Genomic DNA, 106,908 nt, shown 5'->3' with positions numbered 1-106,908 from the left:
CGTACGAATCAAGGAGACACGACGTCAGCGGGCGACCAACACGATTTTCAGCCCGGAACGGGCCACCTCGCCAGAGGCGACAGGGACTAGCCCCGCAAAACAACCGAACCCCGGCAACCCTCGCCCGAGGGCAGCCGGCTCGCGCGCATACGCCGTCGGCCGTGCCCTCGAACCGCAACGCCACGAGATCCAGGCAAGGGCAAGCGAGGTGAGGCCGTGTTGGCCGACGGGTGCGCGAAGTGGCCGCCCCCGAAGGCGAGCGCCGGGGCAAACTTGTGACGCTGAGGCTCCCTCCTCGCCCAAGTGCAACAAGATCCAGCCGGCGCAGCGAAACCGCTGAGCGAGTCGACGTGCCAGGCGGGCAGGGCGACGCGAGCGGCTAGGTCGACGCGGCAAAGCAACGCTGGGCCATGACTGCGGGACGCAAGGCGCAAAGCTGCCAGAGCCGTCGCGACGCACCCGCGACAGCGCAAGGCGGAACGAGTCGTTATGAGTCATGACAAGTCGGGCGGCGCGAGGCGCGGCGCGAGGCGCGGCGCGAGGCAGGGCGGCGCGGGGCGGCGCGAGGCAGGGCGGCGCGGGGCGGCGCGAGGCAGGGCGGCGCGAGGCGGCGCGAGGCGGGACGGGCGGAGAGCGGGGCGGTTTGTGCTGGTGGGCGAGCTGGGGACGGCGAATCCGTGGATGTTGTGGACTAATGGTCAGCTCCGCACCCCAGCGCTACAAGATCGCGCGAGGAACCCCAGCCGGGCAGGCGGGGAAGGGGAAAAGGGTGACCACAACGGGCTTGGGGGCGGGGATGACCCACGCAGGGACCAAGCCTGACCGCCCGGAGTGGGTCATCCCCGCCCCCAAGCCCACCATGCAACCAGCCGGCAGCGGATAGAACATGCAACCACCCTGCGTTCGGCGGGAGCGACGGTCAGCACCATGCAACCAGCTACGACCTCAAGCTTTTGATCTTCAGGTGAGCGCGTCCGCAGCCGCCGGGTCGCTGTCGCGGAGGAACTGGGCGCACCGAGCCGCCTCGTCCGATTCGCCGATCTCCGCCGCCGCCAGCGACAGGCTGTGCAGGCAGCGCAGGAAGCCCTGGTTCGGCACGTGCGACCAGGGCACCGGGCCGTGGCCCTTCCACCCGTTGCGGCGCAGCGCGTCCAGCCCGCGGTGGTAGCCCGTGCGGGCGTACGCATAGGCCGTGACCGGCTGCTTTTCGGCCAGGGCGCTTTCCGCCAGGGCCGCCCAGCCGCCGCTGTAGGCCGGGAAGCGGGCCGCGACCGTCTTGTAGGCGTCGTCCGTGCCGGTCTGGGCCGCGGCTGCCATGGCAGCGTCGGCCTCGGTGTCGGCGGGGAGGCGGGTGGCCGGTGGCTCGGGAAGGAGGTTTTGCATGCGCCTATTCAACCGCGTGATGGTTGGTGAATGTCAGCTGGCCGGGTCCCAGGCGGCGCCGAGCTTGTGGAGCCGGTCGGCGTACTCGATCCGGTCGCGCCACCCCGCCGGCCAGGCTGACATGCCGAGGGCCGCGCCCGCGAAGCCGCCGGCCAGGCACGCGATGGAGTCCGAGTCGCCGGAGGTCGCCGCCGCGCGGCCCAGCACGGTGAGCGGCTCGTCCGGCGAGAGCAGGTAGCAGTACAGGGCCGTGGCCAGGGCTTCCTCGGCGATCCAGCCGGCGCCGGTGAGCAGGCACGGGTCGCCGTCGACGGGGCCGCGGCGCAGGGCGGCGGTGACGCGGTCGAGGGCCGCCGCGGTTTCGTCCCAGCCGTGGGCGATGAAGTCTTCCGGCGTTGTTGCCATCGGGCGCTGCCACAGGTCGCCGAGCCAGTCCTCGTGGTAGGTGCGGCGCTGGTCGGCGCAGTGCTGGCGGAGCCGCGGCAGCAGGTCGGCCGGCGCGAGGCCGTCGCTCAGCCAGCGCACCGCGTACGCGGTCAGTTCGCTCGCCGCCAGCCCCGTCTCGTGCCCGTGGGTGAGGCCCGCCTGCAGTTGCGCCGCTCCGGACCGCTGCTCGTCGGTGAGGCCCGGGAGCAGGCCCACCGGGGTCACCCGCATGTTGGCGCCGCATCCCTTCGAGTGAATCTGCGACGCCCGTTGCCAGGGCCGGCCGTCCGTGAGGTCGGCGCACGCGCGCAGGCAGGTCATGCCCGGGGCGCGGTTGTTGTCGGGGCTGATCGCCCAGTCGAGGAACGCCTGCCGGAGCACCGGTTCGAGGCTCGCCGGGGTCAGTGGGCCCGCCGCCACCAGGGCTTCGCCGACCGCCAGCATCATCTGGGTGTCGTCGGTGACCAGCGCCGGGTCGCCGGTCAGCTCGCGCGGTCCGGCCGGGCCGTACGCGGCGACGATCGTCTCGTAGTCCTGGAATTCCGTGGGCTTGCCGAGCGCGTCCCCGTAGGCCAACCCGAACAGTGATCCCGACGCCTTTTCCACGCTGACTACCCTACGGTGATGCCCGGTGATCCATTGCAGTCCGTGTTCGGCGGCGACGTGCCGTTTGATGCCACCGCGTTCGAGATCGAGTCGCGCGCCGAGTTCGATACGCACCTGACCAAGCGGTCGCTGGCCGGGCTGATCGTGCTCGGGCTGCGGCTCGACGAGCAGCCGCCCGACTTCGCCGGCGTCGACGTGCGCGACACCCTCTTCGTCGGGTGCCGGCTGGCCGGTCCGGAAGTGGAGATCGACCTGATCAGGCGGGGCGCGCACCTGGTGCCGCCGTTCGCGGCCCGGCCCTACCCGACCCACCCGGCGCATCTCTACACGCCCGAGGATCTCGCCGCCGGCTTCGCCCAGGACAACTTCGCCGGCATGTACGACACCTGCGTCTACGACCACTTCCTGACCCACGGCGGCGCGGCGCCCGATCTGCGGGAGGCCATCGCGCAGCGGTTGCACGACGCCGGCATCGACAACGCCCTGGGCAAGGCGCTGGCCGCGTGGGTGCAGGTGCACGGCGCCCGGGGCGCAGTCGGGATCATGGGCGGGCACGCGGAGCCGCGCGGGTCGGCCGCGTACCGGATGGCCGCGACCCTGGCCTGGCGGCTGGCGGACGCGGGCCGGTTGATCGTGACCGGCGGCGGGCCCGGCGTGATGGAGGCGGCCAACCTGGGCGCCTACTTCGCCGACCGGACGGCGGACGAGCTCGCCGCGGCCATCGATCAGCTGGCGGTCGCGCCGGACTTCCGCGACCACGACCCGTTCACAGCCGCGGCCCTGGCGGTACGGGCGGCCTACCCGGCCCCGGAGTCCGCGGCGGGCGACGTGGTGGGCCGGCTCACCCACGGCGGCCTGGCCCTGCCCACCTGGTTGTACGGCCACGAGCCCGCGAACCTCTTCGCCGGCCAGATCGGCAAGTACTTCTCCAACGCGGTCCGCGAGGACTCGATCCTGCGCCTGTCCCGGGGCGGGATCGTCTTCGCGCCGGGCTGGGCGGGCACGGTCCAGGAGGTCTTCCAGGCGGCGACCAAGACCTTCTACCGGACGGACGGCCCGTCGGGCGCGTTCGTCTTCCTGGGGGTGGAGCACTGGTCGGCGCTGCCGGTGGAGGCGCTGTTGCGGCCGCTGCTGGCCCGCTCCCCGCACGGCGACCAGTCGGACCTGCTCGTGGTCACCGACTCACTCGACGAGGCGATGGCCGCCCTCGCCATCGTCTAGGACGAGCTCGTAGGTCTGGCCGACGAGGTCCACGCCGAAGCTGTGGTGTGGTTCCTCACCGGTCAGGACAAAACCGCGGCTGAGGTAGATCGCCCGCGCGGCGGTCAGCGGATCGTTGGTCCACAGCCGTACGGCCGGATAGCCGGCGTCCCGCGCGAACCGCACGCAGGTGTCCACCAGGCGGCCACCCAGCCCGTGCCCGCGCCCGGACGGGTGCACGAGCAGCAGCCGCAGCTGGGCCGTCCCCTCCGGCCCTGCGACGCAGAAGACGCAGCCCACCCGCTGCCCGTCGACCTCGGCCACCCACCCGGCCTCGCGCTCCGCGTCGTGCCCGGAGGCGAAGTCCGCGACGATCCGGGCGACGAGCGCCTCGAAGGTGCCGTCCCAGCCGTACTCCCGGGCGTACACCTCGCCGTGTGCCGCGATGACCCAGCCCAGGTCGCCCGGCTTCGTCAGCTGCCTGATCATCGCCACTCCCGACGGTTGACTGAAACGACTGTTTCAGTCACCATAACCGAGTGTCGGCCCGACGAGCTGAGCTGCTGGAGCGCGCCTACCGGCAGGTGCTGACCCACGGCCTGGCGGACATGTCGCTGCGCCCGCTGGCCACCGCCATCGGGTCCAGCCCCCGCGTGCTCCTGCTGCTGTTCGGCAGCAAGGACGGCCTGGTGCGCGCGCTGCTGGAGCGGGCGCGCACGGACGAGCTGACGATGCTCGCCCGGATCCGCGACACCGACGACCCGGCGGCGGAGGTCTGGCAATGGCTGGCCGCCCCCGAGCACCGCCCGCTCCTCGTGCTGTGGGCGGAGGCCTACGTCCGTTCGCTCGTCGACCCGGACGGGCCATGGGCCGGCTTCGCGCGCTCCACGGTGGACGACTGGCTGGAGATCCTGCCCACGCTCACCCTCGCGGTGCTGCGCGGGGCGTTGCTGGACCTGCTCGCCACCGGCGACGTCGAACGGACGACGGCGGCGGTGGCGAGCCACCTCAGCAGCGGCGACGCTTGAGCGTGCGGGCGCAGTCCTATGACTGCACTGAAGCGCTCCGCGGAGGTCAGGCCACGTGCACGCGGCGCCAGCTGTGCACCGGCAGGTCCATTTCCGGTACGTCGGTCAGCCCGTTCTCGTCCATCGCGTTGAAGACCGCCAGTCGCGCCCCCTCGAACAGGAACTCGACCGCGTGCAGCACCCGGGGCCGCCACTCCTTGACCGTGGTCCGCTCGATGATGTTGACCTCGCGCAGCCGCCGGCCGCGGGCGTTGCGGAGCGCCGCGTGCGGGTCGGCCCGCCAGTCGAGCTGGATACCGGTGGCGTACCACTCGATCGGCGCGCTCATGTCCACCTGGTTCCAGGTGATTGCACACTCATCGAACTTGCGGTGGGTAATTTCCACGTTGGTGCCGCCGAAGCCCAGGACCACCGGGCCGTCGGCGAACCAGCCGCGCTCGGACATGTCCCACATCAGCCAGCCGGCGAGCAGCGGACGGCCGATGAGCCGGGAGAACCGTGCTCTGTGGACGGCGGCCAGGGCCTCGGCGTCGTGATGCCAAACGGGATCATATCCCTCGATGCCGAGCATGATCACCGCCCTCAATTGGACAAGACGACGATCGTACCCACGCCTCTGCGTAGTCCCGCAACACGAGAACGGCCGGCCCCCACGTACGGGGACCGGCCGTCATCGCGAGCTCACTTGACGAGCGTGGTGCCCGTCGAACGCAGGTGCTCACACGCCTCGACGACGCGCTTGGCCAGGCCGTTCTCGGCCAGCTTGCCCCAGGCGCGGGGGTCGTACTGCTTCTTGTTGCCGACCTCGCCGTCGATCTTCAGCACGCCGTCGTAGTTGCGCAGCATGTGGTCCACGACCGGCCGGGTGAAGGCGTACTGGGTGTCGGTGTCGATGTTCATCTTGACCACGCCGAAGTCCAGGGCGCCGTGGATCTCCGACAGCAGCGAGCCGGAGCCGCCGTGGAAGACCAGGTCGAACGGCTTCTCCTTGCCGTACTTGGCGCCGACCGCCTCCTGGATCTCCTTGAGGATCTCCGGGCGCAGCTTGACGTTGCCGGGCTTGTAGACGCCGTGCACGTTGCCGAAGGTCAGGGCCGTCATGTAGCGGCCCTTCTCGCCCAGGCCCAGCGCGGCGGCGGTGGCCAGGCCGTCCTCGACCGTCGAGTACAGCTTGTCGTCGATCGCGGCGGAGACGCCGTCCTCCTCGCCACCGACCACGCCGACCTCGATCTCGAGGATGATGTGCGCGGCGGCGGCCGCGGCGAGCAGCTCCTCGGCGATCTGCAGGTTCTCCTCGACCGGTACGGCCGAGCCGTCCCACATGTGCGACTGGAACAGCGGCGCCCGCCCGTTGGCGACCCGCTCCTTGGAGAGGGCGATCAGCGGGCGCACGTACCCGTCGAGCTTGTTCTTGGGGCAGTGGTCGGTGTGCAGGGCGATGTTGACCGGGTAGTGCTTGGCCACCTCGGTCGCGTACTCGGCGAGGGCGACCGCGCCGGTGACCATGTTCTTGATCGTCGGGCCGGACGCGTACTCGGCGCCGCCGGTGGAGACCTGGATGATGCCGTCGCTGCCCGCCTCCGCGAAGCCCTGCAGGGCGGCGTTGAGCGTCTGCGAGGACGTCACGTTGATCGCGGGGTACGCGAACGCGCCAGCCTTGGCGCGGTCGAGCATCTCGGCGTAGACCTCAGGGGAAGCGATGGGCATCTGGTGCGCTCCTTGATCTCGGTACGGAAGCAGAGGGCAGGACCGCGCTGTCCTCCAGCAGGCAGTATTCCGCAGCAGGGGACGGCTACGGAAATCGCCCCGTTATCAGCGCCTGGTTTGCGCGGCTCACCGGAGGGGGACGCATACCCACAGACCGGAAGGGAGCCGACGATGACGTACCCCGAGCACGAGCTCGACCCCGAGACGCCGGAGGCGGACGCCGCTGAGCAGGCAACCCTCGCCGACCCCAGTTCGGACGAGTCCGAGCCGCCGCGGTCCGGCTCCATCGAGGCGCCGGAGTGGGACAGCTGGGAACAGCGTCGGGTCGTGCAACTCGAAGACGAGGACAGATGACCGCTTCTGGGCTACTTCGTCACGTATAGCGGGTTAGCCCGAGTCCACGTCTGCAGCGTGTCACCGCGGATCGCCGCGTACAACCCCGGGCCCACGCCCGGGTAGATGCGCTCGCGGCCCTCGGGGGTGGCGCGGAAGCTCGGCTCGCTGACGCCCACCACCTCCGCGGACTCCAGCGACGTGATCACGGCGAGCAGGGCGCCCCGGCCGCCGTCGAGTTCGATGCCGTCCCGGCCGGCCTTGAGCAGCGCCTGCATCCTGGCCGGGTCGGCGAGCGTGCCGTCCTCGGTCAGCTTGGCGGCCAGCGCGCCCAGGAAGCGCTGGGTGTTGCGGTCCCGGTCGTAGCTGCCGTTCTTGAGGCCGTAGCGGGACTGGAGCACCGACGCGATCTCGTCCGCGGTGAGGTGCTGGCAGCCCTTCGGGAACTTCCGGCCGGTGGGCGTCACCTTGATCGACTGCGGCAGGCACATCTCGACCCCGCCCACCGCCGCCGTCACCGCGCGCAGGGCCCGCAGGTCCAGCGTCACCCGGGCGTCGAAGTCGACGCCGGTCAGCACGGCGACGGTCCGTTCGGCGAGGGCCGGGCCGCCGTGCAGCAGCGTCTCGGCGAGCTTGGCCTTCGAGCCGTCCGGCAGCGTGACCTCGCCGTCGCGAGGCAGGCTGATCAGGTAGGTCCGGCTCCGGTCGGCCGGCACGTGGATCATCATGACCGTGTCGGCGTGCCGCTGCCGCGGGTCGTCCCAGCGCAGCCTGTTGTCGTTGCCGAGCAGCAGCACGTCGATCGGCCCCGGCGGCGGGAGCGGCTGGGCGGCCAGTGGCTCGACCGTCGGGACCGCCGGCGTGCGGTCGCGCCACTGGTCCACGGCCATCGGCGCGGCGGCGCCGGCCAGCAGCACGACGGCGACGGCACCGGTGAGGCGCCGGGCCAGGCGACGGCGCTTGGCGCGTACCCAGGCCAGGTCGATCCGGGCGCGCACCGGCGCGACCGGCGGGGCCAGCGCCTCGTGCCGGGCGAAGGTGGCCCGCAGCTCGTCCTCGATCCCGCTCATCGGGCCTCCACCAGCTCGGCGCGGAGCGTGCTCAGGGCTCGCGAGATGGACGAGCGGACCGTGCCGACGGCGCAGCCCAGCGCCTCGGCGATGTCGGCGTCCGGCAGATCCTCGTAGAACCGCAGGACCACCGCGGCGCGCTGGCGGCGGGGCAGCTTGGCGAGCATGCTCCAGATCCGGTCCCGTTCGGCTGTCTCGTCGGCGTGGTCGGTGGGCACCGCGCGTACCGGATCCGGCTCGGCCCGCAGCAGCACCCGCCGCAGCCAGGAACCGCGGCGCAGGTCGATGAACTGGTTGGTGAGCATCTTGCGGACGTAACCGTCCGGGGAGTCACTGGCGGCCACCCGCCGCCAGTTGAGCTGGACGCGGACCATCGTCTCCTGCACGAGATCCTGCGCCGTGTGCGGATCGCCGGTCAGCATGACGGCATACCGCAGCAGCGCGCCGAGCCGGCTGTCGGCGAACTCCTCGTAGGTCACGGGCACCTCCGCTCCTACGACGGGTGCGGACCCCCGAATCATTGCGTCACCCGGCAAATCGTTCGCTGACTGTTGTCCCGCGCTGCCATCATCAGCCGGTGCTGCTCACCGTGACGACCACCCACCGGCCGGCGACCGATCTCGGTTACCTGCTGGTCAAGCACCCTGACAAGGTGCACTCCTTCGACGTGCCCACCGGTACGGCCCACGTCCTGTTCCCGGACGCGGCCGATGACCGGTGCACCGTCGCGCTGCTGCTCGACGTCGACCCCCAGCGGCTCGGTGCCGCGCGCGGCGGTCGCCGGCAGCAGTCGGCGCCGGAGTCGTTCGCGCTGGGCCAGTACGTCAACGACCGCCCGTACGCCGCGTCCAGCCTGCTGGCCGGCGCCCTGGCCAAGGTCTTCCGCAGTGCCCTGCGCGGCGCGAGCAAGGACCGCCCGGAGCTGGCGGAACGGGCCATCCCGCTGGAGATCCACGTGCCGGTGCTGCGGTGCCGGGGCAGCGCGGCGGCGCTGTTCGAGCCGCTGGGCTGGACGGTCGTCGCGACGCCGATCCCGCTCGACGACGTCCCCGAGGGGCACCCGCTGGCCGGCGACAGCCCGTACGTCGAGCTGACCCTGACCGGCGCGCTGCGGCTGGCCGACGCGCTGAACCACCTGTACGTGCTGCTGCCGGTCCTGGACGACGCCAAGCACTACTGGGTCGCGCCCGACGAGATCGACAAGCTGCTCCGGGCCGGCGAGGGCTGGCTGGCCACGCACCCGGAGAAGGTGCTGATCACCAGCCGCTACCTGGCGCACCGCCGGTCGCTGGCGGCCAGCGCGCTGGAGCAGCTCGACCGGATCGACCCGGACTCGGTCGACGCCCCGGCCGACACGGCGGCCGACGAGGAGGCCGAGCTGCCGGTGGCCCGCAAGCAGTCGCTGGCCGAGCAGCGGCGCGACGCGGTCCTGGCCGCGCTGAGCGAGTCCGGCGCCACCCGCGTCCTGGACCTGGGCTGCGGCGGCGGCGCGCTGCTCGCCGCCCTGGTCAAGGACCGCACCTACACGACGATCGTGGGCACCGACGTCTCGTCGCGCGCGCTGGACCTCGCACACCGGCGGCTGCGGCTGGACCAGGTGCCCGAGCGCCAGCGCGACCGCGTCACGCTGTGGCAGTCGGCGCTGACCTACCGGGACGACCGGCTGCGCGGCTTCGACGCGGCGGTGCTCATGGAGGTCATCGAGCACGTCGACCCGCCGCGGCTGCCCGCCCTGGAGGCCTCGGTCTTCGGCCACGCCCGCCCGGCGACGGTCATCGTGACCACGCCGAACGCCGAGTACAACGTGCTCTACGAGGGCCTGACCGGGATGCGGCACTCCGACCACCGCTTCGAGTGGACCCGGGCCGAGTTCCAGGCCTGGGCTCTTGCTACTGCGTCCGCGCACGGCTACACGGTCGGCTTCCGCGGAGTGGGCGACCAGGACTCGGACCGCGGCACCCCGACCCAGATGGCGATCTTCACAAATGCACCGAGGGAGGAGAAGTCATGACCGAGATCGACATCCCGGAGCTCGCGCTCGTCGCACTGGTCGGCATCTCCGGCTCCGGCAAGTCGACCTTCGCCCGTGAGCACTTCAAGCCCACCCAGGTGCTCTCCTCCGACTACTTCCGCGGCCTGGTCGCGGACGACGAGAACGACCAGTCAGCCTCCGGCGACGCCTTCGACGTGCTGCACTACGTGGCCGGCAAGCGGCTGGCCGCCGGCCGGCTGACCGTGGTCGACGCCACCAACCTGCAGCCGCACGCCCGGGCCGGGCTGATCAAGGTCGCCCGCGAGCACGACGTGCTGCCGGTGGCGGTGGTGCTGGACGTGCCCGAGGCGCTGGCCTGGGAGCGCACCCAGGGCCGGGCGGACCGCACGTTCGGCCGCCAGGTGCTCAACCGGATGCACCGGGACCTGCGCCGCTCGCTCGGCCAGCTGGCCCGGGAGGGCTTCCGCAAGATCCACGTGCTGCGCGGGGTGGACGAGATCACCGCCGCTTCGGTGCGCTACGAGAAGCTGTTCAACGACAAGCGGGAGGTCACCGGCCCGTTCGACATCATCGGCGACGTGCACGGGTGCCGCGAGGAGCTGGAGACGCTGCTCGCCACGCTGGGCTACACGCTGGTCCGCGACGAGGCCGGGCGTCCCGTCGACGCGGTGCACCCGCAGGGCCGTACCGCGGTGTTCGTGGGTGACCTGGTCGACCGCGGGCCGGACTCCCCCGGGGTGCTGCGCCTGGTCATGGGCATGGTCGCGGCCGGCACGGCGATCTGCGTGCCGGGTAACCACGAGCAGAAGCTGGCCCGCAAGCTCAACGGCCGCAACGTGCAGCTCACCCACGGGCTGCCGGAGACGCTGGAGCAGCTGGCCCGCGAGGACGAGGCGTTCACCGCCGAGGTGCGCACCTTCATCGACGGCCTGGTCAGCCACTACGTGCTGGACGGCGGCAAGCTTGTGGTCGCGCACGCCGGGCTCAAGGAGGCGTACCAGGGCCGGGCGTCCGGCCGGGTGCGCTCCTTCGCGCTCTACGGCGAGACCACCGGCGAGACCGACGAGTACGGCCTGCCGGTCCGCTACCCGTGGGCGCGCGACTACCGCGGCTCGGCGGCGGTCGTCTACGGCCACACCCCGACCCCGGCACCGGAGTGGATCAACAACACGATCTGCCTGGACACCGGCTGCGTCTTCGGCGGCAAGCTGACCGCGCTGCGCTGGCCGACCCGCGAGCTGGTGGCGGTGCCCGCGGCCCGGGAGTACTACGCCCCGGCCCGGCCGCTGGTCCCGGTCGACACCAAGCCCGACGAGGGCCTGGATCTGGCCGACGTGACCGGCCGCCGGCACCTCGACTACGGATACGGCCGCACCACGGTCGCCGCCGAGAACGCCGCCGCGGCGCTGGAGGTCATGAGCCGCTTCGCGCTGGACCCGGCGACGCTGGTCTGGCTGCCGCCGACGATGGCGCCGTGCTCGACCTCGACGCTGGATGGCTACCTGGAGCACCCGGCGACGGCGTTCGCGGACCTGCGGTCGGCGGGGGTCGGCACGGTCGTGTGCGAGGAGAAGCACATGGGCTCGCGGGCCGTGGTCCGCGTCTCACGCTCGGGCGTGGGCGACGCCGTCTGGACCCGCACCGGCCGGCCGTTCTTCGACGCCGAGCGCAACACGGCGCTGCTGGCCGGCGTCCGCGCGGCGGCGGAGCAGATCTTCACCGAGCTCCGCACCGAGTGGCTGCTGCTCGACACCGAGCTGCTGCCCTGGTCCGCCAAGGCCGGCGGCCTGATCCGCGAGCGGTACGCCGGGGTCGGCGCCGCGGGACGGGCGGCGCTGCCGGCTGCCCTGGCGGTGCTGGAGCGGGTCGCGGCGCGCGGTCTTGACGTCGCCGAGCTGCGCGAACGGCTCGAACTGCGGGTGACGGAGATCAACGGCTACTCGGCGGCATACCGGGCCTACGTGCAGCCGACCGACGGGCTGACCGGGGTGACGCTGGCGCCGTTCGCGGTGCTGGCCGGCGCCGGGGTCTCGTACCGGGACAAGGACCACGGCTGGCACCTGGAGCTCGCAGACCGGCTCGTCGCCGCCGACCCGGTGCTGTTCACGCCGACCCGGCGGATGGTGGTCGAGCTGGGTGATCCGGCCGCCGAACGGGCCGCGACCGACTGGTGGCTGGCGCTGACCGCGGCGGGCGGGGAGGGGATGGTGGTGAAGCCGTACGCCGGGCTGGCGATGACCGACACCAAGGGCCGGCTGGTGCAGCCCGGGGTCAAGTGCCGCGGCCGGGAGTACCTGCGGATCATCTACGGCCCGGAGTACACCCGCCCGGAGCAGCTCGACCGGCTCCGCCAGCGGTCGCTGGGCCGCAAGCGCGGTCTCGCCCTGCGCGAACACGGCCTGGGCCTGGCGGCGCTGGACCGGCTCGCCGCGGGCGCCCCGCTCTGGCGGATCCATGAGCTGGTCTTCGCCATCCTCGCGGCGGAGTCGGAGCCGGTGGACCCGCGGCTGTAATCCACAGCATGCATACAGGTACCGCCGGGGCAGCGGCCGGTACCCTGGCTCCTCGTGGACATCCATGCGTTCTCCGAACAGCTCGCCCTGAATCCGATGGACCCGAAGGACCTGCTGCAGACCTTCGGGTTGATCGGCGTCTGGGCGATCCTCTTCGCGGAGACGGGCCTGCTCGTCGGGTTCTTCTTCCCCGGCGACTCGCTGCTGTTCCTGGCCGGGGTGGCCGCGTCGCCGGTCGCCGACTCGATCTTCGGCGACGGCACCCGGATCTCGCTGGCGGGCCTGCTGATCGGCGCGCCGCTGTGCGCCGTCGCGGGCGCCCAGCTGGGCCACCTGCTCGGCGCCAAGTACGGCCGCCGGATGTTCGACCGCCCGGACAGCAAGCTGTTCAAGCGCGAGTACGTCGAGAAGGCGGAGTACTACTTCGAGAAGTTCGGGCCGGCCAAGGCCGTGGTGCTGGCCCGCTTCATCCCGATCGTGCGCACGTTCCTCAACCCGGTGGCGGGCACCCTGGGCATGCCGGCGCGCCAGTTCTTCATCTGGAACGTGGTCGGCGCGATCCTCTGGTGCGACGGCATCATCCTCATCGGCTACCTGCTGGCCCAGCAGATCTACGACGCCATCGGCGACAAGATCGACCGCTACATCCTGCCGGTGGTCGCGCTGATCGTGCTGATCTCGGTGCTCCCGATCATCATCGAGATGCTCCGCGAGCGGCGGGCGAAGAAGAACACCCCGGCCGACCCGGGCCCGGCGACCGCGATCGGCGTGGTGGCGGCGGCGACCGTGGCCGGCATGGCGGAGGCGATCGTCGACCACGACCACGACGACCACCCGCAGGACCAGCCGCGGCCGCCGGCGCACTACGGCGACCACCAGCAGGAGCACTACGGCGACCACCGTGATCACAAGCCACGCCACTCGGCCTGAGCCGGAACGGGCACACGGAACGCCCCGCGCGCCGGCTCGGGAGAGCCGGGGCGCGGGGCGTTCCGCGTCAGACGGAGACCGCTGAGGATCCGACAGTGGCCAGCCGGTCCAGGAACTCCTCCGGGACTTCGCGGAGGTTCTCCAGGCGGCCCAGCGTCAACGCCCGGTAGGTCAGCGTTGCGGCCTCTTCCAGATAACGGGCCCGCTTGTGGGCCAGCTCGACCGAGTCGGCCAGAACCACACAGCCATGCTGGCTCAACACCAGGCAGTCTGTGCCGTCGGCCGCCATCGCCGCCGTCAGCGCCGCCACCTCGGTGCTGCCCGGCAGGCGGAACGGCACGGTGGAGACACGCTTGAGGTAGAAGGCGTGGTCGGTTGTCACGATGCGGATGTGCTCACCGAGCGCATCCAGCAGCAGTGCGATTTGCGGGTGCAGGTGGACCACCGCGTTCACGTCCGGGCGGGCGCGGTACAACGCCAGGTGGAGGGCGATTTCACTGGTCGGGGTCAGACGTGGGGCCGGCAGCGTGCCGACGGACGCGGGCGCGCCGTCGGAGATGCGTACCGACGCGAAGCTGGTCCTGCTGAGTCTGTCCAGCCAGGCACCGCTCGCGGTGACCCAGCAGGCGTCCTCGTCGGGGATCCGGGCGGACAGATTGCCGCCGGAGCCACAGACCAGTCCGGCCTGGACCACGTCATAGCCCACGTGCGCGAGCTGGTCGCGCAGATCGCCGGGCACGTAGTTCAACCCGTCAACTCCTCGGGTCCGGGGGGTGGATCCTGATGGAGGTGTCCCGCCTGGCGTCACGCCCCATGAACGGTGACGCCAGGCTTTGCCGGGTGTGCTCAGCGGGCCTTTTTGGTGGCCCGCTTACGCGGCGGGGTCAGCAGGTCCGCAATGGTCGCGATCGCGCTGGGAACCAGCCGGTAGTACGCCCACACGCCGCGCTTCTCGCGCTCGAGCAGGCCGGCCTCCGTCAGGATCCGCAGGTGGTGACTCACCGTCGGCTGCGACAACCCCAGCGGGGCCGTCAGGTCGCAGACGCAGGCTTCACCGTCCGTAGCGGACTGGATGAGGCTGAGCAGCCGCAGCCGAGCCGGGTCGGCGAGTGCCTTGAGCACTCCCGCCAGTCGCTCCGCATCGGCACGTTCAATTGGCTCGCCGGCAAGCGGCGAGATCTGAGGCATTGTCATTTCCGCCAACGCAGTTCCCACGATCTCCATCCTTCCACCAACTGCATCGATTCTCCTGCATGTGCGCAGGAACGAACCGGCTAACTTTCAGGCCGTAAGGCCGAGCTCGGTCGAACGGTAGGCCGATCGGTACGTCTGTCCGGCACCCCGCACGGGCAGCGTCCGCACTCCGATCGACCATTCCGCGACACCGACTTCGGTCTCTGCCTCCTGCAACGCCTCAGCCGCCGTCTGGTCGCTGGTCAAACCCGTCGAGCTCTCGATCCCCGCCCCCGGAGTGAGCCGCCCCACATTGTCGATTCGCGATCCGTTCGATGGCTGCCCGACGCCCGCCCGGTCGTCGGAAACTGCCTTGTCCTGCACCGTCACACGGCGTGGGTCGCGATCACAGTCACCTTCACGACCCGATGAAAGCACGACACAACGCTCCGCGATGGGCAATTCAGTGATGAATTTACGCAGGTCGTGATGGGCTTCCATCACATCGAGCGTACTGGCTGCCCCAAAACTGGAACGTTCTGCCCCGCCGGGGCGGAAAGGAACTATTGACCCACGGCAAAGCCCGGGCCGGACAGTAAATATTGTTAACCGAAGGGTCTCGGCCACCCCGCTACGGACAGGCATAGATGCAGCTCAAAGCACCTTTCCGCCACACCCCGCCCGGGGCGGCACGCAACGACGGTCATCGAACGAGTACACACCGACACCGTTGTCAGGTCTCCACGATTGCCCGTCCAGCGAAAAACCACCACCGAGCGGCACCGCGGAAGCGACCGGACAGCGAAATCCGGCACATCCTCGTGCCCTCAACGGTACCCGTTCGGGTGACGCACGTCCGTCGATGCCGTGTCCCGCCTCAGCTGGACGGACGTGACCAGTACTCATCATCGGGGCCCGGCTGCGGCGGCCCGGCCGGCGCGACGCCCGGCGGAGTCACCGGCGGCGGCGCGGCGGCGGGGTACGGCGACCCATAACCCCCCATTGGTGGCGCCGAGTAACCACCCGTTGGTGGCGGCCCGTAACCGACCGGCGGAGCCGGGTACCCGCCCGGGGCGCCGTAGCCGGGTGCGGCGAACGGGTCCGGCGGCAGCGGCTTGGGCGCGCGGCCGAAGAAGGTGCCCGGGCTGGCCAGCAGCAGCACGCCCACGATGACGTATCCGAGCATCTGAGCGATCGCCAGGCCGATGTTCAGCGGGATCCACGCCCGGGGGTAGGCATCCGAGAGCGCGGCCGCCAGCGAGCCCTGGACCGGGTCGCCGGCGCGCTCCACGGCCACCGTGGCCGTCGTGGCGCAGCCACCCAGCAGGCCCAGCCCGGCGACGACCCAGGTGGCGATCCGGGCGGCGTTGCTGCCGCGGCGCAGGCCCAGCGCCAGCACGACGTAGAGGGCGAAAAGGATCACCGCGAGCACCGCGCCGAGGGCGGCGCCGATCCAGACCACGGTGACGAACCCGTCGACGTCCGCGCCGCTCGCGGCGCCACCGGCAGCGGCCCGGAACCGGTCGACCGTGCCGGGGGCGATCACCAGCGTGGCGACCGCGTACCCGAGGCCGACCACCGCCATCATGATGAGCAGGACTGACGCCGACGCGACGGACCCCGGACGGCGGGGTGCGTCGGTGGGGGCCGGTGCGGCTGCCGGCGGCTGCATAACGTACGACATGGACGTCTCCCGGGTGATCCGTTGCGGACGAACCTACCTGGACGTGCGACGCGCCGCCGGGGATACCCGGCGGCGCGCGACAACAGTGAGGTCAGGCGGGATCGGTCGGTGACCGCCCCGGTTTGTCCTCGGGCCCGGGCGGGGGCGGCGGCGCGCTCCACGGATCGGTGGGCGGCACGCTGCCGGTGTGCGGGTCCGCGCCACCGGGCTGGCCGGGCGCGGGACCCGGGCCGGCGGGCGGCGCGCTCTGCGGATACGGCGGCTGACCACCGGCGCCGGGCTGACCCGGATAGGTCGGGTACGGCGACTGGCTCGGGTACCCCGGGTACGGCGGCGCCTGACCCGGATACCCCGGGTACGGGTTCAGCGGGTCCCAGGCGACCTGCGGCTTGCGGAAGTACGCGTTCGCCGCCGGCAGCGCCAGCAGGATCACCGCACCCAGCAGCGCCAGCACGATCAGCACGGTCAGCGTGGTGGAGATCGGCGTGAACCAGCCGGGCAGCTCGTCGGAGAGCCGCGCCTCGACCTCGCTGGCGCTGGGCCCGGAGGTGGAGCCGGCGTCCAGGTTCATCCCGCTGGTGGCCGCGTTGCCGAGCAGGCCGAAGCCGTTGCAGCAGAGGAAGATCCCGCCGAGCACCCAGGTGGTGATCCGGGCGCCCTGCCGGCCGCGGTTGTTGTAGATCGCCAGGATCGCCAGGCCGGCGGCGAACAGGATGTTGATCACCACGCCGACCACGCTGACCGCCACGATGATGCTCTCCATGCCGGAGTTCGCGGTGTCGTCGTACAGGTCGGCGTAGACGTCGCGAATCGTGCTGACGGTGGTCAGCGAGAGCACCGCGGAGACGATCGAGGCCGCCGCGCTGAAGTAGAGCAGGTATGACGAGACGGTGACGACCGTCGGACGTGCGGGCGCTGCGGGCATTCCGGCGTTCATCGGATCAGACACGGCGCTCCCTCCTAGATCCACCACGGTATCGGGCGGCTGCCAGATCCGTCGACCGGGCGGCATCCGGGCGGCAGGTGTGGCAGCATCGCCCGATGTAGGAGGAAATCGCCTGAATTAGGTCGCTCATTCAGGGGGCGACAGACCGAGATCGCGACCCATACACTTCCACCTCGTGGCGCGCCGCAGGCATCAGAGTCCTCCGGTGACGCCCCCTGCCCGGCCGAGTCGCCGCCCCCGCCAGTTGAACGCCGGGGCCGAGGCAGACCGGATCCGGGCGCCTTCCCGATTGCGCCGGCCGCGTGACCATGCCGCGGCCGCCCCAGACTCGACAAGGACCGGTGAGTCCCATGCCCCACGCAGACACCCTGACCGTCGTGCACCATGACGACACGAGAACCAGCTACACCGACGTCCGGTACCAGTTGCACCGCGACGGCATCAGGATCTGGTCGTCCGAGGGCGAGCACGCCATCACGGACATTCTGATGACCCACGCCTACCGGCAGCGGGAGGCGCGGGCGAGCTGACAGACGAAGGAGGGGCACCCGTCGGGTGCCCCTCCTTTTTCATGCCCGTCGCACCGACAAGCCGTCCTTGGCCTCGTTCAGATCCACCCGGACCGTGTCACCGTCGACGATCTCGCCCGCGAGCAGCGCCCGGGCCAGCGAGTCGCCGATCGACGACTGCACCAGCCGGCGCAGCGGCCGGGCACCGTAGATCGGGTCGTAGCCCCGCTCGCCGAGCCACAGCACCGCGGCCTCGCCCACCTCCAGCGCGAGCCGGCGGTCGGCGAGCCGGTGCCGCAGCCGGCCCAGCTGGATGTCCACGATGGCCGCCAGGTCCTGCGCGGTCAGCGCCTGGAACACCACGATGTCGTCGAGGCGGTTGAGGAACTCCGGCTTGAAGTGCGCCCGTACGGTCGCCATGACCTCCTCACGCCGCTCCTCCTCACCCATGGTGAAGTCGGAGATGATCGACGAGCCGAGATTCGAGGTGAGCACCAGGATCGCGTTGCGGAAGTCGACCGTACGGCCCTGTCCGTCGGTGAGCCGGCCGTCGTCCAGCACCTGGAGCAGCACGTCGAAGACGTCCGGGTGCGCCTTCTCCACCTCGTCCAGCAACACCACCGAGTACGGCCGCCGCCGCACCGCCTCGGTGAGCTGGCCACCCTCCTCGTAGCCGACGTATCCGGGCGGGGCGCCCAGCAGCCGGGCGACCGAGTGCTTCTCGCCGTACTCGCTCATGTCGATGCGGACCATCGCCCGCTCGTCGTCGAAGAGGAAGCCGGCCAGCGCCTTGGCCAGCTCGGTCTTGCCGACGCCGGTGGGGCCGAGGAACAGGAAGCTGCCGGTGGGGCGATCCGGGTCGGCCACTCCGGCGCGGGCCCGGCGTACCGCTCCGGAGACGGCCGCCACGGCCTCGGTCTGGCCGACGACCTTGGCCTGCAGGGACTCCTCCATGCGCAGCAGCTTGGCGGTCTCGCCCTCCAGCATCCGGCCGGCCGGGATGCCGGTCCAGGCCGCGATGACCTCGGCGATGTCGTCGGCGCCGACCTCCTCCTTGACCATCGGCGGCTCGGTCTTCTCCTCCTCCGCCGCGGACGCGCTCTCGATCTCGGCGGTCAGCGCGGGGATCTCCTGGTACTGCAGGCGGGAAGCCTTCTCCCACTCCGCGTCGCGCTGTGCCCGCTCGAGCTCCGCCTGGGCCTCGTCGAGCTTCTTCTTGAGCTCACCGACCCGGTTCAGCCCGGTGCGCTCGCGCTCCCAGCGCGCGTTGAGCGCGGTCAGCTCCTCCTCGCGGTCGGCGAGGTCACGCTCGAGGCGTTCCAGGCGGGCGATCGACGCGGGGTCGGTCTCCTTCTCCAGCGCCAGCTTCTCCACCCGCATCCGGTCGACCTGGCGCTGCAGCTGGTCCAGCTCCACCGGGCGGGAGTCGATCTCCATGCGCAGCCGGGAGGCGGCCTCGTCGATCAGGTCGATGGCCTTGTCCGGCAGGAACCGGTCGCTGATGTAGCGGTCGGACAGCGCCGCCGCCGCGACCAGCGCACCGTCGGTGATCTGCACCCGGTGGTGGGCCTCGTAGCGGCCCTTGAGCCCGCGCAGGATGCCGATGGTGTCCTCGACCGTGGGCTCGCCCACCACGACCGGCTGGAAGCGCCGCTCCAGCGCGGGGTCCTTCTCGATGTGCTCGCGGTATTCGTCAAGGGTGGTCGCGCCGACCATCCGCAGCTCGCCACGGGCCAGCATCGGCTTGAGCATGTTGCCGGCGTCCATCGAGCCCTCGCCCTTGCCGGCGCCGACGACCGTGTGCAGCTCGTCGAGGAAGGTCACGACCTGGCCGTTGGAGTTGCGGATCTCCTCGAGCACGCTCTTGAGGCGCTCCTCGAACTGGCCGCGGTACTGCGCGCCGGCGACCATCGCGCCGAGGTCCAGCGAGACCAGCTTCTTGTCGCGCAGCGTCTCGGGCACGTCGCCGGCCACGATGCGCTGGGCCAGGCCCTCGACGATCGCGGTCTTGCCGACGCCGGGCTCACCGATCAGCACCGGGTTGTTCTTGGTGCGCCGGGACAGCACCTGGACCACCCGGCGGATCTCGGCGTCCCGGCCGATCACCGGGTCGATCTTGCCGTCGCGGGCCAGCGCGGTCAGGTCCACGCTGTACTTCTCCAGCGCCTTGTAGGTCTGCTCGGGCTCGGCGGTGGTGACCCGCCGGTCCCCGCCGCGCACCGACGGGAACGCCGCGACCAGGGTCTCCTCGGTGGCGCCCACGTCGCGCAGGACCTTGCCGACCGCGCCGCCCACCCGGGCCAGCCCGGCCAGCAGGTGCTCGGTGGAGACGTACTCGTCGCCGAGCGGCTTGGCGATCAGCTCGGCCTCGCCGATCGCGTTGACGAACTCGCGCGACAGGCTCGGCTCGGCGGTGCTGGAGCCGCGGGCGGACGGCTGCTGCTCGACCGCGCGGACCGCCGCGCGCCGGACGTCGGCCGGGTTGGCGCCGACCGCGCGCAGCAGCGCCGACGCGGTGGAGCCGCCGGTGTCGAGCAGCGATAGCAGGAGGTGCCACGGCTCGACGGTGGCGTGGCCACGCTGATTCGCGTCGGCGACCGCACCGGTGATGACATCGCGGCTCTTGGTGGTCAGGCGTTCGGCGTTCATGAGCTCCCCTGGATCGGATCTTCCCAGTACTGCAAGCAATCCGAGACTTGAGCCTATTCCACTCAACTCTAGGTCGGCCAGTAACCCGCGACACTTCCTCTGCCCAACCCAGTTGACGTAACGGGCGTCACCCTGGGCAACTCCCTACGGTGCCGTAGCGTGGCCGTAATGGCCCCGGAAACATCGTCGCAGGCCGGGGCACGTCTCGGGCGCGCCCTGCTGCCCCTCGGATTTCTCTTCCTGGCCGTGGGCATCTCCACCGCCCTGTTCAACCCGTTCCTGTCGCTGTTCCTCAGCACGGAAGTGAACGCCGGCCCGCTCAAGATCACGTTCTTCCTGGTCGTGGCGCCGCTCGCCGGCGTGCTGAGCTCCCTGCTCATCGGGCGGCTCTCCGACCGGCTGCCGATCCGGCGCCGGCTGCTGATCGGCGGCGCGGTGGCCGGCCTGCTCGGCACCGGCCTGACCGCGGTGGTCCGCGACTACTGGGTGCTGCTCGCGCTCGCGATCACCGCGTTCGCGCTCGCCGGGTCGCTCTTCCCGCAATCCTTCGCGTACGCCCGGCAGGTCCTCGAACGCGACGACCCGGCACGCGCCGCGCTGGGCATCAGCGGCCTGCGCACGGTCTTCTCGCTGGCCTGGGTCGCGGGCCCGGCGCTGGCCGCGTTCCTGCTGGACAACGGCAGTTTCGTCTGGGTCTACGGCACCGCCGCGCTGATGTACGCCCTGGCCGCCGCGGTGGCGATCTTCTGGCTCGACGAGGTCCCCGCGCCCGCACCGCGCGCCCCGGACGCCCCGATCGACGACCGGCCGGACGCCCCGCGCTGGACCCTGTGGCTCACCGCGGTCGCGTTCACCCTGCTCCACACGCCGCTGACCCTGGCGGTGCAGGCCCTGCCGCTGTTCATCAGCGCCGACCTGGGCGGCGACGTGGGCGACGCCGGCCTGCTGCTCGGGATCTGCGCCGCCCTGGAGATCCCGCTGATGCTGGGCCTGGGCGTGCTGGCCGCCCGGGTGGGGCTGCGGGCGCTGCTCTTCCTCGGCGCGGCCTGCGGGGTCGTCTATTACGGCACGGTCGCCGTGGCCACCGAGTTCTGGTTGCTGGTCGGCGGGCAGGTGTTCAACGCGCTGTTCATCGCCGCGATCTCCGGGCTCGGCATCTCGTACATGCAGAACATGCTGCCCCGGCATCCCGGGCGGGCGACGACGCTGTTCACCAACGCGTTCCCGCTGGGCGCGATGCTGGCCGGGCCGCTCTTCGGGCTCTCCCAGGCCATCGACTACCGGCTCGCGTACTGGCTGTGCACCGGGCTGTGCGCGGCCGGGCTGCTGCTGCTGATCGTGGTGCGTAACGAGCGGATCGCTCAACCGGCCTGACTGATCCGTTACCGTTGTCGACGTGCGCGTACGGGTAGAGCAGACTCCGCTTCCTGGCATCGGTGTCCGGCACGATCTGGTCACCTCCTCCGGCCGTACGGTCGGTGTGGTCTCGCACCGCAACGGCCGCCGCGACCTGGTGCTCTACGACGTCGACGACCCCGACGCGTGCCTGGCCTCGATCCCGCTCACCGACGACGAGGCCGAGGCGCTCGCCGACGTGCTCGGCGCGTCGCTGATGCTGGGCCAGCTCGCCGGCCTGCGGCAGCAGGCGGCCGGGCTGCTCACCGAGCAGATCGCGCTGCCGGCCGGCTCGCCCTTCGTCGGCCGCAAGCTCGGTGACACCCGGACCCGCACCCGCACCGGCGCGTCGATCGTGGCCGTCCTGCGCGACCGCGAGGTGATCGCCTCCCCCGGGCCGTCCTTCGCCTTCGAGGCGAACGACGTCGTCGTGGCCGTCGGCACCCGCGAAGGTCTGGACGGCGTCACCGCCATCCTGGCCGGCGACACCGGCGACTGAGGCTGAGCTGACCCGCGGCGGAAAACCCAAAGAAAGCGGAGGGTTGTGCACAGCACGACGATCCTGCTCATCGAGGTCGGCGCGCTTCTCTTCGCGCTCGGCATGCTCGGCCGCATCGGCCGGCGCTTCGGCCTCTCGCCCATCCCGCTCTACCTGCTCGCCGGGCTCGCCTTCGGCCACGGCGGGCTGATCCCGCTCTCGGCCAGCGAGGAGTTCATCAAGGTCGGCGCCGAGATCGGCGTCATCCTGCTGCTGGTCATGCTGGGCCTGGAGTATTCGGCCAGCGAGCTGGTCGGCAACCTGCGCTCGGCCGCGCCCGCCGGCGTGCTGGACGCCCTGTTCAACGCCCTGCCCGGAGCCGGGTTCGCCGTCCTGCTCGGCTGGGGCTGGGAGGCCGCGCTGGTGCTGGCCGGCATCACCTGGGTGTCATCGTCCGGCGTGATCGCCAAGGTGCTCGGCGACCTGGGCCGGATCGGTAACCGGGAGACCCCGGTGATCCTCTCCGTGCTGGTCATCGAGGACCTGGCGATGGCGTTCTACCTGCCGCTGGTCACCGCCGTGCTGGCCGGGGTCGGCCTGGTCGGCGGGGCGAAGGCGCTGTCCGTCGCGGTGCTCACGGTGGTCGCGGTGCTGGTCGTGGCGATCCGGTACGGCCACGCCATCTCCAGCTTCATCTCGGTCAAGGACGCCGAGGCGCTGCTGCTCAGCGTGCTGGGCCTGACGCTGTTCGTGGCCGGGGTCGCGGCCGAGCTGAAGGTGTCCGCTGCTGTGGGAGCGTTCCTGGTGGGAATCGCGCTCTCCGGCCCGGTGGCCCACCACGCGACGCAGATCCTGTCGCCGTTGCGGGACCTGTTCGCCGCGGTGTTCTTCGTCTTCTTCGGGCTCTCCACCGACCCGGCCGCGATGCCACCGGTGCTGCTCCCGGCGCTGGGGCTGGCCGCGCTGACCATGCTGACCAAGGTGCTGACCGGGGTGTTCGCCGCCCGCCGGGTGGGTGTCGCGCTGCCCGGTCAGGTCCGGGCCGGGCTGGCGCTGATGCCGCGCGGCGAGTTCTCCATCGTCATCGCCGGGCTGGCCGTGGCCTCCGGCGTCGAGCCCGAGCTGGCCCCGCTGGCAACCGCGTACGTGCTCATCACGGTGGTGACCGGGCCGATGCTGGCGCGATTGTCGGACTACGCCTGGTTCAAGGCAATGATCCGTAAAAGGGCAACTGTGCGCCGTCCGGTGGGACCCGTTCCCGCTGCTGAATGACCCTTTCCGCAGCCGGCGAGCACAAAGCTACTGACCAGTATCCGAAAGTGATCTCTTACGACTTCCGTAGAACGCTCACCTCGCGCTAACGTGTCGCCGCGACAACAACGTGTTATCGGGTGACCAGCGACTCGCCGGATGCAGGGGATGCCCTTCCCAGCGGGTCAGCAAGGCCCTCTGCCGGGGAGGACGGCGGCATGAGTGAGCTAAACGAGGCGGCGTTGTGACCGTGCGTGAGTCGGCATTCTTCGGGTTCGTCAACCCGGTCGATCCGCGACCGGAGGAACTACAGGCCTGGGCCTACCACCCCGAGGCGGTACCGCTGGACGCGATGCCGTCCGACTGGGACCTGCTCATCAGCGGCGACGTGCTGGCGCCGACCCTGTTCGAGCTGGCGATGGACCGGCAGTGCCCGGCCCGCCGGTTCGCCCTGCACTGCATGTACATCTACGCGGCCGACGGCGTGCGCCCCAACGCCACGTCGCAGCGCAAGCGCCGGCTGAAGAAGTACGTGGAGCGCGCGGAAGAGGTCGGCGACGAGCCGATGGCGATGTGGGCGCACAACTGCCGCACGCTGATGACCCGGCCCGAGCTCTTCGACTACGAGGACTGGATCGAGGGCGGCCTGGTCCGCCACCCGCGCCGGCTGGCGGCGTTCGGCCGCCGCTGACCCGCTACCGCTCGCCCGAGCGGCGGGGCCGCCAGACCACCAGCGCGGTGGACGGGCGTTCCTGCCGCACCAGGTCGCGCCCCGGGTACGGCCCGACCGCCTCCAGCTGAGCGATCCGCCGGTACGCGTCGCCGAGCTGCTGTTCCAGCTCGGCGACCCGTTCCTGCAGTTCACTGGCGAGCTGCTCGAGGCCGATGATCCGCTTGATGCCGGCCAGGTTGACGCCTTCCTCCTGGCTCAGCTTCTGCACCTCGCGCAGCAGGGCCACGTCCCGTTCGCTGTAGCGGCGCCCGCCGCCACCGGCCCGGCCGGGCTGCACCAGGCCGAGCCGGTCGTACTGGCGCAGGGTCTGCGGGTGCATCCCGGCCAGCCGCGCGGCGACCGAGATGATCAGGACCTTCGCATCGGAGGCCTGCTCCACCGAGATGCTGATCTCTTCATACATGTGCCACCTCCTGACAAAGGTCCCGATCTAGCCGCGGCGCAGCCGGGCCTCGATGCGCTCCCGCTCGGCGTTCGGCGTGAGCTTGGCGAACTGTTCCAGCGCGTCGCGGGCCTCGGTGGTGACCGCGGCCGGGGACGGCACCTGCACCTCGACGGTGACCAGCAGATCGCCGGCGTGCCCGTCGCGTCGTTGCACACCCTTGCCGCGCGCCCGCAACGTGCGGCCGCTCGGCGTGCCGGCCGGCACCCGCAGCGTCACGGGACTGTCCAGCGTGGGCACGCGCAGGTCGGTGCCGAGCACCGCCTCCGCGAACGTGATCGGCACGGTCAGCGTGATGTCGTCGCCGGTGCGCCCGAATATCTCGTCCGGCCGGACCTTGACCTGCACGTACAGGTCTCCGGCCGGGCCGCCCTTGTCGCCCGGCTCGCCCCGGCCTGAGAGCCGGATCCGCTGGCCGTCGCCGACGCCGGCGGGGAAGCGGACGTTGATCGTGCGGTTCTTGGTGACCCCGCCCGTGCCCCGGCACTCCGGGCACTTCTCGTCGACGATGCTGCCCGCGCCCTGGCACTCGCGGCACGGCTCGGAGAAGCTGAACGACCCCTGGTTGCGGGAGATCAGCCCGGAGCCGTGGCACTGCGGACAGGTCCGCGGCACGGTGCCGGGTTTCGCCCCGTTGCCGTGGCAGCTGTCGCAGACGCCCGGCGAACGCAACGTCAGCGGCAGGGTCGTGCCCTTGACCGCGTGCGCGAAGTCGAGCGTGACCTCGGCCTCGACGTCGCGGCCGCGCTGCGGTCCCCGGCGTGCTCCGGCCCCCGCCCCACCGGCGCCACCGCCGGAGAAGATGGAGCTGAAGATGTCCGAGAAGCCCGCGCCGCCGAACCGGCGGTCACCGGCCCCGCCGGCCTGACCGGCCCCGCTGAACCCGCCGCCGAACAGGTCGGACGGGTCGAACTGGGAGCCGCCCGCGCGGGCGCCCCGGCGGAACGCGCCCGAGCCGAACAGGGAGCGCATCTCGTCGTACTCTTTGCGCTTCTTGTCGTCGGACAGCACGTCGTACGCCTCGGACGCGGCCTTGAACCGGTCCTCGGCGTCGGAGTTGCCGGGGTTGTGGTCCGGGTGGTTCTCCCGGGCCAGCTTGCGGTACGCCTTCTTGATCTCGTCGGCGGAGGCGGACTTGCCCACCTTGAGAACGGCGTAGAAGTCCTTCTCCAGCCAGTCCTTCGAACTCATCCAGCCCACCTCCTCCACCGGATCGCCGGGTCAGGTGCCGAGGTCCCGCCCACCTCGCGGTGGGCGGGACGGGTGCGTGTCACTCGGGGTCGGCGACCGCGACCAGGGCGGGCCGCAGCAGCCGCTCACCCAGGGTGTAACCGCGGCGCATCACCTCGACGCAGGTCGGCTCCGAGACGTCGGCCGACGTCAGGTGCGCGACCGCCTCGTGGCGGGTCGGGTCGAACGGGTCGCCCTTCTCGCCGAAGCCCACGAGGCCCAGCTTGCCGACCGCGGTGCCCAGCGCCTCCGCCACCGAGGCGAACGGGCCGACCAGGTCACCGTGCTCGCGAGCCCGGTCGACGTCGTCCAGCACCGGCAACAGCGCGATGAGCACCGTGCCGGTGGTGTGCTCGGCGGCGACACTGCGGTCCCGATCGACCCGCTTGCGGTAGTTGGCGTATTCCGCCGACACCCGCTGCAGGTCCCGGGTCCGCTCCTCGAGCTCGGTGCGCAACGCCTCCAGCTCGGCGCCGAGGGCGGGCGTGTCGATGATCACGCCCTCCTCCGGCTCCTCGGCGGCGCGGTGCGCGCCTCCCGTGGACTCCTCCTCGGCCTGCTTGGCCACCTTGGTGTCCTTACCTTTCACGTCGATCTTGCGCCGATCCCGGATGACGACGCGCTCGGTTCCCTGACCGTCGTTCTCGTCGTCCGAACGGCTCACTTCTTGTCGTCCTCGACGATCTCGGCGTCCACGACGTCGTCAGCACCGGAGGTCGGGCCGGCGTTCGGGCCCGCGCTCGCGCCGGCCGCACCGGCGCCGCCCGGGGCGCCCTGCGTGCCGTCGGGGCCGGGAGCGCCCTGCGTGCCGTCCTGGTTCTGCTGCGCGTAGAGCAGCGAACCCGCCTGCTGGGAGACCGAGGCCAGCTTCTCGTGCGCGGTCTTGATCTTCTCGATGTCGCTGCCGCCCAGCGCGCCGCGCAGGTCGCCCAGCGCCTCGCTGATCTGGTTGCGGCTCTCCTCAGGCAGCTTGTCGCCGCTCTCGGCGAGAAACTTCTCGGTCTGCCACTGCAGCTGCTCGGCCAGGTTGCGGCTCTCCGCATCCTCCTTGCGCTGCTTGTCCTCGTCGGCGTGGTCCTGGGCGTCGCGCATCATGCGCTCGATGTCGTCCTTCGGCAGCGCGGAGCCGCCGGTGATCGTCATCTTCTGCTCCTTGCCGGTGCCCATGTCCTTGGCGGCCACGTGCACGATGCCGTTCGCGTCGATGTCGAAGGTGACCTCGATCTGCGGCACGTTGCGCGGCGCCGGCGGCAGGCCGGTCAGCTCGAAGGTGCCGAGCTTCTTGTTGTAGGCCGCGATCTCACGCTCACCCTGGAAGACCTGGATCAGCACGGACGGCTGGTTGTCGTCGGCCGTGGTGAAGACCTCGGAGCGCTTGGTCGGGATGGTGGTGTTGCGCTCGATCAGCTTGGTGAAGATGCCGCCCTTGGTCTCGATGCCCAGGCTCAGCGGGGTCACGTCGAGCAGCAGGACGTCCTTGACCTCACCCTTGAGCACACCGGCCTGCAGGGCGGCGCCGACGGCGACGACCTCGTCCGGGTTGACGCCCTTGTTCGGGTCGCGGCCGATCATGGACTTGACCAGGTCGGACACGGCGGGCATCCGGGTCGAGCCGCCGACCAGGATGACGTGGTCGATGTCCGAGACCTTGATGCCGGCGTCCTTGATGGCCTGCTCGAACGGGCCCTTGCAGCGGTCCAGCAGGTCCTGCGTCATGCGCTGGAACTCCGACCGGTTGAGGGTCGTGTCCAGGTGCAGCGGGCCGGCCGGGCCGGCGGTGATGTACGGCAGGTTGATGCTGGTGGTCGACGCGGCCGAGAGCTCGATCTTCGCCTTCTCGGCGGCCTCGCGGAGCCGCTGGAGCGCCATCTTGTCGGCGGACAGGTCGATGCCGTGCTCGCCGCGGAAGGTCTTGACCAGGTGGTCGATCACCCGCTGGTCCCAGTCATCGCCGCCCAGGTGGTTGTCGCCGGAGGTCGACTTGACCTCGATGACACCCTCGCCCAGCTCGAGCAGGGAGACGTCGAAGGTGCCGCCGCCGAGGTCGAAGACCAGGACGGTCTGCTCCTTGGAGCCCTTGTCCAGGCCGTACGCCAGGGCGGCGGCGGTGGGCTCGTTGACGATGCGCAGCACGTTGAAGCCCGCGATCTCGCCGGCCTCCTTGGTGGCCTGGCGCTGCGCGTCGTTGAAGTAGGCCGGGACGGTGATGACCGCGTCCGTGACCGACTCACCGAGGTAGGCCTCGGAGTCGCGCTTGAGCTTCATGAGCACCCGCGCGGAGATCTCCTGCGGGGTGTACTTCTTGCCGTCGATGTCGACGGACCAGTTGGTGCCGACCTCCCGCTTGACCGAACGGATCGTCCGGTCGGGGTTGGTCACCGCCTGACGCTTGGCAACCTCGCCGACGAGCACCTCGCCGTTGCGTGCGAAGGCGACGATGGACGGCGTCGTCCGGGAGCCTTCGGCGTTCGCGACGACCGTGGGCTCACCGCCCTCGAGAACGCTGACGCAGGAGTTCGTGGTGCCGAGGTCGATGCCGACCGCTCGTGCCATGTTCGCTTCCTCGCTTCATGCAGGTCTTCGATTTCAAGTTGAGTGGACCGGGCTCAATGATGCCACGGCGATCCCACTCCGCAAGTCAAAGTTGAGCGAAGGCGGCGCAACTCACGGTCGGCAGGTACCTGTCCGGTCACGGCGCCGGGGTACCTGTTGTGGGGAATGCATAGATCAGGCACGCTTTACCCGTGACGACGCACGGTGACGCGGTCGGTCCGTCGGCCACTCCCGCCGTAGCCGACCCACCCGCCAAGAACGGCAAACCCGACAAACGATCCCGTACGGCCGCAGACAACCCAACCGCAAGCACGTCCACCCAGGCCGACGCCGCCGCCGAGAGCGCGCAGCCGGAGCCTGCCGCCACCGCGCCACCCAAGCCGGAATGGCCGCCCACCACGGCCGCGACCACGGGAAACGTCGTGACGACAAAAACCGAACAGCCGCCCCCGGAGCAGACCTCCGACGAGTCGATCACCGCCGGCGACACCGCGGCGCCAGAGGCGTCAGAGAGCGCTCCCGCCGACCCGACGGCCACCGCCCCGGCCGACGAGGCCGACAACTCGTCGACGCCGCCGGCGGCCGAGCCGAAGTCGTCTGACGCGAAGGACGCGGATTCCGGCGTGCCGACTTCCGAACCGCCCGCATCCGACACGCCGACCTCCGACGCGCCCACTTCCGACGCGCCGGCTTCCGACGCGTCTGCATCCGACTCGCCGGCTCCTGACTCGTCTGCGCCCGACTCGCCGGCTCCTGACTCGTCTGCGCCCGACTCGCCGGCTCCTGACTCGTCTGCGCCCGACTCGCCCACCGCCGGCTCCTCGACGGTCGCGGAGTCCACAGACGACGTCAAGATCCGCGCGGACGACACCGAGCCGCTCCCGGCCGCGGCGTCCGCCACCGGGGACGAGCCGACCGCGGTCCAGGAGCCGGCGGCCGACACCGAGGCCCTGCCCGTCACAGATTCCGACCGCACCGACGAGCCCACCCTGATCCGGGAGCCCGCAGCCGACACCGAGGTCCTGCCCGTCACGAAGTCCGACCGCGCCGACGAGCCGACCCTGATCGACGAGCCGGCCATTGCCGACGAGCCCACCCTGGTCGACCCCCGGTCCGCCGAGGACCAGCCCACGCTGATCGACGAGCCGGTCACCGCGCCCGTGCCCGCCGCCCAGAAGACGGCGCCCGTCAAGACGGCGACCCCGAAGAGCGGATGGCCCGAGGAAGCCGGGGCGGTGTTCGAGCCTGCCGTGCCCGTCGAGCCCCCGCCCGCCGTCGGTGCCCTCGCCACCGCCCTCTCCCGGCTGCGCGCGACCATCGGCGGCACCGCGTACCCCCTGGTCATGCCCTCCGCGCAGGAGGCCGAGCGGATCGGCGCCGCGCTGGTCGCCCAGCTCGACGACTACCTGCTGCCGCGCCTGGCGCGGCTCGACGCGCCGCTGCTGGTCGTGGTCGGCGGTTCCACCGGCGCGGGGAAGTCCACGCTGGTCAACAGCCTGGTCCGGGCGCCGGTGACCAAGGCCGGCGTGCTGCGCCCGACGACCCGCTCGCCGGTGCTGGTCAGCCACCCGTCCGACGCGCCGTGGTTCCGCAACGGGCAGCTGCTGCCGGGTCTGACCCGTACCGCCGAGAGCTCGACCGATCCCAACACCCTGCAGCTGGTCTCCGCGCTCGCGCTCGGTCCCGGCCTGGCGTTTCTCGACGCGCCGGACATCGACTCGGTGGTCGACCGCAACCGCCAGCTCGCCGCGCAGCTGCTCGCCGCCGCCGACCTGTGGCTGTTCGTCACGACCGCGGCCCGCTACGCCGACGCCGTGCCGTGGGAGCTGCTCACCACCGCCCGGCTGCGCGGCACGGTGATCGCGCTCGTGCTGGACCGGGTGCCCCCGGAGGCGGCCGGCGAGGTCTCCGCCCACCTCGGCGAGATGCTCGCCGCCCGGGACATGGGTGCGGCACCGGTCTTCGTGCTGCCGGAATCCACGCTGGACGGCCAGGGGCTGCTGCCGGAACACGAGACCCGGCCGCTGCACGACTGGTTCGCCCAGCTCGCGGCCGACAGCAGCGCCCGCGCCGCGGTGGTCAAGCAGACCCTCGACGGCGCCCTGTCCGCGCTCGGCCCGGCGGTGGCCGGGCTGGCCGCGGCCGCCGACGAGCAGGCCACCGCCGCCAAGGTGCTGGACGAGCGGGTCACCGCGGCATACCGCACGGCCCGCCGGACGCTGGCGGGCGGACTGCAGGACGGCCGGCTGCTCCGCGGCGAGGTGCTGGCCCGCTGGCAGGAGTTCGTCGGCACCGGCGAGTTCCTGCGCACGCTGGAGTCCCGGGTCGGCCAGCTCCGCGACAAGGTCGTCTCCGTGGTGACCGGCCGCCCGGCGCCCGGGCGCAACCTGCAGGCAGCGCTGGAGTCCCAGCTCGCCACGCTGCTGCGCGGGGTCGCCTCGGACGCGGCCGAGCAGGCGTACTCGGCCTGGCAGGCGCACCCCGCGGGGGCCGCGCTGCTGGAGCCGGGCCTGCAGAAGCCGTCCCCGGACCTGCCCCAGCGCGCCGAACGGGTGATCCGCGACTGGCAGCGATTCGTCCTGGAGCTGGTGCGCAGCGAGGCCGGCGACAAGCGGGTGGTGGCCCGCGGCGCGGCGTACGCGGTCAACGGCATCGGGCTGACCGTGATGATCGCGGTGTTCACCTCGACCGCGTTCATCCCGACCGGCGCCGAGGTGGCGGTCGGCGCGGGCACCACGGTCGCCGCGCAGAAGGTGCTCGAGGCGATCTTCGGGGACCAGGCGATCCGCACCCTGGCCACCCGGGCACGCGAGGAGCTGCTGGCCCGGGTTAACGTGCTGCTCGACGCGGAGGCGGCCCGGTTCACGGACCGCACCGCCGCCGTGGGGCTGGAGCTGGAACCGGGCGCCACGCTGCGGCAGGCCGCAGCCGAGGTGGAACGGGCCAGGGAGGAACTCGCGTTGACCGGGACGCCGTCATGAGCCTCGTCGAACGGGTCAAGAACGCGCTGACCGGGGACGACCGGGTGGACGCCGAGCAGCTCGTCGCACGGCTGGACGCGTTGCAGCGGTTCCTGCGGGTGACCGACCCGCACCTGCCGGACAACGATCTGGTGGCCGCGCACACGCTGGTCGAACGGGCCGGCAGCCGGCTCGCCCTCTCCCAGGACCACACCGTGGTGGCGCTCGCCGGCAGCACCGGCAGCGGCAAGTCCAGCCTGTTCAACGCGCTGGCCCGGCTCAAGCTGTCGCCGGTGGGCGTACGCCGGCCGACGACCGGGGTCGCGCACGCCTGCGTCTGGGGCCCGCTGGAACCGGCGAACCGGCTGCTGGACTGGGTCGGCGTGCTGCCCCGGCAGCGCTTCATCCGGGAGAGCGCGCTGGACGGCGACGACGAGGCCGCCCTGCGCGGGCTGGTCCTGCTCGACCTGCCCGACTTCGACTCCGTCGAGCGCGGCCACCGGCTCGAGGTGGACCGGCTGCTCGGCCTGGTCGACCAGGTGGTCTGGGTGGTCGACCCGCAGAAGTACGGCGACCGCGTGCTGCACAACGCCTACCTGCGACAGTTCAAGCAGCACAGTGACATCACCATCGTGGTGCTGAACCAGGCGGACCGGCTCTCCCCCAGCGATACCGAGATCGTCATCACCGACCTCAAGCGGCTGCTCGAGGAGGACGGGCTCACCGGCGTGCCGGCGCTGGCCACCTCCGCCAAGCAGCCGGGCATGCTCACCGAGCTGCGCGAGGCCCTGGAGAAGACGGTCGCGGAACGGCAGGCCTCGCTGCGCCGCCTCGCCGGCGACCTGGACGTGGTGGCCGAGCACCTGGCCACGATGATCGGCCCGCCGGCGGCCGAGGACGAGGTCGACCGGGCGACGGTACGCCAGCTCAGCGACGCGCTCGCCGCGTCCGCCGGGGTGCCCGCCGTGGCCGCCGCGACTGCCAGTGCGTACCGGCACCGGGCGATCGCGAGCACCGGCTGGCCACTGGTCCGCGGCGTCCGCAAGCTGCGCCCGGACCCGCTCAAGCGCCTGCACCTGTCCACCGACAAGCCCGACCCCAAGGCGGTGGAGGAGGCTCCGGTCGCCCGTACCTCGCTGCCCGAGGCGGACGCGGCGCAGAAGTCGGCTGTCGGCCTGTCCGTACGGGCCGTGGCCGCCCGGGCGGCCGCGCCGATCCCGCAGGTCTGGGCCCCCGCGCTGAACACCGCGGCCCGGTCCCGGCTGGGCGACCTGCCCGACGCGCTGGACCGCGCGGTGGCCAAGACCGACCTGGGGATGAGCCGCAAACCGTTCTGGTGGACCGCGGTCGGCCTGCTGCAATGGCTGTTCACCATCGCGGCGGTGGTCGGCCTCGGCTGGCTCCTCGCCGGGTACGGGGTGCGGGTCCTGGGCCTGCCCGCCTTCGACAACCCGCAGGTCGGCGACGTCCCGCTGCCCACGTTGCTGCTGCTCGGCGGCCTGCTGATGGGCGCCCTGCTGGCCGCGCTGCTGCGGCCGATCGTCAACCTCGGCGCGAAACGCGCCAGCCGGCGGGCCGAGCAACGGCTCCGCGGCTCGGTCACCGAGGTGGCCCGGGAGTACGTCGTGGCGCCGGTGCGCGAGGTGCTCAACGGGTACGCGCAGGCCCGCGAGGCCCTGACGGTCGTCCGTTCGGAATAGGTCCGGCGAGCTGCGGGGCAGGTAGGCTCGGCGGCATGGCGGCACCCCAGACTCCATACGACGCGGTCCTGCACGCGGCCCGCGACGTGGCGAAGCTCGACTGCGCCCTGGACGCCGAGATGCTGGGCACCGCACTCCTGGGCAGCGTGTACTCCGTGGCGGTAACCGACCGCGCCACGGCGGTCCGGGAGTTTGTCGGCCAGTTCCTCAGCGCCACCGTCCGGCGACGCACGGCATCGTCGACGACCATCCGCGAGGTCTTCGCCGCCCTGGTGCCGGACGCGGAGGGCGCGGCTGACGTACGCCCCGGCCCCCAGGCCCCGGCGTGGACCACCCAGCTCGGCCGGGTCCGCCCGACCGGCTGCTACGCCTACGGCGACGTGTACGGCGACCAGACGTCCTATCTGGTCACCTTCGCCTACGACGACGCCGAGCGCGGCGGCCCGGAACACGCGGTGGTCGCGCTGGTGGACCACAACATCGGCATCACCAAGGACGTCTTCGTGGGCGGCCCGGCCGAACGCATCCTCGGCCAGGTCCGCGAGATGTGCGCGGGCGACGAGCTGACCTGGTTCCGCGAGGAGGACCCGGGACGGCTGCGCATCGAGGTGAGCAAGCACCTGGAGATCACCGACGGCCTCAGCGACCTGCCCGCGGACGGCAACCTGGCAACGGACCGCGCGCTGGCCACGGCCCGGCTGGCCCTGCTGCCGGCCGCGCAGGTGCCGCCGCTGACGGAGCCACCGGAGCTGAGCGGCCCCGACCGCGAACGCCTGCTGCGCGACTTCCTGGCCTCACCGGAAGCGGCCCGCTTCACCCTCGGCGACGTGTCGGCCGACGACGAGCTGGCCTCCCTGCACTTCTGCCTGAGCCTGCTGCTGGACCACGCGGCAAGCCTGCCGGAACCGGACCCGCTGCGCTGGAGCCCGGCGGTCGCGGGCCTGTTCCTGCTGGACTGGGTGCACCGCCGCGCGGTCCTCGACATGGACGACGCGGCGATGCTGCCCCGGGTGACCCGAGCCTGGTCGGCCTACGCGACCCGCAAACGCGGCCTGCCGGCGGCAGCGGCGGAGCAGACGGACACGGTGGTCGAGGAGATGATCCCGGAATTCGCCCGCCTCTACGCAACCGGCGAGAAGCGCAGCCCGGCAACGGCGGCGGTGGCCCAGCTGATCTCGGAAGGCGTGGACCCGAACGACGCGGAAGCCATCGACGCCTGGATCGAAACCAACCGCCACCGCCTCACCGACGACTCCTGATCAACGCAGGGCAGCCCTATGAAGGCGAGCGGCCGCGGCTACACAACAGCGGATCTGCACGGGCTGCCCGAGGGTCGGCGCTGGGAGCTGATCGAGGGCAGCCTGACGGTTTCCCCGACCGGGACGATCGACCACAACGCCGTCGCGAGCTGGATCGCCCTGGCAGTGGAGAAGTCAGTTCCCGAGGACTATGTGGTCGGCACCAATCAGTCGTCACGATTGACGACCACAACGAGCCGAGGCCCGATGTGATCGTCGCCCCGGCGGACTACCTGCAGCAGTCGCCGTTCCCGATCGAGGGGGCGCAGCTCGTGGTCGAGGTCATTTCTCCCACGTCCGTGCTGCGGGACACCGAGACCAAGCGGGCGCTCTACGCCCGGGCCGGGGTGCCCGCCTACTGGATCGTCGTCCCGGACGCCGACAAGCCGACCATTTCCCTGGCCGAGCTGGTGCTGGACGAGCCGGGCGGGCAGTACCGCTTCGCGACGCATTACACGACCGAGGTGTTCGAGACCGGGACGCCGTGGCAGGTCCGTGTTGATCTGCCGCAGCTCATCGCGCGGCGGGCGCGGATGATGCGGGTCGACGCGGGGTAGCCGGTTTTCGGCCGCCTCGCCCGGCGAGCCTCCACATCGCCGGGAGAGGGCGGCCTTTCACCAGCGGTTCTGCTGGTGGTCCTGGTGGTCCCGCCGCTGGTCCAGGTGGTGTCGGCCCATCCGGGAGCTGCGGTGCCGGGCGCCGATGTGGTCGTCCGTGCGGTGCATGCGTTCCGCGCGGTGGGAGCCGCGGTGGGCGCGGGTCGCCGTGGTTGTCTGGGTGCCGTCGCTGCGGTCCGTCGTGAGCGATTGGTGGCGGTTGCTGTTGTGGGTGCGGTCCGCGGTGCGGGCCGGCCTGACGTTCTGCGGGCGCTCGGTCACTGCTGACCTCCGGCGGGAGTCGGACCGGGCAGCCTTCGCCGTCCGGATGGTGAGCTTGTGGATGATCTGGTCGGGCTTCGCACGCCGGCCGGTGGTGCCGCTGTGGACGGAGGTCTCGCGCTCGGCGGAATCGCGGCGGGCCGGCCGGTGACGGTGGCTGGTGTTGTCGTCACAGTCCTGGTGTCGCGGCCGGGCCGGGCGGTGGTGATGCGACGGGCGCGCCGAGCAGTCGCTGCGGTCCACGCACCACGGTGGGCGGACCGGCTTCGCCGGCGGATCCGGCCGGTCGCCGCCCGAGGAATCCCCACCCGAAGAATCCCCGCCCGCGGAATGGTCACCCGATGACGAGCCGCCCGGCGAGCCGTCAGAAGATCCGCCCGAAGAACCGCCCGGCGAGCCGCCCGAAGAACCGCCCGAAGAACCGCCCGAAGAACCGCCCGAAGAACCGCCAGGCGAATCGTCAGACGAGCCGCCCGGAGAGTCGCCGGACGAGCCGTCAGAGGAGCCACCCGAAGAGTTACCGGACGAGCCGCCAGGCGAGCCGTCGGAAGGGTCTCCACCGGGCGAGTGGTCGCCGGAAGACCCGCCATCGGAAGAATGGCCGCCCGAGGGGCCGTCGGCGTTGCCATCAGCGGAGCCGGGAGAGTCACCGTCCGAGGCGCCACCGTCCCCCGAGCCCACCGAGTCGTTCGGCTTCTCCGGCTTGACCGGGATCGTGGGCAGCCCCGGCACCCCCGGGGGCCGCACCGGCGCCGGCTTCTCCGGCGCAGAGCCCGAGCCAGACCCAGAGCCGGACCCGGACCCGGACCCGGACCCGGAGCCGGAGCCGGAGCCGGAGCCGGAGCCGGAGCCGGAGCCGGAGCCGGAGCCGGAGCCGGCCGGCTTCCCAGGCCGCCAAGACTCCCCCCGATCAACCGAGGAACCAGACCCCGAGGACCCGGACGACCCGGACGGGCCCGGCGACCCCGGTGACTCCGACGACCCCGGAGACCCCGAAGGCCCGGTGCGCGTGCTCTGGGCGTACCCCTTGGGTTTTGGCCGTGGCTTGGTCTTGCGTTTCTGGGCCTGGCCCTGCACAACCCCGGAGCTTCCCGGCAGCTTCAGATCGGGTCGCGCGCTGCCGGTCCCGGAAGACGCCGACGGCGCGGGCCGGACCGGACCGGTCGAGACCGGCGGGATGAACGGGGCGTCCATGGCCCCGGTGCGGCCCTCGTCGAGTTCGCGGGAGCCGGCGGTGATGGCCGCCAGGGTCGGCAGCGACGCCAGCCCGACGAGCATCGCCACGATCAGCACATAGCGGCGGGTCGGTCCGGCGAAGCCCTCGGCGCTGTAGACGCCGTTGAGCCTTTTGCGCATGACCTTGATCGGCGGTACGAGCCCGTCGTCGTCCGGGTGCTCCGGCACGCCCACCACCCCCTACATAAAGATCAACTTGGATCTGTCTCGGCTATCGGGGTGAACGACGCATATCGCTTCCGGCAGCGGCGTAAGTCGGCCGTTCCGGCGGAAGTGATTGCACGAAAACCGCTTAATGGGACAAAAACGGGCACCGATGACTCCGCAAGATTTCGGATCTGTGATCGACCTGACCTGTGGCGGCCCTCACGTTCTCTGCGAGGATGGTGGTGACGGCACCGCCGCCGTCGCGGCTGGACCAAGCAGCGGGACGCGGTGGGGGTCGTCACTCCCCGGCGGGGTCTGTGATCACGCCGACCAGCCGCGCGGCAACCTCACCCGGGCCAGGCGCGGCGAACCCAGCGGTCAGCCGCGCGGACGGGCAACACCCGCCGTGGGCGCAGAGATGAACAGGGAGACACGGATGGCGAACGGCGATAGCCCGGTCGGAGCAGACGCTCCGGCAGGCGGCTTCGTTCAGCTGCTCACGCCCGACGGTGAGCGCATTGACAGCGTCACCACGGCGGACGGGATCACCTACTCGGTCGACTTCACCGACGACGAGTACCGCGAGCTGTACAAGGACCTCGTGACCGTCCGCCGCCTGGACGCCGAGGCGACCGCCCTGCAGCGGCAGGGTGAGCTGGGGATCTGGGCCAGCCTGCTGGGCCAGGAGGCCGCGCAGGTGGGCTCCGGCCGGGCGCTGCGCCCGCAGGACATGGCGTTCCCGACCTACCGCGAGCACGGCGTGCTCTACACCCGCGGCATCGACCCGATCATGCCGTTCGGCCTGTTCCGGGGCGTCGACCAGGGCGGCTGGGACGCGAACAAGTACAAGTTCAACGGCTACACGATCGTGATCGGCTCGCAGACACTGCACGCCACCGGCTACGCCATGGGCGTCACCATGGACGGCAAGACCGGCACGCCCGACGGCGAGGCGGTCATCGCATACTTCGGCGACGGCGCCACCAGCCAGGGCGAGGTCAACGAGGCGTTCGTCTGGGCCGGCGTGTTCCACGCGCCGATGGTGTTCTTCTGCCAGAACAACCAGTACGCGATCTCCGAGCCGCTGGAGCGGCAGACCCGCATCCCGCTCTACCGGCGCGCGGCGGGCTTCGGCTTCCCCGGCGTCCGGATCGACGGCAACGACGTGCTGGCCACCTTCGCGGTGACCCGGGCGGCGCTCGACCAGGCCCGTAACGGCCAGGGGCCGACGCTGATCGAGGCGTACACGTACCGGATGGGCGCGCACACCAGCTCCGACGACCCGACCCGCTACCGGATCGCCAGCGAGGTCGAGTCCTGGAAGGTCAAGGACCCGATCAGCCGGTTCAAGGCGTTCCTGAGCAAGCAGCAGCTGGCCGACGACGCGTTCTTCGGCGAGGTCGACGAGTCGGCCCGCAAGCTCGCCCTGGACCTGCGCGAACGGGTGCTGGCCATGCCGGACCCGCAGCCGGTCACGATGTTCGACCACGTCTACCCGCACGGCTCGCCCGAGCTCGACCGGCAGCGTGCGCAGTTCGCCGCCTACGAGGCCTCGTTCGAAGGGAGCGCCCACCGATGAGCGAGACTCTCACCCTCGGCAAGGCCCTCAACCACGGTCTGCGCCGCGCGCTCGAGAACGACCCCAAGGTCGTCATCATGGGCGAGGACGTCGGCAAGCTCGGCGGCGTCTTCCGGATCACCGACGGCCTGCAGAAGGACTTCGGCGAGAACCGGGTCATCGACACCCCGCTGGCCGAGGCCGGCATCATCGGCACCGCGGTCGGCCTGGCCATCCGCGGCTACCGGCCGGTCTGCGAGATCCAGTTCGACGGGTTCGTGTTCCCGGCGTACAACCAGATCGTCGCGCAGGTGGCGAAGATGTACTACCGCTCGATGGGCAAGGTCACGCTGCCGATCGTCATCCGGATCCCGTACGGCGGTGGCATCGGCGCGGTCGAGCACCACTCCGAGTCGCCCGAGGCGTACTTCGCGCACACCCCCGGCCTCAAGGTCGTGACCTGCTCGAACCCGGCCGACGCGTACGGGATGATCCAGCAGGCGATCACCTCGGATGACCCGATCGTGTTCTTCGAGCCGAAGCGCCGCTACTGGGAGAAGGGCGAGGTCGACCTCGACGCGCCCGCGAGCTTCCCGCTGCACGCGTCCCGGGTGGCCCGCGAGGGTGCGGACGCGACGGTGATCGCGTACGGGCCGATGGTCCGCACCGCGCTGGACGCGGCGCAGGCCGCGGCCGAGGACGGCCGTCAGCTCGAGGTCATCGACCTGCGCACGCTCTCCCCGCTGGACCTGGGCCCGGTGTTCGCGTCCGTCCGCAAGACCGGCCGCGCCGTGGTCGTCCACGAGGCGCCCGGCAACCTGGGCATGGGCGCCGAGATCGCCGCCCGGATCACCGAGGAGTGCTTCTACTCGCTGGAGGCGCCGGTGCTGCGGGTCACGGGCTTCGACGTGCCCTATCCGGCCGCCCGCGTCGAAGAGGAGTACCTGCCCGACCTGGACCGGGTGCTGGACGCCGTCGACCGTTCGTTCGGCTGGTGAACCCGATGACACGGATCAAGGAGTTCACCCTGCCCGATCTGGGCGAGGGCCTGACCGAGGGCGAGATCCTCACCTGGCTGGTCAAGGTCGGCGACACGATCGAGCTGAACCAGCCGATCGTCGAGGTCGAGACCGCGAAGGCGGCGGTGGAGATCCCGGCCAAGTGGGGCGGGGTCGTCACCCGGATCTTCCACGAGGCCGGCACCACGGTCGAGGTCGGTGCGCCGATCATCTCGATCGACACCGACCCGGGCGCGGGCCCGGTCCCCTCCGCCGAGTCGCTCGCGGCGGTCGAGATCGCTCCCGAGGAGGGCTCCGTCGAGCCCGGCATGATCGGTGGTCCGGCTCCGGGCGGCCGCACGGCCGTGCTGGTCGGATACGGCCCGAAAACCACAACTGCCAAAAGACGACCCCGCATCGGTACGCCCACAGGGTCCCCAACCGCACCACCGGCCGAGCAGAACGCAGCCGGGGCACCGGCCCCCGTGGCCCAGCCGACCCCGGCATCGTCCCCGCCCCAGGCCCCACCGGCCGCCACCGTGACCCACCAAGCTCCCGTGGCACCGGCTCCCCCAGCAGCGCCCGTGGCACCACCCACCCCCGCTCCGCATCGAGCAGGCCCGGTGCTGGCCAAGCCGCCGGTCCGGAAGCTGGCGAAGGATCTCGGGGTCGACCTGACCACGATCGCCGGCACCGGCCCGCTCGGCTCGGTGACCCGGGAGGACGTCCACCAGGCGGCGACCGCACCGGCACCCACCGAGACCGCCGGCACCCAGCCGGCCCCGGTCGTCGCCGCTGTGTTCGACGCCACCCGCGAGCAGCGCATCCCGATCAAGGGCGTCCGCAAGCTCACCGCGGAGAACATGGTCGCGTCGGCGTTCACTGCGCCGCACGTGACCGAGTTCCTCACCGTGGACGTGACCCGGACGATGAAGGCGCTGGAGCGGCTCAAGGCCCGGCCCGAGTTCCGCGACGTGCGGATCTCGCCGCTGCTGTTCGTGGCGAAGGCGGTGCTGCTGGCCGTCCGGCGGCACCCGATGGTCAACTCGACCTGGTCCGCGGCGACGAACGAGATCGTCGTCAAGGACTACGTCAACCTGGGCATCGCCGCGGCGACCCCACGCGGCCTGATCGTGCCGAACATCAAGGACGCCGGCCGGCTCACGCTGCGTGAGCTCGCGGATGCGTTGACCGCCCTAGTGCAAACGGCCAAGTCGGGAAAGACCGCACCATCCGACATGTCGGGCGGAACGTTCTCGATCACCAACGTCGGCGTCTTCGGCATCGACTCCGGCACGCCGATCCTGCCGCCGGGCGAAGCAGCCATCCTGGCGCTCGGGACCATCCGCCCGACGCCCTGGGTGCACCGGGAGAAGATCAAGATTCGCCAGGTCACCACCCTCGGGCTCTCCTTCGACCACCGCATCGTGGACGGCGAACTGGGCTCGAAGTTCCTCCGCGACATCGGCGGTTTCCTGGCGGACCCGGAGTCGGCACTTCTCTCCTGGACCTGAGGTTTCTTTGGCAAGAAGTTTTCCCAACCTACGATCCTTAGGTAGGTAAGCGGGATCACCCCCGCAATCGTTGGCGGTCCGTGTTTCGGCGCGGTTAAATAGAACTAGCGCCGGAACACGGCACCGCAGACGAGGGCCAAGCCTTGGCCCGGGGGAGTGACACCGTAATGAGCACCATCGAGCGCATCCGCAACCGCCGTATCGCCAAGCGCGACGCCCGCGCCATCGACCGCGCGTGGAAGGCAGCGCCGACCCGATCGATGCGGGACGAAATCGCAATCTTCAGCCAGCAGCGGTCGTTCTGATCACCTTTTGATCACCACCGCACCCGACAGCCCGCCCGGCCCTCCGAGCGGGCTGCCGTCGTTCCAATCAGGGCAATTGCCCACCAAAGGTCGCCCTCCTCCGTGATTTACGCCGCACCACCGCGCTCCGGACGGCGTACACCGGGATTTCTTCCGGCCCCGACGACCGGTACGGTTGGCGACGGTCACCTGCCCGGCTCGGCCGGCCGGGCGGGAAAGCGACCGGGCGACGCCCAGCTCTGCCGGGTCGGCTCGCACGCCGAGCCGCGCAGTCCGCAGGTGCAGAGCTGGCAGGGCCGACAGTCTTGGAGGAGGCGCGTATGACGTCCGAGGGCCAGCACGCCGGTCAGCAGCCGGGGGCCACGTCGGGCAGCGGAGCCGGCCAGTTCGGCACCGACGGCTTCCCGCCGGACGCCTTCCCGCCGGACTCCGACGGTCACCAGACCGCCGACCGCGCTCCGTCGTACCCGCACGCCCAGGAATCCCTGCCGAGCGCGTACGCCCCGCCACCCCACACCACCCCGAACGGCGGCTCGCCCTTCGTGGTGCCGGCGGTGCCCCCGGCCGGGCAGGCCGCCCCGGGCTCCCAGCAGCCGGGATACCCACCAGCCGCTTCCCAGCCGCCGGGATACCCGCCGCCCAGCGCGCAGTCCCCTGGCTTCCCGCCCGCTGGCGCACAGCCGGGATTCCCACCGCCGAGTTCGCAGTCCCCCGGCTTCCCGCCGGCCGACTCCCGGCGGCCCGACTCCCCGGCATCGGCCTCGCAATCTCCCGGCTTTCCGCCGGCCGGCTCACAGCCACCGGGATTCCCACCGCCGACCTCGCAGTCCCCCGGCTTCCCAGCCGCCGACTCCCGGCGGCCCGGCTCCCCGCAGGCCGACTCCCCGGTGCCCGGCTCGCAATCCCCCGGGTTCCCACCCGCCGGCTCCCCGCAGCCCGATTTCCCGCCGTCCGGTGCGCAGTCCGCCGGGTTCCCGCCTGCCAGCGCGCAGCCGCAGGGCTTCCCGCCGCCCAGCTCGCAGTCCCCGGGATTCCCGTCGGCCGACTCCCGGCGGTCTGGCTCCCAGCAGCCCGACTCCCCGGCATCGGCCTCGCAATCTCCCGGCTTCCCGCCGGCCGGCTCACAGCCACCGGGCTTCCCCCCGCCGACCTCGCAGTCGCCCGGCTTCCCGCCGCCCAGCTCGCAGTCGCCCGGCTTCCCGCCGCCCAGCTCGCAGTCGCCCGGCTTCCCGCCGCCCAGCTCGCAGTCGCCCGGCTTCCCCCCGCCCAGCTCGCAGTCGCCCGGCTTCCCCCCGCCCAGTTCGCAGTCGCCCGGCTTCCCCCCGCCCAGCTCGCAGTCGCCCGGCTTCCCGCCGGCCGGCTCGCAGTCCGCGTCCGCGCAGGTTGTCGGTTCGCAGCCGCCGGGCTCACCGGCGGCCGGGCCGCAGTCGCGGGGTGCTCAGGCTCCGGGTTCACCGTCGACCGGCGGTGGGTCCGGCACGCCGACGCCCGGCCCGGCTTTCGGCCCCGGCGCGGCCCAGTTCGCCTCGGCCTCGAGCGGTTCCGCGCGTGTGCCCGAGCCCGGCGCCATGCCGCAGCACCCGTCCGCCGCGGTGCCGGCTCCTGCCGACTCGTTCGCCACCCCCGAGGTGCTCCAGTCCGCCTGGGCACCCCGGGCCTCGGCCCAGCCGGCCGCGGAGGACAACCCGTTCACCCGGCCTGCCGAGCCGCACCCCTACCGCGGCGGTGGCGGCGCCGGTGACCTGCCACAGCGCTCGCCCGGCATCGCGGGCGGCCCGCTGGACGGCCCGGTCGGCGAGTTCAACGGCTTCGCCCCGGCCCGCCAGCCTGCGGACTCCGCACCGGCAGCCGGACCGGACATGCCGCGTCGCCCCGGCGGCTCCCCCTTCGACCGGCCGGACTCTGCCCCGGCGGACCGTGGACCGTTCGGTGGGTCCGAGCGGTCGTCGTTCGCGCCCGCCCCTCGGGAACCCTTCGGTGGCTCCGCGAGCGATGAGTCGTTCGGCTCCGCGCGTACCGATGACGATGCTCAGCCCGGCGACCGCCCACCGGGCGTGTCCGCCTTCGGTGACCAGCGCGTCCGGGTACCCGGCGCGACCCTGACCGGCCTGCCGGACGCCCCGCCCGCCGGCCCGGACGGCGTCCCTGCCGCCCGCAGCGGCGGCTTCCCGACCCGGGGCAGCGGCGAAAGCGGCGGCTTCCCGACCCGGGGAGGCTCCGGCAACGGCAGCTTCCCGATGCGCGGCGCCGGCGCCCGCGGCAGCGACGCTCTCGCCCGCGGCGACGCCGCCGACGGGGAATTCCCCGCTCGCAGCGACGCCGACAGCGGCGCGTTCCCGGCCCGCGGCGACAGCTTCGGCCAGGGCAGCACCGACGGCGGCGCGTTCCCGGCTCGCAACGACGGCTTCGGCCGTGGTGCCGACAGCGGCGCGTTCCCCGCTCGGGGTGCCGCCGACGCCGGTGGGCTGCCCGCCCGTGGTGGCTTCCCCGCCGGTGCCGAGGCCTCCCGGGGAGAAGTCGACAGCGACGGCTTCCCCGCCCGGCCCGGTTCCGACAGCAACCCCTTCCGCGACGGCACGTTCCGTCGGGAGGATGCCGACGGCGGTTTCGCCGCACCGGCCACATCGGACAGCGGGGGCTTCCCCATGCGTGCAGCTTCGGACGGCGAGCCCGGCCGGTCCGGTCCGGGTCGACCGGTTTCCGGCCAGCCCGACGAGGCGCCCGCCCGGCGCGGCTTCGGTGAGCGCCCCGACGACGGTGGCGAGCAGGCGCCGTTCGGCCAGCCCGCCGACGGTTACGCCCAGCGGATCCCCGGTGCGTCGTTCGCGACCGCCGGCCCGCCCGACGGGGGCAGTGTCGGATATGCCCAGCGGGTGCCCGGCGCCTCGTTCGGCGACGCCGGCTCGCCCGCGGTCGCCGAGGCCCGCGGTGGCGCCGCCGTGCCGCAGCCGCGTGACCCCTCCGAGCGCCCCGACTCCGGCGACTCTCCGGCCGCCGAGCGCCCGGCCAAGGGCACCGCGCGTCCGGTGTCGGCCAGTGCCTCCGTGCCGGTGGCCAGCCGGGTGAGCCCGCCCGTGGACGCCGAGGAGGTGCCACCGCCGCCGGCCGGCCCGCAGTCGCGGGTTTACGGCCGTCCCGCGCCCGCCGACGAGCCCGCGCCGCCGTCGCCGTACCAGGAAGATGACCAGCCGGACAGCCCCTACGGTCGCCCGGCCGACGGCACCTACGGCAAGCCGCCGCAGGCCGACGGCACCTATGGGCGGGCAGCCGAGGCCGTCCGGCCGGCGTCCGGCGCTTCCCCGTTCGCCGATGCCGGTGACGACCGGGCCGACCCGTACGCCCAGCCGGAGCACGGCGGTGCACCGGCCGGTGGCTTCGGCACGGCGCCGTCCTCAGGCGCACCCGATGCCGCTCCGACCTCAGGCGCGTTCGGCGCCGCACCGACCTCGGGCACGTTCGGCACCCCGCCGACCTCGGGCACGTTCGGCACCGCGCCGGCCTCGGGTGGGGCGCAGCCGCCCGGACGGCCCTCCGGCCGGGCCACCGCCAGCGCGCGGGTGAGCCCGCCGCCGGCCGGCCAGCCGTTCGCGCCGTCCTCGCCCGCCCCCGACGCGGACGCCCGGAACGCGGCGCAGTTCACCGAGTTCACCACGGACATCGCCGGCCGCGGCCGGTCGGAGCAGCCGGGTCCGGTGCCCGGCAATCCCGCCGCCCGGACCATGCCGCCGGACCAGTACAGCGAGAACACCACGGACGTGTCCGGCCGCGGCCAGGGCCCGGAGCAGCCGTACGTGCCCGCGCCGGCGCTGCCGTCGATGCACGCCGCGCCGCCGCTGGAGAACGGCTTCCCGCCCGCCCCCGCGTCGGATTCCACCCAGCCGTTCGGTGAGCGGCCACGGATGGGCGGCGTCTTCCCGGGCCCGGCCAGCCGCGCCACGGTGACCCCGCCCGGCCCGGAGCAGACAGCGTCGTGGCCCGGGCGGGCGGAGCCGGACGCCGACCAGGGCCGCTTCGACTCGTTCAAGCAGGACGCCCCGGCGATGGTGCCGACCGAGGTGGCCAAGCCCGAGACGCCGCACGTCCGGATGCTGCCGGTGATCCTGGGTGTCATCCTCGGCGCCGGCCTGATCGTGGGTCTGACGCTGGGTGTCACCTGGCTGATCGCCCGCGGCTCGCACGACGGCGGCAGCAGCTTCTCGGTCAGCGCGGGCGACTGCGTCAAGCGCAACGGCGACGCCGCGGTCACCGCGAACTGCAGCGACCCCGGCTCGTTCGAGGTCACGGCGATCGTCGACACCAAGGAACAGTGCCCGGACCCGAACCAGCCGTACGTGGTCAACCCGACCGACAACGGGCGCACCCAGGTGCTCTGCCTGAAACCGCGCAGCTGACCGGGTGACGTGCGCGGCCACCCCGGCCCAGGGGTGGCCCGCGCGTCGGGCACGATGGGGCCATGACCGCGCGCGTACGGGCCCCGGAGCTTCGGGGCCGAGGCTGGCTCAACACCGGTGGCCGTTCCCTCACCCTGGCCGACCTGCGCGGCAAGGCGGCGATCCTCGACTTCTGGACCTTCTGCTGCATCAACTGTCTGCACGTCCTGGACGAGTTGCGGCCGCTGGAGGAGAAGTACGGCGACGCCCTCGTGGTGATCGGCGTGCACTCGCCGAAGTTCGAGCACGAGCGGGACCCTGCCGCCCTCGCCGCCGCCGTCGAGCGGTACGGCGTGCACCACCCCGTGCTCGACGACGCCGACATGCAGATGTGGCAGCAGTACGCCGCCAAGGCCTGGCCCACCCTCTCGGTGATCGACCCCGAGGGTTACGTCGTCGCCTCGATGGCCGGCGAGGGTCACGCCGAGGGCCTGATGCGCCTGCTGGACGAGCTGATCGCCACCCACGAGGCGGCGGGCACCCTGCACCGCGGCGACGGGCCGTACGTGCCTCCGGCCGCCCCCGACACGCTGCTGCGCTTCCCCGGCAAGGCCATCGAGCTGCCGAACGGCAACCTGCTGGTCTCCGACTCCGCCCGGCACTCGCTGGTGGAGCTCACCGCCGACGGCGAGTCCCTGGTCCGCCGGTTCGGCACGGGTGAGCGTGGCCGCGCCGACGGCCCCGCCGAGCTGGCGAGCTTCAACGAGCCGCAGGGCCTCTGCCTGCTGCCGACGGGCACCGCCGACTACGACGTCGTCGTCGCGGACACCGTCAACCATCTGCTGCGCGGCCTGCGCCTGGAGACGGGTGAGGTGGTCACCGTGGCCGGCACCGGCCGCCCGTGGCGCACGGCGGCCGACGACGGTGAGTCGCTGTCCTCCCCGTGGGACGTGGCTTGGTTCGAGGAGCAGGTCGTCGTCGCGATGGCCGGCATCCACCAGCTCTGGTGGTTCGCCCCGGCCTCCGGCGCCACCGGGGTGTACGCGGGCACCACCGTCGAGTCCCTGCGCGACGGCAAGCTCCCGGACGTCTGGATGGCGCAGCCGTCGGGCCTGTCCGCCGCCGGTGACCGGCTGTGGATCGCCGACAGCGAGACGTCGGCGCTGCGCTGGGTCGAGGCGGGTGAGCTGCACACCGCCGTCGGGCAGGGCCTGTTCGACTTCGGCCACGTGGACGGCCCCGCCGCGGAGGCGTTGCTGCAGCATCCGCTGGGGGTCGGGGCGCTGCCCGACGGTTCGGTGCTGATCGCCGACACCTACAACGGCGCCGTCCGCCGGTTCGACCCGGCCACCGGCGAGGTGTCGACCGTCGATTCCGGCCTGGCCGAGCCCAGTGATGTCCTGCTCACCCGGGACGGCGCGGTGCTGGTGGTCGAGTCCGGGGCGCACCGCCTGGTGCGGCTGGCGCCGGGCGCCGTCCGTACCGTCGCGGGAGAGCGACACCGCACCGAGCGCCCGCCGTCGTCGCTGGCGCCGGGCGAGGTGACCTTGGACGTGGTCTTCACTCCCGCGCCGGGCCAGAAGCTGGACACCTCGTTCGGCCCGTCGACCCGCCTGGTGGTCTCCGCGTCACCGCCGGAGCTGCTGCTGGAGGGCGAGGGCACGACCACCGAGCTGTCCCGCCGGCTCGTGCTCAACCCGGCGGTGCCCAAGGGCATCCTGCAGGTGGTGGCGCAGGCCGCGACGTGCGACGCGGAGGTGGAGCACGCCGCCTGCCATCTGACCCGGCAGGATTGGGGTGTGCCGGTGCTCGTGGAGCCGGGCGCGCCGAGCCGATTGCCGTTGATCCTGCGCGGGCTGGATGGGTGAGACGGTTCACTACTGAGCAGTAACCTACGGTGCCGTAACCTGGAGGCGTGACGACCGACGCCCCGTTCCACATGAAGCCTGCCGACCTCGGCAAGCCGCGGCTGCGTGGCCGGCTGCACCAGTACGCGTTCTTCGTCGCGCTGGTCTGCGGCATCGTGCTCTGTTCGATCGCCGCCACCCGGCCCGGCCTCGCACCGTTCCTGAGCACGCTGATCTACAGCATCACCGTGTGCGGCCTGTTCGGCATCAGCGCGCTCTACCACCGGCGGGTCTGGGGTGAGCGCGGCTACCAGGTCATGCGCCGCCTCGACCACTCGATGATCTTCATCTTCATCGCGGGCACCTACACGCCGTTCTGCGTGCTGCTGCTGGAGCGGGACAAGGCGACGCTGATGCTGAGCCTGATCTGGATCGGCGCGCTCGGCGGCGTGGCTCTCAAGAGCATCTGGCCGCATCTGCCGCGCTGGGTGGGCGCGCCGCTCTACCTGGCGCTGGGCTGGGGCGCGGTGGCGATACTGCCGGACATCCTGCACAACGGCGGCGTGGCCGACCTGGCGCTGCTCGCCGCCGGCGGCCTGATCTACAGCGTCGGGGCGGTCTTCTACGCCATGCGCCGGCCGAACCCGTGGCCGACCGTCTTCGGCCACCACGAGTTCTTCCACGCCTGCACGCTGGTCGCGGCGCTCTGCCACCACATCGCGATCTACTTCGCGCTCTACGCTTGATCGCATGGAGTTCGACCTGAAGCTCGGCGACGGCCGCATCCTGCACGCGTACGACACGGGCGGGGACGGCACGCCGGTCTTCTGGTTCCACGGCACGCCCAATCTCGGCGCGCCGCCGGTGCCGCTGATCCGGGAGGGCGTCCGCTGGCTGTCGTACGACCGGCCCGGTTACGGCGGCTCCACCCCGCGCCCCGGCCGTGATGTCGCGTCGGCCGCCGAGGACGTCGCCGCCGTCGCGGACGAGCTGGGTCTCGACCGGTTCGCCGCGATGAGCCACTCCGGCGGCGGCCCGCACGCGCTGGCCTGCGCCGTGCTGCTGCCCGGCCGGGTCACCGCGGTGGCCTCGCTGGCCGGCCCGGCCCCGTACGGCGCCGACGGGCTGGACTGGTTCGCCGGGATGGCGCCGTCCGGCGTCGCCTCGCTGCGCGCCGCGGCCGAGGGCCGTGCCGCCAAGGAGCGGCACGAGGCGACCGCCACCGACGCCGAGCCCGGCTTCACCGACCGCGACCAGGTCACGTTCGCGGGCCCGTGGTCGTGGATCCTGGAGGTGGTGCACCCGGCGCTGGCCGCCGGTCCCGCCGCGTTGATCGACGACGACCTGGCCTACGTGGCGCCCTGGGGCTTCGACCCGGCCGGCGTCTCGGTGCCCCTGCTGATCGTGCACGGCGGCGCCGACCTCATGGTGCCGGGCGCCCACGGCGTCTGGCTGGCCGAGCGCTGCCCCACCGCCGAGCTGTGGCTGCGCCCCGAGGACGGCCACATCTCGATCCTGGAATCCGCCGGTGCGGCGTTGGAGTGGCTCACTCAGCCCCGCGCGTCGTAGGCGGTCCGCGCCTCGACCACGTCGGCGATGTGCTTCTCCGCCCATTCCTGCAGCGCGTCCACCAGGCCCAGCAGGCTGCGGCCGAGCGAGGTCAGGGCGTAGTCGACGCGGGGCGGCACCACCGGGTAGACCGTGCGGGTGACCAGGCCGTCGCGTTCGAGGGCGCGCAGCGTCTGGGTGAGCATCTTCGGGCTGATCCCGGGGATCCGGTGCGCGAGCTGGGTGTATCGCATCGCGCCGTCGGCCAGCGATGCGACGATCAGCACGCTCCAGGCGTCGCCGATGCGGTCCAGCAGCTGGCGGCTGGGGCAGTCCTTGGCGTACACACTCGCTTCCACCAGGAAACTATCCCTCAGGTGAGTACCGCACTTCAAGGTGCTCTCTATCTCTTGGGAAGTGATGCGCGACCTGCGCAGTTGTGCGGAAGGAACGGTCGACCGGCCGTTGCCGCAGCATGTTGAGGAGATCTGCCATGACCATCGTCGTCACCGGTGCCACCGGAGGCCTCGGCCGCCACGCCGTCGAGTCCCTGCTCGCCCGCGGCGTGCCCGCCGACCGGATCGTGGCGGTCGGCCGCAGCATCGAGAAGATCCAGGACCTGGCCGACCGCGGCGTGGACGTCCGGTACGCGTCGTACGACGAGCCGGAGTCGCTGCGCAAGGCCTTCGTGGGCGCCGAGAAGCTGCTGCTGGTCTCCGCCAGCGAGCCGGGCAAGCGCGTCCCGCAGCACCAGAACGTCATCGATGCGGCCAAGGAGGCCGGGGTCAGCCGGATCTTCTACACCAGCGCGCCGCACGCCGACACCTCCGCCATGATCCTGGCCACCGAGCACCTCGCCACCGAGCAGGCCCTCGCCGCGTCCGGCATCCCGTTCGTGGTCCTGCGCAACGGCTGGTACCTGGAGAACTACGACCTGCGGGGCGCCCTGGAGCACGGCCTGGTCGGCGCCGCCGGCGACGGGAAGATCAGCCTGGTCACCCGGGCCGACCTGGCCGAGGCTGCTGCGGCCGCCGTGGTCGCGGACCGGCTCGACAAGCAGGTGTACGAGCTGGGCGGCGAGGGCGTCACGATGGCCGAGCTGGCCGCCGAGGTCTCCCGCCAGTCCGGCCGCGAGGTCACCTACACCAACCTGCCGCCGGAGAAGTACACGGAGTTCCTGGTGGGCGTGGGCCTGCCGGAGGGCTTCGCCGCCGTCCTGGCCGACTCCGACCACCACGCGGCCTCCGGCGCCCTCTACACCGGCACCGAGGACCTGGCCCAGCTGCTCGGCCGCCCGGCCACCCCGCTGGCCGACGCGGTCCGCGCCCGGCTCGCCTGACCCCGGACACGCCGCAGGGAGTGCCACCGCACCGGTGGCACTCCCTCGCGCTTGCCGTCAGGCGCCGTACGGCGGCGGGGGCGGGGGCTGGCGCCGCGTGGTCTCGCGGTACTCCTGCACGACCTCACCGTCGCGGTACGCCGGGTCGTTGCTCACGACCGGCGGCTGCTGCTGCACCACCGCGGGGCGACGCCGGCTGTTCCAGTACCAGATGGTGACGACCAGACCGATCAGCCCGGCCAGCATCAGCACGTAGCCGACGACGTTGATGTCCAGTCCGCTGATTTCCGCGTTGACCGCGAACGCCAGGATTGCTCCCAACGCGAGGAGAAAAATACTTCCGCCGATGCCCATATTGGCCTCCCAGGCTCGTGGCTGCCGCACCGAGCCGCGGCAATGAGTCGATGGTGTGTCTACCCCGGCGGCGGAATCCTCAATCAGGCAAGCTGGGGGCATGACTGTGCGGACCCTCGTCCTGCTCCGGCACGCCAAGGCCGAGACCCCCGGTGAGCTGCCGGATTTTGATCGCCGGCTCACCGAGAAGGGCGATGCCGACGCCGACGCGGCCGGCGCCTGGCTGGCCGACGAGCGGCTCCGGCCGGCCCTGGTGCTGTGTTCCTCGGCGCGGCGCACCCGGCAGACCTGGCAGGGCGTGTCGGTGGCGCTGGCCCAGGCCGACCCGGAGGCGCGCAGTCCCGAGGTGCACTACGAGCAGTCCCTGTATGACGGCGGCCGGACCGAGGTCATCGATCTGCTCCGCGCGGTCCCGGATTCGGTACGCACAGTGCTGGTCATCGGGCACAACCCCACGATGTCCGACGTGTCGATCCTGCTGCGCCCGTACGACGGGGACGCCACGTACGAGGCGCTACGGACCGCCGGGCTGGCCGTGCACCGGGCGGAAGGTCCCTGGTCGCAGACCGAGCCGTTCTCGATGCCGCTGGTCACCGCGCACACCGCACGCGGATAAGCAGAAGCCGGCGGGACGTCGTTGTCCGCCGGCTTCTGCTGTTCAGGAGGGCGCGAAGATCAGAACGCCTCTTCGGGCAGGTCCATCACGTCGAGCGTGGTGTTCTCGATGATCCGCCGGTCCGAGCCGATCCGGGGCAGCACCTCGCGGGCGAAGAACCGGGCCGCGGCGACCTTGCCCTCGTAGAAGGCCTTGTCAGCCGTGCTGACCTCGGTGCCCAGCGCCTTGAGCGACGCCTCGGCGCCGCGCAGCAGCAGCCAGGACACGACCACGTCGCCCAGCGCGAGCAGCACCCGGCGCGAGGTGAGACCGACCTTGTACAGCTCGCGGGTGTCGCCGCCCTGCACCGCCTGCAGCCAGCCCATCTGGATGCCCAGGATGGTCTGCAGCTCACCGAGCGCCTTGCCGAGCGACGCGCGCTCGACCTTGAGCTGACCGTTGCCGGCCTCGCTCTCGATGAACGCCTGCATCTCGGTGGCGAGCGCCGCGAGCGCCTGACCCTGGTCCTTCACGATCTTGCGGAAGATCAGGTCGAGGCTCTGGATCGCGGTGGTGCCCTCGTACAGGGTGTCGATCTTGGCGTCGCGGACGTACTGCTCGAGCGGGTAGTCCTGCAGGAAGCCGGAGCCGCCGAAGGTCTGCAGCGACTCGTGGCCGAGCAGCTCGTACGCCCGCTCCGAGCCGACGCCCTTGACCAGCGGCAGCAGCAGGTCGTTGATCCGGCTGGCGGTCTCGGCCGCCTCGGTGTCACCGGCGGCCTGGGCGATCGCGACCTTGTCCTGCCAGGTCGCCGTGTAGATGACCAGCGAGCGCAGGCCCTCCGCGTACGCCTTCTGCAACATCAGCGAGCGGCGTACGTCGGGGTGGTGGGTGATCGTGACGCGCGGGGCCGCCTTGTTCGTGTTCTGCACCAGGTCGGCGCCCTGGACGCGGTTCTTGGCGTACTCCAGCGCGTTCAGGTAACCGGTGGAGAGGGTGGCGATCGCCTTCGTGCCGACCATCATCCGGGCGTACTCGATGATCATGAACATCTGCCGGATGCCCTGGTGCACGTCGCCGAGCAGCCAGCCCTTGGCGGGCGTGCCGTTCTCGCCGAAGGTCATCTCGCAGGTGTTGGAGACCTTGAGGCCCATCTTGTGCTCGACGTTCGTGGCGTAGACGCCGTTGCGCTCGCCCAGCTCGCCGGTCTCGGCGTCGAAGTGGAACTTCGGCACGATGAACAGCGACAGGCCCTTGGTGCCCGGGCCACCCACGCCTTCGACGCCCACCGGACGGGCCAGCACGTAGTGGATGATGTTGTCGGTGAGGTCGTGCTCACCCGAGGTGATGAAGCGCTTGACGCCCTCGATGTGCCACGAGCCGTCGGCCTGCGGGATCGCCCGGGTCCGGCCGGCGCCGACGTCGGAGCCGGCGTCGGGCTCGGTGAGCACCATCGTCGAGCCCCACTGCTTGTCGACGAAGAGCTTGGCCCAGGCCTTCTGCTCCTCGGTGCCCTCGACCTGCACGACGTGCGCGAAGGAGGGGCCGGAGGAGTACATCCAGACCGGGGCGTTCGAGCCCAGGATCTGCTCGGCGATGGCCCACCACAGCGCCCGCGGCGCCAGCGTGCCGCCCAGGCTCTCGGGCAGGTCCAGCCGCCAGAACTCGGACGCCATGAAGGCCGCGTACGACTTCTTGAAGGCCTCGGGCAGGTCGGCGGTGTGCGTCGCCGGGTCGAAACGCGGCGGGTTGCGGTCGGCCTCGATGTAGCTGGCCGCGAGGTCCTCGCGAGCGAGGCGGTTGACCTCCGCGAGCACGTCGCGCGCGGTCTCGGCGTCGATGCCGTCGAACGGCGCCTGGCCGAAAGCACGATCCGCCCCGAAGACCTCGAAGAGGTTGAACTCGAGGTCGCGCAGGTTGCTCTTGTAGTGACTCATGTGTTTCTGGCCCCGCCCTCCGGACGCGAGTTACCCGTCAGTAACCACCACTGTATTACCCGCGGGTAGGGACCGACAAGTCCGCTTCGATCATTTGCTGTCCGTCGGGTTGGGGGGCGGACGGCTCCGATCGGGTGGGAACCGGGGCAACCGTTCGGACATTTGCAAGTCGCCGCGCCGCACACACGTATCGACCGGCGAAGCCCATCGTTGCTCCGTTTGTACGCGACGAATACGTACGCCCGACCCGGGGAGGTCAGCATGTTCGCAACGATCAAGAGTCTGATTCCGGAACCGCGCCAGGCCGACCAGCCGCGCCACTACGTGGGTCGGCACCGACAGCCGGAACTGATCGCCGCCGCCCGGGCCACGGTTGCCGTGATCCCCGCGCCGGCGGCCGCGCCCGGGGCCGAGGCGGCCCCGGTGGACAAGCCCGTCGAATCCAGCCCCGAGGACTAGCTCCCCGCGGCGCCGACCTCCCAGCTCGGCATGCCCACGGCAGCGCCGCCGTCCGGGCCGTTGTACTCCAGCAGCACCAGGGCGATGTCGTCCTCGAGCTGACCGTGCACCCAGTCGACCAGGGCGGTCTCCAACGATGCCAGGCCGTCGCCGACCGTGCCGTGCCCGAGCAGCCGCCAGGCCCGGTCCGTGGTCGGGAAGAACTCGCCGTCCCGGCGCGCCTCGCCCAGTCCGTCGGTGAACAGCAGCAGCCGGTCGCCCGGCTCCAGCCGCTCCACCCGCGGGCGCGCCACCGGCATGAAGCCCAGCGGCGGCGCCGGCGCCGGCGGGTCCAGCGCGATGACCTGCCCGCGCCGCAGCAGCAGCGGGGCGGGATGTCCACAGTTGACGATGGTCAGGGTGCCGCCGCGCTCCTCGACCAGCGCGGCGGTCACGAAGTCCTCGTCGCCGACACTGCGGGCAACTGCCCGGTCCAGGTCGGTGACTATCGCGCGCAGGTCGGCGCGCTCAAAAGCCACATGCCGGTACGAGCCCAGCACGATGCTCGCCAGCCGGACCGCGTCCAGCCCCTTGCCCCGCACGTCGCCGATGATGATCCGCACCCCGTACGGGGTGTCCAGGGCCTCGTAGAGGTCTCCGCCGATGTCCGCCGCGGCCGACGCCGAGATGTAGCGGCCCGCCACGGCGAGGTTGCCCACCTGCGGGCCGAGCGGGCGCAGCACCGCCTGCTGGGCGACCGCCGCCAGGCGCAGCAACTCCGCGATGCGCACGTCCTTGCGCTGCCGCAGGGTCGCGACCACGGCCGCGATGCCGGTGGCCAGCATGATCCCGACGACGTTGACCATGCTGACGGTGCCGAAGCGGCCGTCCGTGCCGGCGAAGATCATCCCGACGACCGTGGCGACCGCACCGATGGCAAGCACGGTCTGCCAGTAGGCGAACACGGCGGCCAGAAACGGCACGGCGGCGTAGAGCCCGACGAAGTTCGCCTGCGGACCGTCCGCGATCTCCACGGCCGACACGACGACGAGCAGCACAAGGGCCGCGCCGAGTCCGGCGCGGGATGCTGGGCTGAGCGGGTGGCGGCCCGCCGGGAGAATCGGCATGGGTACGCCGAACAGCATGCCTGATGCACCTGGGCCGCTGCATCATCTTGACCCCTAGTCTGAGCGGGTTCTGCCCACTCGTCGGCGGGTGACCGGGCCCGCGGTGACACCATGGCGGTGTGGCATCCGACCTGCGTGACCGGCTTCGCGCCGGATTCCGTTGGACCGACCCCGGTCCGGGCACCGATCTGCTCGTCAGCGACCGCTCCGGCTGGTGGCGCGACCCGTTGGTGCTCGACGGCCTCGGCGCGGGCCTCGCCGAACTTTTTCCGGACGCCACGCCGACGGTGGTCGTCTCGCCGGAGGTGACCGGCTTCCTGATCGGCCCGCTCGTGGCGCGTGCGCTCGGGGTGGGATTCGTGGAGGCGTACCGGGCCGGGGCGCGGCGGCCGATCGCGGAGCCGATGACCTGGGCGGAGGTGCCGGCCGACCATCGTGGGGACCGGCAGCTGCTGGGCGTACGCACCCGGCTGGTCACGCCGGCCGACCGGGTGCTGGTGGTGGACGACTGGGCCGCGACCGCCGCCCAGGTCCGCGGGCTCTACGCGCTGGTGGCGGCCCTGGGTGCGACCGTGGTCGGCACCGCGGTCATCGTCGACGAGTGCCCGCCGGTGGTCGCCGCCGAGCTGAGCATCCGCGGGTTGCTCACGGGTGCGGATCTGAGCTGAGCACCGGCGCCGGCTGAGTAGCGCTACTCAGGGGCCCGGCGGCCGGCCTCACCACGATGGACCGCATGACCACCTTCTTCCTCGGCAACTGGGCCACCCGCGTTTACCTCTTCTCCGTCGCGGTCACCGCGGTCATCCTGATCGGCGGCAACCTCGCCACCGGCAACCACGAGCCGTCGCCGGCGGCGATCTACCTGATCGGCCTGACCGCGCCGGTCTCGGTGATCTTCGCGCCGGTGTTCCTGCTCAACGACGGCTGGCTGACCATCGCGATGCTCTGGCTGAGCGTCACGGCCGGGGTCCTGCTCAACACCCTGCTGATCAACACGATCATGGGTGAGGTCGGCAAGCTCCGTTCGCACCGGGCGTGACCGCGGCGGGTCAGGCGGCGGGGCTCTTCCAGTCGGCCAGCACGCCGCGGGTGGGCTGCCAGCCGGTCGCCGCATACTCGGCGAGGCCCTGGCGCACGTACGGGTCGTCGGCCAGCAGTTCGTGGGCTCGGGCCTCGGAGTCGACGTCGAGCAGCAGGATGCCGCCGATCGGCGGGGTCTGCCGGCCGGCCGAGACGAGGACGCCGGCCCGCTCCAGCTCGTCGACGAAGGCGAGGTGCGCCGTCCGGGCCTCGTCGACCTGGTCGAGCGGGGCGAGGTAGGTCGAGATCATCAGGTACACGGGGTGGTCCTCTCAGCCGCGGAAAAGCTCAGGGCCATCCTACGATTGTGATCTAGGTCACTCCGTGCAATACGGTCGCGGCCCCGTTCGTGAATGAGGCAGATGACCACACTGGACACGGGGGACCCCATGCACCGCACGCTCCGCATCGCCGCTCTCGGCTTTGCCCTCACCGCCGCCACCCTGGCGGTCCCGACGGCCGCCCTCGCGGCACCGACGCCCGCCGCCGGGGAGATCTCGGCACTCGCGGACAACACCCCGCTGGGCGGCAACCCTTGGAGCCCGGGGGCTACCACGCACGTCAATGTCCACAATGGAGGCGAAACCGCCGCCAAGGGCTACTTCCTGGTGACCCTGCCGAAGGGCACCGAGCTCGGCGCCACCGACATCTGCGAGCCGGCCACCCCGGGCGACGCCCTGAACTGGGTCTGCGGCGGCGACGAGGTGCCCGCGGGCGGCAACAAGGACTACCTGATCCGGGTCAACTCGATCCTCGACGAGCCGGCGTTCGGCACGTCGGCGCTGGGCTACGTGACCGGCCGTACCGCGGACGGGCAGCTCGGCAACCGCAAGGACTTCCTGATCAGCTGGCCGGAGAAGATGCCGCTGCGGCTGGCCGTCAAGGCGGGCAAGACGGTCGACGGCAAGACCCAGGTGAAGGTCAAGGCCACCAACGCCGGCACGTTCGCGATCGGCGGCTACACGCTCGACATCCACACCCCGGACAACGTCACGGTCGACGACTCCTGCGGACCGGTGCCCGCACTCGACGGCATCGGCTGCCGGGTCACCCGGCAGAAGACGCTGGCGGCCGGCGCCACCGACACCTTCACCGTGACGGTCACCGTCCAGGGCGGCAAGACCCCGGTCGGCTTCGTCCTGACGCCGGCACAGCGCTACACCAACAAGGACACCAAGGCGACGCTCAAGCTCGCCGGTGACGAGGCCACCGAGTCGCCGGCGCCGGCGCCGGCCGACCCGGAGGAGAACAACGGAGGCTCGGGCGGCGGCGGCTCGCTCCCGGTCACCGGCATCGACGGCGGCACCCTGCTCATCGGGGGTACGGGGCTGGTCGCCGTCGGCGCACTGCTGCTGGGCGTCACCCGCCGGCGGCGGGTCACCCTCGGCTGAGGCAGCACCTCTCGCGGGCCCCGTTCCCGGACGGGGCCCGCGCCGGGTCCGGTTCAGCGGGCGGGTGGACGGGCGAACATCATCCGGGGCAGCTCGGCGTTCCAGCCCACGACCACCCGGCTCACCCGGCCGTCGAGATCCGTCACGATCAGCCGGCTGCCCGCGGCTGCCCGCTTCGGCTGGCCCGGCCGCTGATCCACCGGCCACTCGACGTCCCACTGCACGGCGAGCAGCCGGTTGTCGTCGTACCAGCCGGCCGGGGTGAAGGCGCGATCGATGCCGTGATCCTGGCAGGGGGCAAAGGCCGCCGGCATCGTGACGGCCCCGGTGCCGAGATCCACCAGCGAACCGTCGGGGGTGACGCCGCGGCGGCCGTTCGGCGCTATCCCGTACGGCGCCAGCGACGCCGGCGCCACCACCCGTCCGTCGGGGGCGTCCAGGGTGTGGCTACTGGTCCGGCCGTCCGCGGAGAGCAGTACCTGACCGTCCGGCGCCCAGTTGATCGCGTCGAGCGGCCCGGCCACTCGGGTGCCGTCCACGGCCGGCTCGACGATGCGCTGCCGCCCGGACACGAGGTCGACGACCACCAGCCGGACCGGGCCCGGATCGGGTACACGAGGAGCGCCGACCGACACCGCGAGCCGGGTGCTGTCCGTCGAGAACGCCGCGGTCAGGGCGTGATCCGGCAGCGTCGTCCAGGTGAGTCTGCCGGCGCCGACGTCGTACAGGCCGATCCGCCTGCCCGGCACCGGGCCGCCCGGGTGGTCGGTCGGCGCGATCGCGACGTCGGGCAGCACCGCCACCCGCGACCCGTCCGGGGCGGCGACCACGTCACTGACCGGACCGGCGTCCGGCAGCCGGTAGCCACGCCGGTCCGGGGCGAGCACATAGCCGGTCGAGTTCGGACGGTCGTCGGTCAGGTAGGCGGCTGCGACCAGCGGACCGGCCGTCACCGGCGACTCGAACACCGGCCGGCGGTCACCGTTGGCCGCGGCAGCGGTCAGGCCCGCGCCGGCGTCGGCGGCCGCCGGGGGCAGCGGTACGCACGCCGGCGCCGGGTCGTATTCGGCATAGACGCTCCAGAACAGACCCGCGCCGCTCACCAGCGCCACGACCGGCACCGCCAGCCAGATCCACTTCCGCCCACGCCGGCCAGGCCCGTCACTCATACCGGCACCGCCGTACATCCGGTCGACGCCGCCCACCCCGTGCAGGGTGTCGTTGCCGCCGAGGCCGTCATGCCCTTGCCCTTGACCTTGACGGGTCGGCTAGCTGGTCGGCCAGGTGCGGAAGTTCTGGTAGCTGCGGCTCGGCGTGGGGCCTCGCTGGCCCTGGTAGCGCGAGCCGTAGACCGCCGAGCCGTAGGGGTGCTCCGCCGGTGACGACAGCCGGAAGATGCACAGCTGGCCGATCTTCATGCCCGGCCACAGCTTGATCGGCAGATTGGCCACGTTGGACAGTTCCAGCGTGACGTGCCCGGAGAAGCCCGGGTCGATGAAGCCGGCGGTCGAGTGGGTCAGCAGGCCGAGCCGGCCCAGGCTGCTCTTGCCCTCCAGCCGGCCCGCGAGCTGGTCGCCCAGCGTGATCACCTCGAGCGTCGAGGCCAGCACGAACTCGCCCGGATGCAGCACGAACGCCTCGCCGTCGAGCACCTCGACCTGGGCGGTCAGATCGTCCTGCTGGGCGGCCGGGTCGATGTGGGTGTAGAGGTGGTTGTTGAACACCCGGAAGAAGCGGTCCAACCGGACGTCGATGCTGGACGGCTGCATCAGCTCCGGCTCGAACGGCTCGAGAGCAAGGTTTTCCGACTTGATCTCGGAGACCAGGTCACGGTCGGAGAGCAGCATCGCCACACCATACCGACCGGCATTCAGGTGCGTGTTCGGTGGTCGACTCGAACATATGTTCGATATGATGAGGGCATGGCTTCCTGGTCCGAATTCGCCGCGGCTGAGCCCGAGCTCGCCGCGGCTCTCCGTGCACTGCTCCAGCAGTACGGCCCCGGCATGGGCTACCTCGCAACGGTCCGCGCCGACGGCGGACCACGCGTGCACCCCGTGTCCCCGGTGATCACCGACGAAGGCCTCTACTGCTTCGTGGTGAACTCGGCAAAACGCCGCGACCTCGAACGCGACGGCCGTTACGCACTGCACTCCTACCCACCGGAGGAGAGCGACGACGAGGCATACCTGACCGGCCACGCCCGCCCGGTCACCGACCCGGCAGTGATCAACCGTTTGGCGGAAGCCCTGCGCGCGTCCCCGATGGTGGACTGGCGCCTGTTCGAGTTCGACATCACCACGGCGATGCTCCGCCGCCACGGCCCCGCCGGCGCCCTACCGCTGGCCATGACCCTGCGATACCCACCGATCACCCGATCGTGGCGAGACCCGGCGGCGAGCTTAGGCCGCCCCCTGGTCGCCGCCACCGGGTAGTAGGCACCGGCCGGCCACCGCTCTGCGTCGCGGGGCGCTGCCAGGTTCGGGAGGGAGCTGGGCCGCACCACGGCCCGGCCGGTGCTTACACGGGGCGGTCCCGCCACAGGGCCCGGGAATCGGGTACAGTGGGGCCGCTCGCGGGTGTAGTTCAATGGCAGAACATCAGCTTCCCAAGCTGACAGTGCGGGTTCGATTCCCGTCACCCGCTCCAACGACTGAGGCCCAGGCCAGCGGCATGATCCGCGACCTGGGCCTTCGTCATATCTGATCTCTATTCGGTGGGCGTGCCCCCTGCGTGCCCCTCTGGGTTCGCGTGCCCGTCCGTGCCCTCCGGCTCCGTGCCCCGCGCGTCCTCCACCAGCTTGCCGAGTGCGTCAGCGATCTTCCTGTCTCGGCCCGCCGTCTTGTGCAGGTAGATCAGCGCTGCCCGCGTAGTGGAGTGACCCATCCGGTCCATCAGATCCCGCAGCGTCGCCCCGGTCTCGGCCGCCCAGGTGTTCCCCGTGTGCCGGAGATCGTGGAAGTGCAGACCGGGCACGCCGGCCTTTTCGATGGCGGTGCGCCAGTGCTCCTGGAAGTTCGACCGGCGCAGCGGTCCGTCCTTCGGCCCGACGAACAGCAACGAGTCCGGCCGGCTGCCGGTGAACTCTGCGAGGTGCCATACCGCGTCCGGGATGAAGACCAACGGGATCGTGACGGCCCGGACGCTCGCCGCCGACTTGGGCGGTCCGAACACCAGCTCGCCCGTGGGCAGCTCGACTACTGACCGCTCCACGGTGACAATGCCGTCCGTCGTGTCGACGTGCCGCCGGGCAAGTGCGGCCAGCTCGCCCCAGCGCAGCGAGTTGAAGCAAGCCAGCAGTACCAGCAGCCGATACCGCTCCGGAACGGCGTCGACGATCGTGAGCACCTGGGCGACGGTGGCGATCGGCCGCTCCGGACTCTTCTCCACGCCGGCCCCGTCGATCTGGCAGGGATTCCGGCTGATGAGCCGGTCTGACACCGCAGTGTTGAGCATCGACCGCAGGAGTCGGTACGCCTTCGCCACCGTGACGGGGCCGACGCCCGCGTCCAGGAGATCGCGGCGCCACTTCCGGAGCCGGGGCGTGGTGATGTCAGCCAGGTTGAGCTTGCCGAGAGCCGGAGTGATGTGGAGCCGGTGCAGGCCCTCGTAGAGAACGACCGTCTTCGGGCGCAGCTTCGGACGCTCCCGAATCCAGGAGTTGCCGTAGTCGTGCAGCGTGACCTTGCCTGCGGAGGGATCGAGCCAGTCGCCCCGGGCGATCTCCGATTCCTTTGCAGAAAGCCAGAGTTCCGCGTCCCGCTTTCGTTCGAAAGTGGTGTCCGCCGGACGCAGATCGCCATCCGGGCCGGGGTAACGAGCCTGCCACCTGCCGGACGGCAGCTTGCGGACCCTGCCGAAGTGTCGCCGCTTCGCCGCCATCAGGCTGCCCTCCGCAGAGTTGATGGCGCGACCCGATGGGCCGCAATGTAGGCGGACAGCACGCCCTCCTCGATGCGGACATGCGTGCCGAGCTTGACGTAGGCGATGCGCCGTTCCTCGATCAGTCGCCGCACGAAGCGCTCCGAGGTGCGCAGACGTTCCGCGGTTTCATCGATGGTGAGCAGGACGTCGAGTGCGGTCATCTATTCCCTTCCCCCGTGACTGTGGTCTGCCGGTCAGTTGCCGAAAGGCTGGGTGAGTCCCCGGCCGCCGCCCGGTCCTTGGCTGCCAGCAGTTGAGAGCGCCACCGGGCGCGTTCGGAGATGGAGCGCAGGAGCCGATGCGCCATTGGCGGCACGTCGCGGTCGGTCGGCTGCGCCATCTCCCAGGCGTGCCGCAGCGGTGCCGTGCCAGCGGCGCCCTCTTCGGCGTCCGCGCCAGCAAGATCCGTGGTGACGCCGAGCAGTGCCCGCACCCATTCGCGGGCGTCCGCCTTGTGATCCGAGAGCGTCTTGCCGGACCAGTCGCGGGAGATGAGGATCCGCCGGCCGCCGATACCGAGGGTGGCTCGCTGGTGCACCTTGCCCTTGCACCGTCCAGGCTTCAGCTTGGCGGTGGCCCTCTTCGGCTGGACGCCGTAGAGGAGCCAGTTGGCGCACCGGTCGGTGCAGGGCGTGACCTGGAGCTGCTGCCAGAACCGTTCGAGGTGCGCCCGCTGCCGGTCGGTCCCGATCGGGTGGCAGTCAGCGGCGTGCTTGGTGATGTATTTCGTGATGTAGCGGAGCGTCCGCTCCGCGTCCTCGGAACCGGGCATGACGCCGCGTGCGTCGACCTGGGCACCGAAGCGGACTACGTGCACCGGTTCGGCGTCCGGATCGTCGTCGATGGCGTCGAGCGCCTCGCCCCAGGTGGCCAGCGGTACGCGAGATTCAGGGTCGACCCACGCCTCTGCCTGCTCATCCCAGACCGGAGGCCGGCTCCGGGTGTAGCGCTGGTTGTCCACCGACGGCCACCACACCTGGTGGTAGGTCGCTGCCGCGACGGTGCGCAGCACCTCCCGGGGAATGGTGCCCCGGATGGCGAAGTGCGCGTGCGGGGCAAGCCGCCGTTGCGGCTCCACGCATCCGGCGTACTGGACGTTCCAGCCTTCGCAGCGGCGCAGGTTCTGCCAGAACCGGTCCAGCAGCCGGGGGAGGTGCACGGCGTCGAAGGCCGCGCGCCGGTAGTCGTACCGACTGGGATTGACCGGCGTGCCGTCGTCGCGCACCGGGCCGTAGGAGCCGAGGGTGAGGGTCAGCCACATCGACGGCTGGTAGGAACTGCCGTCCGTGGCGGTGTAGACCTTGCCGACCGTACGACTGTCGACCTTGCGGCGAGGTAGCTCAGGCGCGTCCTGGCGCCGGCGCGTGGAGCGTTTGCGCCGCGGCCCGTCCTCCTCGTCGGCCTGGTCCTCGTCGGGGGTGTGGTGCGGTGGCGCGACCCGGCCGCGAAGACCTTCGGTGGTGATCGCCTCCTCCAGCTCGCGGATGCCGTCGTCCAGGTCGGAGACCTGATCCCACTTGGCGTCCCGGGCAGCCGCGTCACGCTCGAACTCGAGGTGTGCCCGCAGCACGATCATGGACTTCTGCGCCTCGGTAGCCGGCTCGGGGCCGGGAAGAGGCTCGTCGGTGCGGTGCCAACCCTCGCGGATCTGAGCCTGGCGCAGTCGACGGTTGCGTCGGGCACAGGGGAGGCACTTGTCCTCGCGGGTCGCGCCGCAGGGCAGGTCGATCACCTCAGTGTGGCCGGTGTCGAGGTCGGTGCGGCGCATGGCGAGCGGTCGCAGGCATACGCCGTAGTCGGTGGCGAGTTCCTTGAGCACGTCGACCGATCGCGGCAGCATCATCCGGGCTGCTCGCGATCCGGCCCGGGGCCGCGTGGTGGTGACCGGTTCGGCGGTGGGCGCGAGGCCCGGCAGGGTGGGAGCCGTCATACGCGATCACCTGCAACGTCGACCCTGGCGAGCTGGAGCGTGCGAAGCGCCGGCCGTTCCGGTGCGGTAGGCGTCGTCTCCGGCACCGGGACGAAGACCATCTGCTCCGGCTCCGTGTCGGAGGAGGTTGGAGCAGGCTCCTCGGGCGCCGGAACCGGTGACTCCTGCGCCGGCCCGGTCGAGGGGGTGGACAGCACCACCTTGACCAGGGCGAGGAAGGCCAGCGATGGCACCGCCGCGACAGTCCATCCCCACACCGACGCCTCGGCCTCGGCCACCTGCGCCGCCAGCGACAGCAGTGCGAAGCCGGTCAGCAGCGCCGCCACGAAACCGACCGGGCGTCCGGCGCGACGGCGAGCACGGATCTCCAACCCCAGGTAGATGGCCATCAGTTCCACCGCGACGGCGTTGGCCCAGCCGATCCAGTTCGGCTGCCCGTGCGCCACGGTGAGGTCATGAACGTGGGTGAAGGCAGCAGCGCCGGCCATGCCACCGATGGCGAGCAGGATGAGGAGCCGGGCCGCCGACTCCATCCGGATCCGGGTCATGGCGGTCACCTCCCGGTCGGGCGGATGTCGGTGCGGATGTAGTCGGGTGGTGCGCCGAGGGAAGCGACCGCCTCGGAGAGGCAGCGCCACAGCGCCCACGCCTCGGTGTCGGTGAGGTACATCCGGCGACGGCCGGCCCCGACGGCGAGGTAGACCGGGAACGGATCGGGACGCTCGACATCGACGCGAACGGACACCGCCGTTGCCGATCCGGTGGGACTGGGAGCACGGAGCCGGTAGAAGCGGCGTCCAGAAGGGTCAGCGGTCACGCGTCCTCCTCGGGTGTGTCCGACTTCGGGTTGAGCGCGTCGAGCAGAGACTTGGGCAGCAGCGGACGGGCGACCTGACGCGGCACCGAGGCGCGCTCCGGTTCGGGGGTGGTCTCGCGCCCGACCTGAGCGAGGATGTCGGCCGCATGGGCGGGAGCCGGGTGCTCCTCGGCCATCGCCCGGATGTGGTCGTCGCTGAGGTAGGAGAAGCGGACCCGCATGGGGTCGGGGGTGCCGTCGAGGATCACGTAGCCGACGCCCTTGGCCCACCGGGGCATCTGATCGGCCAGGGCACCCCGGTTCCGTGCGCCGTCGCCGAGGACCATGTCCACCTGCGACTCCTCGGTGAGCCCCAGGGCGATCCGGGTGGGGAACAGGTCCCGGAACGGCAGCACGTCCTTGCGTGGATCCTGGAGTGCCGCCACGACGAGGACGCCGACACCGGCACCCTGCGACAGCAGCAGACCCAGGGAGTTGGCGATGCGCTTCTTCAGCTCGCTGTCCTGGAGGTACGCGGTCAGCGCCGCCATCTCGTCGATGACCACGACCACCAGCGGGTCGTCCACGGTCGGGGTGTGCACTCGGACGACGCCGGCCAGGCGCGTCTGGCGTTCCCGCATCACGGTGACCGCCTCGTCGAGCAGGTCGGCCATCGCCTCGAACGACTTACAGGCGAACCGGGCGAACATCGGCCGGCCCATGGCGAACTCCATGCCGCCCTTGGGATCGATCACCCACAGTCGCACGAGACCGGATGAGACACCGCCGGCCAGCGCGCGGACCATCGACCACAACACCGAGCCCTTGCCCCGCCGGGTGGCGCCGCCGATCAGCACGTGAGTGGCAAGCAGGTGCAGGGACCAGGTCCGCAGGTCCTCCCGCCGGGCGAGCGCCAACGCGGTGAAGTCCGGAACAGTCGGAACGGGGAACGGCGGTACCAGCTTGCGCAGCGCGTCCGTCCGCACGAGCACCAGGTAGACGACGGTCGGACGATCCCGGAACCGCACCCGATCGACGGCCGAGAACAGCTACGCTGCTCGACCCGTCCGCACCGGCGGGTCGTCAGGGTGCTCGGTGTAGACCCGGGCGTACCGGCGACCGAACGCGTACGCCAGGTTTGCCGTTGCCTTCTGGAAGTCTGCCGGGCTCTGCCCCCGCAGCATCCGGATAGTCAGTACGTCGAGAGCCTCGTCGCAGCGCACTCGCAGCAGCCGGGGGAGTACGACGCGACGGTCATAGGTCTTGGACAGGCCGCACAGCGTGATCGCCTCACGCCAGACCCGGCGATAGACGATCAGCCGACGGGCGCGGCCGAGCAAGGGTCCGCCGAACCACGTCCACCAGGACGACGGGTGCCGCCACCGCCACACCGCCGCCGCGACTCCAACGATCAGAAGTGGAACTACCGGCCCGGGCCAGTCGTACCGGCGGTACAGAACGGCCGCCACCGCGACAAGGGCGCACGTGCCGGGGTGGCGCAAGCACCACCAGAGTCCGCGCCAGGTCCAGCGCGCCAACATGCCAAGGACGACCGCCCACAGCGGAAGCTCGAACCGCTTCGGTCGGACCATGACCAGGTCGCCGGCCGTGGTCATCACTACTTCGCCGCGGGGTCGCCTCATCGCGCACCGCCGGCGAGGGACGTCCAGCCAATGGGGCATCGAGAAGAGGTCGCGGCAGCCTGCCGCCTACCCTGGGACATGTCGAACCTTTCTCCAGGTGAGCTAGGGGAGACAGAGGGCGGGGCTGCGATCCGCCAAGATGAGTCAGCCCCGCCCGCCTTACGTCCGGTCACGCAGCCACCGCAGCGTCCGATGGCTTCTCGTCAGCGGTGCCGGGAGCGACGAGCGCGCTGGCCCTGATCGACCAGGCCAGCCGGGCACGGCACTTGTGCGGCTTGCGCTCGCCCTTGCACGCCATGCCGTCGGTGTACGGAGTCACCGTGAGTTCGGTGAACTCCACCGGGTGACGGTGATGCCACCCGGCAGCTTCACGCCGGTGGGCGGCACCGGCTGCTGAGCGGCGGCGATCTTCACCTTGACCTCGGTGGTCCGGCCGAACTTGCCCGCCTCCGGGTCCTGATCCATCACCTTGACGACCCACATCCGTACGCCGTTCTCGTCGCGTGCCTGGTTGTCGTCCTCCCGGATCCGGTCGAAGTCGACGAGCTTGTCGACGCTCAGGAACAGCGCCCCGTTCGGGAACACGTACGTGAACGGCACCGGGATCTTGATCGAGTTGGGAACCACGCGAACCTCCACCTAGACATCAAGTCAACAACTTGACTTGTTATGTGATTGCGAGTTTAGCTCGCCAAGGTCCATCGTCAAGGGCATCGATGAAAAAAGATCAGCGAAGCGGGAAGGAGCCCTCAAGCTCGTGCCGGTTCGCCGGGATGACGGCATCTACCACGAGCTGAGGCCGGCCGGCGCGGTCAAAGACCGTGACCAGCAGCGTAAGGACAGCGTCCTGTTCGCCGACCTTGAGTAGCTCGACTTCCTCGGCGGTGGGCAGCCGGGCCGAAATCCGCTCGGTGGCGTGGTCGAACTCCACGCCCTTTCGGTCGGCCAGGTGGCGGAGAATGCCACCGGTGAGAGGCTCGGACTGGCCCACAGCGGTGCCGGCAGACAGCTCAACCGGCACGAAGGTGGAACTCAGTTCCACCGGCCCCACCTCTGCCTCTACCAAGCGGCGACGCATGATGACTGGGGTGTCTGCTTCAAGCTGTAGTGCGGCCGCAGCTCGGTTGGTCGGCATGATGGCCCCAACCCGGAGCAGCGTCACGCCAGCCGCTTCGCCCTGGTCGAGCAGCTCGGCCGCCCGATCCGGGGTCTGGCGAGACGCCGGGGTCGGCCGGCCTTTGACGAATCGGCCTTTGCCCTGCTGCGACTCGATCCAGCCGTCCTGCTGGAGGATGCCGAGGGCTCGCACGATGATCGGGCGCGACGCCTTGAACTCGGCCATCAGTTGGGTCTCGCTGGGGATCCCCGCTCCTGGCGGGTAGGTCCCGTCCTCGATGCGCTGCTGGAGCGCGTTGACGAGGACCGCGTACTTCGGCGGCGAGACTTCGATGGCCACGCGACCCTCCGCCTACTCAATGGGACAACAACTTGACTTGTCAACACCTTAAAGCAAATGGAGCCGGGAGGGAACCGAGCTACGTGCCAGCCACACCACACGCGGAGGTGTTCGCGGGTATAAGCCATGGAGCGCAGGCCCGCGTGGGACGCGTGGACGATGTCGGCCCGACGAGCAGCGTCCCGACCGCCGAGGTGGGTGGGATGTAGCCAAGAGGTCTGTCGTACGAAGTTTCTACGTGAGTGCGAAGATCCAGGTTCTCGCGATTGAACGATGGTCCAGCGCTCCAGGGCTCAGACCAAGTCCTTGATTTGGAGGACAACTGGCCCCGCTTCGGACGTCGTCACCAGAGCTTCGTAGTTGGTGTTACGAACCTCGCTTCTCATGGAATCGCGTGATGTGTAGTCCACGGCAACTCCATAGGTGCCCTTTACGCGGAAGACGCCGAATTTTGAATCGAACGAGGCGCGAGCGGTCAGCAAGGGATCTTCCGTCAAGGACCACTTGACCTTCTTGGCGTCCGCCGGCAGTTGCCAATCCGGACATCCGGCCGGCATGGCCGAGGTGGCGCCGCGCAAACACCGATCGAATTCGTTCTTAAGCCTGGTCTCGACGGGTCCCCAGGGTTGACGAGGCTCCACCTTCACCACTTCGGGATCTCCCACGGCCGAGTGCTCTTTGATCTCCTGGACTTCGAGCTGGCCGTCTATCCAGTTCACCTTCGCCCAATACTTCATGGGTGTCACTACGCGCCGCGCCTTTTTGGAGACCGTGTAGTCCGCCGACACCACCACGGTCCCGAGCATGTCGAAGCGACTCTCCCCCTCGCTGTATTGAATGACCGGGGCTTCGAGGTAACTTCCATAGAATGCCCAATGGGCCTTTGAGACCTTGCCTGAGGTCTCGATCAGAGATTGCGGACAGTTGATAGGACTCGCAGACTCTGATTTTTGACACTTTTCAAACCAACTACCTGCGGCCGCGATCACAGCTACTCGCTCGACACCCACCGGCCATGGATCTGACTGCGTCGGGAATGGCTCGTCACCTCCGAATATGAAGTAGCCCAAAAGGCCAAAAAACGCCAATAGGCCAAGTCCGCTACCGCCCAGGGCAGCCGCCGATCCACTAGCGGAACTTGACTCCGCCGACTCTTCATCGATGCTCTGATCATCGGGGCCAGGCGTCGAGCCATAGTAATTCTGCGTTATGCGGTCGCCGTAGTGGTTACTGTCGCGCGCGGGCTGGATCACATCTCCGTGGTCAGTGTGGCCGGTTTGATTGACCACGTATTTACCTACCGTCCGAGTCGGGCCGGCCGTGAACGTTGTAGTCGCGTGCGACCTGGATCACGTCTCCGTCGGCGGTGTAACCGGTTTGGGTCACAGACGGGACTCCGCTACCCGGAGTGCCCCCACTATTGGCCTCCTGATCTTGCGTACTGGACACGCGTGCTGACCCTCGAAGCGCGAGGTACACGCCGATCATTGCTACCGGAAGCGCAATGATGTTTGCCCATGCTGCGGCACCGTCAAGGCTTCCGCTGAAGGCCATGATCAGCGAGGCAACGATGATCAGAATGGATACTGACGCAGTCCAGAATCGCTTGGGCACGACGTCCATGATGAGCGGCAAGCAGAGCCGACGGAAGCTTCCAGAGCGAATGTCGTCGATCTGTCAGTCGACCACACGACAAGCGCGTTGATCTTGCCGGCACTCGCGGGATGATCCACTCGCGCAGAAATGCCCTCAGTCAGACGCCGTCACCATGCGCTGCGTCCATGGGTCGGGTGTGTCGCCGCCGATATCGGTCCACATGCGTGCGTTGACCGCTCCAGGTCGATGTCAGAGCCTAGGCGTGGTCGACATCCGTCAGGTGGCCGCCGGCGGGATGTGAGTCCAGGACACGAATCGGTCGAACAACCGAGTCGGTGATCCATCGACGGTCGTCCTCATGTCTTCGATCGCCTCGAGCAGGCACGACGACACGTAGAGAGACAGCCCCGTCGGCCAGCCGTCGTACTGCTCGCCGAGCTCAACCTTCGCTGGGGCGCACGGCCAAGGCTCACCGCACACACGGCAGTCCCACGACGGGCGCTCTCCAACGTGCTCGGTGCGCGGGACGAGCATCACGCGATCCTCGCCGTCGCGAGCCGAATCCAGCCGACGAAGCGGGGATACATGCTGTCCGGCGTCGGAAACTCGCCCCGCCTGCTGAGGTCTTCGACGAACGCCACCATCTGAGCCGCCATGTAGTAGAAGAGCAGCGCCGGATGGCCCACGAACTCGGCGCCGAGGTCACCCTTCGCAGGAGCGCAGGGCCAGGGACGCTCGCAGTCCCAACACTCCCAGCCAGGGCGGATTGGTAGGTGATGGGTCTGGGGTAAGAGCGGGGTGGGCATCAGCGGCCACCGTCCCCTGACCGGTACGCCTGAGCCGGGGTCAGCTTCCCCGCGCGGCCGGGCTGGTCAAGCAGAGCAGTGGGGCCATCCCAGGTAGGACGACTCAAGAGAGTGCGCTGCTCGCCGTCCGGGAGCGGAGCCCCCAGCGAGCGTGGGGTTGCGTCCGGGCATGGCCAGCGCAGGCCGCAGACGCAGCGCCGTCGACTGAGCAACCGAAGCCATCGGTACCTGGGATAGTGCCTCATCTCAACCTCGTTCGCTCGGTGTCGATTCGACGAGCGGACGCCCCAGCGCAGCAGTTCGAACCACGAAGAGCGGCGAGCGCATGACGTCGGTGCGCGATCGGATGGCATGGGATCAGGCCGTCCGCTGCACTCGTACAGGCGCAGAAGTGCAGTCAGGACAGGCCCGCCGCACGAGTCGCACGACAACCTCTTCGGCCCTGACAGCACGGCGCGGCGAAGCCAGCCGCCAGCCGCGTCCCTCACAGGACCTGCAATCCCCCGTTGAAAGCGCCATACATAGATCGTTGTCGGCGCAGAGCCGCCAACCCATCACGTGCCGTAGTCCATCGGGGAGTAAGTTCTATCCGGCGACCGGATATCAAGTGACCCCGGATATCCGACGCTCGGATAGCGACATCGACTCCGCCCGATCGGGAGGACCGCCCGTGAGCCCTCGCTCAGCGACCGCCTTCACCGTTCCAGCGCCTGTGTGGAAGTCGGACGACATGCTCGACGCCCTGGCGGCGCGGGATGTCGCTCAGGTATTCCGGCTGGTCCAGCGGGAGACGCGAGTCAGTCAAACTCACCTGGGAGTCGCCACCGGGCTGAGCCAGGCGCAAGTGAGTGAGATCATCGGCGGCACCCGACGAGTGAGCAGCATCGACGTACTGACCCGAATTTCCACAGGGCTGTGCATGCCCACCGAGGCCAGAGTCGTCCTCCTGCTGGGCGACCGCACCCAAGGCGTTGGGGTCGGCACGGTTCCCGCGGCCCGGCCGGCCATGTGCCGACGCAGTCCTGGCCAGCGTCTCAGACAGTGCGCGAGCAGGCCGACGAGGCTCTGACGGAGCAGTTCTCCGATCTCGAAGCGATCTACCCGAGCCGCTCCGAGTTCACGTCCAAGATGCCGGCGCACGCGCTGTTCGACTGTGCGACCGACATCCGGGCGGTCGGGTTGTCACTCAACCTGATCTGCCAGCAGTACGCCGACACCCGCCTCGCCCAACTTGCGACAGACGGTGCTCGGCTACGCCTGCTGTTCCTGGATCCTGCCGGTGCTGCCATCCGACAGCGAGAGATCGAAGAGGGTCAGATCGCCGGCCAGCTGGGCGCGCTCACGTCGCTCAACCTGCAAGGAGTGCTTCGGGTACGGGACCGGCTCCCGGCCGAGGCTCGTGACCGCATCGAGGTCGCCACGTACGACCAGACGATCCGCATCAACATCACTCTGATTAACGACGAGCTGTGCATCGCCCAGCCGTATCTCCCGCACGCGCGAGGCGTCGAGTCCCCCACAATGGTGATCAAGAAGCGGTGGCCCTCGGCAGGGTTGTACTCCGTCTTCGAGCGCACCTTCGACGAGCTCTGGGACGGTGGACAGCCCCGATGACCGACTATGCCGATCTCCTGCCTATCGCACACCAGGCGGTTGACCTCGCGAGCAGCATCATGCGGAGCATGCAGCCGGGAGTTCTGACCGCTAAGGGTGACCGAGACATGGCATCCGAAGTCGACTTCGCCATCGAGAAGCAGGTGCGCGCCTTCCTGGCCGAGCGAACACCGGACATCGCGTTTCTGGGTGAGGAGAACGGGTCGAGCGGCAATACGGACGGGCTGATGTGGGCGCTGGACCCTGTCGACGGCACGGTCAACTTCGTCCATGGGTCGCCCCTCTGCGCTGTCTCCCTCGGCTTGATCAGCGAGAAGCAATCGGTCCTCGGCGTCATCGATCTGCCCTTTCTCCGCAGCCGCTACTCCGCAGCCGAAGGCCACGGCGCAGAGTCCAACGGTCAGCGCATCAGGGCCGGCGTCGTCGGAGATGTCAGCGAAGCCGTTGTGGCGATCGGTGACTACGCCGTTGGAGCCCGCGCTGAGGAGAAGAACCAGCTCAGGTTCGCGTTGACGAGTCGACTCGCAGCGCAGGTTCAGCGTATTCGCATGCACGGTTCGGCGGCTATCGATTTGGCGTGGCTTGCTGCCGGAAAGATCGACGCAGTGGTCATGCTGGCCAACAAGCCTTGGGATACCGCGGCCGGGGTCGTCATTGCGAGGGAGGCCGGCGCGCTGGCGGCCGACCGCGATGGAACTGCACACAGCTTCGATGCCCACGCGACCATCGCTGCTAACCCGGCACTCCTGCCATCAATCCTTGCCCTCATGGCTGACGCTATACCGTCCGAGCATTGAGGCGAACCGTCGCCCTCATCGACGGCGTTCCAACTTTCTGCTCTTACCGAAGCGCAGCTCTGGCTAGCGCCTCGCCGCTGCGCTCCTGGCGTCGTCGCTGGCCGCGCGGCCCTGTCACCGTCAGCCACCCGAAGGGTGACGAAGCCCTTCTACCGCCCAACTCGGGGTAGACCTACTTCCTCCCCGATTTGGCCGCATCCCGAAGCGGAGCGGCCGGGACTAGACCCGCACGCTACTGTCCGCACAGTCTGAGCTGCATCACCGACCGCCCGGATGTGGGATCCCTCCGGGTCGGCTCGTCACTCTAGCGGAAGGTGAGCCGAAAGCGGCGCTGGCTGAGTTCACGCAGGAGCACACCGCCTTCGTTATCTAGGTCCGCCTGCCCGGCCTTGTGGAACGCGTCCAGGAACTCGACGAAATCGATGAAGGAGGTCTGCTCGCGAATGTCGTCTGGGAGGAGGGCATACAGCTCCTTCTGCTCCATCGTCTTTCCCACCGCTCCTGGCACTTCCACCAGTCGAGCGAGCAGGTAGCGCTCACCCCTGGAGAGTTCCACCTTCTCCACGTCGAAAAGCAGCGGGATGGCGACGGCTAAGACCTCGGCTGGCAGTTGGTCGGCGCCGACGATGGCGAGGAGCCCTGCGAGGATCGCGGACGTCATCAGCCCTTTCGCCGTCGCACGACTCAGCCGAACCTCCCAGCCTGCAGGAGTGAAGTGGAAGTCGGCGGCCGGCTCGCCCGCCGATTGGGAGTTCTTGACCACGTCGAGAAGGATCTGGAGTCCCTGGCGGCTTGCGAATTTGTCGCCGGTCAGGTCGAGCCACCATTCCTCCAAATCTGCGCTGGAGAGGACGACGCTGCCGCCGTCCTCGTTTTCCCTTTCGCCGGTCAGGACGGCAGAGAGGTCAAGCATTGACGTGCCTCCTTGTTCAGGGCTTGATCAGCGCCCGATAGTCGATAACGTGTTCTGACTCCAGTAGTAGGGCAATGGATCGCATAGCCGACTTTCCGACTTCGATCGGGAGTACCGCAGTGTCCCGGGTGGCGCCCGGATAGTAGGAGTCGAGGAACGTTTCCAGTGTTCGTGCCTGGGGTTCGCCGCAGAGGACCACCACGAGGTCCTCCTTATCGTCAACCCGGAATGCGACCAAGTGCAGTCGGCTCTTGCCGGAAACCTGAAGGACTGTGGAGAGGAAACGTAGGGTCAGGTGCTGTTTTCTCCAGCCTTGAATCATTGGGAGAATCGGGGCATCCACCAGCGCCAGGCGCACCCCTGCTTGGGCAATGGTGGATGCCGCTACCGTCAACGCCAGATCACGTCCGGCTACGTCTCGCCTAGTTGCCGCTGCCATGGCGGCCAATGACCAGTTGACATGTAAATCAGCGCGGCCGGCAAGCCGGGTGGCGAGCAAAGCGACTTCCTCAGACCGGCAAATCTGGAGTAAAAACCACTCCCCCTCCACCTTGGACCGGGCGGTGACACAGGTCAGCACGGTGTCGCCATACTGCAAAAGTCGCTCATGGTCGGTAGGTGAGAACTTGTACTGATCGATCAATCTGCTGGCGCTTCTCACGACTACGTATACGAAGCGCGGTCGATGCGCGTCCGCCGGGTACACGATCGGGATGTCAAGGTTACCCGCCAGGGGCATCAGCCGGGCCGGACGACGTTCGGCAGACAACAGGACTCTCTCGCTGAAGACGTGCGTAAGCGTTTCCTCTAGTACGGTCGAATCGTCTTGTAGTCGCATGCGTTGGTAGCTGTCCGGCACAGCCTCCGCGACTGCCTCCATGGCGGCTTGAAGGGTCGCGCCCGACGGCTCAGCCACGAGGAAACCCCATCGACTCGCCAGTCCCTCGATGCGTTGGTCCAGGTAGGAGGCGAGCCGGGAAACCACTGGGTCGAGGTCCTCCGCGAACGTCGCAGTCAACCGCTCGGCAGAGGGATCCTGGGGGACGAACATGGACCAGAGATCATCACCGAGCAACTTGCGGCATCCCTGCAAGGTCTCCGGCCAAAAGTCAGATGGAAGGTCCTGGTGGAAGAACCTCAGTCGACGGTCAGGTCGGTCAAACGAAGGCATCCGCCATGCCGCAGGTTCATCCGGTCCTAGACGCACAAGGTGTTCCAGTACCGGCGAGGACATGCATGCATGTACGACACGTTGAACGGCCAACAATTTGAGTCTCGTGTGATCGGCGAACGGTACCACCTCGCTCGCGTCCCTATACCAGCTCAGGTATTCGCGGGAGCCTGCGAGGACGGATAGGTCTCCGTCCGCCACCATCCAGACACTCTCGAACGTGGCTGCTGATTCGTGGGTTGTCCGGCATTGCGCCGCCAGCCAGCGCAAGTTCACAGCGTGTTTGACATCCGCTGGCGCCGCGCGTTCCAAAACGGAACAAATCTGCATCAAGTTGCCGAAGGTGGTGTTGCGGGTCAGGAATTGATGCACCAGTTCGTGCGCCGAAGCGACACGCGCCGGAAGTGCTAGAAGCGACCCGGCCGAGATTTGAACGGAAGGACCCTCAATAATGCGATGAAAGCCAGAGACCTCTTCTGTGTGCGCCTCGTCGGGATCGTTACCGGTGGGCGATATCAGAAAGCTCACCATCGCATTATGCCAGGGCGGGGCAAGTGAACGACAGACTTGGCCAGCAGGTCGGAGGTAACTCCGACCGCTGAGGCAACCTTGCTCGTTGCGCCGTGATGTTGCGATACCGCCAGCCGCTCTAGCGACAGCCTCGAATCTCTGTCAGCTCAACCAATGGCCGCGCACTCCATCAGCCAGCCGCCTACCAGCCGGGAGTCGGGACGTTCAGCGAGTTGCGCACAATCGGGCCATCGACAAGACCTGCTCCCTCCGCGCACGTCGCCTGGCGGATTAGCGTCGCACGTCAGTCGATGGAGGCTGGCTTGTCTTCGGCTTGTCTTCGGCGATATTGCCGAATTGCTCTTTTATGGATCAAGGCACCGCGCTGCGCGCGGTGCGGGCGCGGCGAGCCGGCCGGCGGCAAGCCGCCCCGGTCAGCCTTCGGCACCGGGGCGGGAAGCCGCCGACACCCGCCGGAGACCGCGCCAGGACCAGAGGCCGTGACGATCGCATCAGTGGTCGTCCGCAGCTCGACTACCGGCGATCGACTGCCGCACCGGCTCCGCCGGCTTGCCACCGAGTCAGCGGGTCACCCTGCGCGGTGTGTCTCCGTGTCCGGTCGCCGTCGTGCCCTCCTCGTGCCCGTAGCGGTGGATAACCACGGGGAGCCGCGGGGAGCGCAGACCTCTCCGACCTGGGGCGCAGCGCGTTGACGTGCGCGGATTCGAACTCCTACGCGAGTTCCCAAGCTGACAGTGCGGGTTCGATTCCCGTCACCCGCTCCAACACCAACGAGGCGCCTGGTCGCGGCAACTGCCGGGCCAGGCGTTCGTCATCTCGGGCGCGCTGTCAGCTGGCCTCTTCCTCGATCGGAGGCGTCGCTGACCAGCAGTGGCCGGGGCGCCGGTCCTTCCACCCCGGCCCGAGATGAGGGTGACCGATCACCTTGCGGTTCGTGACCGGCCACCCTCACGAGTCCGCGTACGCGGTCAGCTGATTGTCAGGAAGACGTTGTCGATCTGGCCGGAGAACTGGTCGTTGCCCCGGCCCGCGCCCTTGCCGCCCACCCGCAGCGGCTCGGCGTTTGCGATTGACAGGTTTCGGGGCAGGGGTACCCGTGCGCGTTCGACACCGTCGATCGTCAGGGTCAGGCGGTCGCGGGTGCGGGCGCACATCAGGTTGTGCCAGGCGCCGTCGGCCACGTCCAGGTGCGGTTCTGCGCGGTAGATACGGGCGCGGCTGGCGATGACGCAGCTGGGGTGGCCCTGCCGGTGGTCGACCTGGAGCTTGAACTGGCTGACTCCGCCGACCGAGTAGCCCTTCTGGAACACGTTCGCGCCGTCTGCCAGGTCGCGGTGGGTCATTTTGATCGACGCGCCGTACCGCATCGGGCGGGTGCCCGGGTTGAGGGCGTCCTCGCGGAGGCCTTCCAGGATCGCCCGCGGGCACTGTCGTTCGCGGGCCAGGGTGCAGCGGGTCGGGTACTTCACCGCGAGGCCGTTGCCTTGCGGGACCAGGCTCAGGGTGCCGCCGTTCTGGGCGAGCGGGCGCAGGGCGAATGCGCCGTGGGTGTCGGTGATCGGTGCGCGTACGCCGCCGTCGAACGTGTAGCGCACGTTGACCGGGGTCTTCGCCACGCCCACCCGGCCGGCCGGCGTCAGCCCGCCGAGGCCGGGGTCGATGCTGGTGAGCACGCCGCCGCCGGAGGGGCGTGGCTGGAGGGCCACGTACTGCGGGCTGATCCGGTCGGTGGTGCCGGGCTGCACGAGTTGCGCGGCGAACAGGCCGGAGCCGAGGGCGGCGGTCGCTACCAGCGCGCCGAGGGGACTGACGCGCCGGCGTGCGCCTCGCGGGGACCGTCGGGAGTAGAACATACGGCTATTGTCCGGAACGCCGCTTTGACTAGCTTGTTCAAACTCCATTTATCGGCAAATGTGGGGTAAAGCACCCCTACGTGGTCGGTCGAACGGGCGGCTCCCCCACTGCCGCGTGCCGCACGTCGTCTCGGGCGATCACGCCCAGCGGCCTGAGCTCGCCGGCACGAGGTGCCGCCGGTCCCGGCGCATGGTCAACAGGTCAAGTTGCCGGGTCGTACTCGTCCAGGATCCGCGCCTTGAACTCCGCGGCGTGAACGGGCCGGGCGTCCGGATCCGGGCGCCGAAAGGGCTTCGCCTTCGTGCTGATGATCTCTCCTCGCGACCATCCAGGAGGGGTCTCCACCGCCGCGGCCGGGCTCGACTGACGGGACAACGCGAAACGATCTTCCGTTGTAGAGTCCCGATCGCGGCAGCGAAATCACTCGATTCGTCCCTGGCTCCACTGTGGCCGGACGCTGTCGCGCACCCCTCGAAGAAGGATGCAGATGGCAGACGTTGACGAGATGGTCCTTCGGGCACAGCGCTTCATCAACAGCACCTACAGCAACGGCGCGAAGCTCGGCATATCGAAGCTGGAGGAGAACGGCCGCACCGGATGGCCCACGATGTACGCCCTGACCCGGGCGCTGCAGTACGAGATGGGCATCACCTCTTTGTCGGACACCTTCGGTCCCACGACGCTGGCGACGCTGCAGAGCAAGTTTCCGAGCCTGAACGCGTCCACCGTTCCGTCGTGGATCTTCGGTTGCATCCTTCAGTCGGCCCTGTACTGCAAGGGCTACGACGGCGGCGGCATCGACGGCGTCTACAGCGCCCGGGTCCAGGAGTCGGTCAGCCAGCTGAAGCAGGACATGGGGCTCGCCTATGCCTACCCGGGTGGCTCCCTCGAGCCCAAGGTGGTCAAGGCGCTCCTCAACATGGACGCGTACGTCACCGTCAACAACGGGTCGAGCCAGATTCGCTCTGTCCAGCAGTGGCTGAACGGCCGGTACGTCAACCGCCGTGACTACTTCGTCATTCCGTGCGACGGCCACCACTCCCGTGATGTCGCGAAGTCGATGTTGCTGGCCATCCAGTACGAGCTGGGCATGGCCGACGGCACGGCGAACGGCGTGTTCGGGCCGGGCACGCAGGCCGGGCTGCGATCCCATCCGGTGTCGGTCGGCACGGCCGGCACCTGGGCCGAGATGTTCACCGCGGCGATGCTGCTCAACAAGCGGCCCGTCTCGTTCGGCGCCTTCACCTCCGAGGTGCAGGCCGCGGTGCGCGAGTTCCAGTCGTTCGCGAAGCTACCCGTGACCGGGACCGGGGACTTCCAGACGTGGGCGTCGCTGCTGGTCTCCTACGGCGACCAGACCCGCAAGGGCGAGGCCTGCGACGGCATCACGAAGATCACGCCGGATCGCGCGGTGGCGCTGAAGGCGGCGGGGTACAAGTACATCGGCCGGTACCTCTACAACCCGTCCTCGACGAGCCTGCCGGAGAAGGCGATCCAGCCCGGCGAGCTAGCCACGATCAAGCAGTACGGGCTGCGCTGTTTCCCGATCTATCAGACCTGGGCCCGGGACGCGACCAACTTCAGTTACGCCAGCGGCTGCGTCGACGCGACGAACGCCATCGAGTGGGCCCGGATCCACGGCTTCAAGGCGGGGTCGACCATCTACTTCGCGGTCGACTACGACGCGATGGACGCCGAGGTCACCGACTTCATCCTGCCGTACTTCCGGGGCGTGCACGGCACCGTCAGCGAGCTCTCCGGCTATCGGGTGGGCATCTACGGTCCCCGCAACGTCTGCCAGCGGGTCTCGGACACGGGCTACGCGATCACCTCGTTCGTGTCCGACATGTCGTCCGGGTTCTCGGGCAATCTCGGGTACCCGCTGCCGACCAACTGGGCGTACGACCAGATCGTCACCACGACGATCGGCTCCGGCAGCGGCCGGATCGAGATCGACAACAACATCGCCTCGGGTCGCGACACCGGTCAGGGCGACTTCGACCCGCCGCGGCCCAACACCGACGATCTTGATGTGGACCTCGACAAGGGGCGATACCAGGCGGCGCTGCTCAGGGACGTCCAGACCTACCTGACGTCGATCGGCGTCCCGGAGACCGGTGGCGAGGGCTGGACGCTCGACGGGGACTGGGTCACCTGGAACGTGATCTCCACGACCAACGCGTTCGAGCGGGTCATGGAGGCCGACTGGCTGTTCACGAACCTGGCCCGGACCCTGAAGGTTCGCAAGGCGCTCGTCCAGGCGCCGGTCCTGTGGGAGCTGCGCAAGCTGAACCCGACCGACCCGATGGTCGACGACCTCGTCCGGAACGGGCTGCGGGAGGATTCCACCACCGGCTACGGACAGATCTACGCCTGGGTCGCCATCGAAGCCCGCAACTACTGCATCCAACAGGGCATCACCAACGGCACCCCGTTGACCCTGAGCACCGACCGGCGTGCGGTGTGGGACCGCCTCCAGGACCCGCACTACAACATCGCGACGGCGGCCTACCTGACGATCTACAACGCGCATCAGGTCGGGCTCGCCCGCCCGTCGCTCACCACGAGCATGACCGACGTCCAGCTCATCCTGGAGCGCTACAACGGTGACAAGGCCGTGAGCAACAAGGACAAGATCGAGCAGTACGGACGCGAGCTGACCGGCCTGTACAACGTCCTCGAGAACTACAACAGGCTCTCCCGTGGCGCGTAGCGGGAAACCGATGACGAAGAATCGGGCACATGCGAAGACTCCTCGTAGCGGTCGCCGTGAACCTTCTCCTGGGGGTCCTTGCCGTCGTGCCGTTGTTCCTGATCTGGTACGCGCTGTCCAACGGGCCCCTGGCCGCCCTCGGCTGGACGCGGGGGGAACCGACCGAGAACGACGGGATGCTGTTCTGGTGGCTCCTGGCCGCCGTCGCGTTCGGCGGGTTCGCCTCGCTCTGGGGCCTGGTCAACGTGTGGATCCGCCGCCGGGTGGCCGTCCCGGGGTCCCGCTACTGGCCCGCCTGCGTGGCTGCGTCCCTGGTCCCGTTCTGCCTCATTCTGCTTCGATGACCCGGAAGGCGAGATCATGAATCACCGGCTGACTCGGCGAACCGTTCTCCGCACCGCCGCCGTCACGGGCGCGGCCGCGGCCGCCAGTTCCGTCCTGCCCGCCGCCCCCGCGTCGGCCCGGGAGGCCCGCAAGCCGAAGCGGCCGGCGACCTCGCAGAACGGGTGGACCATCCAGGCCAACGCGGATGTCGATTCGCAGGTGTGGACCCGTACGGTGGCCGGCACCGGGCTGAGCGTGCCGGTGTGGATCGGGGACGTCGAGGCGATCCTGCTGCACACGATTCGCCGGTTCCACTACGAGATCGAGGAGATCCGGCCGAACGACCTGGTCGGCTGGACCCCGGCGAAGAAGGTCCGCAAGCGCAGTCCCGAGTCCAATCTGGCCTCCGGCACCGCGGTACGGATCCGGCCCGGCGCGCGTGCCCGGGGCGGCTTCTTCCCCTTGCAGGAGCTGGTGCTGCGGGACGTCCTCGCCGACTGCGAAGGTCTGGTGCGCTGGGGCGGCGACGACAGTGAGGTGGACGAGTCGCTGTTCTACCTCGCGGCCGGCCCTCTCGACGAGCGGGTGAACGCCATCGGCGACAAGCTCCGCGGATGGGAGGCGTCGCCCAGCGAAGGCGCGGGGATCGGTGTGGACGTGCTGTCCCGCTCCCGGCGTACCCGCGCGGACAACCTGGCCCGCCGGCAACGCCGCTAGGCACCCGCTCAACCCTCCGCACCACCGTTTCTCAGCTGCTCCACCGCACCGGCGAAGCCGGCGCGGCGATGACAGCTGCCCTCGTAACCCTCCGACAGAACAGGAAACACCGTGCGACTCCAAGCTCGTGCTCTCGTCCTGACCGCCGTCAGCGCCCTGGCGCTCGGCGTCGGCGGACCGGCGTTCGCCCAGCCGACGCCGCCTCCGGCCGATTCTCTTCCGGCCGGGTTCCCCACGGACGTGCCGCCGGCCGCGGCCGCTCTGCGGGCCATCGAGGTCAGCTCGACCGACGGGCCGGCGCCCGTCACCCTTCCCCACCGGGTCACCCACAACAGCGACGGCAGCGTCGAAGTGATCGCCGACAAGGCGGCCGTGGACGCACTGGTCTCGGCCGCCGCGGCTTCCGACGCGTGCGGCAACTCCTGCGACGGCGAGGACCCGGCGAGCTACCTCGTGAAGCCCCCCGGCGGCCAGTCCAACTGGTACTACTGCTCCGCGGACGCCACGACGATCCACACCAAGACCGTCGACAACAGCACCTACGCCGAGCTGCGTTACAGCCCTCGGTGCCGCACGGCGTGGACCCGGGGCGGCTACTACTCGCTGCTGGCCGGCTTCAGCTACAAGTCGAACGGCACCGAGCGCGAGCGGGTGACCGGCCCGAGCGCCCACCAGCAGGGCGTCTCCCGGTACACGGCGATGCTGAACGACGCTGGTTACACGTACAAGGCGTGCATCGACGGCCAGACCGGCGGGTCCCCGCTCTGGCGCTGCACCGCCAAGTACTGATCCGGACCGGCCGAGCCGCTCACACCGCGAAGGTGCTGAGCGGCTCGGCCGGCGCACATCAAGGGGTCGGCCGGACGGATGGCTCCCCGACGACCGCGTGGAGGACGTCGTCGAGGGCGATCACGCCGAGCGGTTGGCGGCCGCTGCTCACGAGCACGATGTGCCGCCGGTCGCGCCGCATGGTCAGCAGGAGATCGGCGAGCGTCCGGTCGGGCGCGACCACGGCCAGCGGACGGACGATCTCGGCCGGAATCGGGAGGCTGCGCTGCTCACCCTCGTACCGGAGGATGTCCTTGACGTGCACGAAGCCCAGGACGCGCTGGGTTTCGCGCTGGACGACCGGCAGGCGGGAGCGGCCGCTGCGGGTCGCGACCGCCTCGATGGTCGCCGGGGTTGCGTCGTCGGCGACCGTGGTGACGCCCGCCCAGGGCTGCAGGGTGTCCGCTGCGGTGCGGTCGTGGAGGCCGAGCGCGGCGTGGATGCGGGCGTACTGCTCGGTGCCGAGCAGGCCCTCGGCTCGGGCCTGGGTGACCATGCCGGCCAGTTCCTCGGCGGTGAACACCGTCTTGACCGCGTCGGTGGCCTCGATCTTCCACAGCGACAGCACAACCTTGGCAGCCCAGCGCATCGCGGTCAGCACCGGCTTGGTCGCCGTGCAGAACGCCAGCATGAACGGGCCGAGCACCAGCGCCGAGCGTTCCGGGCCGGCCAGCGTGATGTTCTTCGGGACCATCTCGCCGACGACCGTGTGCAGGAAGACCACCACGCCCAGGGCCAGCACGAACGCCACCGGGTGGATCGCCTCCTCGGGCATCCCGATCGCGGCGAACGGGCCCTCCAGCAGGTGCGCCAGGGCCGGCTCGGCGATCGCGCCCAGCCCCAGCGAGCAGATCGTGATGCCGAGCTGCGCGCCGGCGATCATCAGCGGGATCTGGTTCATCGCCGACAGCGCCCAGCGGGCCCGCCGGGAGGTGGCGGCGAGCGGCTCCAGCGCGGTGCGCCGGGACGCGATCAGCGCGAACTCGCCACCCACGAAGAGCGCGTTGCCCAGCAGCAGCACGACGGTGACCAGCAGCTCAGTCATCGGCGGGCTCCGCCGGCGCGACGACGCTGACCTGCTCGATGCGGTGCCGGTCGACCTCCACCACGGTGAATCCCCAGCCCTCGTACTCCAGGGTCTCGCTGACGACCGGGATGTGGCCGAGCCGGGCGAGCAGGAAGCCGGCGAGCGTCTCGTACGGGCCCTCGGGCAGCCGGAACCCCGTCTGCTCGGCGACCTCGTCCTCCCGCAAGAGCCCGTCGACCAGGAACTTCTGATCCTCACCGGGGGCGGTCGACGACTGGATGCCGGCCACGTCGTACTCGTCGGCGATCTCGCCGACCAGCTCCTCGATCAGGTCCTCGACCGTGACCACGCCGTCGGTGCCGCCGTACTCGTCGACCACGATCGCCATGTCCGCGTCCGCGGCCCGCAACGCGGCCAGCACCTTGTCCAGCCCGAGGCTCTCCGGCACCAGCACGGGCTCGCGCGCGACCGTCGACACTGGAGTGCTGGCGCGGCGTTCGGGTGGGACACCGAGGGCGTCGGAGACCCCGACCACGCCGACGACCAGGTCGAGCGTCGACTCGTACACGGGAAAACGCGTGTGGCCGGTCTCGCGGGCCGCCACGATGAGATCCGCGACACTCGCGGTGGTTTTGAGCCCGACCACGTCGACGCGCGGGGTCATCGCCTTCGCCGCACGCTTCTCGCCGAAGCGGATCGTGCGGCGCAGCAGCGTCGCCGTCTCCGTGGGCAGCGCGCCGGCCCGGGCGCTGATCGCGGCCAGCAGGCCGAGCTCCTCGGGCGAACGGGCGCTGGCCAGCTCCTCCTGCGGCTCGATGCCGAGGCGGCGGACCAGCCAGTTCGCCGAGCCGTTGAGCGCGCCGATCAGCCACTTGAAGAGCTTGGAGAACGCCCGCAGCGGGGCCGCGGTGGCCAGCGCGACCCGCATCGGCCGGGCCAGGGCCGCGTTCTTGGGCACCAGCTCGCCGAAGAGCATGGACAGGATGGTGGCGAGCACCAGCGCCAGCGCGTGCGTGACCGTGCCGGTGGCGCCGCCGGCGATCGGCTCGACGGCCGGCCGGAAGAGCCGGGACAAAGCGGGCTCGGCCAGGTAGCCGGTCAGCAGGGCGGTCAGGGTGATGCCGAGCTGCGTGCCGGAGAGCTGGAAGGACAGCTCGCGCAGGGCGTGCCGGACCGTGATCGCCTGCCGTTCGCCCCTGTCGGCGCGCTTGCCGATCTCCACCCGGTCGACGGTGACCAGCCCGAACTCGGCGGCCACGAAGAAGGCGTTGCCCGCCGTCAGCAGCACGAAGGCAGCCAACGGGAGCACCGCGGTCAGGAGCAGGCCGTCCATGATCGGTTCACCTCGGCCCTCATTGTGCCGGAATGCCGGGGCGGCCGTGTGCTCGTGGTCGATGCGACACCTGGGTGCTCACGATGCGCCCGTCCGCCGGTTACCGTCGGGTTATGAACCTCGCCGAAGAGTTCGCGCTGCTCGCCTACGGCAACGATGGCGCGCCCGATACCGACAACGTCCGTCTCGATCACGGCCTGGGCGGCGCGCTACTGCTGGAGCTGACGCTCTCCGGACGGCTCGACGTCGAGGACAAGAAGGTCGTCGTCCGGGACGGCACGCCGACCGGTGACCCGCTGGTGGATCAGGCGCTCGCCCGGATCGGGGCCGACGACAAGCGCCGCCTGCCCGGCTACTGGGTCAAGAAGTTCGCCAAGGACGCCCGCAAGCAGACCCTGGACCGGCTCGTCGAGCAGCAGGTGCTGACCCGGGAGCAGGACAAGGTGCTGCTGGTCTTCCCCCGGACCCGCTACCCGGCCCCGCACGGGGTCGAGCCGGTGCCCGAGACCGAGGCGCGGCAGCGGCTGACCGCCGCCGTCTCGGGGACCGGGCCGGTCGAGCCGCGCACCGCCGCGCTCTGCGCCCTGGTGGCCGCGACCAACCTGGACCGCAAGGTCTTCCGCACGCTGGACCGCAAGCGGGCCAAGGCCCGGCTCCAGGAGATCTCGGCGGGCGACTGGGCGGCCACCGCGGTCCGCAAGACCATCGAGGAGATCCAGACCGCGGTCATCGTCGCGGTCCTGGCCGCGTCGACCGTGAGCGCGTCGACCTCCTGACCCGGCGCCGGCTACGCGGGCGCCTTGTCTCCCTTGATCGAACGGAGCAGTACGGTCGCCACGTCGATGACCTCGACGTTCTCCTGCTCGCCCTTGCCGGTGACCCCGTCGCCGATCATCGTGTAGCAGAACGGGCAGCCCACGGCGATCGTCTTCGCGCCGGTGGCCAGGGCCTCCTCGGTGCGCTCCACGTTGATCCGCTTGCCGATCTTCTCCTCCATCCACATGCGGGCGCCGCCGGCGCCGCAGCAGAAGGACCGCTCGGAGTTGCGCGGCATCTCGGTCAGACCGCCCTCAATCGCTGACCCGAGGACCTCGCGGGGGGCGTCGAAGACCCGGTTGTGCCGCCCGAGGTAACACGGGTCGTGATAGGTGACCCCACCGTCGACCGGCTGGACCGGCGTCAGCTTGCCCTCGGCCACCAGGTGCGCCAGCAGCTGGGTGTGGTGCACGACCTCGACCTCGAGGCCCAGCTGGCTGTATTCGTTGCCCAGGGTGTTGAAGCAGTGCGGGCAGGTCGCGACGATCCGCTTGACGTTGGCTTCCTGGAGCGTCTCGACGTTCTGCTGGGCCAGCATCTGGAAGACGAACTCGTTGCCGATCCGGCGGGCCGGGTCGCCGGTGCAGGTCTCGCCCTCGCCGAGGATCGCGTACTTGACGCCGGCCTCGTGCAGCAGCGTGGCGACCGCGCGGGTGGTCTTCTTCGCCCGGTCCTCGAAGGCGCCGGCGCAGCCCACCCAGAACAGGTAGTCGAAGTCCTCGGTCTCGCCGACCCGGGGCACCTCGAAGTCCAGGCCCTTGGTCCAGTCCTCGCGGGTGTTCTGCGGCGCGCCCCAGGGGTTGCCCTTGTTCTCCAGGTTGCGCAGCATGACGCCGGCCTCGGCCGGGAAGCTCGACTCGATCAGCACCTGGTAGCGGCGCATGTCGACGATGTGGTCGACGTGCTCGATGTCCACCGGGCACTGCTCGACGCAGGCGCCGCAGGTGGTGCACGACCAGAGCACGTCCGGGTCGATCACGCCGCCCTCGGCCTCGGTGCCGATCAGCGGGCGGTTGCCCTCGGCGAGCGCCAGCACGTCCATGTGCGCCAGCTGGGCCGCGGTGGCCTTCTCCTCGCCGGTCAGGTCCTTGCCACCGCCGCCGAGCAGGTACGGCGCCTTCGCGTACGCGTGATCCCGGAGCGAGAGGACGAGCAGTTTGGGCGAGAGCGGCTTGGCGGTGTTCCACGCCGGGCACTGCGACTGGCAGCGGCCGCACTCGGTGCAGGTGGAGAAGTCCAACAGACCCTTCCAGGTGAACTGCTCGACCTGGGCGACGCCGAACTGGTCCTTCTCCGGGTCGGCCTCCTCGAAGTCCAGCGGCTTGCCGTCGCTCATCATCGGCTTGAGCGCGCCCAGGCCGGAGCCGGCCGGCTTCTCCGGGCTGCGCTTGAAGAAGATGTTGAAGAACGCCAGGAAGCGGTGCCAGGCCACGCCCATCGTCACGTTCAGCGCGATGGTGATGAGCCAGCCCATCGAGATGAAGATCTTGACGACGGCGACCCAGGTGGGGCCGTTCGCCGCGGCCGGCAGCAGCGCGCCGACGGCGTGGCTGACCGGGGTGGCCCAGGCGGCGTACTCGAAGGTGTCGTTGGCGACCTTGAAGCCGCGGATGAGGAAGCCGCAGACCAGCACGCCGACGATGACCGCCTCGACGAAGTAGGCCTGCCACATCGTCGAGCCGGTGAAGCGGGAGACCTTCTTGCGCTTGTCGCGCTGCCGGATGCCGATCAGCACCAGGATGCCGGCCAGGCCGAGCACGCCGATGATCTCGGTGCCCAGGCCGTAGATCGTCCAGTGGCCGATGATCGGCAGCCCGCCGGCCGGGTCGACCACCTCGAAGTATGCCTCGACGACCAGCAGGAACAAGATCATGAACGAGACCATGACGAACCAGTGCGCCGCCCCGACCACGCCCCACTTGAGCATCCGGGTGTGACCCAGCGTCTCGGTCAGCATCGTGCGGGTCCGCTTGCCCTTGCCGACGAAGCGCTCCGGGTCGGGCCGGCCCTGCCGGATGACCGCGGTCATCTGCATCACCGCGCGGACGGCGAGCACAACGGCGACGAGGGTGACGGCGCCCGCCAGGACAGTGGCGACGATCTGCACGGTGCCCATGTGGTGGTGCCTCCTCGGTCGGCTGGCTCGCCGGCCCATGTTACCCATGAGTAATCAAAAGGCGAGCGACAGTCCAGGCGGGTGTCCGTCCGTCAGGTCGCAGTCGAAAGCGCACCCCACACTCGGACGGCAGGGTGCGCTGCCAGACAAATCAGACGAAGATCACGTTACCGCGTAACCGAGGGCCGCGCGGCTGCGTCGGCGCTAGCGCCAGCGGGACAGAATGCCCAGCGAGGCGACCATGCAGCCGAAACCGACCAGCAGGTTCCAGTAGCGCCACGCCTCGACCGGATACTGCTGCTCCGAGAGGTAGTAGACCACCAGCCAGGAGATGCCGAAGACGATCAACGCGACCGCCGTGATCGGCAGCCAGACCGGACTCGGCTTCTTGGACGCCGCCGTCGCGGCCGGACGAATGTCCGTCGGCGGCGTGTAGACCTTCTTCTTGCGAACCTGTGACTTCGGCACGGCGCTCTCCTGAGGGCAACAAGTGGTGAACAACCCACCCCTGAGCGGCTCCGGGGACCCCGAAAGCTGCCCGTGGCGAATACTGTTCGATAGCTAGCGTAGTCAAGGCGGCGCGCGCACAGGCACCCGCCGGTGGGTTTTTCGGCCGAGCCAGGGAGGACAACCGACGTGGAGTACACCACGGGGGCGCCCTCGTGGCGACTTGTCCTGCGACGAGCCCTGGGTGGACTGCGCCCCCGCCGCAAGGGTCAACGGCAGCGCGGCTGGTCGGTCGCGGTCCCGCTGATCGGCTTGGCAGCCGGCCTGCTGTTCACCACATCGGCGACAACCGCCGACGGCACGGCCCTGCGCGACGACCGCCGCCCGCAGCTCGCCGAGCTCATCGCCGACAAGCGGAGCCGGCTCGAGGACCGCGAGCAGAAGGCCGCTGACCTGCGCCGGGCGGTCGATCAGGACGCGGCCCGGCTGGCCGACGTCGACGAGCCGGTCAAGCAGGCACGCGAGCGCGCGGACGCGATGCGCGCGGGTGCGGGCTTCACCGCCCTGCGCGGTCCGGGCCTGACGGTCAGCCTCAACGACTCGCCCCAGCGCACCACCGGCACCGGCACCGACGCCCCGGAGAACGACGATCTGGTCGTCCACCAGGGTGACGTCCAGGCGGTGGTGAACGCCCTCTGGGCAGGCGGTGCCGAGGCAATGGCGATCATGGATGTCCGCGTCATCTCCACGAGCGCGGTACGCTGTGTCGGCAACACGCTGCTGCTCCACGGTCAGGTCTTCTCGCCGCCATTCAAGATCACGGCGATCGGCGAACCCACAGCGATGCACCGCGCGTTGGAGTCCGCAGAGGGAGTCCAGCAATTCCGTGTCGCGGTGGCCGATTTCGGCCTCGGCTATCAGGAAACCGTCGAGAGGAACGTGACTGTGCGGGCGTACGACGGGTCGAGTGACCTCCGATCCGCCGAGGTCACGGACTGATGGAAGCGTCGGACGCCCAGGAGGGCGCGGCGAACTCCGGTCGGCACCGCGCACCCGACGGCGACGCCCAGACGGCATTCATCCCCCGGATCACGGACGCGTCCCCGGACGGCGTGCCGGGCGGACCGCTGGACCCACCGGCGAGCCTGGGCGGGACGGCTCCGTGGCCCGCATCGCCCGGCCCGGCGGTCCCGGCTCCGGTTGCCCCGGTCTCCGCCGCCGACACTGCCGTCATCCAGACAGATGGTCCTGCAGGCACCGTTGATCCGGTCGTGGCGCGGGCCGCCGCGGCTGCCCGGGCCCGGACCGAGGGCACTCCGGTGGCGGCCGCTGTGCCCCCGCCGCTTCCCGTGCCTGCGCCCCGCACCGCGGCCGCGGTGCCTCCGCCTCGCCCGGCAGCCGCTGTGCCTCCGCCACCTCCCGCGGCCGCGCCTCGCCCGGCAGCCGCTGTGCCTCCGCCACCTTCCGTGGCCGCGCCTCGCCCGGCGGCCACTGCCAAAGGCGACTTCGACTTCTTCGCGGCTGCGGCCGAGGAGGCTCGGGCGCGGAAGTCGGCGGAGAACGGCTCTGCCCCGGCACAGAGCGCGTCGAGCGCCTTCGCCCGGCCGTCGGAGGCGAACGCCGCGGTGGGCCGTCCTGCGACGACTGAGCAGGGTGCCGAGTGGTCCGGCGACCTCGACCGGCCCCGGGTGCCGGGTGATCAGCCGGCGGCGGGCGACTTCGCGCGGCCTGGCTCTGCCGCGCCGAGTGACTATTCGCGGCCCGGCGTCGCGCCGCTGAGCAACGGTGGTGCGGCAGGGGATGACTTCGCTCGGCTGGGCGGTGTTGCGGCCGTCCAGGGCGACTACACGCGGCCTGACGCGCCGCCGGCGGCCGGGTTCGCCCGGGCCGGCAGCGGAGCTCCGACCGCGAGCGACTTCGCGCGCCCGGCGAGCAACGGCCGGGCTGCCGACGATGACGCCCGGCCCAGCAGCGGCGCACCGGCCGCGAGCAACGGCCGAGCCCTGTCCGACCACGGCCAACCCAGCAACGGCCGGACCCCGGCCGGTTATGCCCAGCCCGACGCGGGTGACTTCACGCGGCCAGGGAACGACGCGAGCGACTTCACGCGGCCGGGGACCGGCTTCGGCTACGCGCCGGAGCCCGGCGCGTCCCGGCCGGCCGGCTCGGCCAGCGCTTCAGCCGGCGTCGCCCAGCCCGGCTCCGCAGACCCCTACCCAGCCGCCGACGGCCTCGGCCGGCCGCGCGGCCCGGTCCGGCGGCAGGCCACCGGCCAGGACAACGACGTCTACCCCACCCCGACCGGCACCTACGGCAGCCAGTCCACGCCGCAGCCCCCGGCCCGGTTCGGCGAGACCGCGACACCCTCGGCCCGCCGCGCCCCCGCGGAGGATTTCACGCCGCGCCGCCCCGAGGGCTTCGGCCGGGCGGAGGGCCAGGGAGCCGACTACCGCCACGCCGAGGCCGCCAACAACTTCGGCCGTCGCCCCGCCGCGCCCCAGGACGCCTTCACCGCCGCCGAAGCCCGGCCGGAAGAACGCAGGCCAGACGCCCGCGACGTGGATCAACCCGCGGCGGCCAGGGACGGACGAGCGGGCACCCCGGCGTCGGGCCGGCCGGTGCCGCCCGGCACGCAATCGGTGGCTGACGCGTTCAGGTCCCGGGCGGACCGGCGCGCCCCCGCCGGCGACTGGAACCCCGGCGCCGATCCGTCGGCCACCGCGATCATCCGTACCGCGGACGCGCCGACCGGTCTGCTGCCCTCGGTGCGGCCCAAGGTGGGTTCCTCGTCGGCGCCGAACGTGAACGCCTCGGTGCGTACCCCGCTGCCCGGTGGGTCCGGCGATGTCGGCGCCGCTTCCGTCGCGGCCGCCGCGGCCGCCGTCGCCGCGGATCCGGATGCCGGCGTCGCGGACGGCGCGGCGGAGGAGACCAAGCCCCGACGGGGTGAGAAGGTCGTCAAGTTGCGGCCCGAGCAGACCGACGAGGGTTACAAGAGCGTGTACTCCGAGCTGACCCGCCCGACGCTGGGCTCGCGTATCCGGTCCGGGGTCCGGGTCGCCGGCGAGCTGATGATCACCTTCGGGTTGATCGTGCTGCTCTTCGCCGGGTACGAGGTGTTCGGCAACTCGGCCAAGGTCGACAACGAGCAGGACAACCTCGCCACCGAGCTCGACGACCAGTGGAACGATCCCACGGTCGCGCCGAGCACGCCCACCAAGGCCGCGCCGGCCGCGCCGGGCAAGGACCTGGTCGGGCGGCTCTACATCCCCAAGCTGGGCATGCATTGGGTCGTCGTCGACGGGGTGCGGCCGCAGGACATCCGGTACGCGCCCGGCCACTATCCGGACACCGCGGCGCCCGGCAAGGTCGGCAACTTCTCGGTGGCCGGCCACCGGATCCGGAAGATCTTCTGGCGGCTCGACGAGCTCAAGCCCGGTGACGTGATCGGCGTCGAGACCCGGAGCAACTGGTACGTCTACAAGGTCAGCGAGAGCCTGGTGGTCAAGCCCAGCGCCGTCGAGGTGGTGGCGCCGGTGCCCGGCCGCCCGCGGGCCAAGGCCACCAAGGCGATGCTCACGCTCACCACGTGCAATCCGAAGTTCAACAACTACGAGCGGCTCGTGGTGCACGCCGAGCTGGTCGACACGGTCAAGCGGGACGCCTCGCTGCCCAACGCCGGCCGGCCCGCGGACATCGGCAAGACGAAGGCTGGGGGTTAGCGATGTATGCCTGGATCTGGCGCAAGCTGCCCTTCGGCCTGTGGGGCAAGCTGACCGGTTCGCTCGCGCTGGCCACGATGGTCGGCGCGCTGCTCTGGTACGTGGTCTTCCCGTGGGCGACGCCGCTGCTGCCGTTCGACGACGTGCAGGTGGGGACGGGCACCGAGCAGAGTGGCCCGGCGCAGCAGGACCCGAACGCGGTGCCCGGCGACGACTCGCTGCTCGGGCCGGACGAGATCCCGTACGACGTGCAATCGAACGAACCCCATCCTTCTGCCAGCTAGGTGCAGCCGTGCGCATTCTCGTGATCGACAACTACGACTCATTCGTCTTCAACCTGGTGCAGTACCTGGGCCAGCTGGGTGCGGAGTGCGAGGTCCGGCGCAACGACGAGATCACGGTGGCCGAGGTCGCCGATTTCGGCGCCGCCGGGGTGCTGCTCTCCCCCGGACCGGGTACGCCGGAACGCGCCGGCATCATGATGGACGTCATCAAGGAGTACGCGGGCAAGCTGCCCATGTTCGGCGTCTGCCTCGGCCACCAGGCGATCGGGGCGGCGTTCGGTGGCACCGTCACCCGCGCCCCCGAGCTGCTGCACGGCAAGACCTCCACGGTGCAGCACAAGGGTGTCGGCGTGCTGGCCGGCCTCCCCGACCCGTTCACCGCGACCCGCTACCACTCGCTCGCCGTCCTGCCGGAGACCCTGCCGGAGGAGATCGAGGTGACCGGCTGGACGGAGTCCGGCGTGGTCATGGCGATGCGGCACCGCACCCTGCCGATCGAGGGCGTGCAGTTCCACCCCGAGTCGGTGCTGACCGAGGGCGGCCACACCATGCTGGCGAACTGGCTGGCGGCGTGCGGCCTGCCGGCGGCGCTGGAACGCGCGCCGGAGCTCGCCGCCGAGGTGGAGACCCGCCGACGTTCGGCGTTCGCCACCGCCTGATCCCGCACCCGCCGACGAGAAAGCCCGGACGCAGCTCGCGTCCGGGCTCTTCCGTGCTTGTGGTCTCAGCGGTTGATCAGGCCGCCCAGCGTGCCCTGGTCGCCGGTGCCGCCGCCGTCGCCGCCCGGCGGGTCGGGGACGGTCGGGTCCGGCGAGCCGGAGCCGTCGGGATCCGGGATCTGCTCGCTGATGACGGTCAGGGTGATCTTGGTGCCCTTGGAGCGCTTCTGCTTGGCGTCCGGGGTCTGCGAGACCACCTGTCCGGGCGTGCCCTGCTCGTCCGACTGCTCGGTCACGATGTTGGTGAAGCCCGCGTTCTGCAGCAGCGCCCGGGCCAGTTCCTCGGACTTGCCGACCACGTTCGGCACCTCGATCAGGTTGCCCCGGGAGATCTTGACGGTGATCTCGGTGCCCGGCTTGACCTGCTGGCCTTCCTTCTCGACGTCGATGACCCGACCGGCCGGCTGGTCGCTGCTCTCCTCGACGAACTTCGGGTCCAGTTTGGCGTCGCGCAGGGCGGACTCGGCGTTGTCCCGGGTGCTGCCGACCAGGTTGCTGGGCACCCTGGTGAGCGCCGGGCTGCTGCACATGTTCAGGACGACGGGGGTGTTGACCGGCAGCGTCGCGTTCGGCTCCGGCGTCTGCCTCTCGACCTTGTTCTTGCAGTCGTCCGTCTCGATCGAGTCGCCGACCGTGATGTCCTGGAAGCCCGCCTTGGTGAGCTTGTCCCGGGCTTCGCTCTCCGACAGGTTGGTCACCTTCGGCACCGCGGCGTTCGCCACCGGGTCGGGTTCCTTGTCCTGCTGCGACAGCATCAGCCCGATGCCCAGGGCCACGACGGCGAGCACGCCGAGCGCGGCCAGCACCGCCATCACCCAGGACGACGTCTTGCGTTCCGGCGGCCGCGGGCCCCGCGGGCCGACGCCGGCCGGGATCGGCCGGGTCATCGCCGTCTGCTGGTGCATCGGCGGGCCGGACATCGCCATCGTCTCGGCCTCGGACATCACCGGGGTGGCCAGGACCGGCCGGCCGGCGACCGCGCGCAGGGCGTCGGCGCGCATCTCCTGCGCGCTCTGGTAGCGGTTGAGCGGGTTCTTGGCCAGCGCCTTCAGCACGATCGCGTCGACGTCCGGCGGGACGTCGCGGTTGATGTCGCTCGGCGCCTTGGGGTCCTCGCGGACGTGCTGGTAGGCGACGCTGACCGGGCTGTCCCCGACGAACGGCGGGTGCCCGACCATGAGCTCGAACAGCACACAACCGGCGGCGTACACGTCCGAGCGGGCGTCCACGGACTCACCGCGGGCCTGCTCGGGTGACAGGTACTGGGCCGTGCCGATGACCGCGCTGGTCTGCGTCATCGTGGTGGCACCGCTGGCCAGGGCCCGCGCGATGCCGAAGTCCATGACCTTGACCTGGCCGTTCTGGGTGATCATCACGTTGCCGGGCTTGATGTCCCGGTGGATGATCCCGTGCCGGTGGCTGAACTCCAGCGCGGCGCAGATGTCAGCGATGATCTCGAGCGCGCGGCGCGGCTGGAGCCGCTGCTCGGCGGCGAGAACCTCCTTGAGGGTACGGCCGTTGACGAACTCCATGACGATGAAGGGCAGCTTCTCGCCGGTCGACGACACCTCCTCGCCGGTGTCGTAGACGGCCACGATCGCCGGGTGGTTCAGCGCCGCCGAGTTCTGCGCCTCGCGGCGGAAGCGCTCCTGGAAGGTGGCGTCCCGGGCCAGGTCGGTGCGCAGCATCTTGATCGCGACGTCCCGGCCGAGGCGCAGGTCCCGGCCCTTGTGCACCTCAGCCATGCCGCCGTAGCCGAGCAGCTCGCCGACCTGGTACCTGCCACCGAGCAGGCGGGCCTGCGCCGTCATAGCGTCTGTCGTCCTTCGGTCGCGTGGTTCAGGCTGAGCGGAGCCGCAGCCTGCTTCGTAAGACGGTACGACGCCACCGGCGCCCGTGGCTCGATCGAGCCCGCTTGCACGGTCGTGGCAGGCGGGCCGCCCTCGCCCATCGCGGCGTTCCCCTGCTTGAGCAGGAACGAGATGACCCCGGCGCAGAGCAGCACCAGCAGCGCGAGCACCACGGCCAGGACGATCAGCACCTGCCGGCCGCCGGAGCCGTCCGGCTGTTTGCCACCCTGCATCGGCTGCTGCTGCATCGGCGGCGCCGACGGATGCCGGTACGGCGGCTGACCGGACGGCACGGACGCGGCACCCCGCGCCTGCGCACCGGAGACCGGCCGGGGCACCGGCGGGTACGGCGGCCGAGCCTGACCCGAGACCGGATGTCCGGGCGGGCCGGACGAGGGCGCCCCGGAGTACGGCCGGTTCGCCACCGCGGGACCACCGGACTGCGGCCGGTTCATCGCCGGGCCGGGCGACTGGGCGCGCCCGGCCTGCGCGGAGCCGTTGACAGCCGGCTGGTGCACCTGGGTGGTCAGCGACGAGGCGGCCTGCCGGGCCACCGCGGCCATCGCCGAGGCGGTCGGCCAGCGGGCGCCCGGGTCCTTGGCCAGCGCCCGGTCCACAATGGCGCGGACCGCCGGCGGGATGTCGGAGGGCAGCGGCCGCGGGGTGTCCCGGACGTGCTTCATGGCGATCTCGATCGGCGTGGCGCCGTCGAACGGCCGGTGCCCGGAGAGGCACTGGTACGCGACCACGCCGAGCGCGTACACGTCGGAGGCGGCCGTGGCGACCGCGCCCGAGGCCTGCTCCGGCGAGATGTAGGAGGCCGTGCCCAGCACCGAGCCGGCCACGGTGAGCTGCCCGACCAGCGCGGACCGGGCGATGCCGAAGTCGGTGAGCACCAGCGTGCCGTTCGGGCGCACCAGCAGGTTGCCGGGCTTGACGTCGCGGTGCACGATGCCGTTCGCGTGCGCGGCCTGCAGCGCGTCGGCGGCCTGCGCCACCAGCGCCATGGTGCGGGCCGGGGTCAGCCGGCCGACCCGGCTCAGGGTGCGCGACAGCGCGTCGCCCTCGACGTACTCCATCACCAGGAAGGCGAGCTGCTGGTCGCTGCCGTAGTCGTAGACGTCGACCACGCCGGGGTGGTTGATCGTCGCCATGGTCCGGGCCTCGCCGCGGAACCGCTCGGCGAAGCCGGGCTCGTCCAGCAGGGCCGGGAGCAGGATCTTCACGGCGACCGTCCGGCCCAGCACCTCGTCGGTGCCGCGCCACACGTCGCCCATCCCGCCACCGGCGATCCGCTCGTCGAGGCGGTACCGGCCGCCGAGGGTGACCCCAGGGCTGATCATGTCAGTCCCCTCCCCGGCCCGCCGCGGCCTTCATGATGAGCCCGGCGATCCGGGCCGCCTCGGCACTGGCATGTCCGCCGGGCACGTTCTCCAGCATGACGCAGACCGCCGAGACTGCCTCACCCTTGTCGTTGTACGCGAACCCGACGAACCAGCCGTGGTCGTCGGCGTTCGGATCGTTCTGCGCCGTTCCGGTCTTGCCGCCGACCTCAAAACCGTTGATCTGGGCACGCTGGCCGGTGCCGTTCTCGACCACGCTCACCATCATCTCGCGCAGGTCGTTGGCGACCTGGCCGCTGATCGGCGTGCGCAGCGTCTGCGGGCTGGCGTTGTAGATCGGCCGGCGGTCGGGGCTGAGCTGCTGCTGGACCAGGTACGGCCGCATCTGCTTGCCACCGTTGGCGACCGTGGCCGCGATCAGCGCGCCCTGCATGGTCGTCATCCGGACGTCCTTCTGCCCGATCGACGACTGGGCCAGCCCGGCCAGGTCGGCGCTGCCGTCCGGGTTGGCGATGTCACCCATCCGGCTCGCCGCGACCGGGATGCCCGCGCCCTTGAGGTTGCCGACCGTGAGGTCCTCCTGCTCGAAGCCCCAGTCCTGCGCCGCCTTCTTGATCTTGTCGCGGCCCAGCTTGACGCCGAGCTGGGCGTAGCCGGTGTTGCAGCTGTCGGTCAGCGCCTCCTTGAGGGTGACCCGCTCGCCGGGGCAGGTCTGGTCCTCGGAGTTCTTGATCGGCGCGCCGGAGCCGGGTGCGGTGTAGAGCCGGCCGGCCGGGATCTCGGTGGTCTGGTCGTAGCCGTTCTGCAGCGCGGCGGCGGAGACGATCACCTTGAACGTGGAGCCGGGCGGGTAGGTCTCGGCCACCGCGCGGTTGAGCAGCGGCTTGTCCTTGTCCTTGTTCAGCTCGTTGTACGCCGCGGCGGCGGCCTTGGTGTCGTGGCTCGCCATCGGGTTCGGGTCGAAGCTGGGGAACGACGCCATCGCCTGCACCGCGCCGGTCCGCGGGTCGATGGCGATCGCGGAGCCCTTCTTGGCGCCGCGCTCGTTGTTGGTGAGCTGCTTCCAGGCCGTTTCCTGGGCCTTGCGCTTGATCGACAGCACGATGTTGCCGCCGCCGGCCTGGTCGCCGGTGAACATGGCGCTGACCCGGTCGGCGAAGAGCTTGTCGCTGGCGCCGGAGAGGAACTCGTTCTCGGTGCGCTCGATGCCGACCTCGGCGATGTTGACCGGCTTGTAGCCGACGATCGGCGCGTAGACCTGCTTCTCCGGATACTGCCGCAGGTACTTCAGCGTGTCGTCGGTCAGTTTGTTCTGCGCGAGGGCCTGGCCGTCCGCCTCGATGATCCCGCGCGGCACTTCATATTCGGCCACGGTGACGCGGCCGTTGTAGTCGCTGGTGCGGTAGGCGTCGGCCTTGTAGCCCTGCACCCAGTTCAGGTTGGCGAAGAGCAGGCCGAACAGGACGAGGATGACCACGCCGGCCTTGCGCAGGGGTGCGTTCACGGCTTGATCACCTCCGTCATGGCGCCGTGCAGCTGGGCGGGTGGTTGCTTCGGTGCACCGGCATGTGCCGCCGGACCTGCCGCCGCGGGTCTGCGCGCGGCGTCGGAGATCCGCAGCAGCATCGCGACGAGCAGCCAGTTCGCCATGAGCGACGAACCGCCGGAGGACAGGAACGGCGTGGTCTGACCGGTCAGCGGGATCAGCCCGGTGATGCCACCAAGGATGACGAAGACCTGCAAGCCCAGCGTGAACGCGAGGCCGCCGGCGACCAGCTTGCCGAAGGAGTCCCGGACGCCGAGCGCCGCGCGCAGGCCGCGCTCGACGATCAGCAGGTAGCAGACCAGCAGCGCGGAGAGGCCGAACAGGCCGATCTCCTCGCCCATGCCGGCGAAGATGAAGTCGTTGCGCACCTCGGGCACGAACCCGGGTGAGCCGGCGCCCGGGCCGGTGCCGAACAGGCCGCCGGTGCCGAGCCCGAGCAGGCCCTGGACCAGCTGGTAACTGCCGCCGATCCGGTCGTAGTTCTCCGACGCGAACGGGTCGAGCCAGACCGTGGCCCGGTCGTAGAAGTTGGCGAACGGGCCGCCGACCGACGCGCCCAGCAGATAGGCCACGTAGACGCCGCCGAAGAACATCACCAGGCCGATGAGCAGCCAGCTGACCCGTTCGGTGGCGACGTAGAGCGTCACCACGAACAGGCCGAAGTAGAGCAGCGCGGTGCCGAGGTCCTTCTCGAAGACGAGGACCAGCAGGGAGAGCAGCCACACGGTGATGACCGGGCCGAGGTCGCGGCCGCGCGGGAAGTCGATGCCGAGGAAGCGGCGGCTGGCCAGCGACAGCACCTCGCGCTTGCGGACCAGGTAGTAGGCGAAGAACGAGACCAGCGCCAGCTTGGCGAACTCACCGGGCTGGATGGAGAACCCGCCCACCTTGATCCACAGCTTCGCGCCGTTGATCTCGGAGAACCGGCCCGGCAGCACCGCCGGGATCATCACCAGGACGATGCCGACCAGGCCGAGTGTGTACGCGTACCGCGAGACGGCCTTGTGGTCGCGGACGACCAGCAGCAGCACCGCCGCCAGCACCAGGGCGGCCAGCGTCCAGGCCAGCTGACGGCCGCCGACGCCGGCGAAGATGCCCGGTTCGGGCTGCTTGTCCGCGATGGACTTGGCCAGGTCCAGCCGGCGCAGGAAGCCGACGCCGAGGCCGTTGATCAGCGCCACCGTCGGGATCAGCACCGGGTCGGCGTACGGCGCGATGAAGCGCACGACCAGGTGCAGGGCGACGAACAGGACACTCAGCAGCGCGGCGGGCACCCAGAAGGTCGGCGTGATCCGGTCGAACTGGTTGGCCTCGACCGTGGCGCCGTACGCCGCCACGATGATCATCGCCAGCGCGAGCAGTCCCAGTTCCGCGTTGCGCCCGGTCTTCGTGCCCGGGACACGCGGCATCTCACCCGTGGTCGCGGGTGTGGGAGCCGGAAGGGCGGGCGCGGTCAAGAAGGAGTCCCCAGACTTCGGTGAGCGGACGCTCAGTCGACGGGCCGGCACCCGACCGGGTCGACGACCGGCGGGGCAGACTCCGAGGGCGGGGCGTCCGGCGTGATGGCGGGCGTGGGCGCCGACGCCGACGTGGTGGTGAGCCGTCCCGGGGCCGACGATTTGGCCGCGGACGGCGCGCCGGACGGTGACACCGGCGCCGACACCGACGGCGCGGCGCTGCCGGCCACGCAGATCGGCTTCAGGTTGGGGTTGGACGGCTCGTCGCTGGTCAGCTCCTGCAGCCTCCGCTGGGCGTCGGGCTGGCTGTCGGCATGGATGCCCTGCTTGACCCGGTCCTGCGCGACCGACGTGAGGTCGTCCAGGCGAGCCGGGCTGACCTCGTGCACGCTGGAGAGGTCGAGGCCGGCGATCTGGCCGGGCACCCCGCGGAAGATCGCGAGCTGGCCCTGCTCGGTGGCGCCGACGTAGTACTGGTCCTGGGTGTACTGCCAGCCCAGGTACAGACCGCCGCCGAGCACGCTCAGCAGCAGGAGCAGCAACAGGCTGGTCCGTACCGGATGCCGCTTGGGCTGCTGCTCCGGCTCCTCGCGGTCGTACGCCGGGCCGGGCTGCGCGGGCCGTGGCGGCGCCTGCAGGGCGGCCGCGCGAGCAGCCGCGCTGGAAGCATCCGCGACAGTGGAGTTGCCCCGGTCCCGGGCGGCCGCGCCGCCGACGATCGGGGCCTGCTCGACGATGTCCGCGTCGGTCGCGTCGGCCACCACCACGGTGATGTTGTCCGGCCCGCCGCCGCGCAGCGCGAGCTGCACGAGCCGCTCGACGCACGCCTGCGGGTCGTGGATGTCCCGCATGCTCTCGCCGATGGTCTCGGCGCTGACGACGCCGGAGAGGCCGTCGCTGCAGATGAGGTAGCGGTCGCCCTTGAGGACCTGGCGGACCGAATACTCCGGGTCGATGTCCCGGCCGTCGAGCGCGCGGGTGAGCAGCGAGCGCTGCGGGTGGCTGCTCGCCTCCTCCGGACTGATCCGGCCCTCGTCGACCAGCATCTGTACGTAGGTGTCGTCCTTGGTGATCTGGGCGAACTCACCCTGGCGGAGCATGTAGGCGCGCGAGTCGCCGATGTGCACCATGCCGATCTTGCTGCCGGAGAAGAGCACCGCGGTCAGCGTGGTGCCCATCCCCTCCAGATGCGGATTGGCGTCGACGGTGTCGCGCAGGGTCTGGTTGGCCGTGCCCACGGCATGCCGGAGGGCGTCCACCAGCGCATCGCCGGGGACGTCCTCGTCGAGCGGAGCCATGGCCGCGATGACGATGTTGCTGGCGACGTCACCGGCGGCCATGCCGCCCATGCCGTCGGCGACGGCAAGGAGCCGCGGTCCGGCGTAGACGGAGTCTTGATTTCCGTCTCGGATCAGACCGCGGTCGCTCTGGGCGGCGTAGCGCAGGGTCAGGGTCATGGCCGTAACTCGAGTGAAGTGCGGCCGATCCGGATCGGCACGCCAAGGGGGACGGGAGTAGGTCCGGAGACCTTACCGCGATCGAGATAGGTGCCGTTCGTCGAGCCGAGGTCCTCGACGAACCACTGACCGTCCCGCGGCACGAGCCGGGCGTGCCGAGCCGACGCGAAGTCGTCCGTGATGACCAGCGTCGAGTCCTCCGCCCGTCCAATAGTGATCTGAGCCTCACCGAGAGTGATTCGGGTGCCGGCCAGCTGGCCGGCCGTCACCACCAGCTGCCGGGCAGCCTTGCCCCGCTTCGCCTTCGCCGGGCGGCCCTGCGGCACCACGCCGCCCACACCTCGCGGCGCGGCGACGAGACTCTTGGACCGGACCCCGGCAAAGAGGTCCTTCCGGATGACTCCCACCACCGTGAACACGAAGATCCACAGCAGTATCAGGAAGCCGAAGCGGGCGACGGTGAGGACAAATTCTGGCAAGGTGCCTAGCCGTCCACTCGGAACGTCAGGGTGGTCGTCCCCAACTGGATCATGTCGCCCGGGTTGAGCGCCACGGCCGACACGCGCTGGCCGTTGACCATCGTGCCGTTCGTCGAGCCCAGGTCGGTCAGCACGACCTGACTGCCGTCGTAGTCCAGCCGGGCGTGGCGACGCGAGATGCCGACATCCGGCAGCCTCAGGTTCGCCTGGTCCCCACGGCCGATCACCGTGGAACCCATCTGCAGCGGGTATGTGCGACCGTCGCCGGAGACCAGGCCGACGTTGCGCCCGTTGTGCCCTCCGTGCGGCGGGTAGCCACCCTGCTGCTGCTCGTACGGCGAATACGCCGGCGCCGCGTCATAGGCGGGCTGTTGCACCGGGGCGACCTCGCCGCCGGTGTACACCTCCGCCGTGACCCGGAACATGCCGGTATCGAGCCCGTCACCGCGCTCGATCTCGACTATGACGTCGCCGTAAACCGTCCAGGCCTGCTCGCCGATGAACTCCGCCTGCGACTGGGCCAGTTCCTGGGCCAGTGCAGCGGCGTACGGCGCCAGCCTGCTGTGGTCGTACGGCGAGAGATCGATCACGTAGCGGTTCGGCACCAAGGTGCGACCACCAGCGAGGATAGCCTTGTGCGCCTCGGCCTCCCGCTGCATGGCATTAAGAATCTCCACCGGGTGCACGACACCCTTGAACACCTTCGCGAAGGCACCCTCGACCAGGCCTTCCAACCGCTTCTCAAAGCGCTGCAGCACGCTCACCGGCTCCTCCTCGGGTTCCGAGGACATGATGGTATCCGGCCGCCGCTTCCGCATCTCTGCGAAGAGCCGCCGGTCGCTCCTGACCCTCGTATTGCGTCCCCTGACGCCGTGCTAGTCTTCCCTGGCGTCAAGGGCAGTATCTGCTCGTGGTGCAACGAGGGACAGCGTAGTCTGTTCCGGCTAACTGAATGCCACGGGGATGTGGCGGAATGGCAGACGCGCACGGTTCAGGTCCGTGTGTCCGAAAGGACGTGGGGGTTCAACTCCCCCCATCCCCACGAGACGCCTAGGCGCCCTCTGCCCGCGGACAGCGCGGGCCGGGGGCGTCTCGTCATGTCTGCTCCGGGGCCGAGCCCCCGGAAGCCCCGCGTTGCGGTGGGCGCGGCGGCCGCTTCGGTTGCGCTTTTGGCTGCGCTTTGGTTGCGCAGAGCGTTACCGCATCGGTACGCAATTGCGTCCTCTGTTGTTCCTCCTCCGTGGCTCTCCCGGGTTTGTGCCTTACTCCTCGGGTGACAGCGGAGCGTGAGGGTGGTCGCGTTATGCTCTCGACTGGTTTTGCCCCCGAGACCCACTGGAGAGTTTGCTCGTGGCCGTCGCCCTGGTAACCGGATCAGGTGGTCTCATCGGCTCCGAGGCGGTTCGGCACTTCGCCGGGCTCGGCCTGGAGGTCGTCGGGATCGACAACGACATGCGGCAGGAGTTCTTCGGCGCCGAGGCGTCGACGGCCTGGAACGTGCAGCAGCTCACCGCGGACCTCGGGTCGGCGTACTCGCACCACGGGGTCGACATCCGGGATCGGGACTCGCTGGGCAAGATCTTCAAGAAGTACGGCAAGGACATCGCGGTGGTCATCCACACCGCGGCGCAGCCGTCGCACGACTGGGCCGTACGCGACCCGTTCACCGACTTCGACGTGAACGCCGGCGGCACCCTCAACCTGCTGCAGAACACCCGCGAGCACTGCATCGAGGCGCCGTTCATCCACTGCTCCACCAACAAGGTGTACGGCGACACCCCCAACCGGCTCCCGCTGATCGAGCAGGAGACCCGCTGGGAGATCGACCCGGCGCACCCGTACGCGGACGGCATCACCGAGGACATGTCGATCGACCACTGCCTGCACTCGGTGTTCGGCGCGTCGAAGGTCGCCGCCGACGTGATGGCCCAGGAGTACGGCCGCTACTTCGGGATGAAGACGGCGATCTTCCGGGGCGGCACGCTCACCGGCCCGGCCCACTCGGCCACCGAACTGCACGGCTTCCTCGGGTACGTGATGCGGGCGAACATGGAGCGGCGGCTCTACCGGATCTTCGGCTACAAGGGCAAGCAGGTCCGCGACGCCATCCACAGCCACGACGTGCTCAGCGCGTTCGAGGCCTTCTTCCGTGCCCCGCGCTCGGCGGCCGTCTACAACCTCGGCGGCGGCCGGCACTCGAACTGTTCCAACCTCGAGGCCTTCGCGATGGCCGAGAAGATCAGCGGCACCGAGATGGTCACCGAGTACGTCGACGACAACCGGATCGGCGACCACCAGTGGTGGATCGGCTCGATGGCGGCGTTCCAGGCCGACTACCCGCAGTGGAAGCAGGTCTACGACGTCCCGATGATCCTCCAGGAGATCTACGAGGCCAACGTCGACAAGTGGGTGCCGCAGTCGTGACCACCGGGGGTAAGCAGAACGTCCTCGGCGTGCTCGTCGACGCCACCGACTACGAGACGGCGACGGCCCAGATCATCGAGGCCGCCCGCGAGCGCCGGCACTTCGCGGTGACCGCCCTGGCCGTGCACGGCGTGATGACCGGCGTGCAGGACCCGGCGCACAACGCCCGGCTCAACTCCTTCGACCTGGTCACCCCCGACGGCCAGCCGGTCCGCGGCGCGCTCAACCTGCTGCACCACGCGGGCCTGACCGACCGCGTCTACGGCCCCGAGCTCACCCTGCGCGTCGTGCGCCAGGCCGCGGCCGAGGGTCTGCCGGTCTACCTGTACGGCTCCACCGAGCCGACCCTGGAAAAGCTGGTGCCGGCGCTGGAGCGGTTGTTCCCGGCGCTGAAGATCGCCGGCGTCGAGGCGTCGAAGTTCCGCAGCGCCCGGCCCGGCGAGGACGTGGAGATCGCCGACCGGATCAAGGCGTCCGGCGCGCGGGTCGTGCTGGTCGGGCTCGGCTGCCCCCGCCAGGAGATCTTCACCTACGCGATGCGCCCGCTGCTCGACATGCCGCTGCTCGCGGTCGGTGCCGCCTTCGACTACCACGCCGGCCTGCTGAAGAACCCGCCCGCGTGGATGCAGAAGTACAGCCTCGAGTGGCTGTGGCGTCTCGGGTTGGAGCCCAAGCGGCTCTGGAAGCGGTACATCCTGCTGAACCCGGCGTACGTGTCCCGGCTGGCCGTGCAGAAGGCCGGGCTGTGGAAGGCGACGCCGCCGGCACCGGCGACCGAGCCGGTGACCACCTTCGCGGTCTGACCCCGCCGCCGGGACGGTGCCGGGGTCTCGCGGCGTCACCACCGGAAACCCCGGCCGACCTCCCCAGGTCGGGTCCGTGCGACGCACCGATGCATCGGTGCCGTCTGGCACCCGACACTAGGACACAGGTCACGGCCGCAACAGGGGGCAATGTCCCCTTCGCCCAATGGGATGAGGTCGCTGCGTAAGAACGCGACCACGCAAGGTAACCGGTCAACCCCTACGGGTTCCCGGTCCGGGCATATCCCGGTTTTGCTCGTTGCGGCACAGGTGAAGTCTGTGAATGTGAACACCGCAACGGATCTCGTCCTGATCGGCGCACTCGCCGGCGTCTGGCTCACCGCCGGGCTGCTCGCGGACGCCCTGCCGGGCGCTCGCACGGCTCGTGAGTTGCGCCGGCGCGCCCGCACACTGTCCATGCTGGTCGGTGGCGGGGTCGCGGTGTTCATCGCCGTGCCGCTGGTCACCGGCATCCTGCCCGGCACCTCGGCGGCTCCCGCGGCCGCTGTGCTGCCCGCCGTACCCGCGTTGGTCGTGGTGCTGGTGACCGCGCGTCGCCTCGCCCAGGTCCGGCGCGGCGCGGGCGCGTTCGCCACCGCGCCGCTGACACCGGCGCCGCCGGCGCTGCGGGCCGCCGCCGCGCACCCGCTGGTCGCGACGCCGCTGCAGATCACCGGACTGGCCGCGCTGGCCGGGCTGCCGATCGCGGCCGGCGTGATCGACGTGCCGGGCACCCAGGTCGCGGGGATCGTGCTGACCGTCGTCGGGGTGGCGGTGCTGGCCCTCGGCATCCGGCACGCGATCCGGCACAGCCGGCTGAACGTCACGGTCTTCGCGCCGATCGGCAAGGTCCGGCTCCGGGCCGTGCCGTCCCGCCCGAGCTCGGCGGAGTCCTACACCGCACTGCCGCTCGAGAGCGACCCGGCAGAGCAGCCCTACGCCACCACCGGCCACCGAGCCGCCTGACTGCTTCACCCCCGCCCGGCGGCAGGTCCCGCTACTTGCGCTTGGCTTCCTGCACATAGAGCAGTTCCAGGATGGACCGCGCGGCCTCGAACCAGCGGTCCAGCCACCCCGAGTCCGGCATCGTGCCGCGGACCGGCAGCTCCAGCAGCAACCCGCGCAGCAGTGGGTGATCCGCCATCGACTGGGAGCTGCCCGCGTCGACCCAGGCGCCGCTGGTCGGGAACACCGGCTCGGTCAGCCCCTGGAGATCCAGCGAGGGCAGCTTGGCCGCCCGGTCCAGCGCGCTGGTCGGCTCGATCGGCGTGCGGGTCGGCAGGCCGGACAGACTCGATCCGCCGCTGCCCCGCGAGACCAGCTCACCGTCGCCGTGCTCCGCGGCCAGGGCCGCATCCCGCCGGGTCTGCCGGTACGCGCTCACGCCCCCACTGAAGCGGTCCTGCGCGGTCGCGGATCCGTTGCTGAGGTTGTCGGAACCAATCGTCATCTGCTCGCCTTGCCTCGCTCGTAAGGATGGCCTGCCCGCACCGTCACGCGAGGGGGACGGTCAGCCGTACGGGCCGACGGTGTTCGGGGCGCGCGGTCCGGTCCGCGCTTAGAGCGTTCAACGAGGCGGCCCCCGAATGGGCGACGGCGCAAAGGTGGCCAAATGCGACGACCGCCCCCACGTTTGCGGCGGGGGCGGTCTCAGGGTGTCAGGCGCTACCGGTCGAACTCGCCGTCCTTGGCGCCTCCGACGAAGGCGTCCCACTCGGCACTCGTGAAGATCAGCGCGGGCCCGCTGGGGTTCTTGGAATCCCGGACCGCGATGGCCTCGTCAACGAAGGCCACCTCGACGCAGTTGTCGCAGTTCGGACCGCTGCGCGTGCTCTTGAACCACTGGGCGCGGTTCAGGTCGATCCGGAAACCTTTGGTCTCAACTTCCACAATGGCTCCTCTGCCAGCATAACGATCATGTCTCTGGACTCCTCGGGTGAGAGGGCCGACGATCGGATGGTGTCGAAGATCGAGTTGTACTTGCGGAGTTCATCGCTCTTCTCCAGAAAGAGCCCGCCGGTCGCGTTCTCGGCGAACACCACATTGGGATCTTCAGCATCAGGGAAGTCGAGGATCGCGAATGTGCCGTCCATGCCGGCGTGGGCACCCGCCGCGAACGGCAGGATCTGCAGGGTCACGTTCGGCAGCCGGGTCGCCTCGATCAATCGGAGCAATTGATCTCGCATGACCGCGTCGCCGCCGACCGGGCGACTTACCACCGCTTCATCGAGCACCACCTGAAGATCGATCGGATCGTCCTGAATCAATAACGCTTGGCGAGCCATTCGGACGCGTACCCGTTGCTCTATTTCTCGGTCGGTGTCACCCAGTCGAGCGGCCCTGATCATCGCTATTGCGTACTTATCGGTCTGAAGCAGACCCGGAATTACCTGCTGCTCGTAGGCCCGGATGGACCGGGCAGCCGCTTCCAGCCCGACGTACGCGCCGGTGAGGACCGGGCTGAATGGGTGCCACCATCCTTTTTGCCGAGCTTCGCGGGATATCTGCACGAGTTCTTCTGATTCGATGCCATTGATGCCGTAAACGTCCAGCATGTCCTTTACGTCGCGGGGCGTGGCGCTCGTGTGGCCGGTCTCGATTCTGGACACCTTGGACGGTGAACAGCCGAGACGCTCGGCCACCACGTCGATGGTCACGCCGGCTGCGTCGCGGTATCTGCGGAGCTCAGCACCGAGTCGGCGGCGGCGGATGGTGGGGCTGCGGCGCGGATTCACGCTCACCTCCGGGCTGCGTGGCATCATGCGACCGGACGGCACAGGGGTCCGCCGTACGGCGTTGTCGGCTTCAGTCTCTCTGTTGATCTCTTGATCCTTCAAGCGTCCACAGTGATCGTTTAGTCACTTTCGGCTGACCTGCAACTTGCATCGACTAGCCTCGTGGTGCAATCTTTCCGTATGGCGCGCGTCACTTAGTGTTCTTGGCGGGCTCTGAGATACCGCGCCGACCAGTCAGCAATGCACTGAAAAGCCACGTCGTTCACTGGGGGACCGACCCCGACCGACTGTCCTCGAAGGACTTGACCGAGTCCAGGGAGCACCGGCGGGCCGGCAACGGCGCAACCGCACCACCGACGATGAATGGCACAATCGTTATGGTGCAAAGATGCACGAGCCGGGCACACTGGACCATCGGCGTTCACTGTGCGGCAAAGTGATATTTGCCCCTACTGGGTTCAGGACAGGAGATGACGTGCTTCCTCGGTCCGGCGATGTCATACATGTGACGAAGGCGGCCAGCGTCCAATTCGCGGCGCCGATGCTTTTCCGCGTCATCCGGGTGCACGACTGGCCGACCTACGAGGGTTGGATCTGGCTGGACGGCTACGAGCTCAACGCGTCCGGTGACGCCGTCGAGCGCCGCTCCATCTTCGTGCAGGTCAACGGCCTTCGGCAGATCGGCAAGGCGCCCGACCCGCGGACCCGCAACGGCCGGCAGCCAGGTCTCACCACGGGCGCCGTCCAGGCCCGGTCGCTGCGCGCCAACCGCTGACCCGGACCCCGTCAGCGGCCTCGCCCGGGTTCACCACCGGTGGACCCGGCAGCGACCTCGCCCGGGGTGACAGCCGTGGGTGAGGTCAGTCCTCTTCCTGCTGTCCGGTCGGCGTGGTTGTCGTCGGCTGCGTGGGCGGTGCCGGCTCCGTCGGCGCCGCCGCGATGATCAGCGCGATGACCGTGTCCGCCGGCACCTGCTGGCCCTCGGCCGGGTCGCTGTCGATCACCGTGCCGGGCGGAGAATCGCTGGTCACATAGCGCAGCCGGTAGTTCAGGCCCTTCCGGTCCAGCGCCGCGCGCGCCTCTTCCGAGGACAGACCCTTCAGCGCCGGCACCACGATGTCGTTCGGCACCGCGGTCGGCGTGGTGGCCGGCGGCGTTGTTGCCGGCGGCGTGGACGGCGGGGCGGTGGTCGGCTCGGTCGTCGCGGTGGTGGCGGGTGCCGCGGGCGAGGCGGTCACCCCCGGCGTGCTCGTGTCCTCCCCGCCGGCCTGCACGATCAGGTAGACGCCCCAGCCCAGCAGGCCCAGCAGCAGCAACCCGACGATGCCGACCGCGATCGGCGTCCACCACTTGCCGGGCGGCTCCTCGACCGGCACCGCCGACCAGTCGGTGCCGGCGAAGTCGTCCCCGTAGCGCGGCCGCACCCCGGCGCGGGCGGACCACACCGACTCCGTGTCGTCGGCCCAGTTGTCGGTGCTGCGGGGGTAACGCTCTGTGTGCGTACCGTCGGACGGCGCGGCGGGAAGCACGGAGGTCGCGTCGCCCCGCGGGGTCAGCTGGGTCGCGTCGTCGTCCGCGGCCGGGAGCAGCTCGGTGCTGTCCGCATCCGCGTCCGCGCGGGGCAGCTGCTCGGTCCGGTCCTCCTTTCGGGGACCGCCGATCGGGGGATTCTCCTGCTCGTCGGCGAACGGGAAGAACTCACCTGTCTCGTCAAGGCGGCGGCGCTGGTCGTCGTCGGACATCGCCGGGGTCCTCTCCGCTCGGGCGTCCCTCTGCCGCCAACCTAACCAATCTTGGTGCATCAACTCATCGATTCGCAGGCATCGTCACCTACGGCTACAGTGCCCGGCATGGCCGAGAAGGGCTGGACAGCGCAGGTGGCAGC

At 70.5% G+C, this 106,908-nt stretch carries 103 protein-coding genes and 2 tRNA genes (1 of these 105 cut by a window edge); 50 read left to right on the top strand and 55 right to left on the bottom strand.

From position 1 onward, the window contains the following. Window positions 1–960: 960 nt before the first annotated feature. Both ACIBQZ_RS30760 and ACIBQZ_RS30755 read right to left on the bottom strand, forming a co-directional pair. The gene (locus ACIBQZ_RS30760) at window positions 961–1,383 is read right to left on the bottom strand and encodes a DUF3151 domain-containing protein (protein ID WP_396092304.1); all 423 of its coding nucleotides are present in this window, start codon (window positions 1,381–1,383) and stop codon (window positions 961–963) included. Window positions 1,384–1,416: 33 nt separating this feature from the next. After that, the gene (locus ACIBQZ_RS30755) at window positions 1,417–2,415 is read right to left on the bottom strand and encodes an ADP-ribosylglycohydrolase family protein (RefSeq protein ID WP_396092303.1); all 999 of its coding nucleotides are present in this window, start codon (window positions 2,413–2,415) and stop codon (window positions 1,417–1,419) included. Between the two features lie 18 nt (window positions 2,416–2,433). Here ACIBQZ_RS30755 and ACIBQZ_RS30750 point away from each other — a divergent pair, with 18 nt between their 5' ends. After that, the gene (locus ACIBQZ_RS30750) at window positions 2,434–3,636 is read left to right on the top strand and encodes an LOG family protein (protein WP_396092302.1); all 1,203 of its coding nucleotides are present in this window, start codon (window positions 2,434–2,436) and stop codon (window positions 3,634–3,636) included. Here ACIBQZ_RS30750 and ACIBQZ_RS30745 read toward each other — a convergent pair. After that, window positions 3,598–4,104, bottom strand: coding sequence for a GNAT family N-acetyltransferase (locus tag ACIBQZ_RS30745; protein WP_396092301.1), 507 nt, complete (start codon window positions 4,102–4,104; stop codon window positions 3,598–3,600). The genes ACIBQZ_RS30750 and ACIBQZ_RS30745 overlap by 39 nt on opposite strands. Window positions 4,105–4,154: 50 nt before the next feature. Between ACIBQZ_RS30745 and ACIBQZ_RS30740 the strand changes: the two genes are divergently transcribed. Beyond that, a complete protein-coding gene (locus tag ACIBQZ_RS30740) occupies window positions 4,155–4,643 on the top strand; it encodes a TetR/AcrR family transcriptional regulator (RefSeq protein ID WP_396092300.1) in 489 nt (162 codons plus the stop codon). 46 nt (window positions 4,644–4,689) lie between these two features. Here ACIBQZ_RS30740 and ACIBQZ_RS30735 read toward each other — a convergent pair whose 3' ends face one another. After that, window positions 4,690–5,214, bottom strand: a complete 525-nt coding sequence (locus tag ACIBQZ_RS30735; RefSeq protein WP_396092299.1) for a hypothetical protein — start codon at window positions 5,212–5,214, stop codon at window positions 4,690–4,692. A 110-nt stretch (window positions 5,215–5,324) separates the two neighbouring features. Next, window positions 5,325–6,350 carry a class II fructose-bisphosphate aldolase gene (fbaA, locus tag ACIBQZ_RS30730; protein ID WP_396092298.1) on the bottom strand — a complete coding sequence of 342 codons (1,026 nt, stop codon included), beginning with the start codon at window positions 6,348–6,350 and terminating at the stop codon, window positions 5,325–5,327. Window positions 6,351–6,521: 171 nt separating this feature from the next. Between fbaA and ACIBQZ_RS30725 the strand changes: the two genes are divergently transcribed. Next, on the top strand, window positions 6,522–6,704 hold the full coding sequence (locus ACIBQZ_RS30725) for a hypothetical protein (protein WP_396092297.1): 183 nt from the start codon (window positions 6,522–6,524) through the stop codon (window positions 6,702–6,704). Between the two features lie 11 nt (window positions 6,705–6,715). Here ACIBQZ_RS30725 and ACIBQZ_RS30720 read toward each other — a convergent pair whose 3' ends face one another. Together ACIBQZ_RS30720 and ACIBQZ_RS30715 are read right to left on the bottom strand one after the other, a co-directional pair. Then, a complete protein-coding gene (locus ACIBQZ_RS30720; RefSeq protein WP_396092296.1) occupies window positions 6,716–7,753 on the bottom strand; it encodes an LCP family protein in 1,038 nt (345 codons plus the stop codon). Next, on the bottom strand, window positions 7,750–8,232 hold the full coding sequence (locus tag ACIBQZ_RS30715; protein ID WP_396092314.1) for a SigE family RNA polymerase sigma factor: 483 nt from the start codon (window positions 8,230–8,232) through the stop codon (window positions 7,750–7,752). Before ACIBQZ_RS30715 ends, ACIBQZ_RS30720 begins: the two co-directional genes overlap by 4 nt. Window positions 8,233–8,330: 98 nt before the next feature. On the opposite strand from ACIBQZ_RS30715, the gene ACIBQZ_RS30710 reads away from it, so the two are divergent. Genes ACIBQZ_RS30710 through ACIBQZ_RS30700 form a run of 3 tightly spaced genes read left to right on the top strand, consistent with a single transcriptional unit; the run spans window position 8,331 to window position 13,189 of the window. Then, window positions 8,331–9,764, top strand: a complete 1,434-nt coding sequence (locus tag ACIBQZ_RS30710; protein WP_396092295.1) for a 3' terminal RNA ribose 2'-O-methyltransferase Hen1 — start codon at window positions 8,331–8,333, stop codon at window positions 9,762–9,764. Then, window positions 9,761–12,259, top strand: a complete 2,499-nt coding sequence (locus ACIBQZ_RS30705) for a polynucleotide kinase-phosphatase (RefSeq protein ID WP_396092294.1) — start codon at window positions 9,761–9,763, stop codon at window positions 12,257–12,259. The genes ACIBQZ_RS30710 and ACIBQZ_RS30705 overlap by 4 nt, the downstream gene beginning before the upstream one ends. A gap of 54 nt (window positions 12,260–12,313) precedes the next feature. Further along, window positions 12,314–13,189, top strand: a complete 876-nt coding sequence (locus tag ACIBQZ_RS30700) for a DedA family protein (protein WP_396092293.1) — start codon at window positions 12,314–12,316, stop codon at window positions 13,187–13,189. Between the two features lie 67 nt (window positions 13,190–13,256). On the opposite strand, the gene ACIBQZ_RS30695 is transcribed toward ACIBQZ_RS30700, so the two are convergent. The 5 genes from ACIBQZ_RS30695 to ACIBQZ_RS30675 form a co-directional block, all read right to left on the bottom strand. Then, complete coding sequence (locus ACIBQZ_RS30695; RefSeq protein WP_396092313.1) at window positions 13,257–13,928, bottom strand: class II aldolase/adducin family protein; 672 nt, start codon at window positions 13,926–13,928, stop codon at window positions 13,257–13,259. Window positions 13,929–14,035: 107 nt separating this feature from the next. Then, window positions 14,036–14,413: a helix-turn-helix transcriptional regulator gene (locus tag ACIBQZ_RS30690; protein ID WP_092549981.1), complete on the bottom strand. Its 378-nt coding sequence runs from the start codon at window positions 14,411–14,413 to the stop codon at window positions 14,036–14,038. 57 nt (window positions 14,414–14,470) lie between these two features. After that, complete coding sequence (locus tag ACIBQZ_RS30685) at window positions 14,471–14,863, bottom strand: hypothetical protein (RefSeq protein ID WP_396092292.1); 393 nt, start codon at window positions 14,861–14,863, stop codon at window positions 14,471–14,473. Between the two features lie 376 nt (window positions 14,864–15,239). After that, on the bottom strand, window positions 15,240–16,046 hold the full coding sequence (locus ACIBQZ_RS30680; RefSeq protein WP_396092291.1) for a hypothetical protein: 807 nt from the start codon (window positions 16,044–16,046) through the stop codon (window positions 15,240–15,242). Between the two features lie 91 nt (window positions 16,047–16,137). Then, the gene (locus ACIBQZ_RS30675) at window positions 16,138–16,995 is read right to left on the bottom strand and encodes a hypothetical protein (RefSeq protein WP_396092290.1); all 858 of its coding nucleotides are present in this window, start codon (window positions 16,993–16,995) and stop codon (window positions 16,138–16,140) included. Window positions 16,996–17,342: 347 nt separating this feature from the next. Between ACIBQZ_RS30675 and ACIBQZ_RS30670 the strand changes: the two genes are divergently transcribed. Next, window positions 17,343–17,522 (top strand): hypothetical protein, encoded by a 180-nt coding sequence (locus ACIBQZ_RS30670; protein WP_212992846.1) that lies wholly within the window; start codon window positions 17,343–17,345, stop codon window positions 17,520–17,522. Between the two features lie 39 nt (window positions 17,523–17,561). Here ACIBQZ_RS30670 and clpB read toward each other — a convergent pair whose 3' ends face one another. Further along, window positions 17,562–20,150, bottom strand: coding sequence for an ATP-dependent chaperone ClpB (clpB, locus tag ACIBQZ_RS30665; RefSeq protein WP_396092289.1), 2,589 nt, complete (start codon window positions 20,148–20,150; stop codon window positions 17,562–17,564). A gap of 168 nt (window positions 20,151–20,318) precedes the next feature. Between clpB and ACIBQZ_RS30660 the strand changes: the two genes are divergently transcribed. The 4 genes from ACIBQZ_RS30660 (at window position 20,319) to ACIBQZ_RS30645 (ending at window position 23,965) form a co-directional block, all read left to right on the top strand. After that, a complete protein-coding gene (locus tag ACIBQZ_RS30660; protein WP_396092288.1) occupies window positions 20,319–21,524 on the top strand; it encodes a sugar efflux transporter in 1,206 nt (401 codons plus the stop codon). Between the two features lie 22 nt (window positions 21,525–21,546). Continuing rightward, a complete protein-coding gene (locus tag ACIBQZ_RS30655; RefSeq protein WP_396092287.1) occupies window positions 21,547–22,044 on the top strand; it encodes a cation:proton antiporter regulatory subunit in 498 nt (165 codons plus the stop codon). A gap of 45 nt (window positions 22,045–22,089) precedes the next feature. Beyond that, complete coding sequence (locus ACIBQZ_RS30650) at window positions 22,090–23,295, top strand: cation:proton antiporter (protein WP_396092286.1); 1,206 nt, start codon at window positions 22,090–22,092, stop codon at window positions 23,293–23,295. Between the two features lie 223 nt (window positions 23,296–23,518). Further along, a complete protein-coding gene (locus ACIBQZ_RS30645) occupies window positions 23,519–23,965 on the top strand; it encodes a hypothetical protein (protein ID WP_396092285.1) in 447 nt (148 codons plus the stop codon). A 4-nt stretch (window positions 23,966–23,969) separates the two neighbouring features. Here ACIBQZ_RS30645 and ACIBQZ_RS30640 read toward each other — a convergent pair whose 3' ends face one another. The 4 genes from ACIBQZ_RS30640 to dnaK form a co-directional block, all read right to left on the bottom strand. Beyond that, window positions 23,970–24,410, bottom strand: coding sequence for a heat shock protein transcriptional repressor HspR (locus ACIBQZ_RS30640; RefSeq protein ID WP_396092284.1), 441 nt, complete (start codon window positions 24,408–24,410; stop codon window positions 23,970–23,972). 27 nt (window positions 24,411–24,437) lie between these two features. After that, complete coding sequence (dnaJ, locus tag ACIBQZ_RS30635; RefSeq protein ID WP_396092283.1) at window positions 24,438–25,640, bottom strand: molecular chaperone DnaJ; 1,203 nt, start codon at window positions 25,638–25,640, stop codon at window positions 24,438–24,440. Window positions 25,641–25,719: 79 nt separating this feature from the next. Beyond that, window positions 25,720–26,343, bottom strand: a complete 624-nt coding sequence (grpE, locus tag ACIBQZ_RS30630; RefSeq protein WP_396092282.1) for a nucleotide exchange factor GrpE — start codon at window positions 26,341–26,343, stop codon at window positions 25,720–25,722. Beyond that, entirely contained in the window at window positions 26,340–28,232 is a 1,893-nt protein-coding gene (dnaK, locus tag ACIBQZ_RS30625) for a molecular chaperone DnaK (RefSeq protein ID WP_396092281.1), read from the bottom strand. Before dnaK ends, grpE begins: the two co-directional genes overlap by 4 nt. 646 nt (window positions 28,233–28,878) lie before the next feature. On the opposite strand from dnaK, the gene ACIBQZ_RS30620 reads away from it, so the two are divergent. The 6 genes from ACIBQZ_RS30620 to ACIBQZ_RS30595 all read left to right on the top strand — a co-directional run bounded on the left by ACIBQZ_RS30620 (window position 28,879) and on the right by ACIBQZ_RS30595 (window position 34,747). Then, window positions 28,879–28,959 (top strand): hypothetical protein, encoded by an 81-nt coding sequence (locus ACIBQZ_RS30620; protein WP_396092312.1) that lies wholly within the window; start codon window positions 28,879–28,881, stop codon window positions 28,957–28,959. Between the two features lie 508 nt (window positions 28,960–29,467). Continuing rightward, window positions 29,468–31,213 (top strand): ABC transporter, encoded by a 1,746-nt coding sequence (locus ACIBQZ_RS30615; protein ID WP_396092311.1) that lies wholly within the window; start codon window positions 29,468–29,470, stop codon window positions 31,211–31,213. Beyond that, window positions 31,210–32,892: a GTPase family protein gene (locus tag ACIBQZ_RS30610; protein WP_396092280.1), complete on the top strand. Its 1,683-nt coding sequence runs from the start codon at window positions 31,210–31,212 to the stop codon at window positions 32,890–32,892. The genes ACIBQZ_RS30615 and ACIBQZ_RS30610 overlap by 4 nt, the downstream gene beginning before the upstream one ends. Window positions 32,893–32,927: 35 nt before the next feature. After that, window positions 32,928–34,151 (top strand): hypothetical protein, encoded by a 1,224-nt coding sequence (locus ACIBQZ_RS30605; RefSeq protein WP_396092279.1) that lies wholly within the window; start codon window positions 32,928–32,930, stop codon window positions 34,149–34,151. An 18-nt stretch (window positions 34,152–34,169) separates the two neighbouring features. Then, complete coding sequence (locus tag ACIBQZ_RS30600; protein ID WP_396092278.1) at window positions 34,170–34,403, top strand: hypothetical protein; 234 nt, start codon at window positions 34,170–34,172, stop codon at window positions 34,401–34,403. Next, on the top strand, window positions 34,400–34,747 hold the full coding sequence (locus ACIBQZ_RS30595; RefSeq protein WP_396092277.1) for a Uma2 family endonuclease: 348 nt from the start codon (window positions 34,400–34,402) through the stop codon (window positions 34,745–34,747). The genes ACIBQZ_RS30600 and ACIBQZ_RS30595 overlap by 4 nt, the downstream gene beginning before the upstream one ends. A gap of 57 nt (window positions 34,748–34,804) precedes the next feature. Here the strand turns inward: ACIBQZ_RS30595 and ACIBQZ_RS30590 are convergent, their stop codons facing one another. Then, on the bottom strand, window positions 34,805–35,311 hold the full coding sequence (locus ACIBQZ_RS30590; RefSeq protein ID WP_396092276.1) for a hypothetical protein: 507 nt from the start codon (window positions 35,309–35,311) through the stop codon (window positions 34,805–34,807). A 1,558-nt stretch (window positions 35,312–36,869) separates the two neighbouring features. Here ACIBQZ_RS30590 and pdhA point away from each other — a divergent pair. The 8 genes from pdhA (at window position 36,870) to ACIBQZ_RS30550 (ending at window position 48,612) form a co-directional block, all read left to right on the top strand. After that, window positions 36,870–38,030, top strand: a complete 1,161-nt coding sequence (gene pdhA, locus ACIBQZ_RS30585) for a pyruvate dehydrogenase (acetyl-transferring) E1 component subunit alpha (RefSeq protein WP_396092275.1) — start codon at window positions 36,870–36,872, stop codon at window positions 38,028–38,030. Beyond that, window positions 38,027–39,007: an alpha-ketoacid dehydrogenase subunit beta gene (locus tag ACIBQZ_RS30580; RefSeq protein WP_396092274.1), complete on the top strand. Its 981-nt coding sequence runs from the start codon at window positions 38,027–38,029 to the stop codon at window positions 39,005–39,007. The genes pdhA and ACIBQZ_RS30580 overlap by 4 nt, the downstream gene beginning before the upstream one ends. A 5-nt stretch (window positions 39,008–39,012) precedes the next feature. After that, window positions 39,013–40,521 carry a dihydrolipoamide acetyltransferase family protein gene (locus ACIBQZ_RS30575; RefSeq protein ID WP_396092273.1) on the top strand — a complete coding sequence of 503 codons (1,509 nt, stop codon included), beginning with the start codon at window positions 39,013–39,015 and terminating at the stop codon, window positions 40,519–40,521. A 167-nt stretch (window positions 40,522–40,688) separates the two neighbouring features. After that, window positions 40,689–40,826: a hypothetical protein gene (locus tag ACIBQZ_RS30570; protein WP_396092272.1), complete on the top strand. Its 138-nt coding sequence runs from the start codon at window positions 40,689–40,691 to the stop codon at window positions 40,824–40,826. A 1,568-nt stretch (window positions 40,827–42,394) separates the two neighbouring features. Then, window positions 42,395–45,217, top strand: a complete 2,823-nt coding sequence (locus ACIBQZ_RS30565; protein WP_396092271.1) for a hypothetical protein — start codon at window positions 42,395–42,397, stop codon at window positions 45,215–45,217. Between the two features lie 62 nt (window positions 45,218–45,279). Next, a complete protein-coding gene (locus ACIBQZ_RS30560) occupies window positions 45,280–47,064 on the top strand; it encodes an NHL domain-containing thioredoxin family protein (RefSeq protein ID WP_396092270.1) in 1,785 nt (594 codons plus the stop codon). A gap of 47 nt (window positions 47,065–47,111) precedes the next feature. Further along, window positions 47,112–47,789: a hemolysin III family protein gene (locus ACIBQZ_RS30555; protein WP_396092269.1), complete on the top strand. Its 678-nt coding sequence runs from the start codon at window positions 47,112–47,114 to the stop codon at window positions 47,787–47,789. 4 nt (window positions 47,790–47,793) lie between these two features. Then, complete coding sequence (locus ACIBQZ_RS30550; RefSeq protein WP_396092268.1) at window positions 47,794–48,612, top strand: alpha/beta fold hydrolase; 819 nt, start codon at window positions 47,794–47,796, stop codon at window positions 48,610–48,612. On the opposite strand, the gene ACIBQZ_RS30545 is transcribed toward ACIBQZ_RS30550, so the two are convergent. Next, window positions 48,594–48,950 carry a winged helix-turn-helix transcriptional regulator gene (locus ACIBQZ_RS30545; RefSeq protein ID WP_396092267.1) on the bottom strand — a complete coding sequence of 119 codons (357 nt, stop codon included), beginning with the start codon at window positions 48,948–48,950 and terminating at the stop codon, window positions 48,594–48,596. The genes ACIBQZ_RS30550 and ACIBQZ_RS30545 overlap by 19 nt on opposite strands. Before the next feature lie 134 nt (window positions 48,951–49,084). Between ACIBQZ_RS30545 and ACIBQZ_RS30540 the strand changes: the two genes are divergently transcribed. Next, complete coding sequence (locus ACIBQZ_RS30540; protein ID WP_396092266.1) at window positions 49,085–49,930, top strand: SDR family oxidoreductase; 846 nt, start codon at window positions 49,085–49,087, stop codon at window positions 49,928–49,930. 57 nt (window positions 49,931–49,987) lie between these two features. Here ACIBQZ_RS30540 and ACIBQZ_RS30535 read toward each other — a convergent pair whose 3' ends face one another. After that, window positions 49,988–50,284, bottom strand: coding sequence for a DUF6458 family protein (locus tag ACIBQZ_RS30535; protein ID WP_396092265.1), 297 nt, complete (start codon window positions 50,282–50,284; stop codon window positions 49,988–49,990). A 100-nt stretch (window positions 50,285–50,384) separates the two neighbouring features. Here ACIBQZ_RS30535 and ACIBQZ_RS30530 point away from each other — a divergent pair, with 100 nt between their 5' ends. Next, window positions 50,385–50,900 (top strand): SixA phosphatase family protein, encoded by a 516-nt coding sequence (locus ACIBQZ_RS30530; RefSeq protein ID WP_396092264.1) that lies wholly within the window; start codon window positions 50,385–50,387, stop codon window positions 50,898–50,900. A 59-nt stretch (window positions 50,901–50,959) separates the two neighbouring features. Here the strand turns inward: ACIBQZ_RS30530 and ACIBQZ_RS30525 are convergent, their stop codons facing one another. After that, window positions 50,960–52,816, bottom strand: a complete 1,857-nt coding sequence (locus ACIBQZ_RS30525) for an acyl-CoA dehydrogenase (RefSeq protein WP_396092263.1) — start codon at window positions 52,814–52,816, stop codon at window positions 50,960–50,962. A 261-nt stretch (window positions 52,817–53,077) separates the two neighbouring features. Between ACIBQZ_RS30525 and ACIBQZ_RS30520 the strand changes: the two genes are divergently transcribed. Further along, a complete protein-coding gene (locus ACIBQZ_RS30520) occupies window positions 53,078–53,275 on the top strand; it encodes a hypothetical protein (protein WP_396092262.1) in 198 nt (65 codons plus the stop codon). Here the strand turns inward: ACIBQZ_RS30520 and ACIBQZ_RS30515 are convergent. Continuing rightward, window positions 53,272–54,399 (bottom strand): PP2C family protein-serine/threonine phosphatase, encoded by a 1,128-nt coding sequence (locus tag ACIBQZ_RS30515; RefSeq protein WP_396092261.1) that lies wholly within the window; start codon window positions 54,397–54,399, stop codon window positions 53,272–53,274. The two genes, ACIBQZ_RS30520 and ACIBQZ_RS30515, sit on opposite strands and share 4 nt — an antisense overlap. A 101-nt stretch (window positions 54,400–54,500) precedes the next feature. Here ACIBQZ_RS30515 and ACIBQZ_RS30510 point away from each other — a divergent pair, with 101 nt between their 5' ends. Then, window positions 54,501–55,049, top strand: a complete 549-nt coding sequence (locus tag ACIBQZ_RS30510) for a phosphoribosyltransferase family protein (RefSeq protein WP_396092260.1) — start codon at window positions 54,501–54,503, stop codon at window positions 55,047–55,049. A gap of 65 nt (window positions 55,050–55,114) precedes the next feature. After that, on the top strand, window positions 55,115–55,420 hold the full coding sequence (locus tag ACIBQZ_RS30505; RefSeq protein ID WP_396092259.1) for an SCO4225 family membrane protein: 306 nt from the start codon (window positions 55,115–55,117) through the stop codon (window positions 55,418–55,420). Window positions 55,421–55,430: 10 nt separating this feature from the next. Here ACIBQZ_RS30505 and ACIBQZ_RS30500 read toward each other — a convergent pair whose 3' ends face one another. Then, window positions 55,431–55,712, bottom strand: a complete 282-nt coding sequence (locus tag ACIBQZ_RS30500) for a YciI family protein (protein WP_396092310.1) — start codon at window positions 55,710–55,712, stop codon at window positions 55,431–55,433. 111 nt (window positions 55,713–55,823) lie between these two features. On the opposite strand from ACIBQZ_RS30500, the gene ACIBQZ_RS30495 reads away from it, so the two are divergent. Continuing rightward, complete coding sequence (locus ACIBQZ_RS30495) at window positions 55,824–56,852, top strand: hypothetical protein (RefSeq protein ID WP_396092258.1); 1,029 nt, start codon at window positions 55,824–55,826, stop codon at window positions 56,850–56,852. 53 nt (window positions 56,853–56,905) lie between these two features. Here the strand turns inward: ACIBQZ_RS30495 and ACIBQZ_RS30490 are convergent, their stop codons facing one another. Next, on the bottom strand, window positions 56,906–58,021 hold the full coding sequence (locus ACIBQZ_RS30490) for a hypothetical protein (protein ID WP_396092257.1): 1,116 nt from the start codon (window positions 58,019–58,021) through the stop codon (window positions 56,906–56,908). 99 nt (window positions 58,022–58,120) lie between these two features. After that, a complete protein-coding gene (dcd, locus tag ACIBQZ_RS30485) occupies window positions 58,121–58,699 on the bottom strand; it encodes a dCTP deaminase (RefSeq protein ID WP_396092256.1) in 579 nt (192 codons plus the stop codon). Between the two features lie 75 nt (window positions 58,700–58,774). Between dcd and ACIBQZ_RS30480 the strand changes: the two genes are divergently transcribed. Together ACIBQZ_RS30480 and ACIBQZ_RS30475 are read left to right on the top strand one after the other, a co-directional pair. After that, window positions 58,775–59,287 (top strand): pyridoxamine 5'-phosphate oxidase family protein, encoded by a 513-nt coding sequence (locus tag ACIBQZ_RS30480; protein WP_396092255.1) that lies wholly within the window; start codon window positions 58,775–58,777, stop codon window positions 59,285–59,287. 140 nt (window positions 59,288–59,427) lie between these two features. After that, window positions 59,428–59,501 (top strand) — tRNA-Gly (locus tag ACIBQZ_RS30475). Between the two features lie 60 nt (window positions 59,502–59,561). On the opposite strand, the gene ACIBQZ_RS30470 is transcribed toward ACIBQZ_RS30475, so the two are convergent. The 12 genes from ACIBQZ_RS30470 to ACIBQZ_RS30415 form a co-directional block, all read right to left on the bottom strand. Then, window positions 59,562–60,734 (bottom strand): tyrosine-type recombinase/integrase, encoded by a 1,173-nt coding sequence (locus tag ACIBQZ_RS30470; RefSeq protein ID WP_396092254.1) that lies wholly within the window; start codon window positions 60,732–60,734, stop codon window positions 59,562–59,564. Continuing rightward, window positions 60,734–60,937 (bottom strand): helix-turn-helix domain-containing protein, encoded by a 204-nt coding sequence (locus tag ACIBQZ_RS30465; RefSeq protein ID WP_396092253.1) that lies wholly within the window; start codon window positions 60,935–60,937, stop codon window positions 60,734–60,736. Before ACIBQZ_RS30465 ends, ACIBQZ_RS30470 begins: the two co-directional genes overlap by 1 nt. Continuing rightward, entirely contained in the window at window positions 60,934–62,706 is a 1,773-nt protein-coding gene (locus tag ACIBQZ_RS30460) for a replication initiator (protein WP_396092252.1), read from the bottom strand. Before ACIBQZ_RS30460 ends, ACIBQZ_RS30465 begins: the two co-directional genes overlap by 4 nt. Further along, window positions 62,703–63,254, bottom strand: coding sequence for a DUF2637 domain-containing protein (locus ACIBQZ_RS30455; RefSeq protein ID WP_396092251.1), 552 nt, complete (start codon window positions 63,252–63,254; stop codon window positions 62,703–62,705). Before ACIBQZ_RS30455 ends, ACIBQZ_RS30460 begins: the two co-directional genes overlap by 4 nt. A gap of 5 nt (window positions 63,255–63,259) precedes the next feature. Beyond that, a complete protein-coding gene (locus tag ACIBQZ_RS30450; protein WP_396092250.1) occupies window positions 63,260–63,451 on the bottom strand; it encodes a hypothetical protein in 192 nt (63 codons plus the stop codon). A gap of 68 nt (window positions 63,452–63,519) precedes the next feature. Next, window positions 63,520–64,530, bottom strand: coding sequence for an FtsK/SpoIIIE domain-containing protein (locus ACIBQZ_RS30445; RefSeq protein ID WP_396092249.1), 1,011 nt, complete (start codon window positions 64,528–64,530; stop codon window positions 63,520–63,522). A 21-nt stretch (window positions 64,531–64,551) separates the two neighbouring features. Beyond that, on the bottom strand, window positions 64,552–65,118 hold the full coding sequence (locus ACIBQZ_RS30440; RefSeq protein ID WP_396092248.1) for a hypothetical protein: 567 nt from the start codon (window positions 65,116–65,118) through the stop codon (window positions 64,552–64,554). Between the two features lie 196 nt (window positions 65,119–65,314). Further along, a complete protein-coding gene (locus tag ACIBQZ_RS30435; RefSeq protein ID WP_396092247.1) occupies window positions 65,315–65,485 on the bottom strand; it encodes a hypothetical protein in 171 nt (56 codons plus the stop codon). Further along, a complete protein-coding gene (locus tag ACIBQZ_RS30430; protein WP_396092246.1) occupies window positions 65,461–65,772 on the bottom strand; it encodes a transcriptional regulator in 312 nt (103 codons plus the stop codon). The genes ACIBQZ_RS30435 and ACIBQZ_RS30430 overlap by 25 nt, the downstream gene beginning before the upstream one ends. 100 nt (window positions 65,773–65,872) lie before the next feature. Then, window positions 65,873–66,601 (bottom strand): GntR family transcriptional regulator, encoded by a 729-nt coding sequence (locus tag ACIBQZ_RS30425; RefSeq protein WP_396092245.1) that lies wholly within the window; start codon window positions 66,599–66,601, stop codon window positions 65,873–65,875. 293 nt (window positions 66,602–66,894) lie between these two features. Next, window positions 66,895–67,890, bottom strand: a complete 996-nt coding sequence (locus ACIBQZ_RS30420) for a hypothetical protein (RefSeq protein ID WP_396092244.1) — start codon at window positions 67,888–67,890, stop codon at window positions 66,895–66,897. 840 nt (window positions 67,891–68,730) lie between these two features. Next, window positions 68,731–68,883 carry a hypothetical protein gene (locus ACIBQZ_RS30415; protein ID WP_396092243.1) on the bottom strand — a complete coding sequence of 51 codons (153 nt, stop codon included), beginning with the start codon at window positions 68,881–68,883 and terminating at the stop codon, window positions 68,731–68,733. Between the two features lie 1,161 nt (window positions 68,884–70,044). Between ACIBQZ_RS30415 and ACIBQZ_RS30410 the strand changes: the two genes are divergently transcribed. Together ACIBQZ_RS30410 and ACIBQZ_RS30405 are read left to right on the top strand one after the other, a co-directional pair. After that, window positions 70,045–70,617 carry a DUF5919 domain-containing protein gene (locus tag ACIBQZ_RS30410; RefSeq protein WP_396092242.1) on the top strand — a complete coding sequence of 191 codons (573 nt, stop codon included), beginning with the start codon at window positions 70,045–70,047 and terminating at the stop codon, window positions 70,615–70,617. Next, window positions 70,614–71,414: an inositol monophosphatase family protein gene (locus ACIBQZ_RS30405; protein ID WP_396092241.1), complete on the top strand. Its 801-nt coding sequence runs from the start codon at window positions 70,614–70,616 to the stop codon at window positions 71,412–71,414. Before ACIBQZ_RS30410 ends, ACIBQZ_RS30405 begins: the two co-directional genes overlap by 4 nt. A 304-nt stretch (window positions 71,415–71,718) precedes the next feature. Here the strand turns inward: ACIBQZ_RS30405 and ACIBQZ_RS30400 are convergent, their stop codons facing one another. The 3 genes from ACIBQZ_RS30400 to ACIBQZ_RS30390 form a co-directional block, all read right to left on the bottom strand. Next, entirely contained in the window at window positions 71,719–72,327 is a 609-nt protein-coding gene (locus ACIBQZ_RS30400; RefSeq protein ID WP_396092240.1) for a hypothetical protein, read from the bottom strand. Window positions 72,328–72,343: 16 nt separating this feature from the next. Beyond that, the gene (locus ACIBQZ_RS30395; RefSeq protein ID WP_396092239.1) at window positions 72,344–74,029 is read right to left on the bottom strand and encodes a hypothetical protein; all 1,686 of its coding nucleotides are present in this window, start codon (window positions 74,027–74,029) and stop codon (window positions 72,344–72,346) included. 968 nt (window positions 74,030–74,997) lie between these two features. After that, window positions 74,998–75,882 (bottom strand): LamG domain-containing protein, encoded by an 885-nt coding sequence (locus ACIBQZ_RS30390; RefSeq protein WP_396092238.1) that lies wholly within the window; start codon window positions 75,880–75,882, stop codon window positions 74,998–75,000. Between the two features lie 488 nt (window positions 75,883–76,370). On the opposite strand from ACIBQZ_RS30390, the gene ACIBQZ_RS30385 reads away from it, so the two are divergent. The 4 genes from ACIBQZ_RS30385 (at window position 76,371) to ACIBQZ_RS30370 (ending at window position 80,426) form a co-directional block, all read left to right on the top strand. Then, window positions 76,371–78,596, top strand: coding sequence for a glycoside hydrolase domain-containing protein (locus ACIBQZ_RS30385; RefSeq protein WP_396092237.1), 2,226 nt, complete (start codon window positions 76,371–76,373; stop codon window positions 78,594–78,596). 29 nt (window positions 78,597–78,625) lie between these two features. Next, the gene (locus ACIBQZ_RS30380; protein ID WP_396092236.1) at window positions 78,626–78,940 is read left to right on the top strand and encodes a hypothetical protein; all 315 of its coding nucleotides are present in this window, start codon (window positions 78,626–78,628) and stop codon (window positions 78,938–78,940) included. Window positions 78,941–78,956: 16 nt separating this feature from the next. Beyond that, window positions 78,957–79,637: a hypothetical protein gene (locus ACIBQZ_RS30375; protein ID WP_396092235.1), complete on the top strand. Its 681-nt coding sequence runs from the start codon at window positions 78,957–78,959 to the stop codon at window positions 79,635–79,637. A gap of 111 nt (window positions 79,638–79,748) precedes the next feature. Beyond that, entirely contained in the window at window positions 79,749–80,426 is a 678-nt protein-coding gene (locus ACIBQZ_RS30370; RefSeq protein WP_396092234.1) for a DUF2690 domain-containing protein, read from the top strand. 58 nt (window positions 80,427–80,484) lie between these two features. Here the strand turns inward: ACIBQZ_RS30370 and ACIBQZ_RS30365 are convergent, their stop codons facing one another. Next, on the bottom strand, window positions 80,485–81,510 hold the full coding sequence (locus ACIBQZ_RS30365) for a hemolysin family protein (protein ID WP_396092233.1): 1,026 nt from the start codon (window positions 81,508–81,510) through the stop codon (window positions 80,485–80,487). After that, window positions 81,503–82,825, bottom strand: coding sequence for a hemolysin family protein (locus tag ACIBQZ_RS30360; protein ID WP_396092232.1), 1,323 nt, complete (start codon window positions 82,823–82,825; stop codon window positions 81,503–81,505). The genes ACIBQZ_RS30365 and ACIBQZ_RS30360 overlap by 8 nt, the downstream gene beginning before the upstream one ends. Before the next feature lie 113 nt (window positions 82,826–82,938). Here ACIBQZ_RS30360 and ACIBQZ_RS30355 point away from each other — a divergent pair, with 113 nt between their 5' ends. Further along, entirely contained in the window at window positions 82,939–83,601 is a 663-nt protein-coding gene (locus tag ACIBQZ_RS30355; protein WP_396092231.1) for a GPP34 family phosphoprotein, read from the top strand. Between the two features lie 11 nt (window positions 83,602–83,612). Here the strand turns inward: ACIBQZ_RS30355 and ACIBQZ_RS30350 are convergent, their stop codons facing one another. Both ACIBQZ_RS30350 and ACIBQZ_RS30345 read right to left on the bottom strand, forming a co-directional pair. Further along, window positions 83,613–85,757: a heterodisulfide reductase-related iron-sulfur binding cluster gene (locus tag ACIBQZ_RS30350; protein WP_396092230.1), complete on the bottom strand. Its 2,145-nt coding sequence runs from the start codon at window positions 85,755–85,757 to the stop codon at window positions 83,613–83,615. A 204-nt stretch (window positions 85,758–85,961) separates the two neighbouring features. Further along, window positions 85,962–86,225 (bottom strand): cell division protein CrgA, encoded by a 264-nt coding sequence (locus ACIBQZ_RS30345; protein ID WP_396092229.1) that lies wholly within the window; start codon window positions 86,223–86,225, stop codon window positions 85,962–85,964. A 168-nt stretch (window positions 86,226–86,393) separates the two neighbouring features. Between ACIBQZ_RS30345 and ACIBQZ_RS30340 the strand changes: the two genes are divergently transcribed. From ACIBQZ_RS30340 to ACIBQZ_RS30325, 4 genes are all read left to right on the top strand, one after another. Continuing rightward, window positions 86,394–87,203 carry a DUF881 domain-containing protein gene (locus ACIBQZ_RS30340; RefSeq protein WP_396092228.1) on the top strand — a complete coding sequence of 270 codons (810 nt, stop codon included), beginning with the start codon at window positions 86,394–86,396 and terminating at the stop codon, window positions 87,201–87,203. A 467-nt stretch (window positions 87,204–87,670) separates the two neighbouring features. Next, window positions 87,671–89,926 carry a class E sortase gene (locus tag ACIBQZ_RS30335; protein WP_396092227.1) on the top strand — a complete coding sequence of 752 codons (2,256 nt, stop codon included), beginning with the start codon at window positions 87,671–87,673 and terminating at the stop codon, window positions 89,924–89,926. Window positions 89,927–89,928: 2 nt separating this feature from the next. Then, entirely contained in the window at window positions 89,929–90,210 is a 282-nt protein-coding gene (locus tag ACIBQZ_RS30330; RefSeq protein WP_396092226.1) for a hypothetical protein, read from the top strand. 8 nt (window positions 90,211–90,218) lie between these two features. Then, window positions 90,219–90,869 carry an aminodeoxychorismate/anthranilate synthase component II gene (locus ACIBQZ_RS30325; RefSeq protein ID WP_396092225.1) on the top strand — a complete coding sequence of 217 codons (651 nt, stop codon included), beginning with the start codon at window positions 90,219–90,221 and terminating at the stop codon, window positions 90,867–90,869. A 65-nt stretch (window positions 90,870–90,934) separates the two neighbouring features. On the opposite strand, the gene pknB is transcribed toward ACIBQZ_RS30325, so the two are convergent. The 7 genes from pknB to ACIBQZ_RS30290 form a co-directional block, all read right to left on the bottom strand. Then, entirely contained in the window at window positions 90,935–92,740 is a 1,806-nt protein-coding gene (gene pknB, locus ACIBQZ_RS30320; RefSeq protein ID WP_396092224.1) for a Stk1 family PASTA domain-containing Ser/Thr kinase, read from the bottom strand. Continuing rightward, window positions 92,737–94,122, bottom strand: a complete 1,386-nt coding sequence (locus tag ACIBQZ_RS30315; RefSeq protein ID WP_396092223.1) for a protein kinase — start codon at window positions 94,120–94,122, stop codon at window positions 92,737–92,739. Before ACIBQZ_RS30315 ends, pknB begins: the two co-directional genes overlap by 4 nt. Window position 94,123: 1 nt before the next feature. Further along, the gene (locus ACIBQZ_RS30310; RefSeq protein ID WP_396092222.1) at window positions 94,124–95,626 is read right to left on the bottom strand and encodes a peptidoglycan D,D-transpeptidase FtsI family protein; all 1,503 of its coding nucleotides are present in this window, start codon (window positions 95,624–95,626) and stop codon (window positions 94,124–94,126) included. Then, window positions 95,623–97,077, bottom strand: a complete 1,455-nt coding sequence (locus ACIBQZ_RS30305) for an FtsW/RodA/SpoVE family cell cycle protein (protein ID WP_396092221.1) — start codon at window positions 97,075–97,077, stop codon at window positions 95,623–95,625. Before ACIBQZ_RS30305 ends, ACIBQZ_RS30310 begins: the two co-directional genes overlap by 4 nt. A gap of 80 nt (window positions 97,078–97,157) precedes the next feature. Beyond that, entirely contained in the window at window positions 97,158–98,582 is a 1,425-nt protein-coding gene (locus ACIBQZ_RS30300; protein WP_396092220.1) for a protein phosphatase 2C domain-containing protein, read from the bottom strand. Continuing rightward, the gene (locus ACIBQZ_RS30295; RefSeq protein ID WP_396092219.1) at window positions 98,579–99,061 is read right to left on the bottom strand and encodes an FHA domain-containing protein; all 483 of its coding nucleotides are present in this window, start codon (window positions 99,059–99,061) and stop codon (window positions 98,579–98,581) included. Before ACIBQZ_RS30295 ends, ACIBQZ_RS30300 begins: the two co-directional genes overlap by 4 nt. 5 nt (window positions 99,062–99,066) lie before the next feature. Continuing rightward, a complete protein-coding gene (locus ACIBQZ_RS30290; protein ID WP_396092218.1) occupies window positions 99,067–99,852 on the bottom strand; it encodes an FhaA domain-containing protein in 786 nt (261 codons plus the stop codon). Between the two features lie 168 nt (window positions 99,853–100,020). Between ACIBQZ_RS30290 and ACIBQZ_RS30285 the strand changes: the two genes are divergently transcribed. The 4 genes from ACIBQZ_RS30285 to ACIBQZ_RS30270 all read left to right on the top strand — a co-directional run bounded on the left by ACIBQZ_RS30285 (window position 100,021) and on the right by ACIBQZ_RS30270 (window position 103,254). Then, a tRNA-Leu gene (locus tag ACIBQZ_RS30285) sits at window positions 100,021–100,103 on the top strand. A gap of 308 nt (window positions 100,104–100,411) precedes the next feature. Further along, window positions 100,412–101,485, top strand: a complete 1,074-nt coding sequence (locus tag ACIBQZ_RS30280; RefSeq protein WP_396092217.1) for an NAD-dependent epimerase/dehydratase family protein — start codon at window positions 100,412–100,414, stop codon at window positions 101,483–101,485. After that, entirely contained in the window at window positions 101,482–102,288 is an 807-nt protein-coding gene (locus ACIBQZ_RS30275) for a WecB/TagA/CpsF family glycosyltransferase (RefSeq protein ID WP_396092216.1), read from the top strand. Before ACIBQZ_RS30280 ends, ACIBQZ_RS30275 begins: the two co-directional genes overlap by 4 nt. Window positions 102,289–102,573: 285 nt before the next feature. Next, a complete protein-coding gene (locus tag ACIBQZ_RS30270) occupies window positions 102,574–103,254 on the top strand; it encodes a hypothetical protein (RefSeq protein WP_396092215.1) in 681 nt (226 codons plus the stop codon). A gap of 31 nt (window positions 103,255–103,285) precedes the next feature. On the opposite strand, the gene ACIBQZ_RS30265 is transcribed toward ACIBQZ_RS30270, so the two are convergent. The 3 genes from ACIBQZ_RS30265 to ACIBQZ_RS30255 form a co-directional block, all read right to left on the bottom strand. Next, on the bottom strand, window positions 103,286–103,738 hold the full coding sequence (locus ACIBQZ_RS30265) for a hypothetical protein (RefSeq protein WP_396092214.1): 453 nt from the start codon (window positions 103,736–103,738) through the stop codon (window positions 103,286–103,288). A gap of 215 nt (window positions 103,739–103,953) precedes the next feature. Continuing rightward, entirely contained in the window at window positions 103,954–104,178 is a 225-nt protein-coding gene (locus ACIBQZ_RS30260; RefSeq protein ID WP_396092213.1) for a DUF397 domain-containing protein, read from the bottom strand. Next, window positions 104,142–105,023 (bottom strand): helix-turn-helix domain-containing protein, encoded by an 882-nt coding sequence (locus tag ACIBQZ_RS30255; RefSeq protein WP_396092309.1) that lies wholly within the window; start codon window positions 105,021–105,023, stop codon window positions 104,142–104,144. The genes ACIBQZ_RS30260 and ACIBQZ_RS30255 overlap by 37 nt, the downstream gene beginning before the upstream one ends. Window positions 105,024–105,564: 541 nt before the next feature. Between ACIBQZ_RS30255 and ACIBQZ_RS30250 the strand changes: the two genes are divergently transcribed. After that, the gene (locus ACIBQZ_RS30250) at window positions 105,565–105,798 is read left to right on the top strand and encodes a hypothetical protein (RefSeq protein ID WP_396092212.1); all 234 of its coding nucleotides are present in this window, start codon (window positions 105,565–105,567) and stop codon (window positions 105,796–105,798) included. An 85-nt stretch (window positions 105,799–105,883) separates the two neighbouring features. On the opposite strand, the gene ACIBQZ_RS30245 is transcribed toward ACIBQZ_RS30250, so the two are convergent. Continuing rightward, window positions 105,884–106,765, bottom strand: coding sequence for a PASTA domain-containing protein (locus tag ACIBQZ_RS30245; RefSeq protein WP_396092211.1), 882 nt, complete (start codon window positions 106,763–106,765; stop codon window positions 105,884–105,886). A gap of 108 nt (window positions 106,766–106,873) precedes the next feature. Here ACIBQZ_RS30245 and ACIBQZ_RS30240 point away from each other — a divergent pair, with 108 nt between their 5' ends. Continuing rightward, window positions 106,874–106,908 carry the beginning of a Hansenula MRAKII killer toxin-resistant protein 1 gene (locus tag ACIBQZ_RS30240; protein WP_396092210.1) on the top strand. It continues 2,029 nt past the right edge of the window, so the window shows 35 of its 2,064 coding nt (coding positions 1–35); its start codon is at window positions 106,874–106,876; the stop codon falls past the right edge of the window.

It is taken from the genome of Actinoplanes sp. NPDC049599, from assembly GCF_044465625.1.
Taxonomy (GTDB): Bacteria; Actinomycetota; Actinomycetes; order Mycobacteriales; family Micromonosporaceae; genus Actinoplanes.
The sequence above is the reverse complement of the archived record's forward strand: the minus strand, read 5'-3'. Positions and strand labels throughout refer to the sequence as shown.

Bases quoted from the DNA above. Each gene is read 5' to 3' on its own strand.
- ACIBQZ_RS30760 (WP_396092304.1), bottom strand. From the start codon at position 1,383: ATGCAAAACCTCCTTCCCGAGCCACCGGCCACCCGCCTCCCCGCCGAC.
- ACIBQZ_RS30750 (WP_396092302.1), top strand. From the start codon at position 2,434: ATGCCCGGTGATCCATTGCAGTCCGTGTTCGGCGGCGACGTGCCGTTT.
- ACIBQZ_RS30745 (WP_396092301.1), bottom strand. From the start codon at position 4,104: ATGATCAGGCAGCTGACGAAGCCGGGCGACCTGGGCTGGGTCATCGCG.
- ACIBQZ_RS30735 (WP_396092299.1), bottom strand. From the start codon at position 5,214: ATGCTCGGCATCGAGGGATATGATCCCGTTTGGCATCACGACGCCGAG.
- fbaA (WP_396092298.1), bottom strand. From the start codon at position 6,350: ATGCCCATCGCTTCCCCTGAGGTCTACGCCGAGATGCTCGACCGCGCC.
- ACIBQZ_RS30725 (WP_396092297.1), top strand. From the start codon at position 6,522: ATGACGTACCCCGAGCACGAGCTCGACCCCGAGACGCCGGAGGCGGAC.
- ACIBQZ_RS30720 (WP_396092296.1), bottom strand. From the start codon at position 7,753: ATGAGCGGGATCGAGGACGAGCTGCGGGCCACCTTCGCCCGGCACGAG.
- ACIBQZ_RS30705 (WP_396092294.1), top strand. From the start codon at position 9,761: ATGACCGAGATCGACATCCCGGAGCTCGCGCTCGTCGCACTGGTCGGC.
- ACIBQZ_RS30690 (WP_092549981.1), bottom strand. From the start codon at position 14,413: ATGGAGATCGTGGGAACTGCGTTGGCGGAAATGACAATGCCTCAGATC.
- ACIBQZ_RS30685 (WP_396092292.1), bottom strand. From the start codon at position 14,863: ATGGAAGCCCATCACGACCTGCGTAAATTCATCACTGAATTGCCCATC.
- ACIBQZ_RS30680 (WP_396092291.1), bottom strand. From the start codon at position 16,046: ATGTCGTACGTTATGCAGCCGCCGGCAGCCGCACCGGCCCCCACCGAC.
- ACIBQZ_RS30670 (WP_212992846.1), top strand. From the start codon at position 17,343: ATGCCCCACGCAGACACCCTGACCGTCGTGCACCATGACGACACGAGA.
- clpB (WP_396092289.1), bottom strand. From the start codon at position 20,150: ATGAACGCCGAACGCCTGACCACCAAGAGCCGCGATGTCATCACCGGT.
- ACIBQZ_RS30660 (WP_396092288.1), top strand. From the start codon at position 20,319: ATGGCCCCGGAAACATCGTCGCAGGCCGGGGCACGTCTCGGGCGCGCC.
- ACIBQZ_RS30640 (WP_396092284.1), bottom strand. From the start codon at position 24,410: ATGTATGAAGAGATCAGCATCTCGGTGGAGCAGGCCTCCGATGCGAAG.
- dnaJ (WP_396092283.1), bottom strand. From the start codon at position 25,640: ATGAGTTCGAAGGACTGGCTGGAGAAGGACTTCTACGCCGTTCTCAAG.
- dnaK (WP_396092281.1), bottom strand. From the start codon at position 28,232: ATGGCACGAGCGGTCGGCATCGACCTCGGCACCACGAACTCCTGCGTC.
- ACIBQZ_RS30610 (WP_396092280.1), top strand. From the start codon at position 31,210: ATGAGCCTCGTCGAACGGGTCAAGAACGCGCTGACCGGGGACGACCGG.
- ACIBQZ_RS30605 (WP_396092279.1), top strand. From the start codon at position 32,928: ATGGCGGCACCCCAGACTCCATACGACGCGGTCCTGCACGCGGCCCGC.
- ACIBQZ_RS30600 (WP_396092278.1), top strand. From the start codon at position 34,170: ATGAAGGCGAGCGGCCGCGGCTACACAACAGCGGATCTGCACGGGCTG.
- pdhA (WP_396092275.1), top strand. From the start codon at position 36,870: ATGAACAGGGAGACACGGATGGCGAACGGCGATAGCCCGGTCGGAGCA.
- ACIBQZ_RS30580 (WP_396092274.1), top strand. From the start codon at position 38,027: ATGAGCGAGACTCTCACCCTCGGCAAGGCCCTCAACCACGGTCTGCGC.
- ACIBQZ_RS30575 (WP_396092273.1), top strand. From the start codon at position 39,013: ATGACACGGATCAAGGAGTTCACCCTGCCCGATCTGGGCGAGGGCCTG.
- ACIBQZ_RS30570 (WP_396092272.1), top strand. From the start codon at position 40,689: ATGAGCACCATCGAGCGCATCCGCAACCGCCGTATCGCCAAGCGCGAC.
- ACIBQZ_RS30565 (WP_396092271.1), top strand. From the start codon at position 42,395: ATGCCGCAGCACCCGTCCGCCGCGGTGCCGGCTCCTGCCGACTCGTTC.
- ACIBQZ_RS30560 (WP_396092270.1), top strand. From the start codon at position 45,280: ATGACCGCGCGCGTACGGGCCCCGGAGCTTCGGGGCCGAGGCTGGCTC.
- ACIBQZ_RS30550 (WP_396092268.1), top strand. From the start codon at position 47,794: ATGGAGTTCGACCTGAAGCTCGGCGACGGCCGCATCCTGCACGCGTAC.
- ACIBQZ_RS30540 (WP_396092266.1), top strand. From the start codon at position 49,085: ATGACCATCGTCGTCACCGGTGCCACCGGAGGCCTCGGCCGCCACGCC.
- ACIBQZ_RS30535 (WP_396092265.1), bottom strand. From the start codon at position 50,284: ATGGGCATCGGCGGAAGTATTTTTCTCCTCGCGTTGGGAGCAATCCTG.
- ACIBQZ_RS30530 (WP_396092264.1), top strand. From the start codon at position 50,385: ATGACTGTGCGGACCCTCGTCCTGCTCCGGCACGCCAAGGCCGAGACC.
- ACIBQZ_RS30525 (WP_396092263.1), bottom strand. From the start codon at position 52,816: ATGAGTCACTACAAGAGCAACCTGCGCGACCTCGAGTTCAACCTCTTC.
- ACIBQZ_RS30520 (WP_396092262.1), top strand. From the start codon at position 53,078: ATGTTCGCAACGATCAAGAGTCTGATTCCGGAACCGCGCCAGGCCGAC.
- ACIBQZ_RS30515 (WP_396092261.1), bottom strand. From the start codon at position 54,399: ATGCTGTTCGGCGTACCCATGCCGATTCTCCCGGCGGGCCGCCACCCG.
- ACIBQZ_RS30505 (WP_396092259.1), top strand. From the start codon at position 55,115: ATGACCACCTTCTTCCTCGGCAACTGGGCCACCCGCGTTTACCTCTTC.
- ACIBQZ_RS30500 (WP_396092310.1), bottom strand. From the start codon at position 55,712: ATGATCTCGACCTACCTCGCCCCGCTCGACCAGGTCGACGAGGCCCGG.
- ACIBQZ_RS30495 (WP_396092258.1), top strand. From the start codon at position 55,824: ATGACCACACTGGACACGGGGGACCCCATGCACCGCACGCTCCGCATC.
- ACIBQZ_RS30490 (WP_396092257.1), bottom strand. From the start codon at position 58,021: ATGAGTGACGGGCCTGGCCGGCGTGGGCGGAAGTGGATCTGGCTGGCG.
- dcd (WP_396092256.1), bottom strand. From the start codon at position 58,699: ATGCTGCTCTCCGACCGTGACCTGGTCTCCGAGATCAAGTCGGAAAAC.
- ACIBQZ_RS30480 (WP_396092255.1), top strand. From the start codon at position 58,775: ATGGCTTCCTGGTCCGAATTCGCCGCGGCTGAGCCCGAGCTCGCCGCG.
- ACIBQZ_RS30470 (WP_396092254.1), bottom strand. From the start codon at position 60,734: ATGGCGGCGAAGCGGCGACACTTCGGCAGGGTCCGCAAGCTGCCGTCC.
- ACIBQZ_RS30465 (WP_396092253.1), bottom strand. From the start codon at position 60,937: ATGACCGCACTCGACGTCCTGCTCACCATCGATGAAACCGCGGAACGT.
- ACIBQZ_RS30460 (WP_396092252.1), bottom strand. From the start codon at position 62,706: ATGACGGCTCCCACCCTGCCGGGCCTCGCGCCCACCGCCGAACCGGTC.
- ACIBQZ_RS30455 (WP_396092251.1), bottom strand. From the start codon at position 63,254: ATGACCCGGATCCGGATGGAGTCGGCGGCCCGGCTCCTCATCCTGCTC.
- ACIBQZ_RS30440 (WP_396092248.1), bottom strand. From the start codon at position 65,118: ATGACCACGGCCGGCGACCTGGTCATGGTCCGACCGAAGCGGTTCGAG.
- ACIBQZ_RS30405 (WP_396092241.1), top strand. From the start codon at position 70,614: ATGACCGACTATGCCGATCTCCTGCCTATCGCACACCAGGCGGTTGAC.
- ACIBQZ_RS30400 (WP_396092240.1), bottom strand. From the start codon at position 72,327: ATGCTTGACCTCTCTGCCGTCCTGACCGGCGAAAGGGAAAACGAGGAC.
- ACIBQZ_RS30395 (WP_396092239.1), bottom strand. From the start codon at position 74,029: ATGGTGAGCTTTCTGATATCGCCCACCGGTAACGATCCCGACGAGGCG.
- ACIBQZ_RS30390 (WP_396092238.1), bottom strand. From the start codon at position 75,882: ATGTTCTACTCCCGACGGTCCCCGCGAGGCGCACGCCGGCGCGTCAGT.
- ACIBQZ_RS30385 (WP_396092237.1), top strand. From the start codon at position 76,371: ATGGCAGACGTTGACGAGATGGTCCTTCGGGCACAGCGCTTCATCAAC.
- ACIBQZ_RS30380 (WP_396092236.1), top strand. From the start codon at position 78,626: ATGCGAAGACTCCTCGTAGCGGTCGCCGTGAACCTTCTCCTGGGGGTC.
- ACIBQZ_RS30375 (WP_396092235.1), top strand. From the start codon at position 78,957: ATGAATCACCGGCTGACTCGGCGAACCGTTCTCCGCACCGCCGCCGTC.
- ACIBQZ_RS30365 (WP_396092233.1), bottom strand. From the start codon at position 81,510: ATGACTGAGCTGCTGGTCACCGTCGTGCTGCTGCTGGGCAACGCGCTC.
- ACIBQZ_RS30360 (WP_396092232.1), bottom strand. From the start codon at position 82,825: ATGGACGGCCTGCTCCTGACCGCGGTGCTCCCGTTGGCTGCCTTCGTG.
- ACIBQZ_RS30355 (WP_396092231.1), top strand. From the start codon at position 82,939: ATGAACCTCGCCGAAGAGTTCGCGCTGCTCGCCTACGGCAACGATGGC.
- ACIBQZ_RS30350 (WP_396092230.1), bottom strand. From the start codon at position 85,757: ATGGGCACCGTGCAGATCGTCGCCACTGTCCTGGCGGGCGCCGTCACC.
- ACIBQZ_RS30330 (WP_396092226.1), top strand. From the start codon at position 89,929: ATGTATGCCTGGATCTGGCGCAAGCTGCCCTTCGGCCTGTGGGGCAAG.
- pknB (WP_396092224.1), bottom strand. From the start codon at position 92,740: ATGACGGCGCAGGCCCGCCTGCTCGGTGGCAGGTACCAGGTCGGCGAG.
- ACIBQZ_RS30315 (WP_396092223.1), bottom strand. From the start codon at position 94,122: ATGATCAGCCCTGGGGTCACCCTCGGCGGCCGGTACCGCCTCGACGAG.
- ACIBQZ_RS30305 (WP_396092221.1), bottom strand. From the start codon at position 97,077: ATGCCGCGTGTCCCGGGCACGAAGACCGGGCGCAACGCGGAACTGGGA.
- ACIBQZ_RS30300 (WP_396092220.1), bottom strand. From the start codon at position 98,582: ATGACCCTGACCCTGCGCTACGCCGCCCAGAGCGACCGCGGTCTGATC.
- ACIBQZ_RS30290 (WP_396092218.1), bottom strand. From the start codon at position 99,852: ATGTCCTCGGAACCCGAGGAGGAGCCGGTGAGCGTGCTGCAGCGCTTT.
- ACIBQZ_RS30265 (WP_396092214.1), bottom strand. From the start codon at position 103,738: ATGACGATTGGTTCCGACAACCTCAGCAACGGATCCGCGACCGCGCAG.
- ACIBQZ_RS30250 (WP_396092212.1), top strand. From the start codon at position 105,565: ATGCTTTTCCGCGTCATCCGGGTGCACGACTGGCCGACCTACGAGGGT.
- ACIBQZ_RS30245 (WP_396092211.1), bottom strand. From the start codon at position 106,765: ATGTCCGACGACGACCAGCGCCGCCGCCTTGACGAGACAGGTGAGTTC.